The sequence below is a fragment of the Streptomyces sp. NPDC007346 genome (genome assembly GCF_040703535.1).
GTDB lineage: Bacteria > Actinomycetota > Actinomycetes > Streptomycetales > Streptomycetaceae > Streptomyces.
Genome location: NZ_JBEYKR010000003.1, coordinates 57,672 through 155,892 on the forward strand (window position 1 = coordinate 57,672; position 98,221 = coordinate 155,892).

Annotated in this window: 78 protein-coding genes and 1 pseudogene (1 of these 79 running past the window's edge); 49 read left to right on the forward strand and 30 right to left on the reverse strand. The window is 71.0% G+C overall.

Features of this window, described 5'->3' with window-relative positions; all coding sequences use genetic code 11:
* The 6 genes from AB0917_RS01720 to AB0917_RS01745 all read right to left on the reverse strand — a co-directional run.
* Positions 1-290: the beginning of an amino acid adenylation domain-containing protein gene (locus AB0917_RS01720; protein WP_366817442.1), read on the reverse strand. The gene continues 1,273 nt to the left of window position 1, outside the view; 290 of the gene's 1,563 nt are visible here — the first part of the coding sequence; its start codon is at positions 288-290; the stop codon falls past the left edge of the window.
* Positions 291-604: 314 nt separating this feature from the next.
* Complete coding sequence (locus tag AB0917_RS01725) at positions 605-1,825, reverse strand: MFS transporter (protein WP_366817443.1); 1,221 nt, start codon at positions 1,823-1,825, stop codon at positions 605-607.
* Between the two features lie 157 nt (positions 1,826-1,982).
* Positions 1,983-2,660, reverse strand: coding sequence for a response regulator (locus AB0917_RS01730; protein WP_366817444.1), 678 nt, complete (start codon positions 2,658-2,660; stop codon positions 1,983-1,985).
* Positions 2,657-3,418 (reverse strand): ATP-binding protein, encoded by a 762-nt coding sequence (locus tag AB0917_RS01735; RefSeq protein ID WP_366817445.1) that lies wholly within the window; start codon positions 3,416-3,418, stop codon positions 2,657-2,659. The genes AB0917_RS01730 and AB0917_RS01735 overlap by 4 nt, the downstream gene beginning before the upstream one ends.
* Before the next feature lie 339 nt (positions 3,419-3,757).
* Entirely contained in the window at positions 3,758-4,840 is a 1,083-nt protein-coding gene (locus tag AB0917_RS01740) for a methyltransferase (protein ID WP_366817446.1), read from the reverse strand.
* 110 nt (positions 4,841-4,950) lie between these two features.
* Entirely contained in the window at positions 4,951-5,982 is a 1,032-nt protein-coding gene (locus AB0917_RS01745; RefSeq protein ID WP_366817447.1) for a LacI family DNA-binding transcriptional regulator, read from the reverse strand.
* Between the two features lie 141 nt (positions 5,983-6,123).
* Between AB0917_RS01745 and AB0917_RS01750 the strand changes: the two genes are divergently transcribed.
* From AB0917_RS01750 to AB0917_RS01775, 6 genes are all read left to right on the forward strand, one after another.
* Positions 6,124-7,425, forward strand: a complete 1,302-nt coding sequence (locus AB0917_RS01750) for an extracellular solute-binding protein (protein WP_366817448.1) — start codon at positions 6,124-6,126, stop codon at positions 7,423-7,425.
* 32 nt (positions 7,426-7,457) lie between these two features.
* Positions 7,458-8,393, forward strand: a complete 936-nt coding sequence (locus AB0917_RS01755) for a sugar ABC transporter permease (protein WP_366817449.1) — start codon at positions 7,458-7,460, stop codon at positions 8,391-8,393.
* The gene (locus tag AB0917_RS01760; RefSeq protein ID WP_366817450.1) at positions 8,390-9,211 is read left to right on the forward strand and encodes a carbohydrate ABC transporter permease; all 822 of its coding nucleotides are present in this window, start codon (positions 8,390-8,392) and stop codon (positions 9,209-9,211) included. Before AB0917_RS01755 ends, AB0917_RS01760 begins: the two co-directional genes overlap by 4 nt.
* Complete coding sequence (locus AB0917_RS01765) at positions 9,208-11,694, forward strand: glycoside hydrolase family 3 N-terminal domain-containing protein (RefSeq protein WP_366817451.1); 2,487 nt, start codon at positions 9,208-9,210, stop codon at positions 11,692-11,694. The genes AB0917_RS01760 and AB0917_RS01765 overlap by 4 nt, the downstream gene beginning before the upstream one ends.
* 132 nt (positions 11,695-11,826) lie before the next feature.
* A complete protein-coding gene (locus AB0917_RS01770; RefSeq protein ID WP_366817517.1) occupies positions 11,827-12,318 on the forward strand; it encodes a cupin domain-containing protein in 492 nt (163 codons plus the stop codon).
* Positions 12,315-13,535, forward strand: coding sequence for a hypothetical protein (locus AB0917_RS01775; protein ID WP_366817452.1), 1,221 nt, complete (start codon positions 12,315-12,317; stop codon positions 13,533-13,535). Before AB0917_RS01770 ends, AB0917_RS01775 begins: the two co-directional genes overlap by 4 nt.
* A 148-nt stretch (positions 13,536-13,683) precedes the next feature.
* Here AB0917_RS01775 and AB0917_RS01780 read toward each other — a convergent pair whose 3' ends face one another.
* Together AB0917_RS01780 and AB0917_RS01785 are read right to left on the reverse strand one after the other, a co-directional pair.
* Positions 13,684-13,800 (reverse strand): alpha/beta hydrolase, encoded by a 117-nt coding sequence (locus tag AB0917_RS01780; protein ID WP_366817453.1) that lies wholly within the window; start codon positions 13,798-13,800, stop codon positions 13,684-13,686.
* Entirely contained in the window at positions 13,797-14,078 is a 282-nt protein-coding gene (locus tag AB0917_RS01785; RefSeq protein ID WP_366817454.1) for a hypothetical protein, read from the reverse strand. The genes AB0917_RS01780 and AB0917_RS01785 overlap by 4 nt, the downstream gene beginning before the upstream one ends.
* Positions 14,079-14,346: 268 nt before the next feature.
* Between AB0917_RS01785 and AB0917_RS01790 the strand changes: the two genes are divergently transcribed.
* Positions 14,347-15,468 (forward strand): acetate/propionate family kinase, encoded by a 1,122-nt coding sequence (locus AB0917_RS01790; RefSeq protein ID WP_366817455.1) that lies wholly within the window; start codon positions 14,347-14,349, stop codon positions 15,466-15,468.
* 69 nt (positions 15,469-15,537) lie between these two features.
* Entirely contained in the window at positions 15,538-16,209 is a 672-nt protein-coding gene (locus tag AB0917_RS01795) for a phosphoribosyltransferase family protein (RefSeq protein WP_366817456.1), read from the forward strand.
* A gap of 219 nt (positions 16,210-16,428) precedes the next feature.
* Here AB0917_RS01795 and AB0917_RS01800 read toward each other — a convergent pair whose 3' ends face one another.
* Together AB0917_RS01800 and AB0917_RS01805 are read right to left on the reverse strand one after the other, a co-directional pair.
* Positions 16,429-16,722 (reverse strand): DUF2267 domain-containing protein, encoded by a 294-nt coding sequence (locus tag AB0917_RS01800; RefSeq protein WP_366817518.1) that lies wholly within the window; start codon positions 16,720-16,722, stop codon positions 16,429-16,431.
* Between the two features lie 130 nt (positions 16,723-16,852).
* Complete coding sequence (locus AB0917_RS01805; protein WP_366817457.1) at positions 16,853-18,661, reverse strand: thiamine pyrophosphate-requiring protein; 1,809 nt, start codon at positions 18,659-18,661, stop codon at positions 16,853-16,855.
* A 301-nt stretch (positions 18,662-18,962) separates the two neighbouring features.
* Here AB0917_RS01805 and AB0917_RS01810 point away from each other — a divergent pair, with 301 nt between their 5' ends.
* Together AB0917_RS01810 and AB0917_RS01815 are read left to right on the forward strand one after the other, a co-directional pair.
* Positions 18,963-19,943, forward strand: coding sequence for a TIGR03557 family F420-dependent LLM class oxidoreductase (locus AB0917_RS01810; protein WP_366817458.1), 981 nt, complete (start codon positions 18,963-18,965; stop codon positions 19,941-19,943).
* A gap of 230 nt (positions 19,944-20,173) precedes the next feature.
* Positions 20,174-21,109 carry a Ppx/GppA family phosphatase gene (locus AB0917_RS01815; RefSeq protein WP_366817459.1) on the forward strand — a complete coding sequence of 312 codons (936 nt, stop codon included), beginning with the start codon at positions 20,174-20,176 and terminating at the stop codon, positions 21,107-21,109.
* Between the two features lie 199 nt (positions 21,110-21,308).
* Here AB0917_RS01815 and AB0917_RS01820 read toward each other — a convergent pair whose 3' ends face one another.
* Complete coding sequence (locus AB0917_RS01820; RefSeq protein WP_366817460.1) at positions 21,309-21,956, reverse strand: LysE family translocator; 648 nt, start codon at positions 21,954-21,956, stop codon at positions 21,309-21,311.
* A gap of 262 nt (positions 21,957-22,218) precedes the next feature.
* Between AB0917_RS01820 and AB0917_RS01825 the strand changes: the two genes are divergently transcribed.
* Positions 22,219-23,562: a PLP-dependent aminotransferase family protein gene (locus tag AB0917_RS01825; protein ID WP_366817461.1), complete on the forward strand. Its 1,344-nt coding sequence runs from the start codon at positions 22,219-22,221 to the stop codon at positions 23,560-23,562.
* A 659-nt stretch (positions 23,563-24,221) separates the two neighbouring features.
* Here the strand turns inward: AB0917_RS01825 and AB0917_RS01830 are convergent.
* Positions 24,222-26,333 carry a DEAD/DEAH box helicase gene (locus tag AB0917_RS01830; RefSeq protein WP_366817462.1) on the reverse strand — a complete coding sequence of 704 codons (2,112 nt, stop codon included), beginning with the start codon at positions 26,331-26,333 and terminating at the stop codon, positions 24,222-24,224.
* 29 nt (positions 26,334-26,362) lie between these two features.
* On the reverse strand, positions 26,363-27,691 hold the full coding sequence (brxD, locus tag AB0917_RS01835; protein ID WP_055559992.1) for a BREX system ATP-binding protein BrxD: 1,329 nt from the start codon (positions 27,689-27,691) through the stop codon (positions 26,363-26,365).
* 97 nt (positions 27,692-27,788) lie between these two features.
* Between brxD and AB0917_RS01840 the strand changes: the two genes are divergently transcribed.
* Positions 27,789-28,526, forward strand: coding sequence for a DUF3800 domain-containing protein (locus AB0917_RS01840; protein ID WP_366817463.1), 738 nt, complete (start codon positions 27,789-27,791; stop codon positions 28,524-28,526).
* Positions 28,527-28,692: 166 nt separating this feature from the next.
* Here AB0917_RS01840 and pglZ read toward each other — a convergent pair whose 3' ends face one another.
* The 5 genes from pglZ to AB0917_RS01865 all read right to left on the reverse strand — a co-directional run bounded on the left by pglZ (position 28,693) and on the right by AB0917_RS01865 (position 38,344).
* A complete protein-coding gene (gene pglZ / locus AB0917_RS01845) occupies positions 28,693-31,638 on the reverse strand; it encodes a BREX-2 system phosphatase PglZ (protein ID WP_366817464.1) in 2,946 nt (981 codons plus the stop codon).
* Complete coding sequence (locus AB0917_RS01850) at positions 31,635-35,534, reverse strand: phage resistance protein (protein WP_366817465.1); 3,900 nt, start codon at positions 35,532-35,534, stop codon at positions 31,635-31,637. Before AB0917_RS01850 ends, pglZ begins: the two co-directional genes overlap by 4 nt.
* A gap of 106 nt (positions 35,535-35,640) precedes the next feature.
* Entirely contained in the window at positions 35,641-37,533 is a 1,893-nt protein-coding gene (locus AB0917_RS01855; protein ID WP_366817466.1) for a DUF2075 domain-containing protein, read from the reverse strand.
* A 203-nt stretch (positions 37,534-37,736) separates the two neighbouring features.
* Complete coding sequence (locus AB0917_RS01860; RefSeq protein WP_366817467.1) at positions 37,737-37,967, reverse strand: hypothetical protein; 231 nt, start codon at positions 37,965-37,967, stop codon at positions 37,737-37,739.
* Positions 37,964-38,344 carry a hypothetical protein gene (locus AB0917_RS01865; protein ID WP_366817468.1) on the reverse strand — a complete coding sequence of 127 codons (381 nt, stop codon included), beginning with the start codon at positions 38,342-38,344 and terminating at the stop codon, positions 37,964-37,966. The genes AB0917_RS01860 and AB0917_RS01865 overlap by 4 nt, the downstream gene beginning before the upstream one ends.
* Positions 38,345-38,530: 186 nt before the next feature.
* Here AB0917_RS01865 and AB0917_RS01870 point away from each other — a divergent pair, with 186 nt between their 5' ends.
* Together AB0917_RS01870 and AB0917_RS01875 are read left to right on the forward strand one after the other, a co-directional pair.
* Complete coding sequence (locus tag AB0917_RS01870) at positions 38,531-39,373, forward strand: helix-turn-helix transcriptional regulator (RefSeq protein ID WP_366817469.1); 843 nt, start codon at positions 38,531-38,533, stop codon at positions 39,371-39,373.
* Complete coding sequence (locus AB0917_RS01875; protein WP_366817470.1) at positions 39,355-39,564, forward strand: DUF397 domain-containing protein; 210 nt, start codon at positions 39,355-39,357, stop codon at positions 39,562-39,564. The genes AB0917_RS01870 and AB0917_RS01875 overlap by 19 nt, the downstream gene beginning before the upstream one ends.
* A 69-nt stretch (positions 39,565-39,633) precedes the next feature.
* On the opposite strand, the gene pglX is transcribed toward AB0917_RS01875, so the two are convergent.
* Both pglX and pglW read right to left on the reverse strand, forming a co-directional pair.
* Positions 39,634-43,266: a BREX-2 system adenine-specific DNA-methyltransferase PglX gene (gene pglX, locus AB0917_RS01880; protein ID WP_366817471.1), complete on the reverse strand. Its 3,633-nt coding sequence runs from the start codon at positions 43,264-43,266 to the stop codon at positions 39,634-39,636.
* Positions 43,263-47,939: a BREX system serine/threonine kinase PglW gene (pglW, locus tag AB0917_RS01885; protein ID WP_366817473.1), complete on the reverse strand. Its 4,677-nt coding sequence runs from the start codon at positions 47,937-47,939 to the stop codon at positions 43,263-43,265. Before pglW ends, pglX begins: the two co-directional genes overlap by 4 nt.
* A gap of 378 nt (positions 47,940-48,317) precedes the next feature.
* Here pglW and AB0917_RS01890 point away from each other — a divergent pair, with 378 nt between their 5' ends.
* The 4 genes and pseudogenes from AB0917_RS01890 to AB0917_RS01905 form a co-directional block, all read left to right on the forward strand.
* Positions 48,318-49,154 (forward strand): vWA domain-containing protein, encoded by an 837-nt coding sequence (locus tag AB0917_RS01890; RefSeq protein WP_366817474.1) that lies wholly within the window; start codon positions 48,318-48,320, stop codon positions 49,152-49,154.
* On the forward strand, positions 49,151-50,005 hold the full coding sequence (locus tag AB0917_RS01895; protein WP_366817475.1) for a hypothetical protein: 855 nt from the start codon (positions 49,151-49,153) through the stop codon (positions 50,003-50,005). The genes AB0917_RS01890 and AB0917_RS01895 overlap by 4 nt, the downstream gene beginning before the upstream one ends.
* Positions 50,002-52,191, forward strand: a complete 2,190-nt coding sequence (locus tag AB0917_RS01900) for a hypothetical protein (protein ID WP_366817476.1) — start codon at positions 50,002-50,004, stop codon at positions 52,189-52,191. Before AB0917_RS01895 ends, AB0917_RS01900 begins: the two co-directional genes overlap by 4 nt.
* A gap of 36 nt (positions 52,192-52,227) precedes the next feature.
* Positions 52,228-52,404: pseudogene (locus tag AB0917_RS01905) on the forward strand (molybdopterin cofactor-binding domain-containing protein); the annotation flags it as partial.
* A 92-nt stretch (positions 52,405-52,496) separates the two neighbouring features.
* Here the strand turns inward: AB0917_RS01905 and AB0917_RS01910 are convergent.
* On the reverse strand, positions 52,497-52,994 hold the full coding sequence (locus AB0917_RS01910) for a MarR family transcriptional regulator (protein WP_366817477.1): 498 nt from the start codon (positions 52,992-52,994) through the stop codon (positions 52,497-52,499).
* Positions 52,995-53,285: 291 nt separating this feature from the next.
* Between AB0917_RS01910 and AB0917_RS01915 the strand changes: the two genes are divergently transcribed.
* Positions 53,286-54,419, forward strand: a complete 1,134-nt coding sequence (locus AB0917_RS01915) for a GDSL-type esterase/lipase family protein (RefSeq protein WP_366817478.1) — start codon at positions 53,286-53,288, stop codon at positions 54,417-54,419.
* Between the two features lie 30 nt (positions 54,420-54,449).
* On the opposite strand, the gene AB0917_RS01920 is transcribed toward AB0917_RS01915, so the two are convergent.
* A complete protein-coding gene (locus AB0917_RS01920) occupies positions 54,450-55,097 on the reverse strand; it encodes a nitroreductase family protein (RefSeq protein WP_366817479.1) in 648 nt (215 codons plus the stop codon).
* Positions 55,098-55,345: 248 nt separating this feature from the next.
* On the opposite strand from AB0917_RS01920, the gene AB0917_RS01925 reads away from it, so the two are divergent.
* The 4 genes from AB0917_RS01925 to AB0917_RS01940 all read left to right on the forward strand — a co-directional run bounded on the left by AB0917_RS01925 (position 55,346) and on the right by AB0917_RS01940 (position 59,182).
* The gene (locus AB0917_RS01925) at positions 55,346-56,395 is read left to right on the forward strand and encodes an iron-siderophore ABC transporter substrate-binding protein (protein WP_366817480.1); all 1,050 of its coding nucleotides are present in this window, start codon (positions 55,346-55,348) and stop codon (positions 56,393-56,395) included.
* 50 nt (positions 56,396-56,445) lie between these two features.
* Positions 56,446-57,483: an iron chelate uptake ABC transporter family permease subunit gene (locus AB0917_RS01930; RefSeq protein ID WP_366817481.1), complete on the forward strand. Its 1,038-nt coding sequence runs from the start codon at positions 56,446-56,448 to the stop codon at positions 57,481-57,483.
* Positions 57,480-58,547 carry an iron chelate uptake ABC transporter family permease subunit gene (locus AB0917_RS01935; RefSeq protein WP_366817482.1) on the forward strand — a complete coding sequence of 356 codons (1,068 nt, stop codon included), beginning with the start codon at positions 57,480-57,482 and terminating at the stop codon, positions 58,545-58,547. Before AB0917_RS01930 ends, AB0917_RS01935 begins: the two co-directional genes overlap by 4 nt.
* Positions 58,548-58,630: 83 nt before the next feature.
* Entirely contained in the window at positions 58,631-59,182 is a 552-nt protein-coding gene (locus AB0917_RS01940; RefSeq protein WP_366817483.1) for a hypothetical protein, read from the forward strand.
* A gap of 267 nt (positions 59,183-59,449) precedes the next feature.
* Here the strand turns inward: AB0917_RS01940 and AB0917_RS01945 are convergent, their stop codons facing one another.
* Complete coding sequence (locus tag AB0917_RS01945; protein WP_366817484.1) at positions 59,450-60,106, reverse strand: DedA family protein; 657 nt, start codon at positions 60,104-60,106, stop codon at positions 59,450-59,452.
* A 267-nt stretch (positions 60,107-60,373) separates the two neighbouring features.
* Here AB0917_RS01945 and AB0917_RS01950 point away from each other — a divergent pair, with 267 nt between their 5' ends.
* From AB0917_RS01950 to AB0917_RS02000, 11 genes are all read left to right on the forward strand, one after another.
* Positions 60,374-61,174 carry a DeoR/GlpR family DNA-binding transcription regulator gene (locus AB0917_RS01950; RefSeq protein ID WP_366817486.1) on the forward strand — a complete coding sequence of 267 codons (801 nt, stop codon included), beginning with the start codon at positions 60,374-60,376 and terminating at the stop codon, positions 61,172-61,174.
* A 126-nt stretch (positions 61,175-61,300) separates the two neighbouring features.
* Positions 61,301-61,705, forward strand: a complete 405-nt coding sequence (locus AB0917_RS01955; protein WP_015612061.1) for a cell division protein SepF — start codon at positions 61,301-61,303, stop codon at positions 61,703-61,705.
* 148 nt (positions 61,706-61,853) lie between these two features.
* Positions 61,854-62,213 (forward strand): nucleotide pyrophosphohydrolase, encoded by a 360-nt coding sequence (locus tag AB0917_RS01960; protein ID WP_366817487.1) that lies wholly within the window; start codon positions 61,854-61,856, stop codon positions 62,211-62,213.
* 124 nt (positions 62,214-62,337) lie between these two features.
* Entirely contained in the window at positions 62,338-62,838 is a 501-nt protein-coding gene (locus AB0917_RS01965; RefSeq protein WP_366817488.1) for a DUF6099 family protein, read from the forward strand.
* A 36-nt stretch (positions 62,839-62,874) separates the two neighbouring features.
* A complete protein-coding gene (locus tag AB0917_RS01970; RefSeq protein WP_366817489.1) occupies positions 62,875-63,798 on the forward strand; it encodes an LLM class F420-dependent oxidoreductase in 924 nt (307 codons plus the stop codon).
* Positions 63,799-63,920: 122 nt separating this feature from the next.
* Positions 63,921-64,838 (forward strand): homocysteine S-methyltransferase, encoded by a 918-nt coding sequence (mmuM, locus tag AB0917_RS01975; protein WP_366817490.1) that lies wholly within the window; start codon positions 63,921-63,923, stop codon positions 64,836-64,838.
* A 107-nt stretch (positions 64,839-64,945) separates the two neighbouring features.
* Positions 64,946-66,472 carry a 3' terminal RNA ribose 2'-O-methyltransferase Hen1 gene (locus AB0917_RS01980; protein WP_366817519.1) on the forward strand — a complete coding sequence of 509 codons (1,527 nt, stop codon included), beginning with the start codon at positions 64,946-64,948 and terminating at the stop codon, positions 66,470-66,472.
* On the forward strand, positions 66,469-69,093 hold the full coding sequence (locus AB0917_RS01985; RefSeq protein WP_366817491.1) for a polynucleotide kinase-phosphatase: 2,625 nt from the start codon (positions 66,469-66,471) through the stop codon (positions 69,091-69,093). The genes AB0917_RS01980 and AB0917_RS01985 overlap by 4 nt, the downstream gene beginning before the upstream one ends.
* Before the next feature lie 96 nt (positions 69,094-69,189).
* Entirely contained in the window at positions 69,190-70,422 is a 1,233-nt protein-coding gene (locus AB0917_RS01990) for an arginine deiminase (RefSeq protein ID WP_366817492.1), read from the forward strand.
* Positions 70,423-70,599: 177 nt separating this feature from the next.
* Positions 70,600-71,604 (forward strand): ornithine carbamoyltransferase, encoded by a 1,005-nt coding sequence (argF, locus tag AB0917_RS01995; protein ID WP_366817493.1) that lies wholly within the window; start codon positions 70,600-70,602, stop codon positions 71,602-71,604.
* Between the two features lie 242 nt (positions 71,605-71,846).
* A complete protein-coding gene (locus AB0917_RS02000; protein WP_366817494.1) occupies positions 71,847-73,334 on the forward strand; it encodes an amino acid permease in 1,488 nt (495 codons plus the stop codon).
* Here the strand turns inward: AB0917_RS02000 and AB0917_RS02005 are convergent.
* Positions 73,285-73,734 carry an ATP-binding protein gene (locus AB0917_RS02005; protein WP_366817495.1) on the reverse strand — a complete coding sequence of 150 codons (450 nt, stop codon included), beginning with the start codon at positions 73,732-73,734 and terminating at the stop codon, positions 73,285-73,287. The genes AB0917_RS02000 and AB0917_RS02005 overlap by 50 nt on opposite strands.
* 343 nt (positions 73,735-74,077) lie before the next feature.
* On the opposite strand from AB0917_RS02005, the gene AB0917_RS02010 reads away from it, so the two are divergent.
* A complete protein-coding gene (locus AB0917_RS02010; protein WP_366817496.1) occupies positions 74,078-74,905 on the forward strand; it encodes an enoyl-CoA hydratase family protein in 828 nt (275 codons plus the stop codon).
* Between the two features lie 77 nt (positions 74,906-74,982).
* Positions 74,983-77,253, forward strand: a complete 2,271-nt coding sequence (locus tag AB0917_RS02015) for a bifunctional salicylyl-CoA 5-hydroxylase/oxidoreductase (RefSeq protein ID WP_366817520.1) — start codon at positions 74,983-74,985, stop codon at positions 77,251-77,253.
* A 175-nt stretch (positions 77,254-77,428) separates the two neighbouring features.
* On the opposite strand, the gene AB0917_RS02020 is transcribed toward AB0917_RS02015, so the two are convergent.
* Positions 77,429-78,250: a PaaX family transcriptional regulator C-terminal domain-containing protein gene (locus AB0917_RS02020; protein WP_366817497.1), complete on the reverse strand. Its 822-nt coding sequence runs from the start codon at positions 78,248-78,250 to the stop codon at positions 77,429-77,431.
* A 9-nt stretch (positions 78,251-78,259) separates the two neighbouring features.
* Positions 78,260-79,996: an AMP-binding protein gene (locus AB0917_RS02025; RefSeq protein WP_366817498.1), complete on the reverse strand. Its 1,737-nt coding sequence runs from the start codon at positions 79,994-79,996 to the stop codon at positions 78,260-78,262.
* Positions 79,997-80,124: 128 nt separating this feature from the next.
* Between AB0917_RS02025 and AB0917_RS02030 the strand changes: the two genes are divergently transcribed.
* The 9 genes from AB0917_RS02030 (at position 80,125) to AB0917_RS02070 (ending at position 89,248) form a co-directional block, all read left to right on the forward strand.
* The gene (locus AB0917_RS02030; protein WP_366817499.1) at positions 80,125-81,321 is read left to right on the forward strand and encodes an acyl-CoA dehydrogenase; all 1,197 of its coding nucleotides are present in this window, start codon (positions 80,125-80,127) and stop codon (positions 81,319-81,321) included.
* A complete protein-coding gene (locus tag AB0917_RS02035; RefSeq protein WP_366817500.1) occupies positions 81,318-81,719 on the forward strand; it encodes a RidA family protein in 402 nt (133 codons plus the stop codon). The genes AB0917_RS02030 and AB0917_RS02035 overlap by 4 nt, the downstream gene beginning before the upstream one ends.
* 203 nt (positions 81,720-81,922) lie before the next feature.
* Positions 81,923-84,826, forward strand: a complete 2,904-nt coding sequence (locus AB0917_RS02040; RefSeq protein ID WP_366817501.1) for a Na+/H+ antiporter subunit A — start codon at positions 81,923-81,925, stop codon at positions 84,824-84,826.
* A complete protein-coding gene (locus AB0917_RS02045) occupies positions 84,823-85,443 on the forward strand; it encodes a Na(+)/H(+) antiporter subunit C (RefSeq protein WP_366817502.1) in 621 nt (206 codons plus the stop codon). The genes AB0917_RS02040 and AB0917_RS02045 overlap by 4 nt, the downstream gene beginning before the upstream one ends.
* Positions 85,440-87,092, forward strand: a complete 1,653-nt coding sequence (locus AB0917_RS02050) for a Na+/H+ antiporter subunit D (RefSeq protein WP_366817503.1) — start codon at positions 85,440-85,442, stop codon at positions 87,090-87,092. Before AB0917_RS02045 ends, AB0917_RS02050 begins: the two co-directional genes overlap by 4 nt.
* Positions 87,089-87,715 (forward strand): Na+/H+ antiporter subunit E, encoded by a 627-nt coding sequence (locus tag AB0917_RS02055; RefSeq protein WP_366817504.1) that lies wholly within the window; start codon positions 87,089-87,091, stop codon positions 87,713-87,715. The genes AB0917_RS02050 and AB0917_RS02055 overlap by 4 nt, the downstream gene beginning before the upstream one ends.
* On the forward strand, positions 87,712-88,050 hold the full coding sequence (locus tag AB0917_RS02060) for a monovalent cation/H+ antiporter complex subunit F (protein WP_366817505.1): 339 nt from the start codon (positions 87,712-87,714) through the stop codon (positions 88,048-88,050). Before AB0917_RS02055 ends, AB0917_RS02060 begins: the two co-directional genes overlap by 4 nt.
* Positions 88,047-88,400 (forward strand): monovalent cation/H(+) antiporter subunit G, encoded by a 354-nt coding sequence (mnhG, locus tag AB0917_RS02065; protein ID WP_366817506.1) that lies wholly within the window; start codon positions 88,047-88,049, stop codon positions 88,398-88,400. The genes AB0917_RS02060 and mnhG overlap by 4 nt, the downstream gene beginning before the upstream one ends.
* 110 nt (positions 88,401-88,510) lie before the next feature.
* Positions 88,511-89,248, forward strand: coding sequence for a CDP-alcohol phosphatidyltransferase family protein (locus tag AB0917_RS02070; protein ID WP_366817507.1), 738 nt, complete (start codon positions 88,511-88,513; stop codon positions 89,246-89,248).
* Here AB0917_RS02070 and AB0917_RS02075 read toward each other — a convergent pair.
* Positions 89,217-89,666 carry an adenylyltransferase/cytidyltransferase family protein gene (locus tag AB0917_RS02075; RefSeq protein ID WP_015612087.1) on the reverse strand — a complete coding sequence of 150 codons (450 nt, stop codon included), beginning with the start codon at positions 89,664-89,666 and terminating at the stop codon, positions 89,217-89,219. The two genes, AB0917_RS02070 and AB0917_RS02075, sit on opposite strands and share 32 nt — an antisense overlap.
* Before the next feature lie 151 nt (positions 89,667-89,817).
* Here AB0917_RS02075 and AB0917_RS02080 point away from each other — a divergent pair, with 151 nt between their 5' ends.
* Genes AB0917_RS02080 through AB0917_RS02090 form a run of 3 tightly spaced genes read left to right on the forward strand, consistent with a single transcriptional unit; the run spans position 89,818 to position 94,003 of the window.
* Entirely contained in the window at positions 89,818-91,080 is a 1,263-nt protein-coding gene (locus tag AB0917_RS02080) for a glycosyltransferase (RefSeq protein WP_366817508.1), read from the forward strand.
* Positions 91,077-92,762 (forward strand): lipopolysaccharide biosynthesis protein, encoded by a 1,686-nt coding sequence (locus AB0917_RS02085; RefSeq protein WP_366817509.1) that lies wholly within the window; start codon positions 91,077-91,079, stop codon positions 92,760-92,762. Before AB0917_RS02080 ends, AB0917_RS02085 begins: the two co-directional genes overlap by 4 nt.
* Complete coding sequence (locus AB0917_RS02090) at positions 92,759-94,003, forward strand: hypothetical protein (RefSeq protein ID WP_366817510.1); 1,245 nt, start codon at positions 92,759-92,761, stop codon at positions 94,001-94,003. The genes AB0917_RS02085 and AB0917_RS02090 overlap by 4 nt, the downstream gene beginning before the upstream one ends.
* Here the strand turns inward: AB0917_RS02090 and AB0917_RS02095 are convergent.
* Positions 93,972-95,513 carry a hypothetical protein gene (locus AB0917_RS02095; protein ID WP_366817511.1) on the reverse strand — a complete coding sequence of 514 codons (1,542 nt, stop codon included), beginning with the start codon at positions 95,511-95,513 and terminating at the stop codon, positions 93,972-93,974. The genes AB0917_RS02090 and AB0917_RS02095 overlap by 32 nt on opposite strands.
* 105 nt (positions 95,514-95,618) lie before the next feature.
* Here AB0917_RS02095 and AB0917_RS02100 point away from each other — a divergent pair, with 105 nt between their 5' ends.
* Positions 95,619-96,782 (forward strand): glycosyltransferase, encoded by a 1,164-nt coding sequence (locus AB0917_RS02100; RefSeq protein WP_366817512.1) that lies wholly within the window; start codon positions 95,619-95,621, stop codon positions 96,780-96,782.
* 21 nt (positions 96,783-96,803) lie between these two features.
* Here AB0917_RS02100 and AB0917_RS02105 read toward each other — a convergent pair whose 3' ends face one another.
* Entirely contained in the window at positions 96,804-97,643 is an 840-nt protein-coding gene (locus AB0917_RS02105; RefSeq protein ID WP_366817513.1) for a glycosyltransferase family 2 protein, read from the reverse strand.
* Positions 97,640-98,221 (reverse strand): hypothetical protein (locus AB0917_RS02110; RefSeq protein ID WP_366817514.1); only part of this gene is annotated, 582 nt, incomplete at its 5' end. The genes AB0917_RS02105 and AB0917_RS02110, both read right to left, overlap by 4 nt.

Below are 98,221 nucleotides of genomic sequence, written 5' to 3' on the forward strand. Positions count from 1 at the left end.
CGGGTCCGCTCGGCCGGGAACCTGCGGTTCAGCGGGACGAACGCGGCGCCCGCGCACAGCGCGGCGGCGACCCCCAGGTAGGAGGCCTCGCTGCGGTGGGCGAAGACCCCGACCCGGGCGGGCCGGCCGCCCGTGGCCTCGACCAGCAGCGCGGCCCAGCGGCGCGCTGTGGCCGCGGCCTCGGCGTAGCTGTACGCACGGCGCCCCAGGCTCAACGCGGTCCGGTCCGGCTGGACGAGCGCGTGCTTCAGGAGCCCGGCGCCCAGGCGTACGTCCGATGCTGTGGTCATGTCTGTCCGAACTCGTCGACGGCGGATTGCGCACGAAGCTATCGACGGCTCCGGGGCCGGTCCCGGTTGTGCGCACTGCCGCGCTAAACATCCTTGGCCGGGAAAAGCGTGTTCTGCTCATTTCCCCCGCGAGCCGGCGGGGGCCCTGGCCGGCGGAGGCCCTGCCCGGCGGGCAGGGGAGTACCTCTTCCGTGGCTCCGTGACTCTGTGGCTGCATGGGCCGACGGCGCGGCTGCCGGCCGGAGACGCGGCGGCGACGCGCCCGCGCGGGGCACGTCGCCGTGGGGACGTACGGGCAGGTCGCGAAGGCGCGCTCAGACGGCGGCGGGGTCCTTCGCGGGGGTCGCCCTGCGGGCACCGAGGGCCACGACGGCCGGAACAGCGGCGCCCAGCACGGCGTAGGCCACGGCCAGGACGACCCAGCCGAGGGCGCCGTGGCCGAGGATCAGCCAGGTGAGGACGGCGGGGGCGAACATCTTGCCGATGTCCCCGCCCATCTTGTACGTGCCCTGGTACTGGCCCTGCGCGTGGTCGGGCGCCAGGTCGAAGACGATGGTCCAGCTGCCCGCCGCCTGCCGGATCTCCCCGAACGCGTGCAGCAGCGCGCCGACGCCCAGCAGCACGCAGGCCGCGGTGACCTCCGCGCCGTCGGTCAGGGCGAAGAGCAGGCAGGCGCCCGCCACGCAGCCGGCGCCCTGGAGGCTGGCGTAGGACGCGGACCTCGGATCGCGGACGCCGCGCGCGACCCGGGTCTGGAAGGCCACCACCAGGGCGGTGTTGAGCAGGAGCAGCGCCGCGCTCGTCCAGCGCGGCGCGTCCGTGTGCTGGACGACCCACAGGGGCAGGACGAGGTCGAGCAGCAGGGCGTGGGTGACGAGGGCGCCGTCCAGCACGGTGAACGCCAGGAACGGGGTGTCCCGCAGCACCGAGAAGGCCGCGCCCGGGGTGGCGGGCGTCGGGGGCACCGCCGGCTCCTTGAGTGTGAGCAGCCCCGTGATCAGGAAGCAGAGGGCGGTGAAGAGGACCGCGCTCCGGTAGCCCAGGGGCTCGTCCCACACCAGGACGAGGCCGGCCAGACAGGCGCCGACCGCCAGGGTCGCGTTGACCGCGGCCCGGATGTATGCCATGACGTGCACCCGCTCCGCCCGGGGCACGTTGGCCGCGATCATCGCCTTGCGGGCGTTGTTGCCGGCCCGGTAGGCCAGCCCCTGCACGGAGGTGACGATCAGGTACGACCAGAAGCCCTGCGCCGCGACCAGGGCCGCGGTCAGCGGAGCCAGGGCGAGGAAGGACCACAGCTGTACGGTGCGCGGTCCCCCGCGGTCGGCGAGGTGGCCCAGCGGGATGCTGGACAGCAGGACGAGGACGGCGGCGACGCCCAGGGCGACGCCCAGTTCGCCGGGTGACAGGCCGACGACCGTCACCGCGTAGATGGCGCTCAGGGCCATCCACAACCCCTGCCCCAGGCTCATCACCATGGTGATGAGCGTCAGCATCCGGGTGGGACCGGGCGCGGGGAGAATTCGGATCGGCACGGTCGGCTTCCTGTCGCGTGGTCGAGTCTTGCTGGGCCGGGGGGAGGGCGGCCGGGAGGCCGGCGGGGTCACGGGCGGTCCGGGGGAGACGCCCGCGTCCGGTACGGTCCCGGGTCCGGTTCACGTCGGTGGGCCGGGCGTACGGGCCGGGTCCGGTTCAGGTCAGGGAGTAGAGGTGCTCGGGCCGGCCGCTGGTGCCGTACTTGAGGGTGAGCCGCAGTCGCCCGATGTCGGCGAGGAACTTCAGGTACCGCTGCGCGGTGGAGCGGCTGATCCGCGTCAGCTCGGACACCTCCTGGGCGGTCAGCCGGCGCCCGGCCCCGTGCTCCTCGACCACGCGCGAGACCAGCTCCGCGGTGCGCTCGGAGAACCCCTTGGGCAGCCTCCGCCCCGCGTCCGGGGTGCACAGGCCGCCCAGGGACGCGTCGACGGCGTCCTGGTCCATCTCCGTGGTGTCGTCGAACGCGGCGCGCATCCGGGCGTACGACTCCAGCCTCTCGCGGAGGCTCTCGCAGGTGAAGGGCTTGACGAGGTAGTGCACGACACCCGCGCGGCGGGCCGCGAGGACCGATGAGGGTCTGCGGTCGGCGGTGACCATGACGATGTCGACGTCCAGGTCCAGGCCGCGCAGGCGGCGGGTGACGGAGAGTCCGCTCTCGTTGGGGAGGTGGTGGTCGAGCAGGACGAGGTCGATGCCACCGCGCTCGACGGCCGCCAGGGCGGGAGCCGCGTCGTGGGCGATTCCCGCCACCCGGAAGCCGGGTATCTCGGACACGTAATGGGCGTTGATCCTCGCCACGTAGAAGTCGTCGTCGACGACGAGCACATTGATCACCGGTCCTCCCGCAGCCGTCCCGACGTGCCCGCGTCCACCTGGCACAGCTCGTGCGGCCGGGCTCCCCGGGGCTGCTCGGCCGCGCACATCCGGACGGTGAAGACGGCGCCGCCGCCCTTCCGGCCCCCCACCTCGACCGATCCGCTCCGCGCCTCGGCGACGGCGCGTACCAGCGCCAGGCCGATGCCCCGGGGGCGTGCGGGCGAGGCCGGTTTCGTCGAGGAGCCCCGCTCGAAGACCCAGCCGCGCAAGTGGGGCACCACACCGGGCCCGTTGTCGTACACGGAGAGACAGACGGTGCCCCGGTCGTACCGGAGCTGGACCTCCACGCGGGGCTCCGGCCGCCCGGTGCCGGTGACGGCGTCCAGGGCGTTGTCGACGAGGTTGCCGAAGACGGCGCCGATCTCCCCCGCCCCCTCCAGGCCGTCGGGCAGCCAGGAGGCGGGGCCGAGCCGGAGGTCCACGCCGCGCTCGCCCGCGGCGATCAGCTTGCCCACCGCCTGGGCACGGACCAGGGGGTCACCGATCCGGCGCGTGATCATCTCGACCGTGGCGAGCGGCACCCCGTTCACGGCCGCGAACGCGTCCGCCCGCTCCTCCGCGAACCGGGCGAGCACCTGGAGGCCCCTCAGCGTGTGCAGCGTGTTCCGTCGTTCGTGCCGTCGTACGTCGGCGTCGGCCAGATGACGGGCGCTCTGGAAGCTGTCGAGCCAAGCCCGCTCCGCCGCCGTGGGAAGCGCGGTCGCGGTGCCGCCCACGTCGCCGCGAGGGACGGGCGGCCGTCTCGCCGCCCAGGGCTGCGAGACAGTCGCGTATAACTGGCTGGAGTGGGTCATGATGGGCTTTCCGTGGTCATTGCACCTAGCGAAGCTGACCCATTGGACCCGATCCCGCCGTGTACTTCAAGTAAAGAGTTCGCCTTCCTACGGAGGCTTTCCTTCCTCTTCGGGGGCCCGGCACCTGGGCTTTCCCTCGGGACGTGGAGCCTTGCGCGGAGGGGCAGTTGAGGGCCGTGGCACAGCAAACGTACTTGTGCGCGGCGGAATTCCGGGCAGGCGATACGCACGGTGATGGAGGCCGACGAGACGCGCGAGGCTTCAGGGTGCCAATTCCGGTCTCCTGGCCGGGAGCTGAGTGGGCACCAGCTCCAGGACGGAGACCCGGGAAGCGGATGACCTCGTTCTGGTCGGCGTCAGACCGGCCCGCTGGAAGAGTTTCCCGAATTCCTTGAGGCTGCGCTCGCGCCCGGTCGACAGCGCCATCATGTTGAGGTCCATCAGCGGCTCCAGACCGGGGGTGCCCACCTCGTCCACGACGAGCTCCATCACCAGCACGCGGCCACCCGGATTGAGCGCTTCCCGGCAGTTGCGCAGGACGCGCACACAGGCGTCGTCGTCCCAGTCGTGCAGGACGAACTTCAGCAGGTGCACATCGCCGGACGGCACCCGCTCGAAGAAGTCGCCGCCGACGAAGGTGAACCGGTCCGCGACGCCCAGACCCGCTGCCGAGGCCTCCGCCTCGGGGCTCGCGTGCGGAAGGTCGAGGACCACGCCGGTCAGTCCGGGGTGCCGCCGCATGAGCGTCTGGACGAGGTTGCCGCCGGCTCCGCCGACATCCACGACGACTTCGGAGCCCTCGAGGCCGATCACGTCCGCCAGCCGGTGGGCCAGTGACCGGGTCATGGCCGTCATGGCGTCGGTGAAGACCCCGGCCTCCGCCGGGGCGGCGGCAAGCCAGTCGAAGAAGGGCGCGCCGAGGGCGGCCTCCGCCTGAGGGGTGCCGGTGCGGATCGCGTCCGACAGCCGCCCCCAGGGCAGCCAGTGCGACTCGGCCCCGCCCCACAGCGCCAACTCCCGTAAGGAACCGGGGGCGTCGGTGCGCAGCGTCTCCAGCAAGGACGTACTGACGAACCGTTTCCCGTCCGTCGACGCGGCGAGCCCGAGGGATGCGCACGCCCGCAGGAACCGGAAGGTGGAGTCCGGGTCCAGCGACTCCGCCGCAGCCACGTCCGCGGGCGTGGCACCGTCGCCGTACAGATGGTCGGCTATGCGTAACTCCGCTGCGGTCCGCACCACTTGGGTCACCCAGTACCCCGTCATCATCTGGAGCATGCGCCCCGTGTCGTCCCCGGGCGGTTCGACGGAACCCGCCGCGACGAAATCGCGCTCGAACAGAGTCATGTGCTGGGCCTTCCGATGCGGAGTGGGGCGGAGTCGGGAACGTTCGGCCCGGTCGCCCGGGAGGGGGGCCCGGCCGCCTTCACCGGCCACGGACCAGGGCCCCAGGGTGCTCAGCTCTCGGGCGGCGGCGCCGTGCTCTTGCGTACGACCAGGCTCGTGGCCAGCTCCAGCCGCGTGGACACCGGCTCCTGGGCCCGCAGCCGCATCAGCATCTGCGCGGCCTCCTCCGCCATCTGGCGCAGCGGCTGGTGGACCGTGGTCAGGGCCGGACTGGCCCAGCGGGCGATGGACACGTCGTCGTAGCCGACCACCGAGAGGTCGTGGGGGACGCGCAGGCCGTGCACCCGGGCGGCTTCCAGCACGCCGAGTGCCTGGAGGTCGCTGCCCGCGAAGATCGCGGTGGGCCGCCGGGGCCGGGACAGCATCTCGGTGGCGCGGTCGTACCCGCCCTCCACATGGAAGTCGCCGAACAGGATGAGGCCGGGGTCCACCTCCAGCCCCGCCATGGTCATCGCCGACCGGTAGCCGTCGAGCCGGGCGCGGGAGCAGAGCATGTCCTCGGGGCCGGTGATGACCCCGATGCGCCGGTGCCCGCACTCGATGAGGTGGCGGGTGGCGGCCAGTCCGCCGTTCCAGTTGGCCGAGCCGACCGAGGGCACGTCGGGGTCGGGGTCGCCCGCCGGGTCGATGATGACGAACGGGATCGAACGCGCCCTGAGCTGCTCCTTCACTTCGCCGGGCAGGGTCGAGAAGACCAGGACGACACCGAGCGGCCGACGCTGGAGCATCGCCTCCATCCAGTCGGGGCCGGGCGAGTGGCGGGTTCCGCTTTCGGTGAGGACGACCCCGGCGCCATGGGCCTTGGCGACGTTCTCCACCCCCCGGATCAGCTCCATCGCCCAGATGCTCTCCAGCTCGTGGAACACGATCTCGATGAGCGGCGCCTCGCCGGCCGACCGCGTGGTGCGCCGGTACGCATGGGCCTCCAGCAGGCGCTCCACCTTGACCCTCGTGGGGGGCGCCACGTCCTGCCGCCCGTTGAGGACCTTCGAAACTGTCGAAATGGAGACGCCGGCCCGCTCGGCCACCTGGGCCAGGGTGATGCGGCCCGTTTTCTCGTCATCGCGCATGGCCAGGAGCATAAAGCACGGAGGCGACTGCCTCTCAGGTGTAACGCTTTGATAACGCGGTGACCGAGGGTTGACCCCCCAGATGAGGAGTCCTAGCGTCCCGACTCAAGAAGTTTCGGTAACCGTACCGAAAAAGTTTCGAAAGGTGTGCCGATGAAGCAACGCGCACGGTTCTCGCGGACCGTCGTCGTCGGTGGTGCCGCACTGGCCCTGGTGCTGTCCCTCTCCGGGTGCGGAGGAGACTCCGACGCGGCCGGCGGCGACACCATCCACGTCCTGGTCTACGGGGACGCGGCGAACAAGGTGGAGAAGGAGCTCGTCGCCACCTTCAACAAGACGTCGAAGGTGAAGGTGGTCCTGGACACGATCCCGGGCGCCGACTACCAGGCCAAGCTGCAGACGATCATCAACAGCAAGCAGGCGCCGGACGTCTTCTTCAACTGGGGCGGCGGCAGCATCAAGCCGTTCGTCGACGCCGGTCTGCTGCTCCCGCTGGACCCCTTCATCGCCGAGGACCCGGGCCTCAAGGCGAACTTCCTGCCGTCGGTGTTCAACAGCGCGGTGGTCGACGGCACGTCCTACGGGATCCCGATGCGCGGTACGCAGCCCGTGCTGCTCTTCAACAACGGCAAGGTCCTCGAGAAGGCGGGCGTCGAACCCCCCGAGACCTGGGACGACCTGCTGGCGGCGGTCGAGGCGCTGAAGGCCGACGGCGTCACCCCGATCGCGCTGGGCGGCGGCGACCGGTGGCCGACGCTGATGTGGTTCGAGTACCTGTACGACCGCATCGCCGGCCCGGAGCTCTTCCAGAAGGCCCTGGACGGCGACAAGGACGCCTGGGCGAGCCCGGAGAGCCGGAAGGCCCTGGGCAAGATCAGGGAGCTGGTGGACGCCGGGGCCTTCGGCACCAACTACGACTCGGTGAAGTTCACCGACCAGGGTTCCCCCACGCTCCTGGCGACGGGCAGGGCCGGCTTCGAGCTGATGGGCTCGTGGGCGTACTCGACGCAGCAGGACGCGCACCCCGAGTTCGCCAGGAGCGACCTCGGATACAGCGCCTTCCCCTCCGTCGAAGGCGGCAAGGGCGACCGGGCGAACGTCGTCGGCAACACCAACAACTTCTACTCCGTGCTGAAGAAGACGAAGCACCCGCAGGTCGTCGCCGAGTTCCTGAAGCTCATGTACTCGGACCAGTTCGTCAAGGCGCAGCTCGACATCGGCAACCTGCCCACCACGACGAACACCGAAGGCTTCCTGGACACCGCGGCCGGCCCCGAGTTCGCGAAGTTCCAGTACGACATGGTCAAGGCGGCCCCGGCGTTCCAGCTCTCCTGGGACCAGGCGTACCCCCAGTCGGCGGCCACCACGATGTACCAGTCCCTCCAGCAGTTCTTCAACGGCTCGATGGACGAGGACGCCTTCATCAAGGCCATGCAGGCGCTGCCGACCTCGTGAGCGCACTGAGATCCGGACGCGGAACACCTGACATGACCCGAACCGCGACACCCCCGGCGGACAGCGGGACGGTCAAGAGGGCCGGCTCGTCCGGCACCGGAGCGGGCCGCCCGGGATTCCTCTGGGCGGTCCCCGCCGCCGTCTTCTTCGGCCTCTTCGCCATCGTCCCGCTCATCATGGTCGCCGTACTCTCCTTCGCCAGCTGGGACGGTCTGAGCGATCCGGAGTTCGCCGGCCTCGACAACTGGAGGACGCTTCTCGACGACCCCGTCATGGTCAAGAGCCTGTGGCTGAGCGTCCTGCTCACCGTGCTCGGGGTCGCCGTCCAGACCCCGCTGAGCATCCTGCTCGGGGTCTGGGCGGCGGGGCACCAGCGCAACCGGGCCGTCCTGTCCGCCATCTACTTCGTCCCGCTGCTGCTGTCCGTCGCGGCCGTGTCCGTGCTGTGGCGCGCCGTCCTGGACCCCAATCTCGGTGTCCCCGCGCACGCCACATGGCTGTTCGGCGACGGCAACCTGTTCGGGACGCAGGCCACCGCGATCGGCGTCCTGGTCTTCGTCAGCACCTGGCAGTTCACCCCGCTGCACACGCTGATCTACCAGGGCGCGGCGCGCGCGGTACCGCCGGTCCTCTACCAGGCGGCGCAGATCGACGGCGCGGGCACGGTACGGCAGTTCTTCCACATCACGCTGCCGCAGCTGCGCAACTCGATCATCACCTCGATGATCCTGATGGTGGTCGGCGGACTCACGACCTTCGACACCGTCCTCATCCTGACCCAGGGCGGACCGGGCAGCGACACCACCATCAGCGCGTACTACATGTACCAGAAGGCGTTCAAGAGCTTCGACTACGGAGCGGCGTCCGCCATCGCCCTCCTCCTGGTCCTCGTCTCCACGGTCATCTCGCTGATCGTGGTGCGGCTCTCGGGCTACGACAAGATGCGCAGCACCATGGAGGGACTGTGAGCAAGAGCCGTCCCAACTACTTCGCCGGTTTCGGCTCGCTGGTCTGGCTCCTGGTGGTGGGGCTGCCGCTGTACGTGATGCTCGTCGCCACGTTCCAGTCGCGCCCCGACTACGCGGCCAACGGCCCACTGGCCTTTCCGAAGCACTTCACGCTCGACAACTACGTCAACGACCTCGACAGCGGCTTCGCGCAGTATTTCCTCAACACGGTCATCGTCACCGTGTGCGTCGTGGGCATCGTCGTACTTCTCGTCCCGCCGCTGGCGTACACCATCGTCAGGAGCCAGGGCCGGACCACCACCACGGTCTTCCGGCTGTTCCTCCTGGGCCTGGCGATCCCCTCGCAGGCGGTCATCGTCCCGATGTTCTTCATCATCAGCGAGGCCGGTCTCTACGACAACCTCATCGGCGTCATCCTGCCGACGGCGGCCTTCGCCATGCCGGTGTGCGCCCTGATCCTGACGGGCGTGATGCGTGACATCACCCCCGATCTGTACGAGGCCATGACGATGGACGGTGCCTCGCCCCGGCGGGTCTTCTTCCAGCTGGTGCTGCCGCTGTCCAGGAGCGGGGTCTCGACGATCATCGTCTTCTCCGCGCTCCAGGCGTGGAACGGCTTCCTGTTCCCCCTCGTCCTGACGCAGTCGGTGGAGACCAAGGTGATCACCCTGGGGCTCTACGACTTCCAGACGGAACGCGGAGTCGACACCCCCGGTCTGCTCGCCGCCGTCGTCCTGTCCATGCTTCCCATCCTGATCGTCTACCTGTTCGCACGTCGGGCCCTGGTACAGGGGCTCATGGGGGTAGGAGGAAAGTGACCGCCAACATCGACAACGCCGGCGTGCAGACACCCGCCGAGGCCACCGACTCTCGGACGCCGCTCTCCGGCGCCCCGGACCACCGCACCGGGCCCTGGCGCGATCCCACCCTCACTCCCGAGGCCAGGGCCGACGCCCTGATCGCCGCCATGACCCTCCAGGAGAAGATCTCCCAGCTCTTCGGCGTCTGGGTGGGCGCCTCCGACGAGGGCGCCGAAGTCGCGCCGTTCCAGCACGACATGGAGGAGGCCGTCGCCCTCGACGACCTGCTTCCGCACGGCCTCGGCCAGCTGACCCGCCCGTTCGGAACGGCCCCGGTCGACCCGGCCCTGGGCGCCCTCTCGCTGTCGCGCACCCAGGAGCGCATCGCCGGGGCGAACCGCTTCGGCATACCGGCCCTCGCCCATGAGGAATGCCTCGCGGGCTTCGCCACCTGGGGCGCGACCGCCTATCCGGTGCCGCTGTCCTGGGGCGCCACCTTCCATCCGGAACTGGTCCGTGAGATGGCCGCCGCGATCGGCCGCGACATGCGCTCGGTCGGCGTGCACCAGGGGCTCGCCCCCGTACTCGACGTCGTACGCGACGCACGCTGGGGCCGCGTCGAGGAGACGATCGGCGAGGACCCGTACCTGGTGGGGACGGTGGCCACCGCCTACGTACGGGGACTGGAGTCGGCCGGGATCGTCGCCACGCTCAAGCACTTCGCCGGGTACTCCGCCTCACGGGCGGGCCGCAACCTCGCCCCCGTCGCCATGGGCGCGCGGGAGCGGGCCGACATCATCCTGACCCCGTTCGAGATGGCCGTACGCGAGAGCGGCGTACGGTCCGTCATGCACGCCTACACCGACACCGACGGAATCCCCTCCGCGGCCGACGGGCCGCTGCTGACCGGCCTGCTCCGGGACACCTGGGGCTTCGACGGGACCGTTGTGGCGGACTACTTCGGCATCGCGTTCCTGAAGACGCTGCACGGGGTGGCGGGGACCTTCGGGGAAGCGGCCGGGGCAGCGCTCGACGCGGGTGTGGACGTGGAGCTGCCGACCGTCAAGACGTTCGGCGGCCCGCTGACCGACGCGCTCGCCGAGGGCCTCGTCCCCGAGGCGCTGGTGGACCGCGCGGTACGCCGAGTGCTGGTCCAGAAAGCCCAGTTGGGGCTGCTGGACGCCGACTGGCGGCCGGTGCCGCCGGTGCTCAGCGGAGCCGCGGGCGCGGACGGTTCCACGGACGGCTCCACGGGCGGGGACTCGGAGGCGCTGCGCGGGACCGTCCGTCTCGACACCGACGAGAACCGCGCGCTCGCCCGCCGCGTCGCCGAACAGGCCGTCGTACTCCTGCGCAACGACGGCACCCTGCCCCTGGCGGCGGACGCGGACGCCGGAGCCCCCGCCCGTATCGCACTCGTCGGGCCCAACGCCGACACCCCGACGGCCGTCCTGGGCTGCTACGCCTTTCCCGTCCACGTCGGGGGCCGGCACCCCGACACCCCGCTCGGCATCGAACTGCCCACCCTGCGCGAGGCGTGTGCGGCGGAGTTCCCCGACAGCGAGATCGTCACCGCGCGGGGTGCGGACATCGACGGCCCGGACACCGGCGGGTTCGGCGAGGCCGTCGAACTGGCCCGGGGCGCCGACCTCGTGATCGTCGCACCCGGCGACCGGGCCGGCCTCTTCGGGCGCGGTACGAGCGGGGAGGGCTGCGACGCGGAGAGCCTGGCGCTCCCCGGCGTCCAGCAGCAGCTGCTCGACGCCCTCCTCGACACGGGCACCCCCGTCGTCGTCACCCTGCTCGCCGGCCGCCCCTACGCCCTGGGGCGTGCGGCGGACGAGGCGGCCGCGGTGGTGCAGTCGTTCTTCCCCGGCGAGGAGGGGACGAGGGCCATCGCCTCGGTGCTCAGCGGCCGCACCGAACCGTCCGGCCGGCTGCCCGTCAGCGTGCCGCGCCACCCCGGCTCCCAGCCCTCCACCTACCTGGCGGCGCGGCTCGGCCACTCCAGCGATGTGTCCAGCGTCGATCCGACCCCGGCGTTCGGGTTCGGCCACGGTCTGACGTACACCGCCTTCGAGTGGAGCGACCTCGTCGTGGAGCGCGGACGGGCCTCCACGGAAGGGGAGTTCGCGCTCTCCTGCACCGTCCGCAACACCGGTGCGCGGCCGGGGACCGAGGTGCTCCAGGTCTATCTGCACGACCCGGTCGCCTCCGTGGTCCAGCCGGTGCAGCGCCTCATCGGGTACGTACGCCTCGACCTGGCGCCCGGACGGGCGGCCAGGGTGCGGATGACGGTCCCGGCGGACCTCGCGTCCTTCACGGGCCGCGACGGCCACCGGATCGTCGAACCGGGCGACCTCGAACTGCGGCTGAGCGCGTCGAGCACCGACACGCGCCTGACGGCCAGGGTCACGCTGACCGGGCCGGTACGCACGGTCGACCACACCCGCCGGCTGCACATGGGCATGGCGACGGAGGTGCTCACGGACGCGCCGTAGCCCGGCGACACACCGACGGGGAGGGGCCTTCGCGGGTGGGACGACCACCGGCGAAGGGCCTTCCGTCCCCGTCCGACAGGCGCCGAGTCGGCCCCGGACCGTCTGCACCCGATGCCGACCACGGTGCCCGGCATGTTCGGTCGTCGTGAGCCTGCTGCGCAGGTCAGAGCGGAGCCGCCGAAAGCCATCATTTTTCATTCCCCCCGTGAAGCAGCCTTCAGGCTCAGCGAGATCTTCCACAGCCGGTGGCAGGCCGGCGGTGAAGGGGGCATCCAAGGGGAGGAAGACCCCTGTGCGGTACTCCACTACATGCTGAACAACGAGTGCTTCGTCGACTTCCAGGACGACTCTCCGCCCATCCACCTGAGCGCGGGAGACCTCGCGGTCTTCCGCCACGGCACCGCGCACATCTTCGCCTGCCGGCCGGACGCGGTGGGCGCCCAGCCGTTGAGATCGGTACTGCCGGAACGTGTCCCCGATTCCTTGATCTTGTTCCGGGCAGGGGGCCGCCGTAGGCTGTCCGCCTCTTCCCTTGGTGGAAGTGCGCCCCCGGGTTGCGCATCGCACCCGCCGGGGCCCTTTCGTAGCTGGGGTCGGCAGGGTTCGGGGGGATATCTGTCATGAATGCCAACGAGACGGTGCTCGGTCAGGAGATCGCGAAGCGGTATCCGAGCAAGGGCAGTCTTCAGCGTGTGCGTCTGGCTTCCCCCGCGGAGTTCACGTGCTCGCGGTGCCTGGGCACCAAGAAGGCGCGCCTGGTGGCGTTCGACGGTGAAGCGCTGTTCTGCAATGGGTGCTACGGCCGCATGAACACCGGGCAGGCCGACGTCGAGCGACCCCGCCCGGCGGGACCTCAGGCGCCGGATCCCGCGCAGGCGGTGGTGAAGCAGGATGGCTGGGGGCGGCCGTACGGCATCACGGCCTCGGAGCTCACCGTCGAGTGGAGTGTCACTGTACGGGCGGAGAACCTGTTGGGTGGTACGTGTCCGGTGCCCGACGAGGCGGTATCCAGGATTCCGGACAGTCCGCTCAACCTTGCCTTCATCCACAGAAAACGGAGTGAAAGGGATGCCTTCGACTACCAGCACGGGATATCCCTCGGCCAGGGCGGCACCCGGCCGATGCTGACGGGGGTGCGATGGCATCCCTCGATCCTGCCGGGAACCCGCCTGCGGGTTTGCTGGAAGGAGCGGCTGAAATCGCGGCTTTCCCTCACCTGCACCGTGCTGCGCCCACCGGTCGTGGTCGCCGGCACGGTCGTCCTGTACGAGTACGACCCGAGGGTCATGACGCGTGACCTCGCGGCGGCTGACCTGCGAGCGGATCAGCCGGAGGAAATCGTGCTGATCACACTCCGCGAATTGGGGTACCTCGATGAGTACGGCCGCGCACTGCTCCCGAGACCGGCGCTGGTGCGCAACGCCGGCGAGCACGCTGGTGCCGGGCCGAAGCGCCCCACGGCGCAGGAACTGGATGCGGCGATCGAGTACCTGCTGAGCCGTGGGCTGCTGACATGGGAAACGGGCAGTATCAACTCTCGCGGTGTACTGACCTATCCGGCCCGCTCCGGAGGAACTCCGGTCGATCTGCTCTGCTACGCCCCCAACGTGCGGGATGCGAAGGAGACGGACGTTCGCGCTGCGGAGGGGCAGGAGGGAGTGAGGGAAGTCGAAGCCCACCAAGTGGCAGGGCACTTGATGCGCATCGGTCACCTGGGCAAGAAGGCGAGTCCGGCGGCAGAGGCCGCGTACGTCTACGACCGCAAGCGGGCAGGTCTTGCCGGCCCTCACCGGCTTCCTCCGAACTACACCTACGTCCGTGAGCATGAACGCGGCGTGTGAGTGGCTGAGATGGCGCTGCCGGTGCTGTGCATCACCGACGACGATCCGGTCGCGCGGCAGATCGCCGATCAGCGTGCCCGTCGGCCGGACCTCGGGAAACGTCCTCTCCCACTGGACAGGCCCGGCGCGGTGGGCGAAGGGGCGTCCGTCACGAGCAGGTGGTGTCGTTCCTCGGGACCGTTCCGTCGAGCAGGTACTTGTCGACCAGTCCGGTCAGGCAGTCGTTGACGCCGTAGGTGCCGTCTCCTTCACCGTCGACGGTCACATCGACGGTGGGGGCGTGGCCGGCCACGGGCCAGCAGGTGCAGTGGAGCAGTGGAGCAGTGACCAGGCCATCCAGTTGCCGACGACAGCGGATGCCCTGCGGAACTCGGGAAGATGCCGACGCACGTCGTCGGTGGTGAAGCGACCTGTGTAATCGGCGCAGCTCACCCCTGTGAAGGCGGCATTGCTGTCGGCGTACCCGTCCTCGTCGGTGCGTTCCCTTAGGGCGTCGTCGAGGGGCAGCAGCGTGGTGCCGTACCCCTCGCCCTCCGTGACCACGGTGACTTTTTGACGTCGAAGTCATCCGCGTCGCCGCATACGTCCTGGACAGGACACCGGCGCGCCCCTGGCGTAGGACGGCAGCGGACCACCGAGCCGCGGCCGTCCGCGACGCGCGCTCGAGCCCCGGTGGGAGAACTGACCGCTCGCGAATCTCTTCGTTTCCTGCCAGGCCGGGGCGGGTACTCGGTGCGCGGCACGCCCGCGCCCCCTGCCGGGGCCGTGACATCTGCCGTGGTGTGTTCTCGGGCCGAAGGAAGGGATCAACGTGTGCGCACGGAGCGACAGCCCGGTCCTGGTGGCCGACGCGGGATCGTCGAGCCTGCGTCTGACCGTCTTCGGTGACGGCGGCGAGTTCCTTGCCGAACACCGCGGCGACTCCCCGCCCGGCGAGGACGCCCCGGAGGCGCTGCGGCAGGTGCTGGCCGAGGCCCCCGCTCCCGTCGCCGTCGGTCACCGCCTCGTCCACGGCGGACCGGAACTGCGCCGCCACACCCTGGTCGACGACGATGTCCGCGCCCGCCTGGACCGGGTGGCCGACCTCGCGCCGCTGCACGTCCCGCCGGCCCTCACCGTTCTGGACGCTGCCCGGGAGCTGCTGCCCGACGTCCCGCACATCGCCTGCTTCGACACCGTCTTCCACGCCGGCCTGCCCGCCGCCGCACGGGAGTACGCGGTGCCCGCCACCTGGCGCGAGGAGTACGGGCTCCGCCGCTACGGCTTCCACGGGCTGTCCTACGCCTGGGCCGTGGAACAGGCCGCCGGGCTTCTCGGCCGCCGCCCCGATCAGCTGCACCTCGTGGTCGTGCACCTCGGTGGCGGCTGTTCCGCCTGCGCGGTGCGCGACGGCCGCAGCGTCGACACGACGATGGGGTTCACGCCGTTGGAGGGGCTGGTGATGAGCCACCGCAGCGGCAGCGTCGACCCCGGCGCCCTCACCTGGCTTCAGACCCGGCACGGTCTGTCCGCCGCGGACATCGAGGACGCGCTGAACCACGAGTCCGGTCTGCTGGCCCTCTCCGGCACCTCGGACGACACGCGCGACCTCGTCCGTGGCCGGGCGGCCGGGGACGGGCGCGCCGCACTCGCCCTGGACGTCTTCACCCATCACTGCCGTCGCGGTGTCGCCGCGATGGCCGCGTCCCTCGACCGGCTCGACGCCCTCGTCTTCACCGGGGAGATCGGCGAGGACCAGCCCGAGGTGCGTGAGGAGGTGTGCGCCGGGCTGGCCACGCTCGGTCTCACGGGCGGCCTGCGGGCGCTCGTCGCCGAGCGTCCCGACATCATCAGCGAGCCCGGGGCGCGGGTCCTGGTCGTCGTCGTACCCACCGGAGAGGCTCAGCAGGTCGACCGTGAGAGCCGGGCCCTCCTGGCCCGTCCGGTCCGGTGAGCGGCATCCCGGACCGGACGGAGCCACGAGGGCCCTTCGAGCCCCGAGCGAGAGAGGCAGACCTCCATCATGGGATTCCGTCATCGCGGGGAAGCAGGCCGGCAACTCGGTGTTCGGCTCAAGGAGTGGGCATCCGACCAGGGCGTGCGACAGCCCCTCGTCCTCGCGCTGCCCCGCGGTGGGGTACCGGTGGCCGCCGAAGCCGCCCAGGCCCTCGGCGTACCGCTGGACGTGCTCGTCGCGCGGAAGATCGGCCTTCCGGGCCGCCCGGAGACGGGCATCGGCGCGATCGTCGGCGAGGACCCGCCGCTCTTCGACAGGCGGGCACTGGAGATGCTCGGCCTCAGCGAGGACCGTCTCGTCGGGGAGGTGGCCCGTGAGCGTGCGGAACTGCGGCGCCGCGCCCTGCTCTACCGCGGCGACCGGCCGACGCCCGACATCGAGGACCGCGCCGTCATCGTCGTCGACGACGGCCTGGCCACCGGCGCCACCGCACGCGCCGCCCTGCGGCACCTGAGCCGTCAGGGACCCGCCCGGCTGCTCCTCGCCGTCCCCGTAGGCGCTCCCGAGACCGTGGCCGAGATGCGCTCGGAGGCCGACGACATCGTCTGCCTCCAGCAGCCGCCGGACTTCCGGGCGGTGGGTTTCTGGTACGACGACTTCGAGCAGGTGAGTGACGAGGAGGTCATCGAGACCCTGAACGAGGTCTCGGGCCCGACATCCGATCGGCCCGAGGGGTAGGACCGCCCCGAGGGGTGGACCGCCCGAGGGGCCCGAAGGGCAAGTCCGCCACGACGGCGCGGTACCGTCCTGCCTGAGTGCCTGAGTGCCTGAGTGCCTGAGTGCCTGAGTGCCTGAGTGCCTGAGTGCCTGAGTGCCTGAGTGCCTGAGTGCCTGAGTGCCTGAGCGCGTGCGTATCTGCGTGCCTACGTGCGTACCTGCGCGTGCCCCGTCGCGGCCTCAGCCTTCCTCGTCGGCGGCACGGTCCACGGGCAGCAACGCGCGAATGTCCGCCGGCAGTGCCGCGCCCACGTGCTCCATCAGCTCCGGAGCGAGTGAGGCGTCGAGCACCTCCAGTACGGCGGCGGCCTCACGCAGGGCCGCGTCCTCGTCCGTACCGGCGCGGCCGGCGATCCGCCCGGCGAACGCGGTCAGGTCGAACCGCTCGGCCGAGCCCTCCGACGGGCGGCCGGTGGAGGACGCCGTCGACCGCCGCACCGAGGCGGCCAGTTCAGCGCGTCCAGTCGGCTCAATCCGACCCGGGCACGCCCGGCCAGCTCAACCTCGGCCCGCCCGGCGCTCCCGCCCGGCGCTCCCGCCGGGCGCGGCCCGCCGGCAGGACTCCGTGGCGCACGAGGACCGGCGGTCGCCCGCCGGGGCGGGGCTACCGCCCGTCGGAGCGGGGCCGGCCGCCCGGCAGCATCTCCTGCACCTTCGCCTTGAAGCCCTGCTTCACCATCGCCCCGCGGTCGCTGTCGCCCTTGAGGACCGCGGTCGCCGCGGCCGTGATCTGGTCCAGGGAGGCGTGGGGCGGGATGGGCGGGACGGCCGGGTCGGTCCGGAAGTCGATGACGAAGGGGCGGTCGGCGGCGAGCGCACGGTCCCACGCGGCCTCGACGTGCTTGGGCTTCTCCACCCGTACGCCGTCCAGCCCCATGTGCTTGGCGATCTCCGCGTAGGGCAGGTCCGGGATGTGCTGGGACTCCTCGAACTGCGGGGCTCCCGACATGGCCCGCATCTCCCAGGTGACCTGGTTCAGATCGCTGTTGTTCAGTACGGCGACGATCAGCCGCGGGTCGGACCACTCATGGTGGTACTTCGCCGCGGTCACCATCTCCATCATGCCGTTCATCTGCATGGCACCGTCGCCGACCAGCGCGATGGCGGGCCGGTCGGGGTGGGCGAACTTGGCGCCGATGGCGTACGGCACGCCGGGCCCCATCGTGGCCAGGGTGCCGGACAGGGAGCCCCGCATGTGTCCGCGCAGGCGCAGGTGGCGTGCGTACCAGTTGGCGGCCGAGCCGGAGTCGGCGGTGAGGATCGCGTCGTCGGGCAGCTTGGCGTCCAGGGCGTGGACGACGTATTCGGGGTTGATCGGGTCGGCGTCCACGCCGGCGCGGCGCTCCATGACCTCCCACCAGCGCGCCACGTTCTTCTCCACCTCGTGCCGCCAGCCGCGGCTCTCCTTGCGGTGCAGTCGGGGCAGGAGGCGTTGCAGGGTTTCGCGCGAGTCGCCGACGAGGTTCACCTCGAACGGGTAGCGCAGACCGATCATGTGCGGGTCGATGTCGATCTGGACCGCCCGCGCCTGGTCCAGCTCCGGCATGAACTGCGTGTACGGGAAGCTGGAACCGATCATCAGCAGGGTGTCGCACCCCTGCATCAGGTCGTAGGAGGGGCGGGTGCCCAGCAGTCCGATGGAGCCGGTCACATACGGCAGATCGTCGGGGAGGGCGTCCTTGCCCAGGAGGGCTTTGGCCACCCCGGCGCCGAGGACGTCCGCCAGACGTTCCACCTCCTGCCGTGCCCCGCGCGCGCCCTGACCGATCAGGACGGCGACCTTCTCCCCGGCGTTCAGAACGTCGGCGGCGCGCTGGATGTCCTCGTCGGCCGGCACCGGGGCGTAGCGGCTCAGGCCCAGGCTGGAGGGAACCATCTTGAACGCGTGGCGCGGCGGGTCGTAGTCCAGCTCCTGGACGTCGGCGGGCAGGATGACCGCGGTGACGGTGCGCTTGGCGTACGCGGTGCGCATCGCCCGGTCGATCAGGTTCGGCAGCTGCTCCGGCACGGTCGCCGTCTCGCAGAACTCGGAGGCCACATCCTTGTAGAGGTTCTGGAGGTCCACTTCCTGCTGGTACGAGCCACCCATGGCGGTCCGGTCGGTCTGCCCCACCAGCGCCACCACGGGTACGTGGTCCAGCTTGGCGTCGTACAGGCCGTTCAGCAGGTGGATCGCGCCCGGCCCCGAAGTGGCCGCGCACACCCCGACCTTTCCGGAGAACTTGGCGTATCCGACGGCCTGGAAGGCGGACATCTCCTCGTGGCGCGCCTGGACGAACTTCGGTTTGTTCTCCGCCCGCCCCCAGGCCGCCAGCAGACCGTTGATGCCGTCGCCGGCGTAGGCGAAGACGTGGGTCACGTCCCACTCACGCAGTCGCTGGAGGATGTAGTCGGACACCTTCGTACTGGCCATGAGAACTCCGTCCTTGTCCTGCCTGCTCTTTCCCGCGGCCCTCCCCGCCGTCTCCCCGGCCCGTCACGGGGCGGCTCGGCGGCACGGTCTCCCGCTGACGGAGCGGCGGGGCCGCCGCCCCGTACGGGTACACCGAATACCGGCCGTGAAACGCGTGCGGCCCCGGCGATGGCCGGCGGGGCCGGTGCTGGGGAGGCAGGCGTTACGCACTGAGGTCAGGGGGTACCCCTGTGCGCACAGAGCGACCAGGGGTAACCCTGTGCGCACAGGGCGACCGTGACGCATGCGAAACGAGGACCACATGCAGGTGGGATACAAGCTGGCGGCCGAGGCGTTCGGCCCGGCGGAGCTGGTCAGGCAAGCCGTTCTCGCCGAGCAGGCGGGGTTCGACTTCGTGGAGATCAGTGATCACTACCACCCCTGGCTGGACAACCAGGGACACTCGCCGTTCGCCTGGACGGTGCTGGGGAGTATCGCGGCCAAGACCTCGCGCATCGGGCTGGCGACCGGCGTGACGTGCCCCACCGTGCGCTATCACCCCGCCGTCATCGCTCAGGCGGCCGCGACCCTCGCCCTGCTGTCGGAGGGCCGCTTCGTCCTGGGCGTCGGTTCGGGGGAGCGGCTCAACGAGCACGTCGTCGGCCTCGGCTTTCCCGACTCGGTCAGCGCCCGGCACGACATGCTCACCGAAGCACTGGAGATCATCCGGCTGCTGTGGAGCGGGGGCTACCGGTCCTACGAGGGCAAGCACCTGCGGCTGCGGGACGCCCGTATCTTCGACCTTCCCCAGGAGCTGCCTCTGATCGCGGTGGCCGCCAGCGGCCGGGCGTCGACGCGCATCGCCGCCGAACTGGGCGACGGGCTGTTCGCCACGGAGGACAAGCCCGGCATCGTCCAGCACTACCGTGACGCCGGCGGCACCGGCCCGCGCTACGCGGAGGTCCCCATGGCCTGGGCCCCCGACGCGCACACCGCCGCGCAAGCCGCCCTCGAGACCTCGCGATGGGCCCTGACCGGGTGGAAGGTGATGAGCGAGCTGCCCAACCCGGTCAACTTCGACGCCGCGACCACCACCGTGCGCGAGGAGGACATCCTGGAGAAGTTCGCCTGCGGCGCGGAGCCGGCGCGGTACATCGAGGTGGCGCAGCAGTTCGTCGACGCGGGGTTCGACAGGCTGGTCATGCAGAACGCCGGCCCCGACCCCGACGGGTTCATCGACTTCTACGAGCGCGAACTCGACGGGCGCATCCGACAGCTCGAACCGACCGGCACACGAGCCTGATCCGCCCCGGGTGCGGGTGGCCCCGTCCGCCGCCGCACCGCCGCACCGCCGCACCGCCGCACCGCCGCACCGCGTCACCGCCGCACCGTGTCACCGCCACACCACGACACCGCCGCACCGCTGCACCGTGGACGCGGGCCAGGGGTCTGCTGTCGCTCAGGTGGGTCTCTTTCCGTCAGGGCTCGCACCGTTTCGGCATCGTGGGCGGTGAATGTGGGCAGACGGCTCGCATGCGGATGGCTGTGGTGGACGCGGGTTCCAACACCGTGCGGTTGTTCGTGGCCGAGGTCGGGCAGCGCGGGCTCATCCCCGTGCACACGGTCAAATGGCGGCTACGGCTGGCGCAACAGGTGGACCGGAACGGAACGATGGGCCGGGCGGCGATGGGGCAGTTGGCCGACGCGGTGGCGGCGGCCTGCCGTGAATCCCGGCGGTGGGGGGTGCGCGAGCCGATCGTGTTCGCCACGGCGGTCGTGCGCGACGCCCCGAACCGGCCCCAAATTCTGGAAGCGATCGGGGAGCGGTGCGATGTGCCGGTGCGCCTGCTGCCGGGCGAGCGGGAGGCCGAGCTGACGTACCTGGCCGCCCGGCGGTGGACGGGCCACCGGGCCGGCCCGCTGGCGGTGCTCGACATCGGGGGTGGTTCCTTCGAAGCGGCGTACGGCGACGGCGGGGCCGCGGACGTCGCCGTGTCCCTGCCGCTGGGCGCGGGCCGGCTGACCCGGGAGCACTTCGCCGGTCAGGACCCGCCCTCGCCCACGCAGGTCAAGGACTTACGGCAGTACGTGCGGGGCCAGTTGGACGAACTGTCCGCACAGGTGCGGGACGCCGGTCCCCGCACGGTCGTGGCCACCTCGCGCACCTTCGAGCAGTTGTCACGTCTGTGCTCCCAGGACGATGACGGGGGCGGTGCGACCGGAGCGCGGCGGCTTCACCGCGCCGCACTGCGGCGAGCGATCAAGCGGTTGAAGCGTCTGCCCGCGGCCGACCGCGCGCGTCTGCCCGGCATATCGCGCGCCCGCTCGGCCCAGAGCCTGGCCGGCGCGATCGTCGCCGAGACCGCGATGCGCACCATGGACCTCGACTCCGTCCTCATCTGCCCCTGGGCCATCCGCGAAGGCGTTCTTCTCGACGTGTCCGACCGCCGGCGCGCAGCCGCGGGGTAGGAGGCCCCACCCCCTGGGCGGCCCCGGGCTCAGAAGCCGTACGCCACGGCCCTGCCGCCGGCCGCGGCCGAGTCGTACTCCTGATCGGGCAGGGCTTGCGGCGCCCTGTCGGGCCCGACGCGTGGCGGCCGGCGGAACGCTCACCCGCTCCACCCTGAGGACCGGGTGCGGTCCACCAGGGCGGACGACCCTTCGTCGATCAGCTCGAACCGGCGGGCATCGAGGTGTCCAGGGCGACCGAGACGGCCAGGAGGGCGAGCGCCGTTCCCATCATGTAGCGCTGCACCTTGAGCCAGGAGGGGCGGCGGGCGAGGAACACGGCGATGGACCCGGCGGCCACGACGATGCTCAGGTTGACCGTGAGGGCCACCGCGATCTGGACGGAGCCGAGCACGAACCCCTGGAACAGCACGTGCCCCGACTCCAGGTCGATGAACTGGGGGATGAGGGAGAGGTACATGATGGCGATCTTCGGGTTGAGCAGGTTCGTCATCAGCCCCATCGTGAAGAGCCGGCGCGGGGAGTCGTGCGGCATGTCCTGCGGGGCGAAGACGGACACGCCCCCGGGCTTCAGGGCGGTCCAGGCGAGATGGGCCAGGTACGCCGCGCCGGCCAGCTTCACCGCGACGTACAGCTCGGGCACGGCGATGAAGACCACCGACAGCCCGAGGTTCGTCGCCAGCAGGTAGGCCAGGAAGCCCACCGCGACACCGCCGAGGGAGACCACTCCGGCGCGTCGGCCCTGGGTGATGCTCCGGGAGACGAGATAGATCATGTTCGGCCCGGGGGTGAGCACCATTCCCAGAGCCACCATCGCGACCCCGAGCACGCCGGTCAGCTCAACCATTCCCCTGCGCCGCCTCTGCTCTGTGACCTGCTCCGTGGAGCTGTTCCGGGTCGGTTCCGTCGCTCGCTCCGTGCGTTTCCGGTCTCCTACGGGAGCCAGGCATCGGAGCAATTCAACTCTAAGGTCACTTCATTTCTCGGTGCAATACGGTAGATTGAACTCGGTGCAATGCTGTGCTTCGATGCCGACGGCACGTCGACGAACGACGAACGACGAGTGGTGAGCGGCAAGCGACGAGTGGTGAGTACGGGAGGTGGGGGCCGTGAAGGACTACCGGAGCGTCGCCGACGCGGTGGCCGCGGAGATCACGGCGGGCCGGCTCGAGGCGGGTGAACGGCTGCCCACCCAAAGGGAGTTCGCCCGGCAGCGCGGCATCGCCAATTCCACGGCCGCCCGCGTCTATCAAGAGCTCGCGCGCCGGGGCGTCACCGAGGGCCACGTGGGTCGCGGCACCTTCGTACGCGACGCCTCCGGTGCCGCTGCCGCGCCGCCCGCGCTGTCCGAGCCCGCCGACAGCCGGGTCGACCTGGAGCTGAACTACCCGGTGGTGCCGGAGCAGGCCGAGCTGCTCGCCGCCGGTCTCGGCGAGCTGCTGCGCCCCGGCCGTCTGGAACCGGCCCTGCGCCCGGTCGGCGCGGCAGGTACCCCCGCCGCGCGGGAGGCCGCCGCCGACCTGCTCGCACGGGGTGGCTGGCGCCCCGATCCGGCACGGATCCTGTTCGCCGGAAGTGGTCGCCAGGCGATCTCGGCGGTCGTCGCCGCGCTCACCCGGCCGGGCGCGCGGCTGGGTGTGGAGGAGCTGACGTACCCGGTGCTCAAGGCGATCGCCACCCGGCTCGGCGTCACCCTCGTGCCGCTCGCCATGGACGAGGCCGGGCTCATCCCGGAGGCAGTGGAGGAGGCGCACCGGGCCGGGCCGCTGCACGCCGTCTACGTACAGCCCGTCCTGCACAACCCGCTGTCGCTGACCATGCCGGCGGGCAGGCTGGACCGGTTGGCCGAGACGCTGCTGACGTGCGGGATCCATGCGATCGAGGACGCCGTGTGGGCCTTCCTCCGGGACGACCTGCCGCCCCTCGCGTCGCGAGCGCCGGAACGGACGGTCCTCGTCGACAGCCTCTCCAAACGGCTGGCCCCGGGGCTGTCCCTCGGGTTCGCGGTGGCCCCCGCCGCCGTGTCGGGCGGGGTGGCGACCGCTCTGCGCTCGGGGGGCTGGGGGCCCATGGGGTTCCCCCTGGAGGCGATGGCCCAGTGGCAGGCGGCGGGGGCCGTGGAGAGACTCGTACGGGCCAAGCAGCGGCAGGCCGTGGAACGGCAGGAGATCGCGCGGCGCCACCTCGGTGACTTCGTGACCCGCAGCGCGCCCGGGTCGTACTACCGCTGGTGGGAGCTGCCGCGCCCGTGGCGTGCCGACACCTTCGTCGCCGCCGCCGCGCGCCACGGTATCGCGGTCACCCCGGCCGCCGCGTTCTCCGTCGGCCGCCATCGCGGAGCGCACGCGATCCGGCTCGGCCTCGCCTCGCCGACCGAGGAGACCCTCTCCCGGGCCCTCGCGACCCTGGGCGACCTCGCCAGGTCCGCCCCGGACGATCTCGCCCACTCCTGAGGCGGGCAGGGCGGAGGCGGTCCCGGGCTCTGTACAGTGCGCACTCGCCGTCCCGGCGGTCTCAGAGTGAGACGTTTTCTCTGTCAGTTTCGAAGAGGAATAGGCTGGATGGGATTGGAGGCCCTGCGTTTCTCTCTTCTCGCGGCAGAAGCCGTCTACCGAAAGGTCCAGCGCCGGGCCGAGCTGCCCATCGGGTCTCTGAACGGCGAAGAGGTTATCGGCGAGGCGCTGCGGAAGGCCGTCGGGTCCTGCAATGAGCAGTTCCTGACCGCGCAGCCCGGCGGCGGCCGGCCGCCTGCGCTGCTTGCCGAGGCGCTGCCCTGCGATCTCGCGCTGCTGCGGAAAGGCGTACGGCACCGCCCCGACCTGCTCACCAGCTCCGTCCGCAGGACCGTGCGCCGCATGGTCGTGATCGGCCCCAGGAACGAATCCACCGCCTCCCGGCTGGGCATGAGCGCCCGCACCGTGTCCACCCACATCCGTAAAAGTCGCCGAAGCGCTGGGCAGTCGCAGCAGGGCGGGGCTGGGCCATCTCCTCTCACAGCGGCGGCTGCCCGTACAAGGGCAGCACCCTCCCAGGCGAGGCTCCTCGCTCCCCGGCTCGTCAAAGCCAGCAGGCCACGTGTGAGCCCTGCGGATGACGTACGTCCTGGGCTCGGTCACATGGAGAACATGCCCTGCTGGAACCGCACGGCTTCGTATAGGGCCGCGCGGGCCCCGTCAAAGTCCGCCAGCCGGGCGGCGACGGTAGCCACCGCGAGCCGTTCCGGCAGGGCCGCCGAGAACTTGAGTCCGTGCACGGCGCGGCGGTCGACATTCGGAAGGACAAGGGACGCGCCACCGCCCGCAGCTTCGTGGCTCTCCCGCCACATGTCGTGCGTCAGGTCCTCACGCAGGCGCACGTAGCAGTCCGTGGGGCGTTGGACGGGATCGGCGATGGCCGGCAGTGTCGCCGCCAGTGTCGCGTTCGCGCGGTAGCCGGCCCAGGTCCACCAGCGGACGTCCGTGCCTTGGCGGCATACCAAGGAGTGTGTTGGGTGCACGAGTTCGGGTGCCTCATCCTCTCGCCAGGCAGCCAGGCACACCTCGGCCCGTCGGGTGAGGGAGACAGGAGGGTCGGCCCCGAGGAGCACGGTACGCATCGCACGGGTGAGGGCGTAGGAGAGACCGAGGACCGAGCCACTGCTCCACTTGGCGACCCCGCCGCCGTCTGCCGGTTCGACGAAGGCTCGTTTTCGGGCCCAGTCGATGAACGTCACCTGCCAGCTGCGGCCACCGAGCAGAAGTCGACGGGGCCCAGGGCGTTCTTCGGTCAGGACCGAGGGGTCCATCTGACCGATCTCGGTACGGCCGGCCAGAACCGTGAACTGAGGGGGTGCTGTGAAGGACGCTGTGAGCTCAATGAAGTGACGGCTCCCGAACCGCCGTTCCGCCTCGGTGCCGATGAAGAGGAGTCCGTCGTCCTCGTCCAGGAAGCCCTGCGACACCAGGTGACGCAGAATCGGTTTCGCGGAGAGGTCGAAGGGTGCCAGACCATTCCATTGCGTCGGCCACAACTGGTCACCGATCCGCTGCTGCTGGAGCGTGACCGCGAGCAACTGCTGGGCGACCAGATGGCGAGGCTCGGGCGGCGGGGTCACCGGCTCCACCCACCCTTCCCCCCATAGGAGAAGCAGTGCGGCTGCCTGGAGGAGGGTGTCCTTCCGGGTGGCGAGGAAGAGACAGTTGCGCGTGCTGCCTGGGCGTCTGCCCGTACGCCCGACGCGCTGGAGGAACGAGGCGACACTGCTGGGCGAGTCGATCTGGATGACGCGGTCCAGATCACCTACATCGATGCCTAGTTCCAGCGTCGACGTGGAGACGATGACACAGTCCCGGGCCTCGGCGAAGGCTTGCTCCGATCGGGCTCTTTCCTCCGCCGAGAGTGAGGCATGCGACAGGAACACGGTCACTTCCCGCTCACGCAGGGCGGCTCCCAACTGCTCGACCTGTCGTCGGGAGTCGCAGAAGACAAGTCGCTTCTCGCCGTGGTGCAGTGCGGCAATGAGCTTGGCTGCGTTCTCCAGCGATCCGACGTAGTCCAGCTCGACCTCGCCCGTCGGCGCTGGCCCGCTCGTAGAAGAAGCGGGCGAAATCACGCGGGCCGGCCGCTTCCCCGCCCCCGACCCCTGAAGCCAGGTGAGTAGCTGCTCCGGGTTCCCGACGGTCGCCGACAGCCCGATCCGCTGGACCGGGCGCCCGGTGACACGTTCCAAACGCTCCAGCACCGCGAGCAGATGCCAGCCGCGATCGTCCCCCGCGAAGGCGTGAACCTCGTCCACGACGACCGCTCGCACTCCTCCTAGAAGGTGCGCGTGATCGGTTTTCACACCAATGAGCATGGCCTCCAACGATTCAGGGGTGGTGAGCAGGATGTCCGGCCGCTCGGCACGGATGCGCTGTCTCTGCGACTCCCTCGTGTCCCCGTGCCACAGTGCGGCACGGCGTCCCAGCCACTGGGCGTAGCCGTCCACGCGCGTTACAAGGTTGTTGAGCAGTGCCTTGAGCGGACACAGATACAGCACGGACGTGCCGGACCATCGCTGCTCCGACATGGCTGACAGGATCGGCAGACAAGCCGCTTCCGTCTTCCCGCCCGCGGTGGGGGCGAGGAGAACGGCATCCTCCCCGTCCATCAGCGGGCGGATTGCCGCCCGCTGGAGGGGGCGCAGGTCCGGCCAGCCCAGAGTGTTCACCACGTGGTGCAGGACGACCGGGTCCAGGCGGTCCACGGGGTCCTCGGATGCCGGCGGCTGCGCCACTACACGTCCAGTTCGATGTCGTCCGCCGAGCGGGTGGCCGCGGAGTTCCGTTCCACGTCGGTCAGTTCGTTGCTGCTGACGGTCAGTCGGTAGTGCTGCCGAGGGTCGAAGTCGTCGAACTGGTCGACCCGGTCCAAGACGTCCCCCACCAGCTTCTTCAGGAAGAGGCGCGGTGCCACCCCGACCTTGCCGCCGAGCGCACCGCCGACCGCATGGGCGAGTTCGGCGACATAGGCGTCATCGACGACGGACACGACGCGTTCGGGGGCTGAGGCGCCCGCAGCATAGAGGTCACGGATGGTCACGCCCAGATTCACCAGCGAGTCCTGAGTGAAACCGGGCAGCCGCAATTGCACCGCGCGGGGGTTGTCGAAGCGTGGGTCGGTGGTGAAATCGGTGGCAAGCCGTTGGGCGAGTGGGGCCAGGCGCTGCACGCCCTGCTGTCCGTCGTAGAAGGCGGGCGTACCCGTGATCACAAGGTAGAGGCCGGGGAAGCGGCCTGAGTGGATCTCGTCGATGAGCTGTCGCAGCGCGTTCAGAGCTTTGTCCCGTGCATCGGACCGTACCCGCTGGAGCGTCTCCACCTCGTCAAGTACGACGAACAGTCCACGATGCCCGGAGTCGCGCAACACGGTCAGCAGCCCTTGGAGAAAGCCGAGCGCACCGAAGTGGTCGAGGTCGCCTCGGACCCCGGCTGACCGTCGAGCAGCCGCAGCGACATGTGGTTGGCCGCCGAGCCAGGCGAGTACGGCTGCCGCTGTCGCTTCATCTCCCTCGGCGAGCGCCGAGCGGTAACCGCGCAGAGCGGTCGCGAACGACGGTGCGTGCCGCGAGACCTCGGCCAGCCGGGTGGTCAGCAATGCCTCGACTTCACGGGCCAGCTCATCCTCGCTTGCGCCGGCCGCAAGGGCGTCCTCCTCCAGCGCGTAGAACCAGGCGTCCACGATGGGCCGGAGCGCACTCGGCGGAAAACTTGCCGTAGCCAGCCGTTCGGTTAGCCGCCGGTAGACGGTCTCCAGCTTGTGCAGAGGCGTCTCCGTCTCCGAGACCTGGATCTCGGCGACCGCGAAGCCAAGCCGCTTGGCCCGCTCTCCCAGCCACCTCGTGAAGAACGTCTTCCCTGATCCGTACTCGCCGCGCACTGCCTTGAACACGGCCCCGCCCGAGGCGACCGCGTCCAGCTCGCCGTCGAGTGCGGAAGCGAAGCGGTCCAGGCCCGTTGCCAGCAGGTCGAGTCCGCTGTCGGGTACGGCCCCGCGCCGCAGCGCATCGATCACGGTGCGACGACGGGCGGCAGAGGCGGGAGGATTCGGTTTCGCTGAACTCACCGGCTCAGTCTCTCACCCGGCATGAAGGGGAGCAGGGGCTGTGCCGTGGGAGCTGCTGCCTCCTTCACGGCCGGTACCGGTGTGAAAGACTCACGTTGTGTTGCTGACCTATGTCGATGAGTCATACGACCGGGACCACTACTGGATGGTCGCTCTTGTCGTGGCGGAGAAGCATCTACGTCCACTGCATCGCGCACTCGACTCCGTCGTGGCCAAGGCAGCGGACCACTACCCCGTCGACCGTCATGCTGAGCTGCACGGTCACGCGCTGGTGCAGGCCAGGGACGACTGGATGCGGATGGGCAACAAGGGCCACAACATGGTGCGGGCCCGCATCGGTGTCTACGCGGACGCCATGAAGGTGATCGGGGCTCATGACGTACGGGTCATCGTGCGGGGACTCGACCTGCGGCCACACCGCGGTGACCATTTCGGTCCCGGAGCCTGTCCCTCGCCTCACGAAGTAGTTCTTCGGCAGCTGCTGGAAGAAATTTGCGAACACGTGCAGGTGCGGGATGAGCTGGCCTTGGTGATCGCCGACGAGATCGACGGGGCGGACGACCATCGACGGCATTTCCGTGACTACCAGCAGGATGCCGCCGGCGGCAGCGTGAGCGACAACCTGCCCTGTCTCGTGGACACCATCCACTTCGCACCCTCGAAAGCGAGTCGGCTGCTGCAGGCGGCGGACCTGATTGCGTATCTGCACCGTCGGCTGGTGAGTGGACAAGACAGCGACCCACGGGCGCGCAGGGCCAACGAGATGCTCTGGGCGCATGTGGCTCCCCGTGTCGCCCACAGCCGTTGCTGGGTGCCCGATCAGCACGCCTGCTGAAGCTTCCGGCCGAGCTGTGCCGATCGCACCACGATCAGCACAAAGGCCCCGCTTCCGCGGGGCCTGAGGCGAACCGGGCGTCAGTTTCTGGAGACGTCCCTGGGGTCGAGGCTAGCACGATAGCGCGCCCGTACGACTGGCTGTGCAGAGTCCCGAAGCGCCCCGCTCAGCCCAGGTCGAATTGCTCTCGCAAGAGCCCTTGGTGCAGTCGTAGGGTCCGGCCGTCCGGCAGTGTTTCCAGGACCTGCACGCCGTCGTAATTGAGCAGCTGACGCAGGACGGCGGCGAAGCCGTCCGCGCGGGTGACCGGGAACTCCACACGTTGGGCCAGGGCCGTCACGGGGAGTGTGCCGCCTGCGTCGACGAGTGCCTGAACGGCCTGCCGAAACTTTTCCAGCTCGCGCTCGCGTGGTTTCCGGGCCAGCAGCTCGACCTGGTCCTGGAAGGCGGCCGCCCCGAACAGTCGGTGGACCAGGCTTTCGGTCTGCGTACGCAGCTCCGTCGTGACCAAGGCGTCCCCTGCCTCCTCGGCCGGGACCAGAACGACGTCGAACAGCGAGTCGTGTGTGCGTGCCAGCTCGGCCTGAGTCTTGGACGGCGCTTGCCGAACGGGCCTCTTCGGAGGAGGCGCGATATCGGGAGATGGCGGCGGCACGGGAGACGGGGCTCGCTCGTCCAGGAACCACCATGAGGGTCGCTGGTCACCCAGCTCACGCCATTCCTTCGGGGGTGTCGCTCCGAAGGGCAGGAAGGCCAGCACCGGGATGGTGAACTCTGCGAGGGACGCCCCGCCGTGGTAGCCGGCTTTGAGAGCCGTGTAGCGGGAATCCGCATCCCATAGAGCGACGATCGAGCCACCGGGATCGGGCCAGACGACCCGAGGACCGCTGAGCGGGATCTCAGCGGCTGACAGCGTCCCGCCGGGCAGGCGGTGGCGGGCCGACTCCGGGACACTCGAATCGACCTTCGTGCCACGCCGGTCCACGACGTGCCCGTGATCGCTGGTGATGAGCACGGCCATGCCCTGGGCCGCCGCCACCCGCAGCAAGTCGACCAGGCCCGGGATGTCCGAGGTTCGCCAGGTCCCGTCACCGAGCTTCTGCTCCTTGGCGAGCCGGTCGTCGATGGCGTTCAGGACGACAGCCACATGGGTGCGCCCGTCGGCGAGAGCTTCGCCGAGGGCGGGGCCGAATACATCCCCGGCGCTCGACGTACGCAGGTCGTCCTTGTGGAACACGGCTGCCGGAGCCCCGCCCCACAGCTTCTGCTGAGGGAAGAGCCTCTTCTCGTCGGCCTGCGCTCCCTTCATCAGGCGGCCTGCGAAGAGAGAGGTGCGGGAGACAGCGGTCAGGGTCGGCAGAGCCGCGGCCATGGCCCGCCGGTGAGGTTCGCCGTCCTTGACCGGATCGAACTCGGCCCACGTGGAGCGCAGCTCCTGGCCGAGTTCGGTGGCGATCGCAGCACTCATTCCGTCCAGGACGAGGAGCAGGACGCGTCGGCCGTCGGTGCTGCGGACGATCGGCTTCACCACCCGGTCCAGGAAGGTCTCCACCGTGAGCATGGAGCCGGGGTGAGTGCCCGCCGCGGTCCACGTGGCCAGCGATCGCGCGAAGGCTCGGTCGATTTCGTGGCGGCGTTCGCGGACCCGTGCGCCGAGCTTGTCGTACGCGGAACGTAGGACGGGGTCCGGATCCCCGCCGGCCTCGATGTGTTCCAACGCCTGGTCCACCCACCCGGTCTCCGCGAGGTGGCGCTCTATTCCGGCGCCGGTGGAGTCGCACGCGGTGACCGGTTCAGCGGCGAGCCACTGTGTCAGGCGCCCCCCCATCCTGGCCCGCCGGATCCGCGTCCTTGTCTCGGGGGCACCGGCCCGCCGGTGCTCCTCCAAGTCCCGGAAGGCATCGGCGAGAGCGCCGGTCCGCCTCGATTCCAGGATGTGCCCCACCGCGGCGAAGCGGGCCTCCAGACCGGACGGCAGAAGTGGGCTCGCCTGGGCAGCGGATTCTGCTCCGAATTGCCGGACGAGTGAAGCGGCCCGGTCCAGGACGGTGTCGCCGATGCGACGTGCCTCCCGGGCCTCCTCGCTCTCGGAGCCCCCGGCCCGTGTTGCGGCGGCCAACAGGACGCCCAGGTAGTCCTCACAGGCCCGCCCGAAGGCCGACGCCATGTGGTCGAGCTGTTCTCCTGTGGCCAGGGGCTGCTCTCCGAACCATCGCTCGGCCCGGCCTCGCGCCAGATAGACCTGGGCGTCCGGAACGGCGTGCTGCCACAACGCGGCGCAGACCAGCCCGAACGCCACCGCTTCCTCGCCGTGCTCGGCCTCGACCAGGGCGAGGAGAGCCTGCCCGGCAAGGCCCGCCTGGTCCTCCTCGCTCAGGAAATTCCGCAGCCCCGCGCGTTCGGGGCCGCGCAGTTCGAGCAGGCGGCCGGGGCCGCCGGGGCTCAGCGACCAGCCCAGCAGTGCGTGGGTGTCCAGAGCGTCGTCCGTTCTCCGGACCCGGTCCATCGGTCCGTCCGACTCGGTGTCGTACCGCCCCAGTCGCAACCGACGCAGGGCGAGGGCGGACAGGGCCTTTCGCCGGGAGAGCACACCGCCGGCCAGGGGAGGCCAGCCCCCGGGTGGGGTGGCGTCCAGGAGAGCCTCGGCAGCCCAGTTGGCATGCCTGAGCCGGGTGTCGACCTGCTCGGCGCCGAAAGCCTCACGGACGACGTCCCAGCTGTCGAGCGTGTCGATGCGCTTCTTGTGGACGCGGGCCAGGATTGCGGGGTCGAGTTCGCTCTGTTCGCGGTCCGTCAGGACGACGAGCACCGCGGGGCCGGTAGAGCTCCCGGTAGTGGTGGGCTCCGCCTTGTCCCTGAGCGGTTCACCGAGGTGGTCCAGGAGCAGCTCATGTACGGCAAGAGGCGAGGGGGCCGTGGAGATGCGGGCGGTACGCCCTTCGCCCCAAACCGGTTCGGCCGGACCGTCCCATTGCGGGGCGGAACGGAGGAGGACGGCACGGCGTCGCCCGGTGCCGGTGAGGGACGGGGCCAGCGATGTCTGGGACGACAGGTACTGGGTGATCGTGGCGACGTTCAGCCGGGCAATCGCCGTTGTGCTCGTGACGCTCATGACTCGACGACCCGCCAGGTGATCTCGACCGCGGCTCCCGGTTCACGGGCCGCCAGATCGGCGATCTCGGCCTGGAGCTCGGCCACGGCCCGTGCCGCAGTCGTGCGCCCGCCGCCCGACCGTCGACTCCGTGAGCCACCCGGGGCGGGCTCCGCGATCCGGTCGGTGGGAACAGGCGGGTGACTGGTCCCGGTGTTCAGCGGCACCTGGTCCGCACCGGGAGTAGCTGGCGGGATCGGAGGCGGGGGAGTGACCGTGGCCCGGTTGCGCTTCACCAGCGCGAGCACTTCGCGCTGCGTGCGGGCGAGAGCGTCCTTCAGATCGATGGTCCGCTGGTCGCTCCCGGCCGCGTTGCGCAGGGAGTCCAGCAGGGCCTGCCCCTCGGGTCCTTCGTTGACCGCCAGCTCGAGCGTGGTCCAGGACGTGTCGGTCAGGGCGCGGGCGACGTCCTTGGCCTGGGTGATCGAGGAACCGAACCGGTCCGCGCTCACCTGGCCGAGGTCGAAGGCGGCCAGTGCGTCCACTGTCTTCTTGGCTCCGGCCGCGCCCTGCCCGGCGCTCTGGCCGAGGGCGGTCAGCAGTTCGACGGACCGCCGGGCGAGGGGCAGCCGCGCGGCTTCGTCGGCACTGTCGAGCCGGAGGAATCCCGCGTGCTCCTCCAGCTTGGCCACCAGACTGATTGCGTAGTCCTTGTGGGCGTGCGCCGCCTGGACGATCTGGCGTGCGAACTGGTTGACCATGCGTCCGCGCCGCAGCGTGGGCGCGGACTCCCCGAAGATCGTGGCGAAACGCTGACGAGCCGTGTCCCAGCCCTGTTCGGAGGGCCGGGGCTGGCTGCGCAGCGCGTCGTGATCCTTGATCTGCGACAGCTCCGGTGCGGGGTCCAGCGGCATCCCGCTCCGGACCCACACCCGGTCGTCCATCTCCGCGAACGCGGCCACGATCAGCCGGGTGAGGAAGTCGGGGAGCCCGCGCGGCTGCGGCAGGTCGGTCCAGTCGGTGAGGGTGATCAGGGAGAGATCACCTGCCACCCCACGCTCCCGTGCGAGCTGCCGGAAGTGGTCGGCCCAGAAGAGCGACAGTTCGAAGTACGCCTCCTTCTGCTGCCCGAGACGCAGCGGCCCCGCGATGCGCTGGAGCAGCTTCCGGTCCGCGGCCGGCACCTCGGTCCGGTGGTCGCGAGCCTCCGCCGCCGCCCGGATATGGGTGAAGACCTTGCGGGCGTCGGCCGCCTTCAACGGGATGCCGGTGTGGTCCGGGTCCAGGTCCGGGTGCTCGGGGAACTGATCGGCCAGCAGCTTGCCCGCCACGTGCCGCAGCCCGTCCCGCATCGACTGACCGACGGAGAAGACCAGCCCGTCGACGTCCCGCAGCGACTGGAGGTGCTCGGAGAAGCCCAGCTCTACATCGGTGGGCTTCTTCTCCGCCAGCCCGTAGGCCTGCTTGAACGCAGCCTTCACGTTCTTGAGCAGCGACTCCCGCTGGGTCTCCAGCAACCCCTTGGCGCGGGCCCGGTTGTCTGCGTTCAGATGACCGGCGTACTGGGTGTCGAAACGCTGCTCGTCCGAGAGGGCCTTGTCGATGACGACGAGGCGGCAGAAGTCGGTGTACCGCTGGGCGGAGAGGTGGGCAGGCAGCCAGGCGACCGTACGCCACGGCTCGCCGTCCTGCTGCCTCTCCCGGAGCCGTCGCACCCGGTTGACGTCGTCGATGGGCCCGTACTCGCCCTCGTCGTAAGGAAGGTCGACGACGATCCGCCAAAGGCCGTCCTCGTTCGGCGACAGGTCGTGGTCGGGCAGCTCCTCCTCGTCGGCGAGGTTGCCGAAGAGGACTTCCGCGCTGCGGCTCGTGCCACGCCAGTCGAAGTTCACCCGGTTGGTCAACTGACCCTGCTCGATGGCGAGTTCCTCGGACAGGAGTCGCTTGGCGAGCGCCTGCCTGTTGCCCGGGTTGTCGTTGACCTTGGCGTTGGCGATGACGGAGTCGACGTCCACACCGGTCAGTTCGAGCCGGACACCCGGGTTCGTGTCGGTGCCGGTCTCCTTGATCTCCGGGAAGCGGCCCGCCCACTCCGCGATCTTGTTCTTCAGGATGCCGTACTCGCGGCCCGGGATCGGGGCGACGACGGACCCGTAGTTCAGGGCGGACAGCCGACGGATCGTGAGATCGGAGAGCGCGGGCACGCTGGGCGCGAGCGCCGACAGCAGCAGGGTGCCCACGATCCGGTTGTCACCGACGAAGATCTTCACCCGACCCCTCAGGTCCGGGTCGGCGATGCTGTCCGGGCCCCGGTGGGTGTACTGCTCGACGTCCTCCTCGGACACGTTGTGCGTGGCGAGCAGGTAGGGGCGCAACTTGGTGCGGTAGAGCTTGTCGGCCGCCTCGAAGACGACCTTGAGGCTGTCGGTGAACGGCTTGTCGCCACCGGCTGTGATCAGCGGGTAGAGATCGCCCACCGGGATCAGGTCCCCGAGCCGCAGCTCGTCCCGGTGGTCGGCGAGCAGCTGCCCCATCAGCTTCATACCCGTCCGGTTGCGCTGGAGGGCGGAGGAGACGTGGACGAGGGTGTCCATGAAGGCAGGGGAGAACGGGTACGTCAGCCGGAAGCTCTCCTCGTCGGCCCCCACCCCGTCGGCTCCCCGGTCCGAGCCCAGCAGGGTGTCCCACACCTCCTGGCGGACCTTGCGGGTCTTCTCGAACTCTGCGTTCACCAGCGCTGCCGACTCCGCGTCCTTCGGCGTCAGCAGCCGCGCGTGCGCCACCTGGGGCAGGTTGCGGTCCTCCAACGTGATCTTGTCGAAGCGTCCGGAGGCGAGGTTCAGCGTGTCCTGGATGGACGACTCGGCCGCCCCCGACACCTCCTCGCCCACCAGCTCGCGCAGGTCGCGCTGGCGCGCGATGAACGACACCACGGGCACGGCACGCCGCGCGTCGCCCCCCTCCACGAAGTTGGTGATCTTGCTGGCCTCGCGCGCCACGAACTTCTGGTCGTGGATCAGCGTCGCCAGCCAGAGGATCAGCTCGTCCAGGAACAGGATCAGCCCGTCGTAACCGAGAGACTTCGCGTGCTCGGCGATGACGGACAGGCCCGCGTCCAGCGACACGAACCCGTGCTCGTCCTCGGCCGCGTTCCTCGTGAAGCCGGGCAGCAGATGCGCGTTCGCGTCCTCCACCAGCCGGGCGCGCAACTCGGCCGGGGTCGACGGGCTCACCAGGTTCAGCGCACGACCCGACTCATGGACCTCCTCGGCGGCCAGCGCGGTGTCCAGCAGATCCGGCTGCCAGGCGAACGCCTCGCCCCACTCGTCGTCCTCGTCCCCACCGGTGGCCTCCGAAGGCGCGAGGCCGTCGATGATGAACCGGTCCCCGTTGCGCTCCCGCAGCGACCGGATGGTGTCGAAGAGCGCGTCTGTCCGGTACACCTGCGGCGTCGGAGCCTCCGGGTGCAGCTTCTTCACGTGCGTGACATAGCCCCCGAGGACCCGCTGCTCCAGGGCCTTCGCCCCCAGCATGTGGTAGGGCACCAGCAGGAACCGCTTCCCGTCGGTGCCCAGCCACTCGTGCTTGGACAGCACAGGGTCGAGGTCAGCACGCGACCGCGCGGCGGGGCTCCCGCTCAGCAGAGCGTGCAGCACCGCCATGAAGTGCGACTTACCCGAACCGAACGAACCATGCAGATAGGCCGCCTTCGACGTGTGCCCGTCCAGCGCCGCTTTGATCAGCCCCAGCGCCTCGTCGAAGTTGTCCCGCAGCCGCTCCGTGACCACGTAGTCCCGCAGAGCGCCCTCGGCGCCGGCCGGGGTCGTCGCCTCCGAGAGCCGGAGAACGAAGTCCGAGGTCGACAGGGACTCCTTGATGTCGATGACATCGCGGAGCAGGGGCGGCTGCTGGGCCATGGGCGGTCTCACTCTCCGGCGGGCTGATGGCAGGTGGTGTGGTCCGATCGTATGGCGTGGGTACGACAGCGGACCAATGATCCCGCCATCCCGGGACCGCCCCGGGTCAGACGGCGGCCAGGTCCTTCGCCACGGCCTCCGGGCTGACGAGGGAGCGCAGCTTCTCCCGGGTCTCCGGGTCGGTGGAGTAGATGATCGTTCCGACCATGCCCCGGGTCAGCAGCACCTTGTACGTGTTACGGATGAGCCGCGCCACGTCTGCGTCCGGGGTCGCCTTGGTGAAGACCGGGTCCTTCGACGCCGTACGGTCGACCACCCACCGGTCGGTCCGCCACACCAGGTCGGGCCCCATGATCACGCCCGACCAGTCGTACTCGAAGCCCTGCGCGGTGTACACGCACCCGACCTGCCCGAACCCGGCCGGATCGGTCGCCCACAGCGGCGCCGGCGGAGCACCCAGCACGGAGCGGTCGCCGTACAGGTTCCACGGCCGGGCCCAGTCGCCGATGACGACGTCGGTGGGCAGGGCGGACATCTCCGGCGTGATCTTCGTCGTCCACTTCCAGCAGTACCCGGCCGCCATGCGCGCCCCGTACTTCTCCGCCCGCTTGGCGATCAGGAAGTCCTCCAGCTCCTGCGGGCTCTCGGCGGTCCGCAGCTCCACCTTGCCGTCCGGCTCCCACGCGACGGGGCCGTCGCCCTCCAGCCCCAGCAGGCTCGCGACCCACTTCACGTACGCGTCGCTGCCCCCGCAGCGGAACTGGCTGTCCAGCTCCACCACTACGCAGTCCAGGCCCATCGCGGCGGCGGCCGCCCCGATCTGCTCCTTGGTCCCCATCTCGCCGGGGCGCACCACCTGGTGCTGGTCCAGCAGGAACACCGGTACGCGGGCGGCCTCGATCAGTTCGGCGACCTGGGGGCGGTCGGTGCGCAGCTCGGCCTTGGTGTAGCGGTTGGCGGACGTCTTGCGGAGCCGGTGGGACTCGTCGCAGATGATGACGTCGAGATCGTTGGGCTCGGCGGCCATGAAGCTGTTGAAGTACATGAACAACTTCTGTACCTCGGGCTTCCGGGCCCCCACGACCTTGCGCATGGTCTTGGTGAACGACGCGGAGCCGGTCGCGTGCAGAGCGGTCGCTCCGCGCCGGTACAGCTCCCCGAGGAGCGACAGGGCGATCACGCTCTTCCCGGAACCCGGCCCGCCGGTCACCACGACCACCTGCTTGTGGTTCGACCGCTTCGCCTTACGCACGGCGGAGAGCACCAGCTCGTAGGCGACCCGCTGTTCGTCGAGGAGCACGAACTGCTCACGGTCGCGGACCTCGGCCGCCGCGACCGCCATCAACTGCTTGGAGGGGCGCACCTTGCCCTGGAGCAGGAGGTCGGCGGAGTGCGCACCGGACTTCGGGGCGAGCCGCGAACGCAGGAAGTCGAGGAACGCCCCGCGCTGCTCGGCGGTGTACATCCGCCCCTGTACGTCCTCCGACACCTCGCGCAGGGAGCTGACGCCGAATTCTGTCGCGTTGTGCAGGAAGGCCACCCCGGCGACCGACTCCGGGATCCGCTCCAGCGCGCCGTTGAACGACAGCAGGTACGAGACGTAGCCCCGCACCTGCTCGACGGGGTGCAGTACGGGCCGCGGGTAGGCGTCGATCCGGCAGAGCAGCGGCTCGTCCTCCTCCGCGTACGCCTGGCTCCACTGCTTCAGCTCGACCACCACGTACGACGGCTCCCCGGTGACCGGGTGCACCCCGGCGAGCAGCACGTCGGCGCGCTTGCTGGTCAGGGGCAGGGAGTACTCGATGAGCATCTCGACCTCGCCGAGCCCCGCGTCGAGCAGCGCCCCGGTGAGAGCGGGGATGCTGCGCTTCCAGGACCGCACCTCAGAGTCCCCGGGACTACGGCCGTGCGCGTGCTTGAAGTTCTCCATCAGATGCAGCGACAGCGAACCTTCGAGGTTGCGGGCGGCGACAGACGCGGCGGACTCGCGGAACAGCAAGGAATTGCCCCCAGGCAGCACGAAATGACTCGTGCGGGTGGGGGCATGTCCTCTTGAGTCCGCTGACGCGGAACGGAAGCCCGGCGGGCCGCTGAGATGATCCTTCTCATCCTAGGACGGGGGTATGACAGGCGGCGAGGCTTTTCGAACGCGAGGCCGGGAGGACCTCTCCCGGCGCCCGCCACCGGTGGCGGGCGCCGAGGTCAGAAGGGGTGCGGCTGTCGGCTGCGGGCGTTGACCTCGGCGAGCTGCGCGCTCAGGAACTCGGCCCGGCTGAGCGGTCGTAGGTGCCCCGGATCGGCTTCCCACTCCCGGCCCCCACCGAGCGGCCGGAGCAGGACGTACGGGCTCTGATGGCCGGTTACCAGCCCGACCCGGCCGCTCCCGCTGTCGTGGACGGCCACCCCGATGCCGGGGACGCCGTCCTCGGTCACCGGGCCAGCCCGTTGGTGATCGCCGTCGCGAGGGCGTGGGCCACGGGGGCGGAGCACACCCCGAGGTGGACGAGGGCGTACCGGATCTCGCCGGGCCGCTCTGTCGCCGACTGTGTGTGGTCGTCGGCGTTCTCGCCGCTGCCGTAGGGGGAGGGCGTGCTGTGTTCGCGTACGGCGTCGGCCCACGGGGTACGGACGTCCATCGCGGGAAGCTGGATGCCGGCCCGGGACAGGGCGGTGGCGAGGGCATCGCGGGCGTCCAGGGCTTCTTGGACCTTGGCCGAGCCTGGGAGTCCGCCGGGCGGAACGGGGACGTGGGCGGTGGTGGCGGAGGTGTGCTGGGGCGTGCGGCGGGGGAGGGGCGGCTTGGAGGACATGGGGGGCCTCTTCTTTCGGCTGGTTGTTGCGCGGAACCTGCGCCCCGGCCGCGGGTCGTGAATTACCGTGCGTGAGGGGCTCGTTACGAGAATGTCCTGGTCAGGGGCGGAGTCCTGCCGAAGCCGGGGCAGCTTCCCCGGCCGGATCCGCAAGTTCCACACGTTCCACGTTTCACGGAGGGCGCGATGCCGACGAGGCGAGCGGTTACGGGCCGCAGCAGGGAACCACGAGCACGGTTCGCGGAGGAGTTACGCCTCCTGCGCACGGCGCGCGGCCACAGCCTGCGGCAACTGGGCGACCGGCTGGGCTGGGACTGGTCGCTGTTCGGCAAGATGGAGAAGGGCGAGACGGTCGGCGGCCCGGAGGTTGTTCAGGCGCTGGACACGCACTACGGGACGCCTGGGTTGCTGCTGGCGCTGTGGGAGCTGGCGGTGAGCGACAAGACGCAGTTCAAGGAGCGCTACCGGCGGTACATGGCGCTGGAGGCCGAGGCGGTGAGCATGTGGCACTTCGCGGTGAGCGTGTTGCCGGGGTTGTTGCAGACACCTGCGTATGCGCGAGAGTTGTTGGCGTCGGGTGGGCTGCACGGTACGGAGCTGACGCAGCAGGTCGACGCGAGGATGGGGCGGCGGAGCTTGCTGGAAGGGGAAGGTGCGCCGCAGTTCCGGACGATCCTCTCGGAGGCGACACTGCGGACGGCGCTGCGGGATGTGGGCGAGTGGCGGAAACAGCTTGAGCACCTGGTGGAGATGGCCGAGCGGCCGAATCTGACGCTTCAAGTCTTGCCGCAGGAGGCCGGGTTGCACGGACTGTCGAGCACGGACGTCTGGTTCCTTCGACTGCCGGATGCTCGTACGGTGGCTTACACGGAACATGGCTATGGAGGCGATCTCATCGAGGAGAACGTCGCGGTGGAGCGTGTCCAACGTGCGTACGATGCGACGCGTGACCTGGCGCGTTCTCCGGCTGAGTCGCGAAATTTCGTTCTGCGCGTGTTGGAGGAATTGCCGTGCGACCCATCGACCTGACCACCGCGACCTGGCGCAAGAGCAGCCACAGCAATCAGGACGGCGGTGCATGCGTCGAGGTGGCGGACGGCTTCATGGCTGTGGTCCCAGTGCGTGACAGCAAGAATCCGTCCGGCCCTGTGCTCACGTTCGCGGGTGGCGGCTGGTCGTCGTTCGTGTCAGCGGTAAGGAACGGCGAGCTGAGCGCCTGATCCGGCTCTGGTACGAGATGGCCCTCGCTGACACGTTCGGCGAGGGCCATCGACGTCATCGAGTGCGGGTTACTTCTTCTTGGCGCCCCGCTTGACGGCGACTGGCCGCCAGGCGCGCAGGTCGTCGTCGGTGAGCCCGTTCTCACCCTGAACCATCTGCCGGTCGCCCCGGAAGTAGGTGGCGGGGGAGGAGCCGAAGGTGGCGTCGAACTCGTGGTGCCACTGATCAAGCCAGGGCTGGAGCTCCAGCAGGCCCGCGAGGAATGGGGTCAGCTCTTCGGCGGTCAGGGCCTCGTGGAACGCGATGTACGCGTCGAGTGCGTACGCCTGCTCACGGTGATCCCAGCCGGCCCAGCCGTACAGCTCGGGCGTGGCCGCGTTGCTCTGCCCGTACGAGATGAACCGCTCCTTGGGCACGTCGAGCTTGCCGCGCGCCTTCCAGAAAGAGGGCCGCAGAAAGTCGGCGGAGGTGTACTTCGGCGGTACGGGGATGGTGTCCCGGATCTTCCGCTTGGCCAGCTCGTCCGGGGCCGCGTCCTCTTGCCGCTGGAGATCCCACACGTGCTCCCAGTCTGCGCGCTTTTTGAGCCCGGAGGGCTTGTAGCGCAGGGCGGCGAGGAACGGCACGTGCTCGCCGGTCATCAGCTCAGCTACGACAACGTGGAGTTCCTTGTGCGGCTCGTAGATCTTGGCGACGGAGACGAAGTCCTTGTCGCGGGAGAGGGCGTCGGTGAGACGGGAGAGGGTGACGAGGGCGGGCAGACCGTTCTCGTCGAACCAGTGATCCCGCTTCTCGATCCGGTCCAGCAACCAGGAGTGGAGGGCCTTCTGCTGGAGGGTGTCCCAGCCTTCGGTAACCCAGCGGCGCTTGTACTCGGGTCGCTCGATCATGCCGATGGCACGACTCGACTCGATAGCGTCGATCCGCTTTTGTACGACCTCGCGGTATGCGTCGGGCCAATGGGCGGGGATTTCCGTGATGGGGGTAGAACCGTGACGCTTGAACCACTCGTCGCTTGATTCGCCAGCGACAACGCTGCGGGCGAGCGCGATCTCGAAAGCGCGCTCGCCAAGAGCTAGGTCTGGAATATCGCATGAGTGTGGCGATGTGACCGTGCGCAGGTCCTCCGGATCCAGCTTGTAGACGGAATAGACATGCCAGTCGAGTTCTTCCTGAAGAGCAATCATGCGAGCGCGGACTTTGAGCCACTTGGAGCGTGCCTCGCGAAGGGTGGAGCTTTCAGGGAGCGACTCGGTGGTGAGGAATGATGGGGCGTTGGTGGCCTGTCGTTGGGCAAGGGAATCCAAGGTTGTGGCGAGATGGGTACGATAAGCCTCGGGGATGGGAAATTCTTGGAGCTTGGTTGCAGTGAACTCGTAGAAGTCCTCGAAGGGAATTGTTGACTGACGGGCTCCTTTCGTGTCTACTGTGCTGCCCTTGTTGTGGCTGACCATCTTGAGCCAGTATGCGGCTGTGGAGCTATTGAGTAGCCCCACAAGTTGCACGTGGTCATCCTCGGTCGCACCCTCATGCAACTTCATTAGGGGGGCAGTTTGCTTAGAGACGCTATCGCCCCTGTCCAGGACAAAGTGGTTGTGCGTCGAGACGAAGGGAAACCTGATAGTCCAGTGATGAGCACCCCGACTCGGTGCGACTTGATGCCATTCATGCCATTCTCGGCCATCGGAAAAATATGTGCCCTTGGAGAATGTGGCGCGCCTTCCCATTACCGTTCTACCGGGCCAGAGCCACTGATAGGCGCCGGAATTCGTCGGTAGATCTCGGAGCTGAAGGTCGCGTGTATATGGAAAGAAGCAGTAGGTGTCGCCAGTGCGTAGCCAGTCGCGGAGATCGTCGCCGAGGATAAGGTCTTTGCCGAATTCTGACTCACCGCCACGTCGATTCCAGGCGCTGCGCGTTGACAGCATGATATCGTCGGCATTTGTCATGCCAAAGATGCCCAAGCGGCGAGTTAGTGGATGGAGGTTCGACTTCCGAGAGGCCTCCAACTGTTCGATCATTTCTAGGCCACCGTCAGCCAGCACCCATGGTTGGCTGCTGAAGTAGCGCTCGCGCTGCAAATCGTCGACTGAGACCCACTGGCTCGCTGAACCGGGTTTATCAATCTGGTTGACGATCGCACACCAGACCTTGCCATCCTCGCCCCTATCTGGCACGGACGGTTCGCCTCGCACGCTTCGTACTGTGCGAATTGCGTGAGAGCGGCTACTTCCTCCACGGTGCTTTCCCACCAAAATGACCGTAGGAGTTCCGTGCCCCGGAATGTAGGCTCCGGACGTGTCAATGACCTCGGTTAGTTCTGCTTGATGGCCGAAGTACGTCTCGATCAACCGTGTGCCAAACTCTCGCTTCATGAAAGAGTTGGCGGTAATTTGCCCTACCATTCCGTAGCCAGAATTACTGCCGGTGTCTCCGGTCCTCGCTAGCTCGAAGAAGCGTTGGGCGAATGGCACGGATAGTGCGTACTTTCCTGCGCAAGCATCATAGAGGCTTCGGTACAGCTCGTTGAGATTTCTGTCCTTCACTGTGATGTAGGGGGGATTTCCCGCCACCACGTGATAACGCCCCTGTATGAGGACCTCCGGATGCTCGTCCAAGTCCTCCGTCTCGTACTTGAATTCCGCCAGCTCGTCCGCGCCCTCCTCCTCAAGCCCATCAAAGAGGTTCCCCTGCTTATGTCGGTGCTTGATCAGCGAGTCCCCCACCGCCAAGTGAATCGGCCACTCGTACCCCGCCGCCTCCCCCAGCGTCCGCACCCCACTGGCCGCCATAGCAGCCACCAGCAACCGGAACCGCGCGATGGCCACCGCGAACGGGTTCAGGTCCACCCCGTGCACCGAGTCCAGCGCAGCTGCCACCCGCTCATGCACATCGCGCCCCGGCTGCCCGTCCGCCCACAGCCGCACCAGCCGACGGAACGCCCCCAGCACGAAGTGCCCCGACCCGCACGTGGGGTCGATCATCTTCAGGCCCTCGTACCCGAACTCCCGTACCGCCGGAGTCATCGTCCGGTCGAGGATGAACTCCTCCACGAACTCCGGCGTCTGCAGCAGCGCGTACGTCTTCCGCGCCGCCTCGCTCAGGTCCTGGTACAGGTCGCCCAGGAAGCGGGTGTCCCAGCCCTTTGTGCCGTCGCCGTCCTCCTCCAGCGGGTCCGTGAAGTCGTGGACGAGCACGCCTTCCTCGTCCCGGGCCCGCCAGAAGTCGACCAGGTCGCGGGCTCCGTCGTGGGACAGAGGGATCTGGAACAGCGGGTTGTGTTTCCTGTCGAAGAGCAGCCGGCCCGCCTGGCCCGCGCCCAGTTCCTCGAACGCCGTCTCTAGCCAGCCCCGGTACGTCGGGTCGTCCGACGTGGACACGTAGTCCTCGAAGCGGGCCAGCGCTAGGTCGCGGCGGTCGTCCTCCGGGGCTGTCAGATACGGCTCCGGGATCAGGTGGTTGTCCTCGCAGAAGCGGACGAACACCGTGCCCAGCACCCACGCCACCGCGACCTGCGTGACGCGCTCGTCCAGCCAGGAGTTCCAGGTCGCCGCCGTACGGCCCAGCTTTCGGGCCCGGTCGTACTCCGTACGCAAGCGCGTACCCACCTCGGTCACGGCCTTCACCTGTTGGGACAGGTCCGTCTCGGCCGCCTTGACCTGCTGCTTCAGGTCGTTCAACAGAGCCTTGCGGTCGATCACTTGGTTTCTCCCTGGTGTTGCTGGATGCCGCTTCTGGCGGCGGGTACGGACCGGTGGACGTCGTCCACCCACGCGTCCGGAAGTTCGATCCACTCGCCCAGGCCCGTCTGATAGGCGACCGCGACCTGGCCGAGCTTCGGTTCGCGGGCCGGGTCGCCCTGCGGGACCAGCAGCCACAGCCCCCGTCCGCCATGGCGTGCCGCCTGGGCCAGTCGGTGCAGGACGCCCATCGCGTCGTACCGGGCGAAGACATGCGCGTCCGTCAGTAGCACCGGCGGCGTCCCGGGGCCGCCCTCCGCCAGCAGCTCCCGTACACGCGGTTCCACCGAGCCCCACGCCGTACGCGCGTACTCGGCGAACTTCACCGCGCCCCGGTGCCCCGGCTCTGCCGCGTCCGCCTTCAGCAGGGTCTCCCACGTCGGCTTCGTGCCCGGCGGGACCAGTGTGTGCAGGGCGTCCAGGAACAGCTGAGTCGCGGACACCGCGTGTGCGCCCAGCGCGCCGTCCCCGGTCTCGCGGGCCAGGGACCGTACGGCCTTCGGCGAGAGGTCCTGGCGTACCGTCAGAACCCGGTAGCCGTCCTTGCGGGCCGACGCGACGAGGCGCTCATCGGTGCGTACGGCGGCTGCCACCAGTGGATCGTCCGCGTAGCGCGTGACCGCGGCCAGGTTCGTCGAGCGGCCCCAGCTGTCCGTGGTGAGATAGCTGGACGCCGCGTCCATCCTCGTCGGGAGATAGCGCAGGGTCCCGGTGTCCTCGCGGGTGGCGAGGGTCAGCTCGAAGCCCGCCTCGCGCAGCGCCTTCGTCAGCGGGCCGGCCGTCGGCAGGTCGGCGGTCGTGCCGCCCCGGCCGTCCGGCACGACCAGCTCCGGGAAACGCGCCCGTACCCGCTCGTGCACATCGGCACCGGTGATCCCCGGCTGTCGTCCCTCCGGGACTCCTGGGATCAGGCGCACGAGACCGGCCTGGGTGAGGCGCAGCGCGCGGACCAGATCCAGATCGCGGGGGTAGATCTCCAGGCGGGGGGTCGCCGCAGCGTTCTCGGAGGCGGCGGCGGCCAGCTCGACCAGGCGGCGTTCGTCCCATTCCACCGACCCCGGCGGCGGTGCCAGCGCCGCCAGCTCGCCCAGGACTGTCGTCGCTGTCGGCAGGGTGTCCAGCTCCGCCAGGCCGCCGGCCTTCCTGCCTAGCCGGGCCGCGTAGTCAAGGAGGCCGGGAGCCGTGGGGGTGTCCGGCGGGTCGCCCGCTGTCCCCGCGCTCTCGTCCGGCTCCCGGACGTCCAGGGCCAGCAGACCCGCGCCGAGGGACTCGTCGGTGGCGCGCCGGTTGGGCTGGTGCTGGAACTGGGCGCTCTCCGGGTCGAACTGCTCCAGCTCCACCACGGCCCGTACCGCAGCCAGCGCCAGGGCCCGGCGCTGCTCCCGCTCGGACAGCTGCGTACCGCGACGCACCGCGAGGGCGTCGGCGATCTCCGAGGCGGACGCGATCCGGCCCAGCCCCTTCAGGAGATCCATGATCTCGGCGCGCAGCGCCTGCACGGCCGGGTCCTTCTTCCAGCGCTTCCGCTCCTCCTTGAGCATTTGGTAGACGCGCTGCGGGGTCACTCCCACCAGTTCTGCGACGTCCTTCGGCCGGGGCCAGACCCCGATGGCCGGCAGAACGCCGCGCTCGTTCGGCAGGCGCAGCAGCAGACGGACCATCTCCACCTTGCTGCTGTTCGCGCCGTTGTTGTTCAGCTCCGGCACCAGGATCGTGGCGAGCGTGTCGAGGCTGACCGAGCGGAGTGCCGCCCCCGACAGTCCCGCCGACTTGCCGTTCGTGGCGAGGGCGTCGACCACCGCCGCCTCGCCCGAGGTGAGCTGTGCCAGCTCCTCCTTTGCCTCTGCCCGGCCTCGGGCCGTCAGGGGGGACACCGGTGCCTCGCGCAGCAGCTCGCCCCACTCCCGCTGGCGGCGCTGCACCTCGCCCCGGGTTTTGGCACCGAGGCCCGGCGCGTTGACGAGCTTGCGGCGGCTGTAGTCGAGCAGGCCGCCGACGGTGGTGATGTCCAGGCCGTAGAGGAAGGACTGGGCGGCCTCGGTGAGCCCGGCCGCCGAGAGGTGGGTCTCGCGGGTGACGTCCTTGGCGAGCCGGTCGCGCTGCTGCTCAGCGCTGAGCGGCTCCGCGTCCGCGATGGCGGGGCGGCCGTCTTCGGAGACCGGTGCCGGAGTGGTGGCAGGGCGGGAGAAGCTGGACGGAACGGTCTGCGAGGCGTCCAGGAAGATCTTCCGCCAGGCGTCCCGCATCGGCTTCAGCTCGGGATAGCGGCGGGCGGCGTCCCGGTGAAGGGCCTTCTGGAAGAACGCGACCAGCCCGTCCCGTACCGCAGGCTCGAAGGCGTCGGCCGCCACCGTCGGGTGCGGGAACTCCTGGTGGTCGGTCTGACGGGGCAGGACGGAGCCGTCGCCCCACTTGGGCAGCTCACCGGAGGCCATCTCGTGCAGGGTGACCGCGACGGCGTAGCGCTCCGCGTGGGAGTCGTAAGCGGTGCGGGTCAGCGTGCCGATGAACGGGTCCAGGTAGCCGTCCGTGCCCGCCTCGTACTCCCGGGCCGGATAGCCGGCCAGCGAGAAGTCGATCAGGACCAGTTCGCGGGTGCGGTTCGGGCGGACGCGGATCGCGATGTTGTCGGGCTTGATGTCCCGGTGCCAGACGCTCTCGCCCTCCAGAAAGTCGACCGCGCCGAACAGGTACTCCCCGTACGCCTCCAACTGGTCCACCTGGAGCCGCCCGCTGTCGCGGAGCTGGCGGGCCACCGTCTCCTGGCGGCGTCGGGCGCGCTTGGACCCCGTCTCCGTGCTCTCCGCGTCGTCGTCCCGCTCGTCGCCGACATACTCCAGGGCGAGCAGAGTCCGTTCCGCGATGCGCAGGGGCTCCGGCTCGACGAGGCGAATGACGCGGGAGTCCGGGCGCAGCCGCCCCATCACCGCCGCCTCCCGGGCAAGAACCTCGCCGCGGCCGTCGGACAGAGCCACCTTCAGGACGGCCAGCGGCCGAGTACCGCGCGCCGCTGCCTCCAGGTCCCGTACCAGGAAGGCGCGGCTCGTCGAGCCTGTCCCGAGGCGTCGGCGGACTTCCCAGCGCCCGCCCAGGACATCTCCGGCGACGGCTTCCAGCGGGTCCTTCTCCGAAACCTCCGAGCTGGGCGACGCCGAAGGGGCGGTGAGCGCGTCCTCGACCAGCTCCAGCATCTCCAGGAACTCGTCGACCGTGGAGAGCCGCCGATCCGGGCTGTACGCGGTGGCCGCCTGCACCAGGTCGTCGATGTCCTCGGACAGGCCGTCCACCAGCGAACTCGGACGCAGCCCTTCACCCGCCTCCAGCCGGGCCAGCAGCTCGGCCTGGCTGGCGGCAGGTGCTCTGCCGGTGACCAGGAGGTAGGTCAGGACGCCGAGCCCGTACACGTCCAGATACACCGGGTCCGCGCTCGGGGCCCGCAGCTCGGGGGCGAGATAGGCGTCCGAGCCCTCGGCGAGGTGCGTCGTGGACAGCGCTGTCGGGGCGAGCCGGGTCGAACCGGGTGCCGTGCCGCCCTGCTGGGTCGCGATCTGCCAGTCGGAGATCTGCAGCTTGGGGGTCAGCCACGAGGCTTCCTCTCCCAGGGCGTGGTCACGCCGCCCCCGGTCACGCGGTATGACGTGCACCGAGCGGGCCGCGAGCGCCCGGTGGAAGATCCGGCTGGAGTGGGCGGAGCGCATCGTCTCGGCGAGCTGCCGTACCAGTGCCATCCGGCCGAGGATGTCGAGCTTCTCGCCGTACTGGAGTAGGTACTCGTCCAGCCGCAGAGTCTGTGGGTGGTAGTCGAAGATCAAGGCAGGCCCCGCCGAGTGCCCCGACGGGTTGTACTGCTTGAGCTGCACGACGCCGAGATGCTGGAACCTCTGCAGCACCGCGGCCTCGCGCCGGGCCGCGTTCTCCACCGACCGGCGAATGGTGGCGTCCGAGCCGCGCTCCCTCAGGTACACGCGGACACGGGCGGTCTCCGGTAGCTCGCTGTGTTCGGCCAGGTAGTCCGCCCAGGACGGCCCGGTGTCGAAGGACTTCCGCTTCAGCTCGTAGGGACCGACCTTGAACTCGGCATCGCTCTTGCGGATGCCGACACGGTCCAGAGCCTTCTTGATGTCACGGGAGCCGGGTGCGGTGATCCGGCGGCGTTCGTCACGCGGTGGTTGCTTGAGCATGGTGACCAGCTCGTCGACGGTGTACACGCCGTTCTGGTCGTTGGTCGGAAGGCGGATGCGTAGTGAGCCCTCGGTGAAACAGACGGCCTCGCCCACCCATACTCGCCTGCCATGCTGGCCCAGCAGGCCCGCCAGCTCCTTCGCCTTCTTATCGACCAGATGCAGCGGATTGCCGTGCGGGATGCGACGGCCGTTCCGCGTGGTCTGCACCCACGTGCCGTTCTCACTGGTGAGAGAGCCGTGCCAGTTCTTCAGTTCGATCATGCAGACGCCACCGGGAGCGACCACGAGCAGGTCCACCTCACGGACGTGGCCGCTGTTCGCGGTGAAGGTGAAATTCGACCACGCCCGCCACGGATCGGCGTCCGGCAACTGCTCGCGGATGGCCTTCAGCCCACGCCGCTCATGGTCGAACTCCGACTCGGTGACCGTGGTCCACCGGCCTTCTCGCATGCGCTGTCCCCGCCCGTTGATTTCCGTATCCCGTGGTTACACCCGGTCGGCCCGTCGTGTCGAGCGAGCTGATGGCAGAGGCACCCGGAGGGAAATCCTAACGTCGCCGCTCGGGTACCGAGGCGGCTGCACAGCGCCCACCGCCACCTGGTAGGCACCGCTGGGGCGGCATGCTCGAACGGCCGCGTCCGGCCGAGTCGTGCACGGGCAATTCGGGAAGAAGCACTTTGATCGAATCCACCCCCGGACCTGGCTCCTCGCTCTACCATCCGACCGGGGGGTCTCGGCGTCCCGGCGAGTGCCGGGGCCCGAACGTACGTGTGTCGCGTGAGCTCCTCCGACGACCGATCCACTTTCGCAGTCCGCCAGGAGCGCAGCGTGCCGTACACGGCCGAGATCAGCCGCACCAATCCGACGAGCATCATCTTCCTCGTCGACCAGTCCACCTCGATGAGTGACCCCATCGGCGGTGAGGTTCCTCAGCAGAAGGCCGATGTCGTCGCCGACGCCATCAACCGGCTGCTCACCGAGCTCTCGGTCAAGTGTGCGAAGGAAGAGGGTGTGCGCGACTACTTCCACGTCGCGGTCGTCGGCTACGGGGCCACCGTCGGTTCCGCGTTCGCCGGCGCCCTCGGGGGCCGTGACATCGTTCCCCTCAGCGAGGTGGCGGACAATCCGGCCCGCGTCGACGAGCGGAGCAAGAAGGTGCCGGACGGTGCCGGTGGTCTGGTCGAGACCTCGGTCAGCTTCCCGCTGTGGATGGACCCGATCGCCCACGGCGGGACGCCGATGAACCGTGCTCTCCAGTACGCCGAGAGCCTCGTTTCAGGCTGGACCGAGCGCTACCCGGCGAGCTTCCCTCCGATCGTCATCAACCTGACGGACGGGGAGTCGACGGACGGCGACCCCACAGCGGCTGCCGAGGCCATCACCTCGCACGCGACGGCAGACGGGGCCGCCCTGCTTTTCAACCTGCACGTTTCCGCGGCGGGCGGAACCCCTACCGCCTTCCCGGATACCGCCGACGGTCTCCCTGACAGCTACGCCCGCACGCTCTTCTCCATGTCGAGCCCCTTGCCGAGCCACATGCGTTCGTACGCCGCCTCGCAGGGGCAGCGGGTCAGCGAGACCACCCGGGGATTCGTCTACAACGCGGACATCACCACGGTCGTGCAGTTCCTCGACATCGGCACGCGCGCCACCGAACTGCGGTGACGCATCCGCCTTCCTGTGTGTATGTCACGCACCTCGTAGCCCCCAAGTACGGCAGCACGCCGGCGGAATGCGAGGACGCCGTCGTCGTGCTGCCCGACCACTCGCACGATGACATGCTGCGTGAACCACTTACCGTGGGAGTCTGCGACGGGGCCACCGAGAGCGCACTGGCGAAGGACTGGGCACGGCTGCTGGCTCGTTCGGCGGCAGAGCAAGCGCTGAGGCAGCCCGATCTGCTGGCCGGCGGTGCCGCGTTCGAGCAGTTCGCAGCATCGGCCGTCGGTCAGTGGGAACCCTGGCTCGCGCAGTACACACAGGAGCGCGTCGCCGACGGACGTCCGCTGAAGTGGTACGAGCACACCAAGCTCGCCGAAGGTGCCTTCGCGACGCTGCTCGCCGTGCGCGTGGACCCGGACCGCGGACCTCGGACCGATGCCGCCGCGCCCGCCCAGGGCTGGCGGTGGCGGGCCGCAGCCCTCGGGGACAGCTGCCTCTTCCACCTGCGCGACGACCGGCTGCTCAAGGCGTTCCCGGTGGCGGCGGCGGAGGACTTCGGCACAGTCCCTGACCTGTTCGGAAGCCGCAACCATGACGTGGCGCTGCTGGCTCACCGCACGCGGTTCACCGAAGGCGAGTGCCTGCCGGGCGACCGGTTGTTCCTGGCCACCGACGCGCTGGCCGCGTGGTACCTGTCGGCGCCGGACCCACTGGCCGCCGTACGCGAGCTGCTGGAGTTCTCCGGCCCCGACGATCTGGACGACTTCGTGGACTGGTTGAACGGCCTTCGTAAACGTCAACAACTGCGCAATGACGATGTAGCGGTCGTACGGGTCGATTTCGAAGGGAGATGACCGTGGGATCGCCCACCGCGCCGCAGCCGCAGTTTCCCAGCGGTGCCGCCTACGCGGAAGCGCTGCAGCACACACAGCTGTGCTTCCGGCACCCTGAACTCAAGGGCGCACGGCCAGAACTGACCAAGCTCGGGCTGCCTCGCGCCATCTCTGGGGCTTTCGCGAGTGTCTTCTCGCTGACCTCGGCGAGTTCGGGCCAGCGGTACGCGGTCAAATGCTTCACTCGCTACGTCCCCGATCAGGAACGGCGCTACCAGGCCATCAGCGCGAGGCTTGCGCAGCTGGAACAGGCTGAACTCTCCCAGCCGTGGAACCTCGGTTTCGAGTACCTTCCCGACGCGATCAGCGTGGGCCAGGAACGCTACCCCGTCCTGAAGATGGAGTGGATCGAGGCCGTCACTCTGTCCTCCTGGCTCGACGACAACCACGCCGACCGATTCGCGGTGGACCGCCTGGCCGACCGGTTCGCGGCGCTGACCCGCGACCTGTCCCAGCATGAGATCGCCCACGGGGACCTGCAGCACGGCAACCTGCTGGTCGCCGGCGACGACACGCTGCGCCTGGTCGACTACGACGGCATGTACGTGCCGGCACTGGACGGCCTGGGCGGCACCGAACGAGGCCACCGCAACTACCAGTCGCCCCTGCGCGGGAACGACGATTTCGGGGTGGAGCTGGACCGGTTCTCGGCCTGGGTGATCTTCATGTCGCTCAAAGCCATCGCCACCGACCCCGCCCTGTGGAACAGGCTGCACCAGCCGAGTGGCGAGTTTCTGCTGCTCACCGAGGAGGACTTCAGCAGCCCTGGCGGTTCTACAGGACTGCAGACGCTGCTGGCTCACCCCGACCGGACGGTCAGTGCTCTTGCCGACCGAGTGAGGTCACTGGCCTTCCAGCCGCTGGAACTGCTTCCCCCGCTCTCCGACGCCATCCCGAAGCCGCGTACGGCCCCGACGGCCACCGCGACGTCCGCATCTCCCGCCGCCTCTGCGGCCTCGGGAGGTACAGGCGGACTGCCCGGCTGGATGACGAGCCATGTCCCGCCACAGGCGGGACTTCCTCCGGCCGCGCCCGCCATCACGGCACCGGGAGGCTTCCGCACCAGGACGGCTCTGGATGTCGTCACGGCGCTGTCGTGGCCGCTCCTGCTGGCCATGACCGGCGTGCTGCTCATGGCCGGACTCCCGATGCCGACCGCCGTGGCCGGCGCACCCGTCGCCATGGCCGTCGTCCTCACCGCGCTTGCGCGGAGCTGCCGCGTCGAATGCGCCCAGTCGCGAGCCGCCCTGTCCGGGCTGACGCAACAACTGGCCCAGCTCGACGATCCGGTCAAGGCAGCGGAGAAGCTGCGCAAGGAGAAGGCGAAGTTCGAGGCCGCGGAGTCGAAACGGAGCGCCGCCTATCCCAAGGAGCAGGACAAGCTCACGGCCCGATACCACGCCGAGCTCAAGGAGGCCGAACAGCGCAAGATCCGCAAACAGCGCGATATTGACAAGAAGATCGCCGGACTCGCCGAAGATCTGCGAAAGACTCTGACGAAGGCTCTCACCGACAAACAGAACGCATATGTCCGGGACCGGCTGGGCCACAGACTGATCGCCAAGTCCCCGCCGCATGGGATCGGGCCGACGCTTGCCGCACGGCTTGCAGCCGCAGGGATTCGGTCGGCGGCCGACTTCACCGGGTACCGGACGGTGCAGAACAGTTCGTTCAACAGCACCGGCGCCGTCATCGTTCTGAGTAACGGCAGTTTCGTGAACGTCACAGGTATCGGCGAGGCTAAGGCCATTGCCCTTGATGTCTGGCGTAGTGAGGTGGTCGCCTCCGCCGTAGCTCGGCAACCGAAGGCACTCGGTGCGGCAGAGCGGCAGCAGATCGAGCAGGGAATCGCCCGACGCCGGGCCCAGCTCGCCGATCAGCGCAATGCGGTTGACTCTGCTACCGAAGCCTTGCGTACGCAGGTGCGCAATCAACTGGAGGATGACCGATCGCGGCTCACCGGGGAGCACACGCTCGCAGGCGAACAAGCTGCTCGGCAGCGGCAGGAGTTCAGTCGGCGGACTGTCGCACTGCAGCAGAACAGCGCGCTCCACAGCGGGCTGAGTGCCTCAGTTCAGGCCGCCAGGATGCGTCAACGCGGGCTGTCCCACGCACGCTATGTTCAGTTCCTCTACACCGGTCGTTGAGTGAGGACGCCCGGCCTCGTCACCGTGCTGGACAATGGGTCCGAGTCACGCATCGCCCGCCCTGGGGACAACGTCGTCGATGAGGTGCGAGGCGAGATCGGCTCGGTGGAGGAGGGGTTCGCCGAGGCCGACGTCGTGTACGAGGAGATCTTCCCCGCCCAGCGCGTCCAGCACGCCAGTCTGGAGACGCGCGGCGCGGTCGCCCGGTACGAGAGCGGCGAGGCCGACGCCCGACCGCACCCCGGGTGCGCGGGGCGTCCACACCTGCCGGTGACAAACCGGCGGCCGGAGTGCCCGCACCCGGCTCAGCCCACGTCGAGGATCTTGCCCATCAGCCGGGTCAGGGTTCTGCGCTCGGCCGCCGTGAGGGAGCCGAAGGCCCGGTCCAGCAGGTGCGGCACCCCCTTCTCGGCCTCCTCCAGGACCGGCCCGGCCTCCGGTGTCAGCGTCACCGCGTAGGCCCGGCGGTCCCGGGGGTGGCGCTCACGCCGTACGAGGCCGGAGTCCTCCAGCCCGTCGATGCATCCCACCATCACGCTGCGGTCGATGCGCAGCTGCTCGCTGAGCTCCTGCTGCGAACAGGGGCCCACGTCGCTCAGCATCTTCAGCACGAGGTGCTGGGCCGTGGTGAGCCGGCGCCCGGCCAGCTCCTCGTCGAGCGTGCGGGTCACCAGCGTCGTCGCCCGGCACAGGGCGATGTCCGGCCGTTCCTGCGCGAGTCGGGAGAAGTACCGGTCGCGTCCGCCGGCTTCCGGCTCCCGGCTGGGCGAGGTGAGACGGGACGGCTGTGGGGCGGCGGCCATGACTGCTCCTCGTGGATCCAGGGCGGCGGGCCCCGTTCAGCGTTGCGGGATGGTCCGGTTCCAGAACGTTTCCGCTCGCCGTTCTCCACCCGCCGTTTTCCGCCCACCGTCTTCGCCATCAGCCTAGCCTCATCGGTGGGGGCGGAGCGGTTCCGGAGTGGTGCATGCATGAGCGAGATTGTTTGGGTGGAGACTATTTCTGCTGATACGTTTGTGTCGTCCCGTCGGCCTTGTGGTCCCGCGCCGACGGGGTCTCCTGGCGCACCGCCCGGCCCTGGAAGGTGACCGCTCATGTCGACCGACGCCTCTGCCTCTGCCCCTGCTTCTGTCGCTGCCGATGCCCGCCCCGCCCGGTCGGATCGGTCTTCCACGGAGCGGCTCACGCCGGACGATCCCAGGCTGTCCTTCGACGGCGTCACCGGCTGGAGCCGGGACGACGGTGGTGACGGCGGCAGTGGTCTGCTGCCGCTGCGGATGCCCCTGGACCGGCTCGGCACCGCCCTGTCGCCCACCCTCGCGCGACTGGCCCGTACCACCGCCGGGGTCCGTTTCGCGGTCCGGACGGACGCGGCCGCCATCGAACTGGAGGTGGTGACCGGGCCGGGCGGTTCGCCGCTGGACCTCCGGGTCGATGGCGTCCTCGTCCACCGCTGGACGGGCGGGCCGGGCCGCCACCGGATCGCCTTCGCCCTGCCCGCCGGTGGCTCACGCCCGGCGGAGGTGGAGGTCTGGCTGCCGCATCTGGGCGTCACCCGGATCGTGGCGGTCTCCCTGAGCGGCCACCGTTCGCCGCCGCTCGCGGTGGACCGGCCGGGCACCCGCTGGGTGGTGTACGGAAGCTCGATCGTCCACTGCATGTTCGCCGCAGGTCCCTCGGAGACCTGGCCCGCCCTCGTGGCGGCGGAGCGCGGGTGGCGGCTGCGGAACCTGGGGCTCGCGGGGGAGGCCTACCTCGACCCCGTTCTCGCGCGGACGATCCGGGACGCGCCGGCGGACCTGATCACCCTGGAGCTGGGCATCAACGCCTACCTCCGGGGCGGGTTCACCGCACGGACCTGGGGACCGGCCGTCTGCGGCTTCGTGGAGGCCGTCCGCGACGGCCACCCGGACACTCCGGTCGTGGTCCTCACCTCGCTCGCCGCTCCCGGGCGCGAAGAGGCCGTCAACGCCGCCGGGATGACGCTGGTGGAGACCCGGGCCGCGACCGCCGAGGCCGTACGCGTCCTCCAGCGCCTGGGCGACCGGGCGCTGCACCTGGTGGACGGGCTCACCGTCGTACCCGTGGCGGAGGCGGGGCGGGTGTACGCCGACGGCCTCCATCCCACGGCCGAGGGCGAGCACGTCCTCGCGGACCGGATCGGCGCGGAGCTGGAGAGGGCCCTGCCGGAGGGGGGAGGGGCGGCCCGTCAGCGGTCGGTCCGGTGACGCCGCCCTCGGCCGCTCCGCCGCGCCCGCCTACCAGGTGTCCCAGTGGGCGATCTCGGCCACGTCCCTCCGGGGCCCGGGGCGGAAGTCCGTACCGACCGTGTGCGCGACCGGGACCAACGCGGTCTGGAGCACGGTCTCGTACGGGATGGAGAGCAGCTCGGCGGCCTCACGCTCGTAGTGCAGGTGCGGGGTCGTCCACGCGGTCCCGAGCCCCCGGGAGCGGGCGGCCAGCATGAACTGCCAGACGGCCGGGAGGATCGAGCCCCAGGTGTTGGCCTGGCCCACGTGCGAGGCGTTCTCGTGCCGCCCCTGGACCCGGACGCACGGCACCAGCAGCACCGGGACCTCGTGCAGGTGGTCGAACAGGTACTGGGCGCTCGCCGCGATCCGCTGCCCGCGCACCGGATCGCCCCGGTCCACCCCCTCCCGTACGACCTGCTGACGCGGGCGTGCGAGCCCCAGCCGGTACAGGTCCGCCAGGGCCGCGCGCTTGGCGGGGTCCGTCACCAGGACGAAGTCCCAGCGCTGGCGGTTGCGGCCGGTGGGGGCCTGGGCGGCGAGCCGCAGGCACTCCTCGATCAGGGCGCGTTCCACCGGCCGGTCCAGGTCGAGGCGTCTGCGGACCGCCCGGGTGGTGGTCAGCACTTCGTCGGCGGTCAGGTCGAGCGGGGGCATGGATCTCCGTCCGTACAGCGATCGGCGGGCCCGGGGGTGTGTCCGGCTCCGACGGTACGGAGGATTGATCTGTTGGTCAATCATCTTCAGGGAGATTGAAGTGCTGTCGATTGTGTAGATGGCGCCCTTGTGGCTGCGGCGGGGTGCGCCCTCCTAGGGGGGTGGGGCGGAGGCTCGTGGGGGACCCCGTGCGTGTAGCTTAGGCTTGCCTAACTATCACTCGCTCGTCCCAACCATGAGGAACACCCATGCTCGGCTTCACCCGTGTGCGTCGCCACGCCCTCGCCGCGTCGGCCACCGCCGTCGCCCTCGCCGTCGTCCTGACCGGCTGCTCCTCGGACGGTGACGGCGGCGAGGACACGGCGAAGGACGCCGGGAAGAGCGGTGGCGCCTTCCCCGTCTCGATCAAGAGTTCGCTCGGTACCGCGAAGATCGACGAGAAGCCCGAGCGCATCGTCACCCTCGGCCAGGGCTCCGCCGAGACCGCGATAGCCCTCGGCCAGACCCCGGTCGGCATCGAGAGCTACGCGTGGGGCAGCGACAAGTCCGGCTACCTCCCGTGGATCAACGAGGCCGTGAAGAAGTCCGGCGACAAGCTCCCCAAGCAGTTCGCGGGCGGCGAGGAGATCGACTTCGAGGCCATCACCGAGCTGGAGCCGGACGTCATCCTCGCCCCCTGGTCGGGCATCACGCAGAAGCAGTACGACGTCCTCAAGGACATCGCCCCCACGGTCGCCTACCCGGACCAGGCGTGGAGCACCGACTGGGACCAGCAGATCGACATCATCGGCAAGGCGCTCGGCCGGACCGAGGACACCGACGACCTCAAGGCGGAGATCGAGAAGCAGCTCGCCGACGCCGCGGCCACCCGGCCGAACTACAAGGACGTCACCTTCTCCTACATCTACAACTCCGGCCCCGGCACCCTCGGCGTCTTCAAGCCCGAGGAGCAGCGCGTCAAGATGGTCTCCTCGCTCGGCCTGAAGGTCGACCCGGTCGTCAACGGCTTCAAGGAGACCCCCGGCACCGACTCGGCCCTCATCGGCCTGGAGAACGCCGAGAAGCTGAAGGACAGCGACCTGATCTTCACGTTCTACACGGACGAGAAGAACCGCAAGGAGATCGAGGGCCAGAAGCTGTACGGCGCGATCCCCGCGATCAAGAAGGGCGCCGTCGTCGCGAGCGACGACAACTCCTTCGTCACCGCCTCCTCGATCATCAACCCGCTGACCGTGCCGTGGACGATCGAGCGCTACCTGCCGATCATCGACGAGGCCGTCAAGAAGGCCGGCAAGTAACCCCGGCCGGGTATCCGAAGAACCAGAGCCACCAGGCACACTTCACTCCCATGGCAACCACCACGGTCGCACCGCCGAGCGGCGCCGGCACCTCCCGTACCGGTGCCGCTCGGTCGGCGTTCCTCCTGCTCGCAGCGGTCGCCGCCCTGGCGGTCGCGCTCTGCGCGAGTGTCATGTTCGGCAGCCGCCCCACCTCGCTCGGCGATGTCTTCGGCGTCCTCGGCGGAACCGCCGACGCCAACGTCACCGCCATCATCGAGAGCCGCTACCCCCGCACCGCCCTCGGCGTCCTCGCCGGACTCTGCCTCGCGGTCGCGGGCACCCTCATGCAGGGCGTCTCGCGCAACCCGCTGGCCGAACCCGGACTGCTCGGCATCAACGCCGGAGCCTCCGCGAGCATCGTCGCCGCGACCGCCTGGTTCGGCGCCTCCGGGGCCACCGACACCATGTGGTGGGCGCTGCCCGGAGCGCTGGTCGCCGGAGTGCTCGTCCATGTCATCGGCTCCGCCGGTACGGGGACGAGCGTGGTGCGCCTGGTGCTCGCCGGGGCCGTGCTCACCGCCGTGCTGATGGCGTTCATCCAGGCGGTGACCCTCAGCAAGCCGCAGGTGTTCGACAGCTACCGCTACTGGGTCGTCGGCGCCCTCGGCGGCCGGGACTTCGACGTCTTCTGGTCCGTCCTGCCCTTCGCGGCCGTCGGTTTCCTCCTCGCCCTGGCCCTCGGCCCCGGCCTCAACGCCCTGGCCCTCGGCGACGCGACCGCCCTCGCCCTCGGCTCGCACCCCGCGCGCACCCGGGGCGGCGGGCTGCTCGCCGCCACCCTGCTCAGCGCCGCCGCGACCGCCGCCGTCGGCCCGATCGCCTTCGTCGGCCTCGCCGTGCCCCACGTCGTACGGGCCCTGGTCGGCGTCGACTTCCGGGTCCAGCTCCTCTTCTCCGCGCTGCTGGGCCCCACTCTGCTGCTCCTGGCCGACGTGGTGGGCCGGGTCGTCATGCGCCCCACCGAACTCATGGTCGGGGTCGTCACCGCCTTCATCGGCGCACCCGCGCTGCTCATCGCCGTACGCAGGATGCGGGGGACGACATGACCGTCACCGAACCCCTCCGAGAGTCCGTCAAGGCCCCCCGCGGCTACCTGGTCGTCGGCCGCACCGTGGCGGTGCCGATGCGCCGGGCCTCCGTGTTCGCGGGCACCGGACTCTTCGTGCTCCTGCTCGTGGCCGCCGTGGCGACGCTGACCTGGGGGCGCCTCGGCCTCGACCTCGCCGACCTGCCCGCGGCGCTCGTCGGGGACGCCGAGGGCAAGGACCGCTTCGTCTTCAACCGGCTGCGCGGCCCCCGTCTCACCGTGGCCATCGGGGTCGGCGCCGCGCTCGGCCTCTCCGGCGCGCTGTTCCAGTCCGTCACCCGCAACCCGCTCGGCAGCCCCGACGTCATCGGGCTCTCCGCCGGAGCCGGCGCGGGCGCCGCCATCTGCGCGCTGATGTTCCCCGACACGCTGCCGGTCGCCCTCGGCGCGCTCATCGGCGCGGTCGTCGCGATGGCCCTCGTGTACGTCTCCACCGGCACCGGATTCCGCAACCCCGCCCGGCTCGTCATCGCCGGTATCGGGGTCGCCGCCATGGGCGCCGCCGTCACCCAGTACGTCGTCTACGCCCTGGAACGCGACAAGGCCTCTGTTCTCACCGCCTACGTCAACGGCAGCCTCACCGCCCGCTCCTGGACCGACGCCACCACCATCTGGCTGGTCCTGCTCGCCGCCGCCCCGCTGACCGCGCTGATCTCCCGACGCCTCGACATCGGCGAGATGGGTGACGACATCGCCGAAGCGCTCGGCTCCGAGCCGAAGAAGGCCAAGACCCTCGCCGTGGTCCTCGCCATCGCCCTCTCGGCCGCCGCCGTCAGCGTCTCAGGACCCATCGCCTTCATCGCCCTGACAGCCCCGCAGATCGCCCGGCGCATCACCCGCGGATCCGGCCCCCACCTGCTGCTCTCCGGCCTCACCGGAGGGCTGCTGCTGGTGGCCGCCGACCTCTGCGCCCAGCAGCTGCCGCTCTTCGAGGACCTGCCGGTCGGGATCTACACCATGGCGATCGGCGGTGCCTATCTCGGCTATCTGCTGATCCGTGAGTGGCGCAGGGGGGTGCTGTGACGGCCCGGCCCGGTCCGCGCCACGAAGGCGCGAGGGGCGATGACGACTGGTCACGTACAGGTTCGTCGACCATACTGCCCGCCGTGGAGCAGAGCATAGATCTGAACAAGAAGCCCGAGTTCGCCGCAGGCACCGACCCGGCGTTCATCCCCCTCCCCGGCCTGGCGCCCTCCGCCACACCCCGGAAGACCGAACCGGAATCGGAGACCGGTCCGGAGACGGCGAAGGAGCCGGAACCGGAGAACGACGAAGCACCCGAAGATTCGGCCGCTGAGGCCACCGAGGGCGACGCGGAAGCAGACGCGGACGCCGACACAGACGCGGAAGCGGAAGCGGAAGCGGAAGGAGGCGAGGGCGGCCCGGTCTTCGAGGTCAGCGACCGGCGCGGCTCGATCCGGGTGGCCCGGGAAGGCATCCGGTTCACCCTGGACGACCAGGAGGCCGAGTTCGACTGGGCCGAGATCGGCGCGGTCGAGATGCACCCGGCCCGCTTCGGCCGCAGGTTCACCGTGACCGTGCACCTGTCGACCCGGCGCTGGTTCAATGCCGAGGTCGAGGCGGCCGGCCGGGCCCAGCTGAAAGAGTGGCCGGCCGAGCTGGACGCCGTCCTGGACGCCTACTTCGAGGAGTCCTGAGCGGGCGGCCGGGCCCCGGACACCTCCGGGCGGCACATCCCCGGCGCCATGGCGGCCGGGGCGCCGGAGGGTGCCCGGGGCAGGCGGTGCCGGGAGTGTGCCCGGCGGCGCCCGGCGACCCGGGCGGTGTCCTGAGGCGTTTCTGCGGTGTCCTGGAGCGTCCTAGAGACGTCCTACGGTGTCCTGAGACGTCCTGCGTGTGTCCTGCGGTGTCCTGGGGTGCGCCGCGCCGGAGGGTGATTCCGTACGGGCGCTCGTCACCCGCCGCTACTCACGGCGCCGGGATCCGCCGCGGCCCCGGACGCGCATCACCACGTAACAGGCCAGCGCCAGCACGGCCAGCCCGAGCACGACCCTGGACATGATCCCGACGTACGTCCCGACGACGTCCCAGCTGTCGCCGAGCCAGTAACCCGCCAGCACCAGCACGGTGTTCCACACCAGGCTGCCCGCCGCCGTCAGCCCGACGAACACCGGCAGCGGCATGCGCTCCACACCCGCGGGCACCGAGATCAGACTCCGGATGACCGGCACCATGCGGCCCAGCAGGACCGCCTTGGTGCCGTGGAGCGCGAACCACGCCTCCGTACGCATCAGGTCCGAGGGCTTGACCAGCGGCAGCCTGGCCCAGAGGGCGTGCATCCGCTCGCGGCCGAAGACGGCCCCGAGCCCGTACAGGGCCACCGCCCCGACGACCGAGCCGAGCGTCGTCCAGAACAGGGCGGAGGCCAGGCTCAGCACGCCCTGCGAGGCGGCGAACCCGGTCAGCGGCAGGATGATCTCGCTCGGCAGCGGCGGGAACAGGTTCTCCAGGGCGATGGCGAGCCCCGCGCCCGGCCCGCCGAACGTCTCGACCAGCCCGGTGGCCCAGCCCGCGACGCCACCCTTCGGCTCCGCGGCGGCAGCTGACAGTGCGAGGTGCATGGGGGCTCTCCGGCGTGACGGTGTGATGCGCGGGATCCGGTGCGCGGGAGCGGGACAGCCGCATCCTGCCGCCCATCCTTCCCCAGGCCTGATCCTCTCTCAGGCCCCGGCGAGCCCCACATGCGGTCATCGAGCGGGAACCAGCGCGATCCACGGGGTGCGGAGCCGGCCCCCGGGCTCCTGTGCGACGCTTGCGGCGGTCCGGCCACCGGCGACCGCGTTCCCGGGAAGCGCGGAGCCCGGCGCCGGGCGGTGAAGGAGACGCACGTGGCCAGGGACGCCCGGTGGGACGCGCTGCTGGAGCTGGTCGGCAAGCACGGCAGGGTGGAGGTCGAGGAGGCGGCGGCGGCGCTCGCCGTATCGGCCGCGACCATCCGCCGGGACCTGGACCAGCTCGCCGAACAGCACCTCCTCACCCGCACCCGGGGCGGGGCGGTCGCGCACGGTGTCTCCTACGAACTGGCGCTGCGCTACAAGGCCGGCCGCCACGCCCCCGAGAAGCAGGCCATCGGCCGCGCGGTCTGCGGACTGGTCGCCGTCGGCGAGGTGGTCGGCCTGACCGGCGGTACGACGGTTACCGAGGTGGCCCGCGCGCTGGCGGTCCGCCCCGACATCGTCGGCGAGACCACGGTCGCGGGCGGGCAGCCGACCCTCACCGTCGTGACCAACGCGCTCAACATCGCGAGCGAGCTGGCGATGCGGCCGCAGATCAAGATGGTCGTCACGGGCGGCGTGGCCAGACCGCAGTCGTACGAGCTGACCGGCCCGCTCGCCGTCGGCGTGATGAACGAGATCACGCTCGACGTCGCCGTCCTCGGGGTGAACGCCATCGACATCGACCGCGGCGGCGCCTACGTCCACCACGAGGGCGAGGCCAGCGTCAACCGGCTGCTGGCCGAGCGGGCGCAGCGGGTGGTGGTCGCGGCCGACTCCTCCAAGATCGGCAAGCGGGCCTTCGCCCGGGTCTGCGACCTCGGGCTGGTCGACGTGCTCGTGACCGACTCCAACGTCACGGCGGAGGCCAGGGACCGCTTCGGGGATGCCGGGGTCCAGGTCATCACGGTGTGAGACCGACTCGATCCGGCCCTTCGCCGTGTCGTTGGTACGCCGAACGGGTGAGGGACGAGAGGATTGCCCGATGAACAGTGAGCGCAGCCGGCGCGCGTGCGTCCGGCTTGACGACGGGGTGGCCCTGTGAGCAGGTACGACAGGTACGACAGATATGACGCCACCGACGAACAGTGGGAGGGGCTCGCCCAGGTCGTACCCCTGCGCGGCCGCGACGAGTGGCCGTCCCGGATCGACCACCGCACGGTCCCGGACGAGCGGGCGGCCGAACAGCGGCGCCTGGTCGTGCTGCGGGTGCAGGTCTTCGCGGACGCCCGCGAGGTCGCGGAGTACCTGGTCGCCCAGGTCCCGGTGCTGCTCGACCTGACGGCGGCGGAGACGGACGTGGCCAAGCGGATCCTCGACTTCAGCAGCGGTGTGGTCTTCGGGCTCGGCAGCGGTATGCACCGCGTCGACCGGAACGTCTTCCTGCTCGCCCCGGAGGGCATGGAGGTCGAAGGGGTCACACCGGCCGGGCTCGCCCAGTCGTAGGGCCCTCGGCCTCCACCCGCACTCCTCGTCCCTCCCGCACTCCTCGTCGGCCTCGCCGCCGGGCGCCCCTCGGGGGCGCCCGGGGCGGCGGTGTCCGAGCCGGCGGTGTCCGAAAGCGGTGTCAGAGGGGGGTGGTAGACCTGGGGCCGTGACAGAACCCGATGTGGCAGAACTCCGGCGACGGCTGGCCGCGTTCGCGGCGGCACGGCACTGGGGGCAGTACCACACCCCGAAGAACCTGGCCTCCGCCCTCAGCGTCGAGGCATCCGAACTGGTCGAGATCTTCCAGTGGCTGACGCCCGAACAGTCCGCCCGGATCATGGACGACCCTGAAGCGGCCCACCGGGTGGCCGACGAGGTCGCCGATGTGCTCGCCTATCTCCTCCAGTTCTGCGAGGTGCTGGGCATCGACCCGCTGCGTGCGCTGGCGGCCAAGATCGACCGGAACGAGAAGCGCTTCCCCGTGCCGAACCCTCCGGAACCCCAGGATCGTCACTCTTCGGAGTGATCAACTTATCCACAATCGACTTGGTGTCCACAGATTTCCGATTTCCTCTGGCCTTACGGTGCCAACTGCGTCACTGTGGGTAATGAATGAGGTGAGCGGGTTTTCGTACGGACGGGGGAGAGGCATGGAAGCGGAGCGACTCATCGAGACGGGGCGGCGGGCGCTGGCGGAGAGCCGGGGCGCGCTGGACGTGATGGCGGAGGCCTGGCAGGCACAGGCCCTCGCCCGGACGGTCGGCAGCAGGCTGGCGCTGCTCGGCCCCATGGAGTTACGGGGCGAGGCGCGGGCCCTGGGGGAGACCGGCGGCGGCTGCTCGGTGCCGGACCATCCGGCGGTCCTCTCCCGGGGCGCGCGGGCGGCGCAGCTCTCCGGGATCGCCGATGTGCGGGCGGCTCTGACGGGGCTGGCGCTGCTCCTGGGCGAGGCCGGGATCGCGCTCGTCTCGGTGGCCTGCGACACGGGGGAGGACGGTCTCTACTGGCAGTGCATCGAAGCCATGGACGCCGCCGACGAGTCGCTGGACCGGGTGCACGGGCTGCTGAGGCGGCTGGCCGAGCGGGAGAAGGAGCGCGACGGCTCCTACGGCGGGATACGCGGCCCCGCCCCGTCAGCGGCGGGGCCCTGAGGACGAGCCGCCGGGGAAAGGGGCAGGATGGGGTGCATGGATCTTCGCATCTTCACCGAGCCCCAGCAAGGGGCCGACTACGACACCCTGCTCACCGTCGCCAAGGCCACCGAGGACCTGGGCTTCGACGCCTTCTACCGCTCGGACCACTACCTCCGCATGGGCTCCGGCGACGGTCTGCCGGGACCGACCGACGCCTGGATCACGCTGGCCGGTCTCGCGCGCGAGACCAAGCGGATCCGGCTCGGCACGCTGATGACGGCGGGCACGTTCCGGCTGCCCGGCGTGCTCGCCATCCAGGTGGCCCAGGTCGACCAGATGTCCGGCGGCCGGGTCGAACTGGGCCTGGGCGCGGGCTGGTTCGAGGAGGAGCACAAGGCCTACGGCATCCCGTTCCCGAAGGAGAAGTTCGGCCGGCTGGAGGAGCAGCTGGCGATCGTCACCGGCCTGTGGGCGACGGAGGTCGGCAAGACCTTCAGCTACGACGGCACGTATTACCAGCTCACCGACTCGCCCGCGCTGCCGAAGCCGGCCCAGGCCAAGGTGCCCGTCCTGATCGGCGGCCACGGCGCGACCCGCACCCCGCGCCTGGCCGCGCAGTACGCGGACGAGTTCAACATCCCCTTCGCCTCGCTGGAGGACAGCGAGAAGCAGTTCGGCCGGGTCAAGGCGGCGGCGAAGGCGTTCGGGCGCGAGCCGGACGACCTGGTGTACTCCAACGCCCTGATCGTCTGCACCGGCAAGGACGACGCGGAGGTGGCCCGGCGGGCGGCGGCCATCGGCCGGGACGTGGAGGAGCTCAAGGCCAACGGGCTGGCCGGATCGCCCGCCGAGGTGGTCGACAAGATCGGCCAGTACGCGGCGATCGGCTCGTCCCGGATCTACCTCCAGATCCTGGACCTGGACGACCTGGACCACCTGGAGCTGATCTCCTCGCAGATCCAGACCCAGCTGACCTGACCCGCCACGAACGAACGACGGACCAGTCCGGGCGAAGGACGTGTCCGGACGAGCGATGGACGTGTCCGGACGAATGATGAGCGAGTCCGGACGAACGACTGACGGATGAGGAGGAGGTGGCCGTGAGCTCCGGCCGTACGCTCGCCGAAGCGCTGGCGGAGGGGCCCGTCCTGCTGGACGGCGGGCTCTCCAACCAGCTGGAGGCGCAGGGGTGCGACCTCTCCGACGCGCTCTGGTCGGCCCGGCTGCTGGCCGACGCGCCGGAGCAGATCGAGGCCGCACACCTGGCGTATCTGCGCGCCGGAGCCCAGGTGCTCATCACGGCGAGTTACCAGGCCACCTTCGAAGGGTTCGGCCGCCACGGGATCGGCCCCGAGCGGACCGGTGCGCTGCTCGCCAGCAGCGTGGAGCTGGCCCGGCGCGCCGCCGACGCGGCCCGCCGGGCCGACCCCGGGCGGGAGGCCTGGGTCGCCGCCTCGGTCGGCCCGTACGGGGCGATGCTCGCCGACGGCAGCGAGTACCGGGGGCGGTACGGGCTCACCGTCCGGGAGCTGGAGCGCTTCCACCGCCCCCGGGTGGCGGCCCTCGCCGAGGCGGGGCCCGACGTCCTGGCGCTGGAGACCGTGCCGGACGTGGACGAGGCCGAGGCGGTGGTGCGGGTGGCCGAGGAGACCGGGCTGCCCATCTGGCTCTCGTACAGCGTGGCGGGGGGCCGGACCCGGGCCGGGCAGTCGTTGGAGGAGGCGTTCGCGGTGGCCGCGGGGCGGGAGCGGGTGGTGGCCGTCGGGGTCAACTGCTGCGAACCGGCCGAGGCGGAGGAGGCGGTGCGGGTGGCGGTGGCGGTCACGGGCAGGCCGGCCGTGGTCTACCCGAACAGCGGGGAGGGGTGGGACGCCGGAGCAAGGGGGTGGACCGGGCGGAGCACCTTCGAGGCGGGGCGGGTGCGGGGCTGGACGGAGGCCGGGGCGCGGCTCGTCGGCGGCTGCTGCCGGGTGGGCCCGGACCGGATCAAGGAGCTGGCGGCGGTGTTGGGGCGCTGAACAGGCGCCGATGGGGCTGCTGAAGTGCTGAACCAGGAGCCGGTGGGGCTGCTGGGGTGGTGAAAATGCCTGGTGGGGGGTGCGGGATGAGGACCATACTCGGACAGGTGTTCCTGACGATCAGTACGACCGGCACCCCTGAACGTCCCGCCACGGACCTCGGCTTCCTGCTGCACAAGCATCCCGACCGGGCACAGACGTTCTCCACCTCGCACGGCACCGCGCACGTCTTCTATCCCGAGGCGTCCGCCGAGCGCTGCACGGCCGCACTCCTGCTGGAGGTGGACCCGGTGGCGCTGGTGCGGCGCGGCAAGGGCAAGGGCCGGGGCGGGGCGCCCGACGCGGCGCTCGCGCAGTACGTCAACGACCGCCCCTACGCCGCCTCCTCGCTGCTCTCGGTCGCCCTCGCCACGGTCTTCAAGTCTGCGCTGGGCGGTGTCTGCCGGGCCCTGCCCGAGCGGGTGAACGCCCCGCTGCCGCTGCGGATCGAGGTGCCCGCGCTGCCCGCCCGGGGCGGTGCGGAGCTGGTGCGCAAGCTGTTCGTGCCGCTCGGCTGGGAGCGGGTCGAGGCGGTGGAGGTGGCGCTGGACGAGCAGTTCCCCGAGTGGGGCGCGTCGCGTTACGTACGCCTGGTGCTGGAGGGGGAGTTGCGGCTCGCCGACGCCCTGCGCCAGCTCTACGTCCTGCTGCCGGTGCTCGACGACGCCAAGCACTACTGGGTCGCGCCCGACGAGGTGGACAAGCTGCTGCGGGCCGGTGAGGGCTGGCTGGCCGATCACCCCGAGCGCCCCCTCATCACCCGGCGCTACCTCGCCCACCGCTGGGGGCTGACCCGCCAGGCCGACCAGGCCCTGGAGCTGGTCCGGCTCGCGGAGTCGGACGACCTCGACGTGGACAGCGTCGACAACGCGGTGGACGAGAGCACCGACACCGAGGAGAAGCCCATCCCGCTCGCCGAGCACCGGCGCACCGCGATCCTCGAAGCGCTGAGCGGGGCCGGCGCACACCGGGTCCTCGACCTGGGCTGCGGGCAGGGCCAGTTGGTGCAGGCGCTCCTCAAGGACGTGCGCTTCACCGAGATCGTCGGCGTCGACGTGTCGATGCGCGCCCTCACCATCGCCTCGCGTCGGCTCAAGCTGGAGCGGATGGGAGAGCGGCAGGCGAGCCGGGTCACCCTCCGGCAGGGCTCCCTCACCTACACGGACAAGCGGCTCAAGGGGTACGACGCCGCCGTGCTCAGCGAGGTCATCGAGCACCTCGACCTGGACCGGCTGCCCGCGCTGGAGTACGCGGTCTTCGGCTCGGCCCGTCCGCGCACGGTGCTGGTGACCACGCCGAACGTCGAGTACAACGTGCGCTGGGAGAGCCTCCCGGCCGGGCACGTGCGCCACGGGGACCACCGCTTCGAGTGGACCAGGGCCGAGTTCCGCGCATGGGCGGGGAAGGTCGCCGAGCGCCACGGGTACACCGTCGCGCACCTGCCCGTCGGCCCGGACGACCCCGAGGTCGGTCCGCCCACCCAGCTGGCCGTCTTCACCCTGACCACGGAATCCGCCGGAAACAACACCGCGCACAACACCGCGCACAACACCGCGAACGGCACCGGGAAGAAGAAGGAGGCGGAAGCCGCATGACGAACAACGACCGTACGAACAACGACCGTACGAGCACCGACGGTACGAGCACCGACGGTACGAGCACCGACACCACCACCGGCGGAGCCTCCCGCACCCTGCCCGTGACCGACCTCTCCCTCGTCGTCCTCGTCGGCGCCAGCGGATCGGGCAAGTCCACCTTCGCCCGCAAGCACTTCAAGCCCACCGAGATCGTCTCCTCCGACTTCTGCCGGGGTCTCGTCGCCGACGACGAGAACGACCAGAGCGCCAGCCGCGACGCCTTCGACGTGCTCCACTACATCGCCGGCAAGCGCCTGGCCGCCGGACGGCTCACCGTCATCGACGCCACCAGCGTCCAGCCCGAGAGCCGCAAGCAGCTCGTCCGGCTGGCCCGGGAGCACGACGTGCTGCCCATCGCCATCGTGCTGGACCTCCCCGAGGAGGTCTGCGCCGCCCGCAACGCCTCCCGCCCCGACCGCGCGTCCATGCCTCGCCACGTCATCCAGCGCCACCGCCGCGAGCTGCGCCGTTCCCTGCGCGGCCTGGAGCGCGAAGGCTTCCGCAAGGTGCATGTCCTGCGCACCGAGGAGGAGGCCGAGAGCGCCCGTGTGGTCCTGGAGCGCCGCTACAACGACCTGCGCCACCTCACCGGCCCGTTCGACATCATCGGCGACATCCACGGCTGCCGATCCGAGCTGGACACCCTGCTCGGCAAGCTGGGTTACGTGGACGGTGCCCACCCCGAAGGGCGTACGGCGGTCTTCGTCGGCGACCTCGTCGACCGGGGCCCCGACAGCCCGGGGGTGCTGCGCCGCGTCATGTCCATGGTCGCGGCGGGCCACGCCCTGTGCGTGCCGGGCAACCACGAGAACAAGCTCGGCCGCTACCTCGCGGGCCGCAAGGTCCAGCAGACCCACGGCCTCGCCGAGACGGTCGAGCAGCTGGAGCGCCAGGACGCCGAGCACCCGGAGTTCCGGCAGCAGGTGCGGGAGTTCATCGACTCCCTGGTCAGCCACTACGTCCTGGACGGCGGCGGGCTGGTGGTCTGCCACGCCGGGCTGCCCGAGAAGTACCACGGCCGCACCTCCGGCCGGGTCCGCTCGCACGCCCTGTACGGAGACACCACCGGCGAGACCGACGAGTTCGGCCTGCCCGTGCGCTACCCGTGGGCCGAGGAGTACCGGGGCCGCGCCGCCGTGGTCTACGGCCACACCCCCGTGCCCACCACCTCCTGGATCAACAACACCATCTGCCTGGACACCGGCGTCGTCTTCGGCGGGAAGATGACCGCGCTGCGCTGGCCGGAGCGCGAACTCGTCGACGTACCGGCCGAGAAGGTCTGGTACGAGCCCGCCAGGCCGCTGACCACCGAGGCGCCCGGGGGCAGGGAGGGCCGGCCGCTGGACCTCGCCGACGTCCAGGGCCGCCGGGTCGTGGAGACCCGTCACCTGGGCCGTGTCGCCGTGCGCGAGGAGAACGCGGCGGCGGCCCTCGAAGTCATGAGCCGGTTCGCCGTCGACCCGCGGCTCCTGGCCTACCTCCCGCCCACCATGGCCCCCACCGCCACCTCCCGCGAGGACGGTTTCCTGGAGCACCCGGCCGAGGCGTTCGCGCAGTACCGCGGCGACGGCGTCGAGCGGGTGGTGTGCGAGGAGAAGCACATGGGCTCCCGGGCCGTCGTCCTGGTCTGCAAGGACGCCGCCGCCGCGACCGCCCGCTTCGGCACGGACGGCCCCACCGGCGCGCTGTACACCCGCACCGGCCGCCCCTTCCTCGACGACAGGGCCCTGACCGAAGTCGTCCTCGGCCGGCTGCGGACGGCCCTCACCGCGGCCGGGCTCTGGGAGGAGTGGGAGACCGACTGGGTGCTCCTGGACGCCGAGCTGATGCCGTGGTCGCTCAAGGCCGGCGGACTGCTGCGCTCGCAGTACGCCGCCGTCGGCGCGGCCTCCGGCGCGGTCTTCCCCCCGGCCCTCGCCGCCCTGGAGACGGCCGCCGCCCGGGGCGTCGACGTCGGTGACCTCGCCGGGCGGCAGCACGGCCGGGCCGAGGACGCGGCCGCCTTCACCGAGGCCTACCGGCGCTACTGCTGGCCCACCCAGGGGCTCGACGGGGTCCGGCTCGCCCCGTTCCAGATCCTCGCCGTCCAGGGCCGCTCGCTGGCCACTGTCCCCCACGACGAACAGCTGGCCTGGCTGGACCGCCTCGTCGAGCACGACCCGACCGGGCTGCTCCAGGTCACCCGGCGCCTCGTCGTCGACCCCGCCGACGAGGCGTCCGTCCGCGCGGGCGTCGACTGGTGGCTGGAGATGACCGGGCGCGGCGGCGAGGGCATGGTCGTCAAGCCGCTCGGCGCCCTCGCCCGGGACGCCCAGGGCCGCCTGGTCCAGCCCGGCATCAAGGTGCGCGGCCGGGAGTACCTGCGCATCATCTACGGCCCGGAGTACACCCGCCCGGAGAACCTGGAGCGCCTGCGCTCCCGGTTCCTCGGCCACAAACGCTCGCTCGCGCTGCGGGAGTACGCACTCGGACTGGAGGCCCTGGACCGGCTGGCCGGGGGCGAGCCGCTCTGGCGGGTCCACGAGGCGGTCTTCGCCGTCCTGGCCCTGGAGTCGGAGCCGGTCGACCCCCGGCTCTGAGCACCGCGCCCCGGCCCCGGGCCGGGGGCGACCGCCGTGGGCAACCCATGGGCGATTCGCGGGGTGAACGGTGCTCCGCCCGGTGAGGATGAAGACATGGGATTCCACGTCGACTCCGAAACCGGGCGGCTGCGCCGCGTCATACTGCACCGCCCCGATCTGGAACTGAAGCGGCTCACCCCCCGCAACAAGGACGCGCTCCTCTTCGACGACGTGCTCTGGGTGCGCCGCGCCCGCCAGGAGCACGACGGGTTCGCCGACGTCCTGCGCGACCGGGGCGTGGAGGTGCACCTCTTCGGTGACCTCCTCCAGGAGTCCCTGGACATCCCGGTCGCGCGCCGTCTCGTGCTCGACCGGGTCTTCGACGAGAAGGAGTACGGGCCGCTCGCCACCGAGCATCTGCGCGCCGCCTTCGAGGAGTTGCCGTCGGCCGAGCTCGCGGAGGCGCTGGTCGGCGGGATGACCAAGCGCGAGTTCCTGGAGCGGCACAACGAGCCGACCTCCGTCCGCTTCCACGTGATGGACCTGGACGACTTCCTGCTCGGTCCGCTGCCCAACCACCTCTTCACCCGGGACACCTCCGCCTGGATCTACGACGGGGTCTCCATCAACGCCATGCGCTGGCCCGCCCGGCAGCGCGAGACCGTCCACTTCGAGGCGATCTACGGCCACCACCCGCTCTTCACCGGACCGGAGGCGGGCGTCTTCCACCACTGGTCGGAGGGGCAGGACGACTACCCGTCCACGATCGAGGGCGGTGACGTCCTGGTCATCGGGCAGGGCGCGGTCCTGATCGGGATGAGCGAGCGCACCACCCCGCAGGCGGTGGAGATGCTGGCCCGGGGCCTCTTCGACGCCGGTTCCGCCCGCACGATCGTGGCGCTCGACATGCCCAAGGCCCGTGCGTTCATGCACCTGGACACGGTGATGACGATGGTGGACGGCGACACGTTCACCCAGTACGCCGGGCTCGGCATGCTGCGCTCGTACACGATCGAACCGGGCAGCGGCCCCCGCGAGCTGAAGGTCACCGACCACCCGCCCGAGCACATGCACCGGGCCATCGCCGCCGCCCTCGGCCTCGACGCGATCCGGGTGCTCACCGCCACCCAGGACGTGCACGCGGCCGAGCGCGAGCAGTGGGACGACGGCTGCAACGTCCTGGCGGTCGAGCCGGGCGTGGTGGTCGCGTACGAGCGGAACGCGACCACCAACACCTATCTGCGCAAGGAGGGCATCGAGGTCATCGAGATCCGGGGCAGCGAGCTGGGCCGGGGGAGGGGCGGACCGCGCTGCATGAGCTGTCCCGTGGTGCGGGACCCTGTGTAGCACCCGCCCCCTCACCTCACGGGCTCAGAGGTTTCCGGCCCGAGGATGCCGGACCAGCGATTTCCGGACGGGCGGTTTCCGGACCCCGGGCTGTATAGGAATGCGGATATTCGTATAGAGTTCCATAACTGCATGCCGGCCCCGGCAAGATCCCCGTCCCACCCTGGAGCAGTCATCATGGCCATCGACCTCACCGGCCGCCCCTTCCTCAAGGAGCTGGACTTCACCGCCGAGGAGTTCCTCGGCCTGGTCGCGCTGGCCGGTGAGCTGAAGGCGGCCAAGAAGGCCGGGGCCGAGGCCCAGCGGCTGCGCGGGAAGAACATCGCGCTGATCTTCGAGAAGACCTCGACCCGTACGCGCTGCGCGTTCGAGGTCGCCGCCGCCGACCAGGGCGCCTCCACCACCTACCTCGACCCCTCCAGCTCCCAGATGGGCCACAAGGAGTCGGTGAAGGACACCGCCCGGGTGCTCGGCCGGATGTTCGACGGCATCGAGTACCGGGGTGACAGCCAGCAGATGGTCGAGGAGCTGGCCGCGTACGGCGGTGTCCCGGTCTTCAACGGGCTCACCGACGACTGGCACCCCACGCAGATGCTCGCCGACGTCCTGACCATGACGGAGCACAGCGACAAGCCCGTCACGGAGCTGGCCTTCGCCTACCTCGGCGACGCCCGCTTCAACATGGGCAACTCCTACCTGATCACCGGCGCCCTGCTGGGCCTGGACATCCGGATCGTGGCCCCCGAGACGTACTGGCCGGCCCCCTTCGTCGTGGAGCAGGCCCGGAAGCTCGCCGAGATCAGCGGCGCGAAGGTCACGCTCACCGCCGACGTCATCGAGGGCGTCCGCGGAGCCGACTTCGTCGCCACGGACGTGTGGGTCTCGATGGGGGAGCCCAAGGAGGTCTGGGACGAGCGCATCGCCGCGCTCGCGCCGTACGCCGTGACCATGGACGTCCTGCGCGCCACCGGCAACCCGGACGTGAAGTTCCTGCACTGCCTGCCCGCCTTCCACGACCTCGGCACCCAGGTGGGCCGTGACATCCACGCCGCCCACGGCCTCGCCGAGCTGGAGGTCACCGACGAGGTCTTCGAGTCGGCGCACTCGGTCGTCTTCGACCAGGCCGAGAACCGGATGCACACGATCAAGGCCGTGCTGGTGGCGACGCTGGCGGGCCGGTAGGCGCACCGGAGGGCCCTCCGGTACGCCTACCGGGTGGGGGTTCGCATGCTCATACACCCGATTGGGTGAACATGCGCCGAGGTGGCTACGATGTCGCCTCTTGGCGGGGTTCGGGCCGGGGCCTGTCGTCAGACTGCCGTCGTCAGTCTGACGACAGGCCCCGGCCCGAACCCCTTTCCCGTGCCGCCCCCGCGCGGACGGGACCGTCCCCCCACTGCACCACCAGAGAAGAGAACGTCCGCATGAGCCCCGGCCTGCCGCCCCCCGGCACCCCGAAGCGTCCCGGCCTCTCCCGGCCCGGCCTGCGCCGCAAGAGCCCCGAGATGCTCATCGCCGAGTCCGGCGGCGACCTGGAGGGCCACGGCCTCAAGCGGACGATGGGCCTCTTCCAGCTCGTCTGCTTCGGCGTCGGGGCCATCGTGGGCACCGGCATCTTCGTCGGCCTCTCCGACACCGTCGCCGAGGCCGGTCCCGCCGTCGTCATCTCGTTCGTCCTGGCCGCGATCACCTGCATCTTCACCGCCCTCTCCTTCGCGGAGCTGGGCAGCGCCATCCCGGTCTCGGGGAGCTCGTACTCCTTCGCGTACGCCGCCCTGGGCGAGCGCACGGCGTTCCTCGTCGGCTGGTGCCTGATGCTGGAGTACGGCGTCTCGGTCTCCGCGGTCGCGGTGGGCTGGAGCCAGTACGTCAACGAGCTGCTGAACAGCCTGACCGGCTGGGAGCTGCCCGCCGCCGTCTCCGCCGGACCCGGCGACGGCGGCGTGATCAACCTCCCGGCGGTCGTCGTGATCGCCATGGCCGCTGCCCTGCTGGTGCGCGGCGTCCGGGAGAGCGCCGGCGCGACGGCCACCATGGCGGTCCTGAAGATCGGCATCCTGCTGGCGTTCTGCGTGATCGCGTTCACCGCGTACCAGGACGACAACCTCGTGCCGTTCGCGGGCCACGGGCTCGGCGGGATCACGGCGGGCGCCTCGCTGGCGTTTTTCTCGTACATCGGCTTCGACGCCATCACCACCGCCGGCGAAGAGGTCAAGAACCCCCGCCGGAACATCCCCATCGCCATCCTGGTCTGCATCGGCGTCGTCACGCTGCTGTACTGCGCGGTGGCGCTCTCGGCCATCGGCGCGCTCGGCGCGGACGCCGTCTCCGACAAGCCCGCGGCCCTCTCGCTCGTCGTCAACCAGGTCACCGACTCGACGGTGGGCGGCGGCATCGTCGCCTTCGGCGCGGTCGTCGCCATCGCCTCGGTGGTACTCGCCGTCATGTACGGGCAGACCCGCATCCTGATGTCGATGTCCCGCGACGGGCTGATCCCGCGGATCTTCGAGCGCGTCTCGCCCAGGACCCACACCCCGGTCGCCAACACCTGGATCGTGGCCTGCGTCTTCGCCGTCCCTGCCGCGTTCGTCCCGCTGGACGTCGTCGTCAACCTGACGACCATCGGCACGCTCGCCACCATGGTCGCGGTCAACGTCGCCGTCGTGGTGCTCCGCCGCCGCGACCCCGGGCTGGAGCGCACCTTCCGGGTGCCGCTCTACCCGGTGAGCCCGCTGCTCGGCGTCGTGTTCTGCCTGTATCTGATGTACGGGACCGGCTGGACGACCTGGCTCCAGTTCGCGGTCTTCCTCGCCGCCGGTTCGCTGCTCTACGCCTGTTACGGGCGGAGGCGGTCCCGGCTGGTCAGCTCTCCGGAGAGGGACCCGGCTGGGACGGTATCGCCGGAAGCGTGAACCAGACCGCCTTGCCGTGCTCCGTGGTGCGGTGACCGCAGGCGGAGCTGAGGGTGCGGATCAGCAGCAGGCCGCGGCCGTACTCCTGCCAGGGGTCGACCTCGTAGCCGGGCCGCGGACGGGAGAGGTCACCGGGCGGAGCGGGGTCGTGGTCGTGCACCTCGACCTGGCAGCCGGTGGGCAGCAGCTCCACGACCAGCTCGATCGGCTCGCTGCTCATCGTGTGCTCGACCGCGTTGGCCACCAGCTCGGCCGTGAGCAGCTCGGCGGTGTCGGTGTCCGCCGGGGCGTCGATGTTGGACAGGGCCGTACGGACGAGGGCACGGGCGATCGGCACGGCTGCCGTGGAGTGCGGCAGGGCGATACGCCAGGAGGCGGGAACGGGGACATCGGGCGGCACGGCGGGGTTCCGTTCGGGAGCGGATCTTCCTTGTAGCGGGACTTCTCGACTCATCGTGGTCACTCGACTCGTCATCGGGGTCTGTCGACCTGTCGTCGCGGCTTCTCGACTCACTCGACTCATCGGCATCGCGTATCGAGACTTCCTGGGGTCAACCTTACGAACCGCGCGGCCCTGGCCATAGAGGCGGTCGACCGGCGCAAACGGGACTTTCGCCACAACGGTCTCACGGTCGGCGTATCGCGATCTCGTGACGACAGTCACATATGAGTGATAACTTCGGTGGTGGAACGCGACCCGCGCACGGTCGGCAACCCGCCCGCATGCTGAAGGGACCCCCTTCATGAGCTCGTTTCCCAGCTCCGCCCCGCACGTCGAGGAGTGGCGCCATCTCCGGATCACCCGGGACGACGGTGTGGTGACCGTCACACTGGAGCGCCCCGAGAAACTCAACGCCCTCACCTTCGGCGCCTACGCCGATCTGCGCGACCTGCTCGCCGAGCTGACCCGGGAACGCTCCGCGCGCGCCCTCGTCCTGGCCGGTGAGGGGCGCGGCTTCTGCTCCGGCGGCGACGTCGACGAGATCATCGGCGCCACCCTCGCCATGGACACCGCCGCGATCCTGGAGTTCAACCGGATGACCGGCCAGGTCGTACGGGCCCTGCGCGAGTGCCCCTTCCCGGTCGTCGCCGCCGTCCACGGCGTCGCCGCCGGAGCCGGAGCCGTGCTCGCCCTCGCCGCCGACTTCCGGGTCGCCGACCCCTCCGCCCGCTTCGCCTTCCTCTTCACCCGGGTCGGCCTCTCCGGCGGGGACATGGGCGCCGCCTACCTCCTGCCCCGGGTCGTCGGCCTCGGCCACGCCACCCGGCTGCTCATGCTCGGCGACACCGTGCGCGCCCCCGAGGCGGAGCGGATCGGGCTGATCAGCGAGCTGGCCGAGGAGGGGCAGGCCGACGCCCGCGCCGCCGGGCTGGCCCGCCGCCTCGCCGACGGCCCGGCGCTCGCCCTCGCCCAGACCAAGGCGCTGCTCACCGCCGAACTGGACATGCCGCTCGCCGCCTCCGTGGAGCTGGACGCCAACACCCAGGCCCTCCTGATGCACGGCGAGGACTACGCGGAGTTCCACGCCGCCTTCACCGAGAAGCGGCCGCCGAAGTGGCGGGGGCGGTAGCGGTGGCGCGCGGCAGCGAACCGGCCGGCGCGACGGCCACCGACGGACCGCCGCGGCGGACCGCCGCCCCGTCCCCCGTGCGGCGGATCGCGGTCATCGGCGGCGGGCCCGGCGGCCTCTACGCGGCGGCCCTGCTCAAGCGGCTCGACCCGGCCCGCGCCATCACGGTGTACGAGCGCAACGCCCCCGACGACACCTTCGGCTTCGGCGTCGTCCTCTCCGACGAGACCCTCGGCGGTATCGAGCACGCCGACCCGGAGGTCCACCGGGCGCTGAGGGCCGAGTTCGTCCGCTGGGACACCATCGACATCGTCCACCGCGGCCGCACCCACACCTCCGGCGGCCACGGCTTCGCCGCCCTCGGGCGCCGCCGCCTGCTGGAGATCCTGCACGAGCGCTGCGCCGCACTCGGCGTCGACCTGCGCTTCCGCACCCAGGCCCCGCCCGCCGCCGAGCTCGCCGCCCGCCACGACCTGGTCATCGCCGCCGACGGGGTGCACAGCACCACCCGCGAGGCGCACGCGGACGCCTTCGGCCCGGCCGTCACCGAGCACCGCAACCGCTACATCTGGCTCGCCGCCGACTTCGCACTCGACGCCTTCCGCTTCGAGATCGCCGAAACCCCCTACGGCGTCATGCAGGTGCACGCCTACCCGTACGCGCCCGACGCCTCCACCGTCATCGTCGAGATGCGCGAGGAGGTGTGGCGCGCCGCCGGACTCGACGCCTGCGACGCGGCCCGAGCCACCACCCGCTGCGCCGAGTTCTTCACCGAGGCCCTGGGCGGCAGGCCCCTGCGCGCCAACCGCTCCAGCTGGCTCACCTTCCGTACGGTCACCAACTCCCGCTGGTCGCACGGGAACACGGTCCTCATCGGGGACGCCGCCCACACCGCGCACTTCTCCATCGGCTCCGGCACCAAACTGGCCGTCGAGGACGCCCTCACGCTGGCCGCCTCCATCGAGGAACAGCCGGACCTGCCCGCCGCGCTGGCCGCGTACGAGGCCGAGCGCCGCCCGGTCGTCGCCTCCACCCAGCGGGCCGCCGCCGCCAGCCTGCGCTGGTTCGAGGAGCTGGCGACCTACGTCGACCAGCCGCCCCGCCGCTTCGCCTTCAACCTGCTCACCCGCAGCCGCCGGGTCACCCACGACAACCTGCGGCTGCGCGACGCCTCCTTCACCGCCGCCGTCGAGGAGGAGTTCGGCTGCCCGCCCGCCACCCCGCCGATGTTCACCCCGCTGCGGCTGCGCGGCCTCCACCTGCGCAACCGCGTCGTCGTCTCACCCATGGACATGTACTCGGCCACCGACGGGCTCCCCGGCGACTTCCACCTCGTCCACCTCGGCGCCCGCGCGCTCGGCGGAGCCGGGCTCACCATGACCGAGATGGTCTGCGTCAGCCCCGAGGGCCGCATCACCCCCGGCTGCACGGGGCTGTGGACCGACGAACAGGCCACCGCCTGGCGCCGGATCACCGACTTCGTCCACACCTCGGCCCCCGGCGCGGCGATCGGCGTCCAGCTCGGCCACTCCGGCCGCAAGGGCTCCACCAAGCTGATGTGGGAGGGCATCGACCAGCCCCTGGAGGACGGCAACTGGCCGCTGGGCGCCGCCTCTCCGATCCCGTACACCCCCGGCGTCAGCCAGATCCCGCAGGAGCTCGGCCCGGCCCAACTGGCCTCCATCCGCGACCAGTTCGTGCGGGCGGCCCGCCGCGCCGCCGACTCCGGCTTCGACCTCCTCGAACTCCACTGCGCCCACGGCTACTTGCTCTCCGGCTTCCTCTCCCCGCTCACCAACCGCCGCACCGACGCCTACGGCGGCCCGCTGGGCAGCCGCCTCCGTTTCCCCCTCGAAGTCTTCGACGCCGTCCGCGAAGTCTGGCCCGCGGGGCGCCCGATGACCGTGCGGATCTCCGCCACCGACTGGGCCGAGGGCGGCACCGACGCCGAGGACGCCGTGGAGATCGCCCGCGCCTTCGCCGCCCACGGGGCCGACGCCATCGACGTCTCCACCGGCCAGGTGGTGTCCGAGGAGCGCCCCGAGTTCGGCCGCTCCTACCAGACCCCGTTCGCGGACCGGATCCGCAACACCGTGGACGTCCCGGTCATCGCGGTCGGGGCCATCTCCTCCTGGGACGACGTCAACTCCCTGCTCCTGGCGGGCCGCGCCGACCTCTGCGCCCTGGCCCGCCCCCATCTGTACGACCCGCACTGGACCCTCCACGCGGCGGCCGAGCAGGGCTACACCGGACCGGGCGCGCCCTGGCCCCTCCCGTACGGTGCCGGCAGCCGCCCCCCGCCCACCGGCCGCACGGACGAGCCGAAGCCCCGGCTCAGGCTGGAGTGACTTCCGCGCGGGCGCTCACCCGGCAGCGGCCCGGCCGAGGCCGTCGGTACCACGGGCAGGCCCAGGCGCAGAGGCGGCACCTTCCACGCGGGACGCCCCTCGGGCAGGTCGTAGACGGCGTTGGCCCCGCACCCCGCGCCCTCGCGCACCGGCACCCGGCACCCTCGCGCACCCCTCACCCCCGGACGTACCGCTCTCCCGCCTCCCGCAGCAGCTCGTGCAGCTTGCCGAAGACCTCCGCCGAGCGGCCGCCCGGCCAGCCCCTGGGCAGCAGCTCCCCGGGCAGCCCCGGGTCCGCGTAGGGGAGCCGGCGCCAGGAGTCCAGGGCCAGCAGGTAGTCCCGGTAGGCCTCCTGCGGGCGGGGGCCCTCCTCGGTCCGCGGAGCCGACTCCCACTCCCGGAGCACCGGTTCGTGCAGCTCCAGGAAGTCCCGGTGGAGGCGGGCCACCGCGTCCAGGTCCCACCAGCGGGCCACCGACTCGGCGGTCGCCGCGAAGCCGAGGTGCTCGCCGCGGAACAGGTCGACGTACGGGGCGAGTTCGAGCCGTTCCAGGGTGTGCCGGGTCTCCTCGTAGAGGCCGGCCGGGGCGATCCACACCCCGGGGGCCGCCGTGCCGAAGCCGAGGCGGGCCAGCCGGGAGCGCAGCAGGTGGCGCTTGTTGCGCTCGGCCTCGGGGACGGAGAAGACCGCGAGGACCCAGCCGTCGGCCTGCCGGTGCGAGGGGCGGCCGTAGATCCGCGTGTCGCCGTCGTCGAGCAGCTGGCGGGCGTCCGGCGACAGGGCGTACCCCGCCGAGCCGTCCGCCGCCCGCGCGGCGACCAGCAGCCCGCGCCGCTTCAGCCGTGAGACGCAGGAGCGTACGGAAGGGGCGTCGACGCCCACGGCGTGCAGCAGCCGGATCAGCTCCGCCACCGCGAACGGGGCGTTGTCCGGTGGGCGGCCGTAGGCGCCGTACAGCGTGACGATCAGGGAACGGGGGGTGCGCAGCTCAGCCACGTGATCACTCTAGGTGGAGTCCTCCCGCAGCAGGAACCGCTGGAGTTTGCCGGTCGCGGTGCGGGGGAGCGAGGAGCGGAAGACGAAGGCGCGCGGGCACTTGTGCGGGGCCAGGCAGGCCTTCATGTGCGCGCGCAGCGAGTCGGCCGTCTGCTCCGAGCCCTGCGCCAGCACCACGTGCGCCTCCACGATCTCGCCGCGCAGTTCGTCGGCCCGGCCCACCACGGCCGCCTCCGCGACCTCCGGGTGGCGGAGCAGGGCGTCCTCCACCTCGGGGCCCGCGATGTTGTAGCCGGAGGAGATGATCATGTCGTCGGCGCGGGCCACGTAACGGAAGTAGCCGTCCGGGTCGCGGACGAACGTGTCGCCGGTCATGTTCCAGCCGTGGCGGACGTACTCCCTCTGCCGGGGGTCGGCGAGGTAGCGGCAGCCGACCGGCCCGCGTACGGCGAGCAGCCCCGGTTCGCCGTCGGGCAGCTCCTCACCGTGCTCGTCGACCACCTTGGCCTGCCAGCCCGGCACGGGGAGGCCGGTGGTGCCCGGCCGGATGTCGTCGTCGGCGGCCGAGATGAAGATGTGCAGCAGCTCGGTGGCGCCGATGCCGTTGATGATGCGCAGTCCGGTCGCCTCGAACCAGGCCTGCCAGGTCGCCGCGGGCAGGTTCTCCCCGGCCGACACGCAGCGGCGCAGCGCCGAGAGGTCGTGGCCGTCCAGTTGGCCGAGCATCGTGCGGTACGCCGTCGGCGCCGTGAACAGCACCGAGACCCGGTGCCGGACCAGCGCGGGCAGCAGGTGCCGCGGCCCGGCCTGCTCCAGCAGCAGCGCCGAGGCCCCCGCGCGCAGCGGGAAGACCAGCAGACCGCCCAGGCCGAAGGTGAAGCCGAGCGGCGGGCTGCCCGCGAACACGTCGTCGGCGACGGGGCGCAGCACCTGGCGGGAGAAGGTGTCGGCGACGGCGAGCAGGTCCCGGTGGAGGTGCATACAGCCCTTGGGGCGCCCGGTGGTCCCCGAGGTGAACGCGATCAGCGCGACCTCGTCGGCGGCCGTGTCGACCGCCCGGTAGGGGCCGGAGCCGGCGTGCGCGGCCGCGCGGCGGGTCAGGTCGTCGGGGCCGTCCCCGCCGAACAGGACCGTCCGCACGCCGCCCACGTCCGCCGTCACCAGGTCCGCCGCCTTCGCCAGCTCCTCGGCCGAGCGGGCGTCGCACAGCGCGTGGCTCACCCGGGCCAGCGAGCAGATGGTGGCCAGTTCGCTCGCGCGCGCCTGCGCCAGCACGGTCACCGCGACCGCGCCCGCCTTCATGACGGCGAGCCAGCAGGCGGCCAGCCACGGTGTGGTGGGCCCGCGCAGCAGCACCCGGTTGCCGGGCACCACGGCCAGGTCGTCGGTGAGCACATGGGCGATGCGGTCCACGGTCTCCCGCAGTTCGCCGTAGCTCCACAGCTCCCCGTCGCCGGAGCGCAGCGCGGGGCGGTCGGGGCCCCGCTCCTGGACCGTGCGGTCCAGCAGCTCGTACCCGCAGTTCAGCCGGTCGGGGTAGCGCGGCCCGGGATGGTCCAGGAGCAGCTCCGGCCACTGCTCAGGCGGTGGGAGATGGTCGCGTGCGAACGTGTCGGTGTGCGCGCCGGGGACGCGCTCGGGACGGGCACCGGCGACGCGCTCGGATCGCTCGGGATGCGCGCCGGGGACACGTACGGACGCGTCGTCGGCGGCTGTGGGCGTGTTCGGCGAGGTATTCGGCTCCATGAAGGATCGCCCCCTTGTCGCCTCTGGAGCGTATCGTTTGAGTGACGGTAGTCAACGGTCCGCGATAAGACATGACGTGCGACGCACCGCGAAGAGATGCCCCGAGACGCGACAAGAGAGGCGCCGCCATGACGGCATTCTCCCTCGAACCGGAACAAACCGCCTGGTGCGAAGAGCTGCGCACCCTCGCCGAGCGGCAGCTGCGCCCCCTGGCGGAGAAGGGGGAGCCCGGCCGTGTCAACCGCCCGCTGCTGGCCGCCCTAGGCGAGCTGGGCCTGCTGGACAGGCTGTTCGGCTCCGGCGCGCTGGACCTGTGCCTGCTGCGGGAGTCCCTGGCCCGGGGCTGCACGGAGGCCGAGACCGCGCTCGCCCTCCAGGGCCTCGGCACCACCCCCCTCGTCCAGGCCGGCACCCCCGCCCACCGCGCGCGCTGGCTCCCCGAGGTCCGGGCCGGGCGGGCGGTCGCGGCCTTCGCCCTGAGCGAGCCGGGCGCCGGGTCCGACGCCGGCGCCCTGAGCCTGGCCGCCGAGCCGGCCGAGGGCGGCTGGCGGCTCACCGGCGAGAAGTGCTGGATCTCCAACGCCCCCGAGGCCGACTTCGCCACCGTCTTCGCCCGCACCACACCCGGCGCCGGCTCGCGCGGGATCACCGCGTTCCTCGTCCCCTCCGACCGCCCCGGACTCACCGGCTCCGCCCTCGACATGCTCTCCCCGCACCCCATCGGCACCCTGGAGTTCGACGGCGTACCGGTCACCGCCGACGACGTCCTGGGCGAGCGGGACCGGGGCTTCCGGGTCGCGATGGATACCCTCAACCTCTTCCGCCCCAGCGTCGGCGCCTTCGCTGTCGGGATGGCCCGCGCCGCCCTCGACGCCACCGTGGCCCACACCGCCCGCCGCACCGCGTTCGGCGGCCCCCTCAGCGACCTCCAGGCCGTCTCCCACCAGGTCGCCGAGATGGCCACCCGCACCGAGGCGGCCCGCCTCCTGGTGTACGCGGCGGCCGCCGCGTACGACGCGGGGGAGAGCGGCGTGCCGCGCCGCGCCGCGATGGCCAAGCTGTACGCCACCGAGACCGCGCAGTACGTCGTCGACACCGCCGTCCAGCTGCACGGCGCCCGCGCCCTGCGCCGCGGCCACCTGCTCGAACACCTCTACCGCGAGGTCCGCGCGCCCCGGATCTACGAGGGCGCAAGCGAGGTGCAGCGCGCCATCATCGCCAAGGAGCTGTACGCGACCGCGGCGGCGGCGCCCGAATCCGCGCCTCCCGCCCAGGAGCCGTACGCGCCCGAATCCGCGCCCCACACCCAGGAGCCGCCCGTATGAGCCCGTCCCACCGGATCAACCCGGCCGACCTCTCCCCGCCCGCCGGCTTCTCGCACGCCGTCGTCGCCACCGGAAGCCACCTGGTCTTCCTGGCCGGGCAGACCGCCCTCGACCCGGACGGCAAGGTCGTCGGCGCCACCCTGCCCGAGCAGTTCGCCACCGCGCTGACCAACCTGCTCACCGCCCTGCACGCGGCGGGCGGGGCCCCCGCCGACCTGGCCCGCGTCACGGTGTACGCCACCGATGTGGCCGACTACCGGTCCCACGCCGCCGAACTGGGCCGGACCTGGCGCCGGCTGGCCGGACGCGACTACCCGGCGATGGCGGTCATCGGGGTGGCCCGGCTCTGGGACGAACAGGCGATGGTCGAGATCGACGGGATCGCCGTCCTGCCCTGAGCCATCCGAGCTCCGGACGGCGGCCCCGGCGCGCCCGAAACGGATGAAAAGCCTTGAATCGATGAAACTGCTGAAAAGACCTCACACCACCGCAGGGTGGGGCAGTGGGCGGCGCGCCGGACGGGTGAACAAGCTGGGAAGATATATTTCTACCTAGTGCTCTTCATTCCGGTTGACCCGCCCTCTAACCCGGACACTCCTCTGTGATCGCCCTCATCATCTGTCACTTCGTGCTGGCAGCCTGCGCAGGCCCGCTGGTACACCGGCTCGGCAGGCGTGCCTTCCTCGTGCTCGCGCTGCCCCCGATCGCCGCCACCGTCTGGGCGTTCACCCAATGGGACACCGCCGCGTCCGGTGACGCGGTCGCCTGGTCCTGGCAGTGGATCCCGACGTACGACGTCTCGCTGGATCTGCGCCTGGACGCGCTGGCCACCCTGATGGTCCTGCTGGCCACCGGGGTCGGCGGGCTCGTCCTGCTCTACTGCGCCTCCTATTTCCGCGACGACACGCCGCAATTGGGGCGATTCGCCGGGAACCTCCTTGCTTTCGCGGGCGCGATGCTCGCGCTGGTCCTCGCCGACGACCTGATCACGCTCTACGTGTTCTGGGAGCTGACCACGGTCTTCTCCTACCTGCTGATCGGCCACGGCAGCGAACACCGGCACAGTCGCCGCTCCGCGCTCCAGGCGCTGACGGTCACCACGCTCGGCGGCCTCGCGATGCTGGTCGGCTTCCTGATCGTCGGTCAGGCCGCCGGGACGTACCGGATCTCCACGATCGTCGCCGACCCGCCCGAGGCGACCCTCGCCGTCTCCGTCGCCCTCGTCCTGATCCTGTGCGGGGCGCTGTCGAAGTCCGCGATCTGGCCGTTCTCCATGTGGCTGCCGAACGCGATGGCCGCGCCGACCCCGGTCAGCGCCTATCTGCACGCCGCCGCGATGGTCAAGGCCGGGGTCTACCTGGTCGCCCGGCTCTCCCCGGCCTTCGCCGACGTACCCGTGTGGAAACCCGTCATCCTCGTGCTCGGCGGCGCGACCATGCTGCTCGGCGGCTGGCGGGCGCTGCGCCTGAACGACCTCAAGCTCGTCCTCGCCTACGGGACCGTCAGCCAGCTCGGCTTCCTCACCCTGCTCGCGGGGACCGGCAACCGGGACGCGGCCCTCGCCGCCGCCGCCATGATCCTCGGCCACGCCCTGTTCAAGGCGCCGCTCTTCCTCGTCACCGGCATCGTCGACCACGCCACCGGCACCCGCGACCTGCGCAAGCTCTCCGGGGTCGGCCGCTCCCTGCCGTACGTCACCGCCGTCGCCGTGCTCGCCGCCGCCTCCATGGCCGCCCTGCCGCCCCTGCTCGGCTTCGCCGCCAAGGAGGCCGCGTTCGAGGCGCTGCTGCACGGCTCCGCCGCCGACCGGTGGGCGCTGGCCGTCGTCGTCGTGGGCTCGGCGCTGACCACCGCGTACACGCTACGGTTCGTCTGGGGCGCCTTCGCCCGCAAGCCCGGCGTCCCCGACACCCCCGTACACAGCGTGGGCTGGGGCTTCCTCGCCCCGCCCGCCCTGCTCGCCGCCGTCGGCCTGGTCCTCGGCCCCGGTGTCGGGCTGACCGACCGGCTGCTGGGCGCGTACGCCGACACCTACCCCGCCTCCGAGCACCCCTACCACCTCTCCCTCTGGCACGGGTTCGGCGTCGCCCTGCTCCTGTCGGCGCTCGCCTGGGGGGCAGGCGTCGCCCTCTTCCTCGGGCGCTCCACCGTCACCAAGATCTCCCGCCGCGTCGCCTGGCCCACCGCCGACAGCGTCTTCGGCCATCTGCTGCTCGGCCAGGAGCGCCTGGCCCTCCAGGTCACCGGCTTCATCCAGCGCGGCTCCCTCTCGGTGTACCTGGCCACCACGCTCCTGGTGATGCTCGGCGGGCAGCTCGCCGTGCTCATCACCGACCAGCCGTGGCAGGGCGCCGTCGCCCCCCGGGTCTGGGACAACCCGCTCCAGGGGGCCGTCGCCGTACTGACCTGCGCCGCCGCTCTCCTCTGCGTGACCGTACGGCGCCGGATGAAGGCCGTCGTCCTGGGCGGCCTGACCGGTTACGGCACCGCCCTGCTCTTCGTGGTCCAGGGCGCGCCCGACCTGGCGCTCACCCAGTTCTGCGTCGAGACCGTGGCGATGATCGTCTTCGTCCTGGTGCTGCGCCGGATGCCGGTGCACTTCGTGGAGACCGTCTCCCCCTGGCGGCGGGCCATGCGCGTCCCGGTCGCCCTCGCCGCGGCCGCCACCATCGGCGTCGCGGTGTGGGTGGCCGCCGCCGCCCGCATCGCCGAACCGGCCGGGGCCGCCATGGTCCAGGAGGTCGCGGACCACGGGTACAAGGACGTGGTCGCCACGATCCTCGTCGACCTGCGTGCCTGGGACACCATGGGCGAGTCCGCGGTGCTGGCCGCCGCCGCGATCGGCGTCACCAGCCTCATCTACCTGCACCGCCGCAGCGACGGCTCCATGGCCCAGGACCAGCTCAAGGGCCGTACCGCCTGGTCGCTCTCCGCGCAGCACTCCGCGCGGCTGCCCCAGGGCGACGACGTGGCCCCCGAGCGCAGCTGGCTGGCGGCAGGTTCGACCCTCGCCCCCGAGCACCGCTCGATCGTCTTCGAAGTGGTGGCCCGGCTGCTGTTCCACCCCATCCTGGTCCTCTCGGTCTACCTGCTGTTCTGCGCCGAGAACATGCCGGGCGGCGGCTTCGTCGCCGGACTCGTCGCCGGAGTCGCCCTCATCACCCGCTACCTGGCGGGCGGCCGCTTCGAGCTGGCCGAGGCCGCACCCCTGCAACCAGGGCTCTTCACCGGACTCGGCCTCTTCATCTCCACCGGGGTCGGCCTCCTCGGCCTCATCGACGGAACCGTGTTGCACGCCTTCACCTACCATGGCCATCTGCCGATCTTCGGCGACTTCCACATGAGCACACCCCTCCTCTTCGACTTCGGCGTCTACCTGCTGGTCCTCGGTGTCGTCCTCGACATCGTGCGGGCCCTCGGCGCCAAGATCGACCGACAGATCGAACGGGCCGCGGGCGTCCTCACCCCGTCCGGCGGCCCCGAGGCGGGAGGAACCCCCCAGTGATCGTCAGCGCCTCGCTCCTCACCACCGCCGTGGTGCTCTGCGCGGTCGGCGGCATCCTCATGCTGACCCGGCCGCTGACCCGCATCCTGCTCGGGGCCGTCATCGCGAGCAACGGCATCAATCTGCTGATCCTCGCGGCGACCGGAACCGCCGGCGCGCCCCCGCTGCTGTACGGGGTCTCCCTGCGCCAGGTCACCGACCCGCTGCCGCAGGCCATCGCGCTCACCGCCATCGTCATCACCCTCGGCACCACGGCCTTCCTGCTCTCCATGGCCTACCGCAGCCACCAGATCACCGGCACCGACGAGGTGCACGACGACCTGGAGGACCGGCGCATCGTGCTCCGCGCCGAAGTGCTGGGGGAGCGGGCCCAGCTGCGCGAGGAGTTCCGTTCGGGCGCCGAGCCCACCGCGGGCGAGCGCGAACGCTACCGGGAGGAGCGCCGCCGGCTCCGCGACCGGCTGCACGCCGACCGGGCCCGCCAGGCCCGTGGCCGCGACGCCTCCGGCGACCTCTGGAACGACATCATCGGCGCAGACCCGGAGGACTACGAACGCGACGGCGACGCCAAGGCCGACGACCGATACCCCCGCGACGAACGAGGAGCCACCGGATGAACGCGCTCGTCCCGCTTCCGGTGCTGCTGCCGCTCTGCGCCACCGGACTCAGCCTGACCTTCGGCACCCGCCTGAAAAGGTTCCAGCGCTTCATCAGCGTGGCCGTACTCACCGCCGTACTCGCGCTCTCGGTCATCCTGATGATCGCCGCCGACCGGCAGGGCCCGCTCTCCGTCCACCTCGGCGACTTCGCCCCGCCGCTCGGCATCACCCTGGTCGCCGACCGGCTCTCCGGGCTGATGCTCACCGTCTCCTCGGCCGTCACGCTCTGCGTGCTCGTCTACTCCCTCGGGCAGGGCATGACCGACCGGGACAAGGAGACACCGGTCGCCGTCTTCCACCCCGCCTACCTGATCCTGGTGGCGGGGGTCTCCTGCACCTTCCTGGCGGGCGACCTCGTCAACCTCTTCGTCGGCTTCGAGATCATGCTGGTGGCCAGCTTCGTGCTGCTCACCCTCGGCGGCACCGGCCCCCGGATGCGGGCGGGCTCCACGTACGTGGTCATCTCGCTGTTCTCCTCGATGCTCTTCCTCACGGCCATCGCGATGACGTACGCGGCCACCGGGACCGTCAACTTCGCGCAGCTCGCCCAGCGGCTGCCCGAGATCTCCATCGGCGTGCAGACCCTGATCCAGGCGATGCTGATCACCGTCTTCGCGATCAAGGCCGCCGTCTTCCCCCTCGCGGCCTGGCTGCCGGACTCCTACCCGACCGCCCCGGCGCCCGTCACCGCCGTCTTCGCCGGGCTGCTCACCAAGGTCGGCGTCTACTGCATGCTGCGCACCGAGACCCTGCTCTTCCCGGGCAACCGGATAGGCGATCTCCTGATGGCCGCCGCCCTGGCCTCGATGGTCATCGGCATCCTCGGCGCGGTCGCGCAGACCGACCTCAAGCGGCTGCTCTCGTTCACCCTGATCAGCCACATCGGCTTCATGGTCTTCGGCATCGGCCTGGCCACCCGTGAGGCGTACGGCGGCGCCATCGTGTACGTCGTCCACCACATCACCGTCCAGACCACCCTCTTCCTGGTCGCCGGGCTGATCGAACGCCGGGGCGGCACCACGGAGCTGACCCGGCTCGGCGGACTGGCGAAAGCCGCCCCGATGCTCGCCATCCTCTTCTTCATCCCCGCGATGAACCTCGCCGGCATCCCACCGCTCTCCGGCTTCATCGGGAAGCTCGGGCTGATGCGCGCCGGCGTCGCCGACGGCTCCACCTGGGCCTGGGTCCTGGTCATCGGCTCGGCCGTCACCAGCCTGCTGACGCTGTACGTGACCGCCAAGGTCTGGAACCTGGCGTTCTGGCGGGCCGCCCCGCCCGGCCAGGCGGCCGTCGGCACGGTCCTGGAGTCCGGGGACGACTCCGACGACGACACCGACGAGGGTCCCGACAACATCCCCGGCACCGGTGACGAGGGCATCGACCCGGTGCACCGCCCCGCGGGCCACGCCGTCGCCGCGACCCTGCACGCACGGGACGTCACCACCACCAGCCGGCTGCCCCGGCCCATGACCGCGGCCACCGCCGCGACCATCGTGCTCGGCCTCTCCTTCACCGTGCTCGCCGCCCCGCTCACCGCCTACACCGACCGCTCGGCCGCTGAACTCCTTGAGCGGACCCCCTACATCGAGGAGGTGCTCGGCCGGTGAGCCGTTATGTGCGGTTCTCGTTCCGCGACCCCGACCTGCCGCCGCTCAGCTGCGAGTTCGGCCGCAAAGGGCGAGTGCTGGACCTGCCGCTGATCGCCTGGCTCACCCTCATCTGGGTGCTGCTGTGGTCCACCCTGACCCTGGCCAACGTCATCACCGGCGTGGCCGTGGCCGTCGCCGTCTGCCTGGCCTTCCCGCTGCCCCGGGTCGACCTCGGACTGCGGCTGCACCCCTGGGGCATCATCCACCTGGCCGGGTACCTGCTCCACGACATGTACACCTCCGGGGTGAAGGTCACCCGGCAGATCTTCGTCGGCCTGCCGCACCAGGCGGCGGTCATCGGCGTCCCCCTGCGCTGCCGCAGCGATCTGATGCTCACCGCTGTCGCCGTCTCCGTCTCCAACGTGCCCGGCGGCTCCGTCATCGAGGTGCGCCGGGCCACGGCCACCGTCTTCCTGCACGTCCTGGACGCCGATGTGCCCGAGGAGCTCGAAGCCGCCCGGCGCAAGGTGTGGCGGCTGGAGGAGCTGACCGTACGGGCCTTCGGCACCCGCGACGAGATCGCCCGGGTCGCCGAACCGCCCCCGCCCCCGAAGCCCATCGCCGAGAGGCCCGCACCGTGAGCACACCCGAACAGGTCGACCGCATCCTGTTGATCGCCGCTGTCGTGCTGATCCTGGTGGCCGGAGCCCTGCTGCTGACCCGGATCTGGCGAGGGCCCTCCATGCTGGACCGGGCGGTCTCGCTGGATGTGCTGGCCGCACTGATCATCGCCGGTCTGGCCGCCAAGTCGGCCTTCGCCCGGGACCCGTTCTACTTCCCGATCATGTTGGTGCTGGCCTTCCTGGGCTTCACCGGATCGGTGGGCATCGCCCGCTTCATCGCCGTACGTGACCGGCCAAGCATCGGTCGGCCCCCCTCCTCACAGACCGGCGACACGCAGAAGGGCCCCCAGTGAACGTCTGGCTCCAGATCGTCGACACGGCCGGTGCCGTGCTGATCTTCATCGGCGCGGCGATCTGCCTGCTCGGGGTGATCGGCATGCTGCGGCTGCCCGACGTCCTCTCCCGCAGCCACGCGGCCACCAAGCCCCAGATCCTGGGCATGCTCCTGGTTCTGGCTGGGGTCGCCCTGCGGCTGCGCACCGGCATGGACCTGGCCACCCTCGCCCTCATCGGGTTCTTCCAGATGCTCACCAGCCCGGTCGCCTCGCACCTGGTCGCCCGCTCCGCCTACCGCACCGGGCAGGTGGACCACGACGAGCTGCTCTTCGACGAACTGGACGAGCAGCTCACCGAGGAGAAGTAGCCCGCCGGCCCCGGCCGCGTGATCACAAAACCGTTCCGTCCCCGCCAATCACGCCACGGCCTCGGTGCCCGCATGCCATGATGCGGGCAATGCCGGACGCTGGGGGGCGTATGGGAAGCACGGGCACAGTGCTGCGCGAACTGCGCGGCGCACAGAAGAGCGCCAAGGGCGTCTCGCTCTACTCGCGGTACGTGAACCGCCCGGCCGGGCGGGTGCTCGCGGCGGGCGCGTACCGGGCCGGGCTGACGCCCAATCAAGTAACGCTGATCAGCGCGCTGTTCACCTACTCCGCGCTCGCGGCGGTGGCACTCGTCGAACCGTCCTGGACGCTGGCCGTCGCGGTCTACGCGGCGCTCGCCATCGGCTTCGCCTTCGACTCCGCCGACGGTCAGCTCGCCCGGCTCACCGGCCGGGGCGGCCCCGACGGGGAATGGCTGGACCACGTCGTGGACTGCGGCAAGCTGCTGCTCGTCCACACCGCGGTGCTGATCTCCTTCCACCGCTTCGGTGAACTGCCGTCCGACGGATGGCTGTTGCTGCCGCTGGGCTTCCAGCTGGCCGCCGTGCTGACCTTCTGCGCGGGGCTGCTGCGCGAACAGCTCGGCAAGGCGGCGGCCACCGCGCCGGCCGCGGCCACGGTGGCCGGGCCCGCCGCGCCGGCCTCGCGGGTGCGGGCGATCGTCCTGCTGCCCGCCGACTACGGGGTGTTCTGCCTGGTGTTCCTGCTGCTCGGCGCACCCGGGGCCTTCCGGGCCGGGTACGCCGTGCTCGCGGTGGTCCACACCCTGTTCCTGGCGGCCTTCCTCGCCAAGTGGTTCAGGGAGCTGAGAGCGCTCCGTCCCGGCTGACGAGCACGTCCAGCGCCCGCCGCAGCTGGGTGCTGGACGTGTGCACGGTGTACGGGAAGTAGACGACCTCCACGCCGACCTCGGCGAAGTCGCGCTCCAGCTTCTTCCCCTTCTCCGTGCCCCGCCAGTCGTCGCCCTTGAAGATCACGTCGAACCGGACCTGCTGCCAGGTCTCGACCTTGTCCGGCACGGTCTCCACGAACGCGGCGTCGACGAACCGCACACTGCGGACGATCTCCAGCCGTTCGCGTAACGGGATCACGGGCGTGTGGCCCTTGGCCAGGGCGGCCATCTCGTCCGAGACGACCCCCGCCACCAGGTAGTCGCACTGACTGCGGGCGTGCCGCAGGATGTTGAGGTGGCCCACGTGGAACAGGTCGTACACCCCGGGCGCGTACCCCACCCTGTGCTGCACCATCCGTATCTCTCCCCCCACGGTCGATGTGATCCGGTGATGTTCCAACGACCTTACTGTGAAGAACACTTGTGCAAGCCGTGAACGGATAAGCTCGGCAGGGGGCTGCCCCCGCGGGGGGCGGCGGCTGTCGTGGGGGGAAGGCGATCGTCCGATGTCCGATGCCGAGAAGCACAGGCCGTTTCTCGACCGCCGCCTTCTGGTGGTCTCGACGAACTACGCGCCGGAGGTCACGGGCATAGGCCCGTACGCCACTCAACTCGCCGAGCACTGGGCCGCGTCGGGCGCCCGGGTCAGGGCGCTCACCGGAATGCCGCACTACCCGTCCTGGCAGCTGGACGAGGCGTACCGGAGCGTGTGGCGGACGGTGGAGTTACGCGGCGGCGTCGGCGTGCACCGGCGACGGCATTACATACCGCCCCGTCAGACCGCCCTGAAACGCGCCGCGTTCGAGGCGAGCGTCCTGGCCACCGGGCTGATCGCGCCCCCGCCGGGCAGACCCGACGCCGTGATCTCGCAGATGCCGAGCCTCGCCGGCGGTGTCATCGGCGCCCGGCTCGCGCGCCGCCACCGCGTCCCGTACGTTCCCGTCGTCCAGGACCTGATGGGCGCGGCCGCCGCACAGAGCGGCATCCGGGGCGGGGGCAGGGCGGCGGCCCTCGCCGCGGCGGCCGAGCGGTACGCGCTGAGCGGCGCCGCCCTCGTCGGCGTCATCCACGAGAGCTTCGTCCCCGGCGTCACCGCCCTCGGCGTCGACCCCGGACGCATCCGGCTCGTCCCCAACTGGACCCATGTGCACGGGCCCACGGCCGACCGGGCGGCAACCCGGGCCCGGCTCGGCTGGAGCCCGGCCACCCCCGTCGTGCTGCACTCCGGGAACATGGGCCTCAAGCAGGGCCTCGACGTCCTGGTGGACACCGCCCGCCTGGCCCCGGACGTCCGGGTGGTCCTGATGGGCGACGGCAACCAGCGCGACGCCCTGCGCGCCCGCGCCGAGGGCCTGCCCAACGTGGACTTCCTGGAGCCGGCGGGGGCCGGGGAGTTCACCGACATCCTCGCCGCCGCCGACGTCCTCGCGGTGACCCAGCGGGCCTCCGTCCTCGACATGAGCGTCCCCTCCAAGCTCACCTCCTACTTCGTCTCCGGCCGCCCGGTCGTCGCCTCCGTGGCCGACGAGGGCGGCACCGCGGACGAGGTGCGCCGCTCGGGGGCCGGGGTGCTCGTCGCCCCCGAGGACCCGGCCGCCCTGCTGGAGACCGTACGGAAGCTGACCGCCGACCCGGCCACGGCCGACGCGCTGGGGGCCCAGGGGCCGCGGTACGTGGCGCGCCACCTGAGCCGGGAGGCCGGGCTCGCCCGCTTCGACGCCCTGCTCACCGAGGCCCTCCAGGACGGACAAGGGAGCCCGACCCGATGACCCCCCTCAACCGTGTCCTGGACGACCAGGACGAACCGGCGCTCCTGCGCGACCAGTTCCGCCAACTCCTGCGCTACCGGGCGCTGCTGGCGGCCGGCGTCGTCATCGGGCTGCTCGGCGGCGGCTACCTCGCCCTCAGTGGCGAGGACACCTACACCGCCACCGGCGAGGTGCTGGTCCGCTCCGCCATCTCCGACCCGTTCGCCGCCGGGGCCAGCGCCGACAAGGGCATCAACATCGGCTCCGAACGCCAGACCGCCGTCAGCGACACCGTCGGCACCCTGGCGGCGGGCACGCTCCTCAAGAAGGGCGACGACGTCACCGCCCGTGAGCTCCTGACCGGTCTCCAGGTCACCAACCCGCCCAACACCCTCACCCTCCGCTTCTCCTACACCGGGGCCACCCCCGAGCAGTCCCGGGCCCGCGCCGAGGCCCTGGCGGGCGCCTACCTGGCCCACCGCAAGGCGCGCACCGAGGACAGCATCACGAACATGTCCGACGGCTACCGGGCCCAGCTCGGCCCACTGGAGGAGAAGCGCGACCTGCTGGAGAAGCAGATCGGGGCGGGCGCGGACAACGACGTCTCCAGCGCGCGGGCCAACATCATCGTCTCCATCTCCGAGCTCAGCCGGAAGATCTCCGAGCTCAAGGCCCTGGACACCACCCCCGGCTACCTCAACAAGAAGCCCGTCGCCCCCACCTCGCCCACCGGCCCCGGCCTGCCCCTGCTGCTCGGCCTCGGCGGGGTCGTCGGCCTCGCGCTGGGGCTGCTGCTCTCCTGGGTGCGGCTCGTCTTCGACCCCGCCGTACGCTCCACCCGCGAGCTGGTCCGCTCGCTCGGCGCCCCGCTGCTGGGCACCCTGCCCCGCGAACGCGGAGCCGCCGGCACGGTCCTGGCCATCGGCCGCAGCGGCTCCCGGCTCGCCGAGGAGTACCGGGCCGTCGCCTTCCGGCTCGCCTACGACCCCTCGTTCGCCGAGAGCCGCCGGCTGCTGGTCACCGCCCCGCGCGGCGACAACGCCGAAGCGGGGGCCGCCGCCGCCAACCTGGCCGCCGCCTTCGCCGAGATGGGCCGCGACGTCCTGCTCGTCGAGGCCGACCTGCGCACCCCCTCCCTCGCCCGCGCCCTGGGCCCCGCCGCGCACGAGGTCCGCCCGCCGCGCTGGGCCGCCGAGGAGGGCGACGGCAGCTGGCCCACCGGAGGCCGCTCCAACGTGGACGTCCCCGGCTCCGGCGCCTTCGCCCTGATCCCCGGGACCACGGTCGACAACGTGCCGCGCGCCCTCACCTCCACCCCGGTCGGCCGCATCGTCGCCGAGGCCGACCGGCCCGGCGGCGTCGTCATCGTCCTCGCCCCGCCCGTCCTGTCCTACGCGGACGCGGTCGCCCTGGTGGACCGGGTGGAGGGCGTCATGGTCGTCTGCGACCCGCGCGAGGTGCACCGCAGCGACCTGGAGCGCATCCGCGAGATCATCGGCGCCTCCGGCGGCTCCGTCCTGGGCGCCCTGCTCCACCCGGGGAGGCGGCGGCTGAGGCGCTCGGAGCGCCGGCCCAAGTCCGCCCGCCGCCGCACCGGGAGCGGCGGGCCCCCCTCCGCCGGGCCGGGCGCGCCCGAGCTGACGGGCGACCCCACCGAGACCCTCGGCCTGCGCGCCCTGACCCTCCCGGCGGCGCGGCGGTGAGAGCCCGCACGGCCGTCCTGTGCTCGGTCGCGGACCAGGGCGTGGCGGCGCTCACCAACATCCTGGTGCTGGTCGCCGCCGCCCGGCTCTCCACCGTCGCCGACTTCGCCCGCTTCTCCGCGGTCTACCTGGTCTTCACCGTGCTGCTCGGCGTCTCGGGCGCGTACACCGGGCAGCCCCTGGTCCTCAAACGCGGCGGCGGCGAGGAGACGCGGAGCGCCTGCCGCTCGGCCGTCACCTTCACCGTGCTCGCCGCCGCCGCGTTCGGCGCGCTCCTGGCCGCCGTCTGCGTCCTCGTCCCCGGGGACACCGCGCGGGCGCTGATGATGCTCGGCACGGTCCTGCCGGTGGTGCTGGGCCAGGACGCCGCACGGTATGCCTTCTCCACCCTCCAGCAGCCCCATCTCGCCCTGCTCTGCGACCTGTTGCGGCTGGCCTGCGTCCTCGGCGCGCTCGGGACGCAGGCGTACGGGGCCCCGCCCGCCCGCCTGATCGCCCTGTGGGGCCTCTCCGCCCTGCCCGCCCTGCTGCTCTCCGCCGCCCTGCTCCACCGCGCCACCGCCGGGGCCCCGCTGCTGCTGCGGCCGATGCTCCGACGCGGCCACCTCGGGCAGCGGTTCACCGTCGAGTTCGGGGTGGGCAACGCGACCAGCCAGCTCTCCGTCCTCGGCCTCGGCGCCGTCGGCAACCCGCTCCTGGTCGGCGCCCTGCGCGGGGCGACCACCCTGTTCGGGCCGCTGAACGTGCTGTTCACCTCCGCCACCTCCTTCGGCCCCCCGCTGCTGGGCCGGATCGCCGACGAGCGCAGCCGGGTGCGGGCCACCGCCGCCCTCGCCGCCGTCCTCGCCACCACCGCCGGAGCCTGGGCCACCGTCCTGGCCCTCCTCCCCGACAGCGCCGGGCGCGGGCTCCTGGGCGACACCTGGCCCGTGGCCGCCGCCCTGCTGCCCGCCACCGGCAGCCAGTACGCGGCCATGGCCGTCGGCACCTGCGGGCTCCTCGCCCTGCGGATGCTCGACCCGCGCACCACCCTCGCCATCCAGGTGGTCTTCTCGCTCACCGCCGTGGTCTTCCTCGCGGGCGGTTACGTCATCGGGGGCGTCCCGGGCGCCGCCTGGGGGCTCTTCCTCGGCTCGCTCTGCAAGGCCGCCGCCACTTGGATCCGGGTGGCCCGGCTGCGCCGCCGCACACCGGCACCGGGGGATGCCCTCAGCGCCGACGCGCTGCCCTCTGCTCCCTGAACGTGCTGATCAGCAGCAGACACAGCGCGGCGATGGCCAGTTTGCCCGCCGCCTGGAGGAGCGGGCCGCGCAGCAGGATGAAGGTGTACCCGGCGATCAGCGGCGCGGCGATGGCCAGCACGCCGGCGGGTCCGGGCCCCGCCCGGGTGACGGCCAGAGCGTACCGGCGGTCGGTGCGGGCCGCCCCGTAGCCGATCAGTGCCATCCCGCCGATCATCCCGGTCGCGCCGAAGTCGACCCAGATCTCGGTCCACAGCGGGGCCGAGAGGTTGGTCATCCGCATCCCCATCCACTGCCCCACCCGCACCCCGGTGTCCTCCGGCTTCCCGCTCCACACCGCGCGCGGCACGAAGAACAGGGCGGAGCCCGCCAGTTGGCGGCCGTAGGTGTGGCCCCGGGCGTCGACCCAGGAGATGGTGTTGGCGAACATCACCGTCTGGTCGTAGTCCTTGGTCGCCAGCGGCTCGAAGACGGAGGCGGACTGCACGGTCTTCTGGCCCTCCTCGTCGTAGCGGAACTTGTCCGCGTAGGGGAAGAGCACCAGCGCCCCCACCACCCCGGTCGCCAGCACCGTGCGGTAGACCGCCGCGCTGCTGGGGAACGCGGTGAACAGCAGCGACACCAGCACTGTCAGGAACCAGTAACGGGCGTTGGAGACGGGGTTGTTGACCACCAGATTGAGCCCCGCGAGCGCAACCCACACCAGCACCGTCGACGGGGTGCGGCGGGCCCGGTAGGAGGTCACCAGGCGGCGGGTGTAGAAGAGCAGCGCCAGCAGCGCCGGTACCGTGCCGAAGCCCTTCAGGAACGCCGAGCCGACGTTCGACTCGGCCGAGGCGACCCCGCTCGCCGCCACCGTCTCGCTGATCTCCTGCCGGCTGGAGAAGAAGACCGCGGGCCCGCCCAGCTTCAGTACGTAGAAGCCGCTCGCCGCGAACGCCAGCAGCACCAGCAGCCGCAGCCGCAGCGGATGCGCCAGGGCCGGCCCGCCGCCCGAGCCCCGCGCGGAGGGCGTACGCCGCCGCAGCGGGCGCCGCGAGGCCAGCAGCGCCCCCAGGTCGAAGGCGGCACACCCCACCAGGATCATCGCGATGGCCGTCACCAGGTCCGAGCGCGGCCCCACCATCGGCGTCGGCGTCTGCCCGATCACCACCTGGGCGAACGGAGCCACCCCCATCGCGATGTACACGAACATCCAGAAGACGCCCTGGAGCAGCCGCCGCCGGGTGGAGAGGATCATCGTCGAGAGCCGGGCGCCCGCATAGCAGGTCAGGACCAGCTGGAGCCAGTACGCCGTGTCCCGGACCCCGCTGCCGGGCTGGGCGGCGATCACCGCGGGCAGGAAGCAGACCAGGCCCAGGATGAGCGGCACCGACAGGGCCCGCGACAGCATCGCCCAGGCGATCGGCCGCTCGGGGGGCTCGAAGGGGCCGCCCGGGGCCTTGGACCGCTCCGCACGCGCGGGGGCCTCGCCTGCCGGTCCGTGCGCCGACGTGTGCACCGACGTCATGCGCCCCCCGTTCAGTGAACCGCTCAACACTCTAACGAATCAACCCACTTGAGGGGGTGCGATGGCTACGCTGTGAAAAGTTGGCCGAGGTCGAGGGGAACCCTGGTGAAAATCCTGCACGTCGTCACGCTCCACACCCCGGACCACGCGTTCGGCGGCCCGACCCGGGTGGCGCTCAACCTGTCCAAGGTCCAGCGGGCCGCCGGTGACGACGCCCGCGTCATGGCCCTGGGCGACGGCTTTCCCGGCGGCGAACTGCCCGGCCACGTCGAGGGAGTTCCGGCCCACCTCTTCCAGGCCCGGCACCTGCTCCCGATGTTCGAGGTCAGCGGCATCACCTCCGCCGCGCTGCTGCGCACCGCACGCCGCATGATGCGCGGCGCCGACCTCGTACACGTCCACCTCATGCGGGACCTGGTGACCCTGCCCGCCGCCCTGCTCGCGCTCGCGACCCGTACGCCGCTGGTCGTCCAGACCCACGGCATGGTCGACCCCACCGAGAAGAGGGCCGCCCAGCTCACCGACCTGCTCGGGGTCCGCAAGGTGCTGCGGGAGGCGGACGCCGTCCTGCACCTGACCGAGACGGAGCGGATCGATGTGAACGCCGTCGCCGCCCCCGTCCCGCTCACCCGCACCGTACGGCTGGTCAACGGGGTACGCCCGCAGGAGCGCAAGCCCGCCCGCGACCCCGGCCGGCCGCCCACCGTGCTCTTCCTCGCCCGGATCCAGGAGCGCAAGCGGCCCGAGGACTTCGTCGCCGCGATGCCGCACGTCCTCGCCCGCCACCCGGACGCCCGCTTCGTGCTGGCCGGACCGGACACCGGCGCGCTGCCGGGCACCCTCGCGCTCGCCCGGAAGCTGGGCGTGACCGGCTCGCTGGACCAGGTGGGCCCGCTGGACCACGAGGAGGTGCTCGCCGCCGGACGGGAGGCCGACGTGTACGTGCTGCCGTCGATCGAGGAGCCCCTGGGCGTATCGGTCCTGGAGGCGATGTCGGTCGGCACCCCGGTCGTCATCACCCGTACCTGCGGCCTGGGGCCCGATGTGGCGCAGGCCGGGGCGGGCCGGGTCATCGACAGCCGGGTCGGCCAGGACGCGGCCAACGCCCGCAAGGTCGCCGACGCGATCCTGGAGCTGCTGGAGCCGGAGGCCGCCGAGCGGGCGGGCAAGGCCGCCTGGGAGCTGGTGAACGGCCACTTCACCATCGAGGTCGTCACCACCACCCTCCGGCGGACCTACGAGGACGTGGTCCGCCGGAGGCGAGGGTGAGGGAGCGGCCCGACCGAGCCGTCAACGCAGCGGCTTCTCCCGCGACTTGAGGGCGATCTGCCAGCGGTAGAAGCTCATCGCCAGCGCGAAGTCGAACCCGGCCCGGCCGTCCAGGAAGCCCCGCCGGTAGAGGTACATGTACGCGAACGACACCACCGGCTTGAACGGCGCCTTGTGGAACAACTGCCCCTGGCGCGACTTGACCTGGCGCACCTGCTCCTTCACCTGGGGGTGGTGCTCCAGCCACGCCTCCCAGTCCGAGTACCGGTTGTGGCGCTCGAACCAGGCGGTGACCGGGTCGAGATCCTGGTGCTCGATGGGGTGCTTCAGCGTCCCCACAGTGGCCGCGACCGGCTGGTAGTGCCCCTCCACCTCGCCGATGCCCGGCGCGTCCAGGTCCCCGACCTCCGGGTAGTGGCAGCGGGTCCGGTCGGTCAACGACCGCTTGCGGATGGTGTATCCGTGACGCAGCCGCTTCCCCGAGAACCAGTACCCGAGCGGGATGTCGTACGCGGCGGGCTTCGGCGCGGAGGGATCGCGGAAGGTCTCCCGCAACTCGGCCAGCAGCCTGGGGCTCAGCCGCTCGTCGCCGTCGAGCAGCAGGATCCAGTCCAGGTCGGTGCGGACGTTCTCCAGGCACCACTGCTTCTTCCGGGGGTGGCCCCCGTCCCAGGTGTACGTGACCACCTCGGCCCCGCACTCCTCGGCGATCTTGACGGTGTCGTCGGTGCTGTGGGAGTCCACCACGACGACCGCCTCGAAGTGGCCGAGCACCGATCTCACCGCCTCGGCGATGTTCAGGCCCTCGTTCTTCGTGGGGATCGCCACGGCTATGGGCAGCTTCGTCTTACCAGCGGTCATCCCTTGGCTCCTTCGGGCAGCCAGGCGTAGCAGCCTGTGGAGGTGAACGTGCGGGCGGACTTCGGGACGGTGATCCTCCGGGACTCACCCGTGTCGGAGGCGCCGGAGGCCAGCTCCCTCCCGTCCGCCCCCTCGATCCGCCACGAGCAGTCGGTGGTGGGGGAGGCGGAGCGGTAGACGCCGGGCCGCAGTGCCTTGCCGGTGTGGGTGCCGTCGGTGTAGGCGTACGCGGCCTCGTCGACCAGGTCCTGGTGCTGGGGGCAGAGCCCGGCCACGGCGGCGGGCGCGTCGGGGATCTCCTGGGTGGCGATGGCGCCCACGGCGGTGTCCCGGTCGGCCTTGACGAGGTAGCGCAGCTTGTCGCAGGTCTCCTGGCCGGTCTGGAGCACGGCGGCCGGGTCCATGCCCTGGGGCACCCGGTTCGCCAGGTACTCCTTCTGCCGCTGGGTGAAGGTCCCGGTGGCCGGGGTGATCTCGTCGGCGGGTGTCATCGGGCCCTGGGCGGTCGCGGCCGGGGCGGACGGTCCGGGGCGCGCCGGCTCCTCGGTGGCGGCTGCCGTGGGCGGAGCGGGCGTGGC

What these genes read in the sequence shown, in the direction of transcription:
- AB0917_RS01740 (WP_366817446.1), bottom strand. Translation starts at nt 4,840, where the DNA reads ATGACTCTGTTCGAGCGCGATTTCGTCGCGGCGGGTTCCGTCGAACCG.
- AB0917_RS01745 (WP_366817447.1), bottom strand. Translation starts at nt 5,982, where the DNA reads ATGCTCCTGGCCATGCGCGATGACGAGAAAACGGGCCGCATCACCCTG.
- AB0917_RS01750 (WP_366817448.1), top strand. Translation starts at nt 6,124, where the DNA reads ATGAAGCAACGCGCACGGTTCTCGCGGACCGTCGTCGTCGGTGGTGCC.
- AB0917_RS01755 (WP_366817449.1), top strand. Translation starts at nt 7,458, where the DNA reads ATGACCCGAACCGCGACACCCCCGGCGGACAGCGGGACGGTCAAGAGG.
- AB0917_RS01770 (WP_366817517.1), top strand. Translation starts at nt 11,827, where the DNA reads ATGTTCGGTCGTCGTGAGCCTGCTGCGCAGGTCAGAGCGGAGCCGCCG.
- AB0917_RS01775 (WP_366817452.1), top strand. Translation starts at nt 12,315, where the DNA reads ATGAATGCCAACGAGACGGTGCTCGGTCAGGAGATCGCGAAGCGGTAT.
- AB0917_RS01795 (WP_366817456.1), top strand. Translation starts at nt 15,538, where the DNA reads ATGGGATTCCGTCATCGCGGGGAAGCAGGCCGGCAACTCGGTGTTCGG.
- AB0917_RS01805 (WP_366817457.1), bottom strand. Translation starts at nt 18,661, where the DNA reads ATGGCCAGTACGAAGGTGTCCGACTACATCCTCCAGCGACTGCGTGAG.
- AB0917_RS01810 (WP_366817458.1), top strand. Translation starts at nt 18,963, where the DNA reads ATGCAGGTGGGATACAAGCTGGCGGCCGAGGCGTTCGGCCCGGCGGAG.
- AB0917_RS01815 (WP_366817459.1), top strand. Translation starts at nt 20,174, where the DNA reads ATGCGGATGGCTGTGGTGGACGCGGGTTCCAACACCGTGCGGTTGTTC.
- AB0917_RS01820 (WP_366817460.1), bottom strand. Translation starts at nt 21,956, where the DNA reads ATGGTTGAGCTGACCGGCGTGCTCGGGGTCGCGATGGTGGCTCTGGGA.
- pglZ (WP_366817464.1), bottom strand. Translation starts at nt 31,638, where the DNA reads ATGAGCGTCACGAGCACAACGGCGATTGCCCGGCTGAACGTCGCCACG.
- AB0917_RS01850 (WP_366817465.1), bottom strand. Translation starts at nt 35,534, where the DNA reads ATGGCCCAGCAGCCGCCCCTGCTCCGCGATGTCATCGACATCAAGGAG.
- AB0917_RS01865 (WP_366817468.1), bottom strand. Translation starts at nt 38,344, where the DNA reads ATGTCCTCCAAGCCGCCCCTCCCCCGCCGCACGCCCCAGCACACCTCC.
- AB0917_RS01870 (WP_366817469.1), top strand. Translation starts at nt 38,531, where the DNA reads ATGCCGACGAGGCGAGCGGTTACGGGCCGCAGCAGGGAACCACGAGCA.
- pglW (WP_366817473.1), bottom strand. Translation starts at nt 47,939, where the DNA reads ATGCGAGAAGGCCGGTGGACCACGGTCACCGAGTCGGAGTTCGACCAT.
- AB0917_RS01900 (WP_366817476.1), top strand. Translation starts at nt 50,002, where the DNA reads ATGACCGTGGGATCGCCCACCGCGCCGCAGCCGCAGTTTCCCAGCGGT.
- AB0917_RS01910 (WP_366817477.1), bottom strand. Translation starts at nt 52,994, where the DNA reads ATGGCCGCCGCCCCACAGCCGTCCCGTCTCACCTCGCCCAGCCGGGAG.
- AB0917_RS01915 (WP_366817478.1), top strand. Translation starts at nt 53,286, where the DNA reads ATGTCGACCGACGCCTCTGCCTCTGCCCCTGCTTCTGTCGCTGCCGAT.
- AB0917_RS01920 (WP_366817479.1), bottom strand. Translation starts at nt 55,097, where the DNA reads ATGCCCCCGCTCGACCTGACCGCCGACGAAGTGCTGACCACCACCCGG.
- AB0917_RS01925 (WP_366817480.1), top strand. Translation starts at nt 55,346, where the DNA reads ATGCTCGGCTTCACCCGTGTGCGTCGCCACGCCCTCGCCGCGTCGGCC.
- AB0917_RS01930 (WP_366817481.1), top strand. Translation starts at nt 56,446, where the DNA reads ATGGCAACCACCACGGTCGCACCGCCGAGCGGCGCCGGCACCTCCCGT.
- AB0917_RS01935 (WP_366817482.1), top strand. Translation starts at nt 57,480, where the DNA reads ATGACCGTCACCGAACCCCTCCGAGAGTCCGTCAAGGCCCCCCGCGGC.
- AB0917_RS01945 (WP_366817484.1), bottom strand. Translation starts at nt 60,106, where the DNA reads ATGCACCTCGCACTGTCAGCTGCCGCCGCGGAGCCGAAGGGTGGCGTC.
- AB0917_RS01965 (WP_366817488.1), top strand. Translation starts at nt 62,338, where the DNA reads ATGGAAGCGGAGCGACTCATCGAGACGGGGCGGCGGGCGCTGGCGGAG.
- AB0917_RS01970 (WP_366817489.1), top strand. Translation starts at nt 62,875, where the DNA reads ATGGATCTTCGCATCTTCACCGAGCCCCAGCAAGGGGCCGACTACGAC.
- AB0917_RS01985 (WP_366817491.1), top strand. Translation starts at nt 66,469, where the DNA reads ATGACGAACAACGACCGTACGAACAACGACCGTACGAGCACCGACGGT.
- AB0917_RS01990 (WP_366817492.1), top strand. Translation starts at nt 69,190, where the DNA reads ATGGGATTCCACGTCGACTCCGAAACCGGGCGGCTGCGCCGCGTCATA.
- argF (WP_366817493.1), top strand. Translation starts at nt 70,600, where the DNA reads ATGGCCATCGACCTCACCGGCCGCCCCTTCCTCAAGGAGCTGGACTTC.
- AB0917_RS02000 (WP_366817494.1), top strand. Translation starts at nt 71,847, where the DNA reads ATGAGCCCCGGCCTGCCGCCCCCCGGCACCCCGAAGCGTCCCGGCCTC.
- AB0917_RS02010 (WP_366817496.1), top strand. Translation starts at nt 74,078, where the DNA reads ATGAGCTCGTTTCCCAGCTCCGCCCCGCACGTCGAGGAGTGGCGCCAT.
- AB0917_RS02025 (WP_366817498.1), bottom strand. Translation starts at nt 79,996, where the DNA reads ATGGAGCCGAATACCTCGCCGAACACGCCCACAGCCGCCGACGACGCG.
- AB0917_RS02030 (WP_366817499.1), top strand. Translation starts at nt 80,125, where the DNA reads ATGACGGCATTCTCCCTCGAACCGGAACAAACCGCCTGGTGCGAAGAG.
- AB0917_RS02035 (WP_366817500.1), top strand. Translation starts at nt 81,318, where the DNA reads ATGAGCCCGTCCCACCGGATCAACCCGGCCGACCTCTCCCCGCCCGCC.
- AB0917_RS02050 (WP_366817503.1), top strand. Translation starts at nt 85,440, where the DNA reads ATGAACGCGCTCGTCCCGCTTCCGGTGCTGCTGCCGCTCTGCGCCACC.
- AB0917_RS02070 (WP_366817507.1), top strand. Translation starts at nt 88,511, where the DNA reads ATGGGAAGCACGGGCACAGTGCTGCGCGAACTGCGCGGCGCACAGAAG.
- AB0917_RS02075 (WP_015612087.1), bottom strand. Translation starts at nt 89,666, where the DNA reads ATGGTGCAGCACAGGGTGGGGTACGCGCCCGGGGTGTACGACCTGTTC.
- AB0917_RS02080 (WP_366817508.1), top strand. Translation starts at nt 89,818, where the DNA reads ATGTCCGATGCCGAGAAGCACAGGCCGTTTCTCGACCGCCGCCTTCTG.
- AB0917_RS02085 (WP_366817509.1), top strand. Translation starts at nt 91,077, where the DNA reads ATGACCCCCCTCAACCGTGTCCTGGACGACCAGGACGAACCGGCGCTC.
- AB0917_RS02095 (WP_366817511.1), bottom strand. Translation starts at nt 95,513, where the DNA reads ATGACGTCGGTGCACACGTCGGCGCACGGACCGGCAGGCGAGGCCCCC.
- AB0917_RS02105 (WP_366817513.1), bottom strand. Translation starts at nt 97,643, where the DNA reads ATGACCGCTGGTAAGACGAAGCTGCCCATAGCCGTGGCGATCCCCACG.